The sequence below is a fragment of the Enterobacter sp. UPMP701 genome (assembly GCF_053709515.1).
Genome location: NZ_JBSKJN010000004.1, coordinates 57174 through 172516 on the forward strand (window position 1 = coordinate 57174; position 115343 = coordinate 172516).

At 54.0% G+C, this 115343-nt stretch carries 105 protein-coding genes, 7 tRNA genes and 1 pseudogene (2 of these 113 cut by a window edge); 37 read left to right on the forward strand and 76 right to left on the reverse strand.

Features of this window, described 5'->3' with window-relative positions; translation table 11 throughout:
• The 5 genes in view from ACWKXT_RS11810 to prmB are tightly spaced (at most 60 nt apart) and all read right to left on the reverse strand, a layout consistent with a single transcriptional unit that may run on beyond the window.
• Positions 1 to 182: the start of an elongation factor P hydroxylase gene (locus ACWKXT_RS11810; protein WP_045330974.1), read on the reverse strand. Its footprint begins 364 nt before the window's first position; the window shows 182 of its 546 coding nt (coding positions 1–182); its start codon is at positions 180 to 182; the stop codon falls past the left edge of the window.
• Complete coding sequence (locus ACWKXT_RS11815) at positions 182 to 991, reverse strand: sulfite exporter TauE/SafE family protein (RefSeq protein ID WP_454529009.1); 810 nt, start codon at positions 989 to 991, stop codon at positions 182 to 184. Before ACWKXT_RS11815 ends, ACWKXT_RS11810 begins: the two co-directional genes overlap by 1 nt.
• Complete coding sequence (gene mepA, locus ACWKXT_RS11820; RefSeq protein ID WP_454529010.1) at positions 991 to 1815, reverse strand: penicillin-insensitive murein endopeptidase; 825 nt, start codon at positions 1813 to 1815, stop codon at positions 991 to 993. The genes ACWKXT_RS11815 and mepA overlap by 1 nt, the downstream gene beginning before the upstream one ends.
• A 2-nt stretch (positions 1816 to 1817) precedes the next feature.
• Positions 1818 to 2903 carry a chorismate synthase gene (aroC, locus tag ACWKXT_RS11825; RefSeq protein ID WP_454529011.1) on the reverse strand — a complete coding sequence of 362 codons (1086 nt, stop codon included), beginning with the start codon at positions 2901 to 2903 and terminating at the stop codon, positions 1818 to 1820.
• A gap of 60 nt (positions 2904 to 2963) precedes the next feature.
• Entirely contained in the window at positions 2964 to 3896 is a 933-nt protein-coding gene (gene prmB / locus ACWKXT_RS11830; RefSeq protein WP_023312578.1) for a 50S ribosomal protein L3 N(5)-glutamine methyltransferase, read from the reverse strand.
• 145 nt (positions 3897 to 4041) lie between these two features.
• On the opposite strand from prmB, the gene smrB reads away from it, so the two are divergent.
• Positions 4042 to 4593 carry an endonuclease SmrB gene (gene smrB, locus ACWKXT_RS11835; protein WP_032646638.1) on the forward strand — a complete coding sequence of 184 codons (552 nt, stop codon included), beginning with the start codon at positions 4042 to 4044 and terminating at the stop codon, positions 4591 to 4593.
• 46 nt (positions 4594 to 4639) lie between these two features.
• Here smrB and sixA read toward each other — a convergent pair whose 3' ends face one another.
• The 4 genes from sixA to ACWKXT_RS11855 all read right to left on the reverse strand — a co-directional run bounded on the left by sixA (position 4640) and on the right by ACWKXT_RS11855 (position 9314).
• Positions 4640 to 5125: a phosphohistidine phosphatase SixA gene (gene sixA, locus ACWKXT_RS11840; RefSeq protein WP_003861375.1), complete on the reverse strand. Its 486-nt coding sequence runs from the start codon at positions 5123 to 5125 to the stop codon at positions 4640 to 4642.
• 209 nt (positions 5126 to 5334) lie between these two features.
• The gene (fadJ, locus tag ACWKXT_RS11845; RefSeq protein WP_454532506.1) at positions 5335 to 7482 is read right to left on the reverse strand and encodes a fatty acid oxidation complex subunit alpha FadJ; all 2148 of its coding nucleotides are present in this window, start codon (positions 7480 to 7482) and stop codon (positions 5335 to 5337) included.
• Entirely contained in the window at positions 7482 to 8792 is a 1311-nt protein-coding gene (fadI, locus tag ACWKXT_RS11850) for an acetyl-CoA C-acyltransferase FadI (RefSeq protein ID WP_454529013.1), read from the reverse strand. The genes fadJ and fadI overlap by 1 nt, the downstream gene beginning before the upstream one ends.
• Positions 8793 to 9029: 237 nt before the next feature.
• Positions 9030 to 9314 carry a YfcZ/YiiS family protein gene (locus ACWKXT_RS11855; protein ID WP_238458817.1) on the reverse strand — a complete coding sequence of 95 codons (285 nt, stop codon included), beginning with the start codon at positions 9312 to 9314 and terminating at the stop codon, positions 9030 to 9032.
• Between the two features lie 372 nt (positions 9315 to 9686).
• Between ACWKXT_RS11855 and fadL the strand changes: the two genes are divergently transcribed.
• Complete coding sequence (gene fadL, locus ACWKXT_RS11860; RefSeq protein WP_217479102.1) at positions 9687 to 10967, forward strand: long-chain fatty acid transporter FadL; 1281 nt, start codon at positions 9687 to 9689, stop codon at positions 10965 to 10967.
• Positions 10968 to 11011: 44 nt separating this feature from the next.
• Here fadL and mlaA read toward each other — a convergent pair whose 3' ends face one another.
• Positions 11012 to 11764, reverse strand: a complete 753-nt coding sequence (gene mlaA, locus ACWKXT_RS11865) for a phospholipid-binding lipoprotein MlaA (RefSeq protein WP_041908870.1) — start codon at positions 11762 to 11764, stop codon at positions 11012 to 11014.
• Between the two features lie 315 nt (positions 11765 to 12079).
• On the opposite strand from mlaA, the gene ACWKXT_RS11870 reads away from it, so the two are divergent.
• Both ACWKXT_RS11870 and ACWKXT_RS11875 read left to right on the forward strand, forming a co-directional pair.
• Positions 12080 to 13009, forward strand: coding sequence for a formate/nitrite transporter family protein (locus tag ACWKXT_RS11870; protein WP_080328522.1), 930 nt, complete (start codon positions 12080 to 12082; stop codon positions 13007 to 13009).
• A gap of 75 nt (positions 13010 to 13084) precedes the next feature.
• Positions 13085 to 13156, forward strand: a tRNA-Arg gene (locus ACWKXT_RS11875).
• Positions 13157 to 13192: 36 nt separating this feature from the next.
• Here ACWKXT_RS11875 and ACWKXT_RS11880 read toward each other — a convergent pair.
• From ACWKXT_RS11880 to tssB, 30 genes and pseudogenes are all read right to left on the reverse strand, one after another.
• Positions 13193 to 14521: a VasL domain-containing protein gene (locus ACWKXT_RS11880; RefSeq protein WP_454532507.1), complete on the reverse strand. Its 1329-nt coding sequence runs from the start codon at positions 14519 to 14521 to the stop codon at positions 13193 to 13195.
• Positions 14522 to 14626: 105 nt separating this feature from the next.
• Positions 14627 to 15097: a hypothetical protein gene (locus ACWKXT_RS11885; protein WP_454529016.1), complete on the reverse strand. Its 471-nt coding sequence runs from the start codon at positions 15095 to 15097 to the stop codon at positions 14627 to 14629.
• 14 nt (positions 15098 to 15111) lie between these two features.
• Positions 15112 to 15564: a type VI secretion system baseplate subunit TssE gene (gene tssE / locus ACWKXT_RS11890; protein ID WP_454529017.1), complete on the reverse strand. Its 453-nt coding sequence runs from the start codon at positions 15562 to 15564 to the stop codon at positions 15112 to 15114.
• On the reverse strand, positions 15557 to 16093 hold the full coding sequence (tssJ, locus tag ACWKXT_RS11895) for a type VI secretion system lipoprotein TssJ (RefSeq protein ID WP_454529078.1): 537 nt from the start codon (positions 16091 to 16093) through the stop codon (positions 15557 to 15559). Before tssJ ends, tssE begins: the two co-directional genes overlap by 8 nt.
• On the reverse strand, positions 16074 to 17177 hold the full coding sequence (tssG, locus tag ACWKXT_RS11900) for a type VI secretion system baseplate subunit TssG (protein ID WP_454529018.1): 1104 nt from the start codon (positions 17175 to 17177) through the stop codon (positions 16074 to 16076). The genes tssJ and tssG overlap by 20 nt, the downstream gene beginning before the upstream one ends.
• Positions 17132 to 18895, reverse strand: coding sequence for a type VI secretion system baseplate subunit TssF (gene tssF / locus ACWKXT_RS11905; RefSeq protein WP_454532508.1), 1764 nt, complete (start codon positions 18893 to 18895; stop codon positions 17132 to 17134). The genes tssG and tssF overlap by 46 nt, the downstream gene beginning before the upstream one ends.
• Before the next feature lie 20 nt (positions 18896 to 18915).
• Positions 18916 to 20511, reverse strand: a complete 1596-nt coding sequence (gene tssA, locus ACWKXT_RS11910; RefSeq protein WP_454532509.1) for a type VI secretion system protein TssA — start codon at positions 20509 to 20511, stop codon at positions 18916 to 18918.
• Positions 20511 to 23930, reverse strand: a complete 3420-nt coding sequence (locus ACWKXT_RS11915) for an ImcF-related family protein (RefSeq protein WP_454532510.1) — start codon at positions 23928 to 23930, stop codon at positions 20511 to 20513. Before ACWKXT_RS11915 ends, tssA begins: the two co-directional genes overlap by 1 nt.
• A complete protein-coding gene (locus ACWKXT_RS11920; RefSeq protein WP_454532511.1) occupies positions 23917 to 25077 on the reverse strand; it encodes a hypothetical protein in 1161 nt (386 codons plus the stop codon). The genes ACWKXT_RS11915 and ACWKXT_RS11920 overlap by 14 nt, the downstream gene beginning before the upstream one ends.
• Positions 25078 to 25080: 3 nt before the next feature.
• Positions 25081 to 25347: a PAAR domain-containing protein gene (locus tag ACWKXT_RS11925; RefSeq protein WP_454532512.1), complete on the reverse strand. Its 267-nt coding sequence runs from the start codon at positions 25345 to 25347 to the stop codon at positions 25081 to 25083.
• A 29-nt stretch (positions 25348 to 25376) separates the two neighbouring features.
• Complete coding sequence (locus ACWKXT_RS11930; protein ID WP_454532513.1) at positions 25377 to 26060, reverse strand: hypothetical protein; 684 nt, start codon at positions 26058 to 26060, stop codon at positions 25377 to 25379.
• 50 nt (positions 26061 to 26110) lie between these two features.
• A complete protein-coding gene (locus tag ACWKXT_RS11935; RefSeq protein WP_454532514.1) occupies positions 26111 to 26779 on the reverse strand; it encodes a hypothetical protein in 669 nt (222 codons plus the stop codon).
• Positions 26776 to 28680, reverse strand: a complete 1905-nt coding sequence (locus tag ACWKXT_RS11940; protein WP_454532515.1) for a LysM peptidoglycan-binding domain-containing protein — start codon at positions 28678 to 28680, stop codon at positions 26776 to 26778. Before ACWKXT_RS11940 ends, ACWKXT_RS11935 begins: the two co-directional genes overlap by 4 nt.
• Positions 28681 to 28688: 8 nt before the next feature.
• Positions 28689 to 29228 carry a hypothetical protein gene (locus ACWKXT_RS11945; protein ID WP_454532516.1) on the reverse strand — a complete coding sequence of 180 codons (540 nt, stop codon included), beginning with the start codon at positions 29226 to 29228 and terminating at the stop codon, positions 28689 to 28691.
• 22 nt (positions 29229 to 29250) lie between these two features.
• Positions 29251 to 30105, reverse strand: a pseudogene (locus ACWKXT_RS11950) (DUF2345 domain-containing protein); the annotation flags it as partial.
• A 248-nt stretch (positions 30106 to 30353) separates the two neighbouring features.
• Complete coding sequence (locus ACWKXT_RS11955) at positions 30354 to 30938, reverse strand: hypothetical protein (RefSeq protein ID WP_454532517.1); 585 nt, start codon at positions 30936 to 30938, stop codon at positions 30354 to 30356.
• The gene (locus ACWKXT_RS11960; protein ID WP_454532518.1) at positions 30935 to 31714 is read right to left on the reverse strand and encodes a hypothetical protein; all 780 of its coding nucleotides are present in this window, start codon (positions 31712 to 31714) and stop codon (positions 30935 to 30937) included. Before ACWKXT_RS11960 ends, ACWKXT_RS11955 begins: the two co-directional genes overlap by 4 nt.
• Positions 31715 to 31910: 196 nt before the next feature.
• Positions 31911 to 32903, reverse strand: coding sequence for a hypothetical protein (locus ACWKXT_RS11965; RefSeq protein WP_454532519.1), 993 nt, complete (start codon positions 32901 to 32903; stop codon positions 31911 to 31913).
• Between the two features lie 76 nt (positions 32904 to 32979).
• Positions 32980 to 33456, reverse strand: a complete 477-nt coding sequence (locus ACWKXT_RS11970) for a hypothetical protein (protein ID WP_454532520.1) — start codon at positions 33454 to 33456, stop codon at positions 32980 to 32982.
• Position 33457: 1 nt separating this feature from the next.
• Complete coding sequence (locus tag ACWKXT_RS11975) at positions 33458 to 36079, reverse strand: type VI secretion system Vgr family protein (RefSeq protein WP_454532521.1); 2622 nt, start codon at positions 36077 to 36079, stop codon at positions 33458 to 33460.
• 76 nt (positions 36080 to 36155) lie between these two features.
• Complete coding sequence (locus ACWKXT_RS11980; RefSeq protein WP_454529029.1) at positions 36156 to 36365, reverse strand: hypothetical protein; 210 nt, start codon at positions 36363 to 36365, stop codon at positions 36156 to 36158.
• A 17-nt stretch (positions 36366 to 36382) separates the two neighbouring features.
• Positions 36383 to 36847 carry a putative T6SS immunity periplasmic lipoprotein gene (locus tag ACWKXT_RS11985; protein WP_454532522.1) on the reverse strand — a complete coding sequence of 155 codons (465 nt, stop codon included), beginning with the start codon at positions 36845 to 36847 and terminating at the stop codon, positions 36383 to 36385.
• Complete coding sequence (locus ACWKXT_RS11990; protein WP_045346472.1) at positions 36841 to 37395, reverse strand: hypothetical protein; 555 nt, start codon at positions 37393 to 37395, stop codon at positions 36841 to 36843. Before ACWKXT_RS11990 ends, ACWKXT_RS11985 begins: the two co-directional genes overlap by 7 nt.
• Positions 37388 to 40027, reverse strand: a complete 2640-nt coding sequence (gene tssH, locus ACWKXT_RS11995) for a type VI secretion system ATPase TssH (protein ID WP_454532523.1) — start codon at positions 40025 to 40027, stop codon at positions 37388 to 37390. Before tssH ends, ACWKXT_RS11990 begins: the two co-directional genes overlap by 8 nt.
• Before the next feature lie 165 nt (positions 40028 to 40192).
• Positions 40193 to 40684 carry a type VI secretion system effector Hcp gene (hcp, locus tag ACWKXT_RS12000; RefSeq protein ID WP_454529032.1) on the reverse strand — a complete coding sequence of 164 codons (492 nt, stop codon included), beginning with the start codon at positions 40682 to 40684 and terminating at the stop codon, positions 40193 to 40195.
• A gap of 13 nt (positions 40685 to 40697) precedes the next feature.
• The gene (locus tag ACWKXT_RS12005) at positions 40698 to 42413 is read right to left on the reverse strand and encodes an OmpA family protein (RefSeq protein WP_454532524.1); all 1716 of its coding nucleotides are present in this window, start codon (positions 42411 to 42413) and stop codon (positions 40698 to 40700) included.
• Positions 42414 to 42416: 3 nt separating this feature from the next.
• Positions 42417 to 43070: a type VI secretion system protein TssL, short form gene (gene tssL / locus ACWKXT_RS12010; protein ID WP_454532525.1), complete on the reverse strand. Its 654-nt coding sequence runs from the start codon at positions 43068 to 43070 to the stop codon at positions 42417 to 42419.
• Positions 43067 to 44404, reverse strand: coding sequence for a type VI secretion system baseplate subunit TssK (gene tssK, locus ACWKXT_RS12015; protein ID WP_454532526.1), 1338 nt, complete (start codon positions 44402 to 44404; stop codon positions 43067 to 43069). Before tssK ends, tssL begins: the two co-directional genes overlap by 4 nt.
• An 18-nt stretch (positions 44405 to 44422) precedes the next feature.
• Complete coding sequence (tssC, locus tag ACWKXT_RS12020; RefSeq protein WP_454532527.1) at positions 44423 to 45967, reverse strand: type VI secretion system contractile sheath large subunit; 1545 nt, start codon at positions 45965 to 45967, stop codon at positions 44423 to 44425.
• A 32-nt stretch (positions 45968 to 45999) separates the two neighbouring features.
• Positions 46000 to 46497 (reverse strand): type VI secretion system contractile sheath small subunit, encoded by a 498-nt coding sequence (tssB, locus tag ACWKXT_RS12025; RefSeq protein ID WP_454532528.1) that lies wholly within the window; start codon positions 46495 to 46497, stop codon positions 46000 to 46002.
• 793 nt (positions 46498 to 47290) lie between these two features.
• Between tssB and lpxP the strand changes: the two genes are divergently transcribed.
• Complete coding sequence (lpxP, locus tag ACWKXT_RS12030; protein WP_454532602.1) at positions 47291 to 48211, forward strand: kdo(2)-lipid IV(A) palmitoleoyltransferase; 921 nt, start codon at positions 47291 to 47293, stop codon at positions 48209 to 48211.
• 357 nt (positions 48212 to 48568) lie between these two features.
• Entirely contained in the window at positions 48569 to 48640 is a 72-nt protein-coding gene (ypdK, locus tag ACWKXT_RS12035) for a membrane protein YpdK (RefSeq protein ID WP_099458937.1), read from the forward strand.
• Positions 48641 to 48694: 54 nt separating this feature from the next.
• On the opposite strand, the gene alaC is transcribed toward ypdK, so the two are convergent.
• Entirely contained in the window at positions 48695 to 49933 is a 1239-nt protein-coding gene (gene alaC / locus ACWKXT_RS12040; protein ID WP_454529037.1) for an alanine transaminase, read from the reverse strand.
• A 387-nt stretch (positions 49934 to 50320) separates the two neighbouring features.
• On the opposite strand from alaC, the gene ACWKXT_RS12045 reads away from it, so the two are divergent.
• Positions 50321 to 52027, forward strand: coding sequence for a LytS/YhcK type 5TM receptor domain-containing protein (locus ACWKXT_RS12045; protein ID WP_454532529.1), 1707 nt, complete (start codon positions 50321 to 50323; stop codon positions 52025 to 52027).
• A gap of 1 nt (position 52028) precedes the next feature.
• A complete protein-coding gene (locus ACWKXT_RS12050) occupies positions 52029 to 52760 on the forward strand; it encodes a LytR/AlgR family response regulator transcription factor (RefSeq protein ID WP_454529038.1) in 732 nt (243 codons plus the stop codon).
• 38 nt (positions 52761 to 52798) lie between these two features.
• Here ACWKXT_RS12050 and glk read toward each other — a convergent pair whose 3' ends face one another.
• Positions 52799 to 53764: a glucokinase gene (gene glk / locus ACWKXT_RS12055; RefSeq protein WP_048029635.1), complete on the reverse strand. Its 966-nt coding sequence runs from the start codon at positions 53762 to 53764 to the stop codon at positions 52799 to 52801.
• Between the two features lie 205 nt (positions 53765 to 53969).
• On the opposite strand from glk, the gene ACWKXT_RS12060 reads away from it, so the two are divergent.
• Positions 53970 to 55205 (forward strand): ion channel protein, encoded by a 1236-nt coding sequence (locus ACWKXT_RS12060; RefSeq protein ID WP_454529039.1) that lies wholly within the window; start codon positions 53970 to 53972, stop codon positions 55203 to 55205.
• On the opposite strand, the gene ipdC is transcribed toward ACWKXT_RS12060, so the two are convergent.
• Entirely contained in the window at positions 55206 to 56864 is a 1659-nt protein-coding gene (gene ipdC, locus ACWKXT_RS12065) for an indolepyruvate decarboxylase (protein ID WP_454532530.1), read from the reverse strand.
• A gap of 185 nt (positions 56865 to 57049) precedes the next feature.
• Between ipdC and ACWKXT_RS12070 the strand changes: the two genes are divergently transcribed.
• Both ACWKXT_RS12070 and ACWKXT_RS12075 read left to right on the forward strand, forming a co-directional pair.
• A complete protein-coding gene (locus tag ACWKXT_RS12070) occupies positions 57050 to 58048 on the forward strand; it encodes an aldo/keto reductase (protein ID WP_454532531.1) in 999 nt (332 codons plus the stop codon).
• A 127-nt stretch (positions 58049 to 58175) separates the two neighbouring features.
• A complete protein-coding gene (locus tag ACWKXT_RS12075) occupies positions 58176 to 58532 on the forward strand; it encodes a DUF2502 domain-containing protein (protein ID WP_059354071.1) in 357 nt (118 codons plus the stop codon).
• Positions 58533 to 58564: 32 nt separating this feature from the next.
• Here the strand turns inward: ACWKXT_RS12075 and ACWKXT_RS12080 are convergent, their stop codons facing one another.
• On the reverse strand, positions 58565 to 59803 hold the full coding sequence (locus ACWKXT_RS12080; RefSeq protein ID WP_454529079.1) for an Nramp family divalent metal transporter: 1239 nt from the start codon (positions 59801 to 59803) through the stop codon (positions 58565 to 58567).
• A gap of 346 nt (positions 59804 to 60149) precedes the next feature.
• Between ACWKXT_RS12080 and ACWKXT_RS12085 the strand changes: the two genes are divergently transcribed.
• Positions 60150 to 61337 carry a NupC/NupG family nucleoside CNT transporter gene (locus ACWKXT_RS12085; protein ID WP_454532532.1) on the forward strand — a complete coding sequence of 396 codons (1188 nt, stop codon included), beginning with the start codon at positions 60150 to 60152 and terminating at the stop codon, positions 61335 to 61337.
• Between the two features lie 42 nt (positions 61338 to 61379).
• Here ACWKXT_RS12085 and ACWKXT_RS12090 read toward each other — a convergent pair whose 3' ends face one another.
• The 3 genes from ACWKXT_RS12090 to ACWKXT_RS12100 form a co-directional block, all read right to left on the reverse strand.
• Positions 61380 to 63569, reverse strand: a complete 2190-nt coding sequence (locus tag ACWKXT_RS12090; RefSeq protein WP_454532533.1) for an EAL domain-containing protein — start codon at positions 63567 to 63569, stop codon at positions 61380 to 61382.
• Positions 63570 to 63783: 214 nt separating this feature from the next.
• Positions 63784 to 63859 (reverse strand) — tRNA-Ala (locus ACWKXT_RS12095).
• Positions 63860 to 63900: 41 nt separating this feature from the next.
• Positions 63901 to 63976, reverse strand: a tRNA-Ala gene (locus ACWKXT_RS12100).
• A gap of 217 nt (positions 63977 to 64193) precedes the next feature.
• On the opposite strand from ACWKXT_RS12100, the gene ACWKXT_RS12105 reads away from it, so the two are divergent.
• On the forward strand, positions 64194 to 64556 hold the full coding sequence (locus ACWKXT_RS12105) for a YfeC-like transcriptional regulator (protein WP_454529043.1): 363 nt from the start codon (positions 64194 to 64196) through the stop codon (positions 64554 to 64556).
• A gap of 1 nt (position 64557) precedes the next feature.
• Complete coding sequence (locus tag ACWKXT_RS12110) at positions 64558 to 64941, forward strand: YfeC-like transcriptional regulator (RefSeq protein ID WP_454532534.1); 384 nt, start codon at positions 64558 to 64560, stop codon at positions 64939 to 64941.
• Positions 64942 to 64991: 50 nt separating this feature from the next.
• Here the strand turns inward: ACWKXT_RS12110 and gltX are convergent, their stop codons facing one another.
• Positions 64992 to 66407 carry a glutamate--tRNA ligase gene (gltX, locus tag ACWKXT_RS12115; protein ID WP_080328491.1) on the reverse strand — a complete coding sequence of 472 codons (1416 nt, stop codon included), beginning with the start codon at positions 66405 to 66407 and terminating at the stop codon, positions 64992 to 64994.
• Positions 66408 to 66665: 258 nt separating this feature from the next.
• Between gltX and ACWKXT_RS12120 the strand changes: the two genes are divergently transcribed.
• The 4 genes from ACWKXT_RS12120 to ACWKXT_RS12135 all read left to right on the forward strand — a co-directional run bounded on the left by ACWKXT_RS12120 (position 66666) and on the right by ACWKXT_RS12135 (position 67043).
• Positions 66666 to 66741, forward strand: a tRNA-Val gene (locus ACWKXT_RS12120).
• A gap of 41 nt (positions 66742 to 66782) precedes the next feature.
• A tRNA-Val gene (locus tag ACWKXT_RS12125) sits at positions 66783 to 66858 on the forward strand.
• Between the two features lie 29 nt (positions 66859 to 66887).
• Positions 66888 to 66963, forward strand: a tRNA-Val gene (locus ACWKXT_RS12130).
• A 4-nt stretch (positions 66964 to 66967) separates the two neighbouring features.
• Positions 66968 to 67043, forward strand: a tRNA-Lys gene (locus ACWKXT_RS12135).
• 43 nt (positions 67044 to 67086) lie between these two features.
• Here ACWKXT_RS12135 and ACWKXT_RS12140 read toward each other — a convergent pair.
• The 3 genes from ACWKXT_RS12140 to xapA all read right to left on the reverse strand — a co-directional run bounded on the left by ACWKXT_RS12140 (position 67087) and on the right by xapA (position 70171).
• Positions 67087 to 67971 carry a LysR family transcriptional regulator gene (locus ACWKXT_RS12140; RefSeq protein ID WP_454532535.1) on the reverse strand — a complete coding sequence of 295 codons (885 nt, stop codon included), beginning with the start codon at positions 67969 to 67971 and terminating at the stop codon, positions 67087 to 67089.
• Positions 67972 to 68038: 67 nt separating this feature from the next.
• Positions 68039 to 69295: a nucleoside permease gene (locus tag ACWKXT_RS12145; protein WP_454532536.1), complete on the reverse strand. Its 1257-nt coding sequence runs from the start codon at positions 69293 to 69295 to the stop codon at positions 68039 to 68041.
• A 51-nt stretch (positions 69296 to 69346) separates the two neighbouring features.
• Positions 69347 to 70171 carry a xanthosine phosphorylase gene (gene xapA, locus ACWKXT_RS12150; protein ID WP_454529047.1) on the reverse strand — a complete coding sequence of 275 codons (825 nt, stop codon included), beginning with the start codon at positions 70169 to 70171 and terminating at the stop codon, positions 69347 to 69349.
• A 207-nt stretch (positions 70172 to 70378) separates the two neighbouring features.
• On the opposite strand from xapA, the gene ACWKXT_RS12155 reads away from it, so the two are divergent.
• Positions 70379 to 70717: a FlxA-like family protein gene (locus tag ACWKXT_RS12155; RefSeq protein ID WP_454529048.1), complete on the forward strand. Its 339-nt coding sequence runs from the start codon at positions 70379 to 70381 to the stop codon at positions 70715 to 70717.
• Here the strand turns inward: ACWKXT_RS12155 and ACWKXT_RS12160 are convergent.
• Positions 70714 to 71649: a LysR family transcriptional regulator gene (locus ACWKXT_RS12160; RefSeq protein ID WP_454532537.1), complete on the reverse strand. Its 936-nt coding sequence runs from the start codon at positions 71647 to 71649 to the stop codon at positions 70714 to 70716. The genes ACWKXT_RS12155 and ACWKXT_RS12160 overlap by 4 nt on opposite strands.
• Before the next feature lie 89 nt (positions 71650 to 71738).
• Here ACWKXT_RS12160 and ACWKXT_RS12165 point away from each other — a divergent pair, with 89 nt between their 5' ends.
• Entirely contained in the window at positions 71739 to 72734 is a 996-nt protein-coding gene (locus tag ACWKXT_RS12165; RefSeq protein ID WP_454529050.1) for a bile acid:sodium symporter family protein, read from the forward strand.
• Here ACWKXT_RS12165 and ACWKXT_RS12170 read toward each other — a convergent pair.
• The 3 genes from ACWKXT_RS12170 to zipA all read right to left on the reverse strand — a co-directional run bounded on the left by ACWKXT_RS12170 (position 72731) and on the right by zipA (position 76016).
• Positions 72731 to 72946 carry a DUF3820 family protein gene (locus ACWKXT_RS12170; RefSeq protein ID WP_003861328.1) on the reverse strand — a complete coding sequence of 72 codons (216 nt, stop codon included), beginning with the start codon at positions 72944 to 72946 and terminating at the stop codon, positions 72731 to 72733. The genes ACWKXT_RS12165 and ACWKXT_RS12170 overlap by 4 nt on opposite strands.
• A gap of 1 nt (position 72947) precedes the next feature.
• On the reverse strand, positions 72948 to 74963 hold the full coding sequence (gene ligA, locus ACWKXT_RS12175; protein WP_454532538.1) for an NAD-dependent DNA ligase LigA: 2016 nt from the start codon (positions 74961 to 74963) through the stop codon (positions 72948 to 72950).
• 69 nt (positions 74964 to 75032) lie between these two features.
• Positions 75033 to 76016 (reverse strand): cell division protein ZipA, encoded by a 984-nt coding sequence (zipA, locus tag ACWKXT_RS12180; RefSeq protein ID WP_454532539.1) that lies wholly within the window; start codon positions 76014 to 76016, stop codon positions 75033 to 75035.
• A gap of 230 nt (positions 76017 to 76246) precedes the next feature.
• Between zipA and cysZ the strand changes: the two genes are divergently transcribed.
• From cysZ to crr, 5 genes are all read left to right on the forward strand, one after another.
• The gene (cysZ, locus tag ACWKXT_RS12185; RefSeq protein ID WP_454532540.1) at positions 76247 to 77008 is read left to right on the forward strand and encodes a sulfate transporter CysZ; all 762 of its coding nucleotides are present in this window, start codon (positions 76247 to 76249) and stop codon (positions 77006 to 77008) included.
• Between the two features lie 163 nt (positions 77009 to 77171).
• On the forward strand, positions 77172 to 78143 hold the full coding sequence (cysK, locus tag ACWKXT_RS12190) for a cysteine synthase A (protein ID WP_028013996.1): 972 nt from the start codon (positions 77172 to 77174) through the stop codon (positions 78141 to 78143).
• A 317-nt stretch (positions 78144 to 78460) separates the two neighbouring features.
• Entirely contained in the window at positions 78461 to 78718 is a 258-nt protein-coding gene (gene ptsH, locus ACWKXT_RS12195) for a phosphocarrier protein Hpr (protein ID WP_000487600.1), read from the forward strand.
• Positions 78719 to 78762: 44 nt separating this feature from the next.
• Positions 78763 to 80490: a phosphoenolpyruvate-protein phosphotransferase PtsI gene (gene ptsI / locus ACWKXT_RS12200; RefSeq protein WP_116343133.1), complete on the forward strand. Its 1728-nt coding sequence runs from the start codon at positions 78763 to 78765 to the stop codon at positions 80488 to 80490.
• 40 nt (positions 80491 to 80530) lie between these two features.
• On the forward strand, positions 80531 to 81040 hold the full coding sequence (gene crr, locus ACWKXT_RS12205) for a PTS glucose transporter subunit IIA (protein WP_003861316.1): 510 nt from the start codon (positions 80531 to 80533) through the stop codon (positions 81038 to 81040).
• Positions 81041 to 81084: 44 nt separating this feature from the next.
• On the opposite strand, the gene pdxK is transcribed toward crr, so the two are convergent.
• From pdxK to ACWKXT_RS12255, 10 genes are all read right to left on the reverse strand, one after another.
• Positions 81085 to 81921: a pyridoxine/pyridoxal/pyridoxamine kinase gene (pdxK, locus tag ACWKXT_RS12210; RefSeq protein ID WP_454529054.1), complete on the reverse strand. Its 837-nt coding sequence runs from the start codon at positions 81919 to 81921 to the stop codon at positions 81085 to 81087.
• A gap of 5 nt (positions 81922 to 81926) precedes the next feature.
• The gene (cysM, locus tag ACWKXT_RS12215; protein ID WP_454532541.1) at positions 81927 to 82838 is read right to left on the reverse strand and encodes a cysteine synthase CysM; all 912 of its coding nucleotides are present in this window, start codon (positions 82836 to 82838) and stop codon (positions 81927 to 81929) included.
• Positions 82839 to 82905: 67 nt separating this feature from the next.
• The gene (gene cysA, locus ACWKXT_RS12220) at positions 82906 to 84000 is read right to left on the reverse strand and encodes a sulfate/thiosulfate ABC transporter ATP-binding protein CysA (RefSeq protein ID WP_335245329.1); all 1095 of its coding nucleotides are present in this window, start codon (positions 83998 to 84000) and stop codon (positions 82906 to 82908) included.
• Positions 83990 to 84865: a sulfate/thiosulfate ABC transporter permease CysW gene (gene cysW / locus ACWKXT_RS12225; protein WP_262814829.1), complete on the reverse strand. Its 876-nt coding sequence runs from the start codon at positions 84863 to 84865 to the stop codon at positions 83990 to 83992. The genes cysA and cysW overlap by 11 nt, the downstream gene beginning before the upstream one ends.
• Entirely contained in the window at positions 84865 to 85698 is an 834-nt protein-coding gene (gene cysT / locus ACWKXT_RS12230) for a sulfate/thiosulfate ABC transporter permease CysT (RefSeq protein WP_028014001.1), read from the reverse strand. The genes cysW and cysT overlap by 1 nt, the downstream gene beginning before the upstream one ends.
• Positions 85698 to 86711 (reverse strand): thiosulfate/sulfate ABC transporter substrate-binding protein CysP, encoded by a 1014-nt coding sequence (cysP, locus tag ACWKXT_RS12235; protein ID WP_013098205.1) that lies wholly within the window; start codon positions 86709 to 86711, stop codon positions 85698 to 85700. Before cysP ends, cysT begins: the two co-directional genes overlap by 1 nt.
• Positions 86712 to 86884: 173 nt before the next feature.
• Positions 86885 to 87784: a Dyp-type peroxidase gene (locus ACWKXT_RS12240; RefSeq protein ID WP_454529057.1), complete on the reverse strand. Its 900-nt coding sequence runs from the start codon at positions 87782 to 87784 to the stop codon at positions 86885 to 86887.
• 92 nt (positions 87785 to 87876) lie between these two features.
• A complete protein-coding gene (locus ACWKXT_RS12245) occupies positions 87877 to 88452 on the reverse strand; it encodes an RpoE-regulated lipoprotein (protein WP_454532542.1) in 576 nt (191 codons plus the stop codon).
• A 63-nt stretch (positions 88453 to 88515) separates the two neighbouring features.
• Complete coding sequence (locus tag ACWKXT_RS12250; RefSeq protein ID WP_041908792.1) at positions 88516 to 88965, reverse strand: DUF2919 domain-containing protein; 450 nt, start codon at positions 88963 to 88965, stop codon at positions 88516 to 88518.
• The gene (locus tag ACWKXT_RS12255; protein WP_454532543.1) at positions 88952 to 89377 is read right to left on the reverse strand and encodes a GNAT family acetyltransferase; all 426 of its coding nucleotides are present in this window, start codon (positions 89375 to 89377) and stop codon (positions 88952 to 88954) included. The genes ACWKXT_RS12250 and ACWKXT_RS12255 overlap by 14 nt, the downstream gene beginning before the upstream one ends.
• A gap of 212 nt (positions 89378 to 89589) precedes the next feature.
• Between ACWKXT_RS12255 and amiA the strand changes: the two genes are divergently transcribed.
• Both amiA and hemF read left to right on the forward strand, forming a co-directional pair.
• Complete coding sequence (gene amiA, locus ACWKXT_RS12260) at positions 89590 to 90465, forward strand: N-acetylmuramoyl-L-alanine amidase AmiA (RefSeq protein WP_454529059.1); 876 nt, start codon at positions 89590 to 89592, stop codon at positions 90463 to 90465.
• The gene (gene hemF, locus ACWKXT_RS12265) at positions 90465 to 91364 is read left to right on the forward strand and encodes an oxygen-dependent coproporphyrinogen oxidase (protein ID WP_454529060.1); all 900 of its coding nucleotides are present in this window, start codon (positions 90465 to 90467) and stop codon (positions 91362 to 91364) included. Before amiA ends, hemF begins: the two co-directional genes overlap by 1 nt.
• Positions 91365 to 91474: 110 nt before the next feature.
• Here the strand turns inward: hemF and maeB are convergent, their stop codons facing one another.
• The gene (gene maeB, locus ACWKXT_RS12270) at positions 91475 to 93754 is read right to left on the reverse strand and encodes an NADP-dependent oxaloacetate-decarboxylating malate dehydrogenase (RefSeq protein WP_454529061.1); all 2280 of its coding nucleotides are present in this window, start codon (positions 93752 to 93754) and stop codon (positions 91475 to 91477) included.
• A 289-nt stretch (positions 93755 to 94043) separates the two neighbouring features.
• Here maeB and tal point away from each other — a divergent pair, with 289 nt between their 5' ends.
• Together tal and tkt are read left to right on the forward strand one after the other, a co-directional pair.
• On the forward strand, positions 94044 to 94994 hold the full coding sequence (gene tal / locus ACWKXT_RS12275; protein WP_454532544.1) for a transaldolase: 951 nt from the start codon (positions 94044 to 94046) through the stop codon (positions 94992 to 94994).
• A 19-nt stretch (positions 94995 to 95013) separates the two neighbouring features.
• Entirely contained in the window at positions 95014 to 97002 is a 1989-nt protein-coding gene (gene tkt / locus ACWKXT_RS12280; RefSeq protein ID WP_454532545.1) for a transketolase, read from the forward strand.
• A gap of 23 nt (positions 97003 to 97025) precedes the next feature.
• Here tkt and ACWKXT_RS12285 read toward each other — a convergent pair whose 3' ends face one another.
• Both ACWKXT_RS12285 and nudK read right to left on the reverse strand, forming a co-directional pair.
• Positions 97026 to 98069, reverse strand: a complete 1044-nt coding sequence (locus ACWKXT_RS12285) for a DUF1176 domain-containing protein (protein WP_454532546.1) — start codon at positions 98067 to 98069, stop codon at positions 97026 to 97028.
• A gap of 109 nt (positions 98070 to 98178) precedes the next feature.
• Complete coding sequence (gene nudK, locus ACWKXT_RS12290) at positions 98179 to 98769, reverse strand: GDP-mannose pyrophosphatase NudK (RefSeq protein WP_454529064.1); 591 nt, start codon at positions 98767 to 98769, stop codon at positions 98179 to 98181.
• 236 nt (positions 98770 to 99005) lie between these two features.
• Here nudK and narQ point away from each other — a divergent pair, with 236 nt between their 5' ends.
• Entirely contained in the window at positions 99006 to 100700 is a 1695-nt protein-coding gene (gene narQ / locus ACWKXT_RS12295; protein WP_454529065.1) for a nitrate/nitrite two-component system sensor histidine kinase NarQ, read from the forward strand.
• 142 nt (positions 100701 to 100842) lie between these two features.
• A complete protein-coding gene (gene acrD / locus ACWKXT_RS12300) occupies positions 100843 to 103956 on the forward strand; it encodes a multidrug efflux RND transporter permease AcrD (RefSeq protein WP_454529066.1) in 3114 nt (1037 codons plus the stop codon).
• 108 nt (positions 103957 to 104064) lie between these two features.
• Here acrD and ypfM read toward each other — a convergent pair whose 3' ends face one another.
• Complete coding sequence (ypfM, locus tag ACWKXT_RS12305) at positions 104065 to 104124, reverse strand: protein YpfM (RefSeq protein ID WP_015572204.1); 60 nt, start codon at positions 104122 to 104124, stop codon at positions 104065 to 104067.
• A 387-nt stretch (positions 104125 to 104511) separates the two neighbouring features.
• Here ypfM and ACWKXT_RS12310 point away from each other — a divergent pair, with 387 nt between their 5' ends.
• Genes ACWKXT_RS12310 through ACWKXT_RS12320 form a run of 3 tightly spaced genes read left to right on the forward strand, consistent with a single transcriptional unit; the run spans position 104512 to position 106221 of the window.
• Positions 104512 to 104868 (forward strand): ArsC family reductase, encoded by a 357-nt coding sequence (locus tag ACWKXT_RS12310; protein ID WP_454532547.1) that lies wholly within the window; start codon positions 104512 to 104514, stop codon positions 104866 to 104868.
• Positions 104869 to 104871: 3 nt separating this feature from the next.
• Positions 104872 to 105999 carry a succinyl-diaminopimelate desuccinylase gene (dapE, locus tag ACWKXT_RS12315; protein WP_454529068.1) on the forward strand — a complete coding sequence of 376 codons (1128 nt, stop codon included), beginning with the start codon at positions 104872 to 104874 and terminating at the stop codon, positions 105997 to 105999.
• A gap of 24 nt (positions 106000 to 106023) precedes the next feature.
• Positions 106024 to 106221, forward strand: a complete 198-nt coding sequence (locus tag ACWKXT_RS12320) for a YpfN family protein (protein ID WP_013098222.1) — start codon at positions 106024 to 106026, stop codon at positions 106219 to 106221.
• A 38-nt stretch (positions 106222 to 106259) separates the two neighbouring features.
• Here ACWKXT_RS12320 and ypfH read toward each other — a convergent pair whose 3' ends face one another.
• From ypfH to dapA, 6 genes are all read right to left on the reverse strand, one after another.
• Positions 106260 to 106955, reverse strand: coding sequence for an esterase (ypfH, locus tag ACWKXT_RS12325; RefSeq protein WP_454532548.1), 696 nt, complete (start codon positions 106953 to 106955; stop codon positions 106260 to 106262).
• Positions 106956 to 107028: 73 nt separating this feature from the next.
• Entirely contained in the window at positions 107029 to 108975 is a 1947-nt protein-coding gene (locus ACWKXT_RS12330) for a tRNA(Met) cytidine acetyltransferase TmcA (protein ID WP_454532549.1), read from the reverse strand.
• The gene (ypfJ, locus tag ACWKXT_RS12335) at positions 108975 to 109844 is read right to left on the reverse strand and encodes a KPN_02809 family neutral zinc metallopeptidase (RefSeq protein ID WP_454529069.1); all 870 of its coding nucleotides are present in this window, start codon (positions 109842 to 109844) and stop codon (positions 108975 to 108977) included. Before ypfJ ends, ACWKXT_RS12330 begins: the two co-directional genes overlap by 1 nt.
• Before the next feature lie 120 nt (positions 109845 to 109964).
• Positions 109965 to 110678 (reverse strand): phosphoribosylaminoimidazolesuccinocarboxamide synthase, encoded by a 714-nt coding sequence (gene purC, locus ACWKXT_RS12340; protein WP_023332985.1) that lies wholly within the window; start codon positions 110676 to 110678, stop codon positions 109965 to 109967.
• Between the two features lie 109 nt (positions 110679 to 110787).
• A complete protein-coding gene (gene bamC, locus ACWKXT_RS12345) occupies positions 110788 to 111822 on the reverse strand; it encodes an outer membrane protein assembly factor BamC (protein ID WP_454532550.1) in 1035 nt (344 codons plus the stop codon).
• A gap of 16 nt (positions 111823 to 111838) precedes the next feature.
• Positions 111839 to 112717: a 4-hydroxy-tetrahydrodipicolinate synthase gene (gene dapA / locus ACWKXT_RS12350; protein WP_368740551.1), complete on the reverse strand. Its 879-nt coding sequence runs from the start codon at positions 112715 to 112717 to the stop codon at positions 111839 to 111841.
• A gap of 145 nt (positions 112718 to 112862) precedes the next feature.
• On the opposite strand from dapA, the gene ACWKXT_RS12355 reads away from it, so the two are divergent.
• Positions 112863 to 113432, forward strand: coding sequence for a glycine cleavage system transcriptional repressor (locus ACWKXT_RS12355; protein ID WP_080328460.1), 570 nt, complete (start codon positions 112863 to 112865; stop codon positions 113430 to 113432).
• Entirely contained in the window at positions 113432 to 113902 is a 471-nt protein-coding gene (gene bcp / locus ACWKXT_RS12360; RefSeq protein ID WP_014171119.1) for a thioredoxin-dependent thiol peroxidase, read from the forward strand. Before ACWKXT_RS12355 ends, bcp begins: the two co-directional genes overlap by 1 nt.
• A gap of 96 nt (positions 113903 to 113998) precedes the next feature.
• Here bcp and ACWKXT_RS12365 read toward each other — a convergent pair whose 3' ends face one another.
• Positions 113999 to 115063 (reverse strand): AI-2E family transporter, encoded by a 1065-nt coding sequence (locus ACWKXT_RS12365; RefSeq protein WP_454529070.1) that lies wholly within the window; start codon positions 115061 to 115063, stop codon positions 113999 to 114001.
• Positions 115064 to 115283: 220 nt separating this feature from the next.
• Between ACWKXT_RS12365 and bepA the strand changes: the two genes are divergently transcribed.
• Positions 115284 to 115343 carry the 5' portion of a beta-barrel assembly-enhancing protease gene (gene bepA, locus ACWKXT_RS12370; RefSeq protein WP_454532551.1) on the forward strand. Its footprint extends 1404 nt past the window's final position, so only the first 60 of its 1464 coding nucleotides appear in the window; its start codon is at positions 115284 to 115286; its stop codon lies off the right edge, out of view.

Sequence of the window (115343 nt, forward strand, 5' to 3'; positions counted from 1 at the left end):
ATCTCGTGCAAGCCGCTGGCGTAAAAGCCGTGTGCAAACACAATGCGGTTATACGGAACCTCGGCATCAGCAGGAAGATAGATCGGTTCGTCGTCGCCTTTAATCAGACGGGTATTAAAATCATCAGCAAAACAGCCGTCAAAGATCTCAATCAGCTGTTCGTATTTATGCGTACTGTTCATTAGTTCATCCCCAACCAGGTGAGGATCTCCTGTCCATGGCTGTCATAAAGAAGTTTGGCGCTCATCACTGCCGAGACGACAACAATCATCGGGCGGATCAGCTTTTGCCCTTTGCTTAATACCAGGCGCGAGCCCGCACGCGCGCCCAAAAACTGCCCGGCCATCATCACAAAGCCAGTTGCCCAGATAACCTTGCCGCCAATGATAAACAGCAACAGGCCGCCGACGTTTGAGGTCGCGTTCAGTACTTTGGCATGGGCGGTGGATTTGGCGAGGTTAAACCCGGCCAGCGTCACGAACGCCAGCGCGTAAAATGAGCCTGCGCCCGGGCCGAAGAAACCGTCGTAAAAGCCGACGCAGCCACCGGCAATCAGCGCAAACGGCAGGCCGTGCAGGCGACGCTGGCGATCTTCTTCACCGAGCCTGGGCATCAGCAAGAAGTACAGGCCAATGCAGATAACCAGAATCGGCAGGATCTGGCGCAAAATATCAGACTGCACGTGCTGAACCAGCAGCGCACCCGACGTCGAGCCGATAAAGGTCATCAGAATATTAAGCTTCTGGTCAGCAAGGCTTACCACCTTGCGACGAATAAAGTAGAGCGACGCGGAGAGCGAGCCGCCGCAGGCCTGAAGCTTGTTGGTGGCGAGCGCCTGCGCCGGGCTCATGCCTGCCGCCAGCAGCGCGGGCACGGTTAACAACCCCCCGCCGCCCGCGAGCGCATCGATAAAACCGGCCAGCATGGCCACGAAGAACAGCACCACCAGCAGCAGCGGTGACACCATAAACAGATCGACGAAGTTATCCATTAAAGTACATGCTCATCCAGTAGCGCCTGGCAGGAAGGCGGCAACGGAGGCGGTGTCTTCTTCTCAGGCTTAGAGGTTCCAGGTTTAGCCGGCTCAAACCAGCTTTGCAGTTCGTAACCACAGCCATCGCCTGGCGGAGGTAACGGCTGATCTTCACATTCCAGGCTGTTCGCCGGGCAGCGCAGACGAACGTGCATATGCGCACGATGCTGGAACCACGGGCGCACTTTGCGCAGCCAGTCGCGGTCGGTTCCCGCATCCAGACAGAGCTGCTGCTTGATGGCCGGGTTAACGAAAATCCGCGTGACGTCGTTATCTTCTGCCGCCAGCTTGATCATGCTGGAGACCTCCCGCGTCCACAGCGAGGGCACCACGCTTTTGCCATCGCGCGCTACCAGATCCAGCGCCTGCGGTTTCAGCAGTTGCGCAGACGTCCAGCGCGTTTTCGGCAGCTGCAGGAAGATATCGACATCCAGTCCAGTCTGGTGGCTGGCGTGCCCGCCGTTGAAGCGTCCGCCGGCAGGCATCCCCATGTCGCCAATCAGCATCGTGCCCAGCCCCAGGTTATGCACCTGATTTCCCAGACGCTGGATGAACAGCACCAGATCCGGATGGCCGAAATAACGACGCTGGTCAGTGCGCATCACCTGGTAGGTGTCCGATTGCAGCGGTAGTTCCTGTGCCCCGACGATACAGCCGTTAGAGAAGGCGCCGATAGATTGCGCGCTCCCTGCCACCGGATGGGTGATTTTTTGCCACGGCGTGGCGGCCAGACTGGCTCCACTGGCAAGCAGTGCCAGCAGAGCAATTGCGGTTATTTTCATGTTTACCAGCGTGGAATGGTGGTCGTCACATCCGCATTCTGCGCGCGCTGGCGCAGGAAGTGATCCATCAGCACGATCGCCAGCATCGCTTCTGCGATCGGCACCGCGCGGATCCCCACGCACGGATCGTGACGTCCTTTGGTGATCATCTCAACTTCTTCGCCATCGCGGTTAATCGTGTGGCCCGGCACGGTAATGCTGGAGGTCGGCTTCAGCGCGATGTTGGCAATAATCTGCTGTCCGCTGCTGATACCGCCGAGAATGCCGCCCGCATGGTTGCTCTGGAAGCCCGATTTCGTGATTTCGTCGCGATTCTGGCTGCCACGAAGCGCCACCACGCCGAAACCGTCGCCAATTTCGACGCCCTTCACCGCATTGATGCTCATCAGCGCGTGAGCGATGTCAGCGTCGAGACGGTCAAATACCGGCTCGCCCCAGCCCGCCGGGACGCCGTCGGCCACCACGGTGACTTTCGCCCCAATGGAGTCGCCTTCTTTTTTCAGGCCGCGCATCAGTTCATCCAGCGCTTCAAGCTTGTCCGCATCGGCGCAAAAGAACGGGTTTTGCTCGACCTGGTCCCAGTCTTTGATCGCCAGCGGAATGTCGCCCATCTGGGTCAGACAGCCGCGAATGACGATGCCAAATTTCTGCTGCAGGTATTTCTTAGCAATCGCCCCTGCCGCCACGCGCATCGCAGTTTCACGCGCGGAAGAGCGTCCGCCGCCGCGATAGTCGCGAAAGCCATATTTTTGCTCGTAGGTGTAATCAGCGTGGCCAGGACGGAACACGTCCTTGATAGCACCATAGTCCTGAGAACGCTGATCGGTGTTTTCGATCAGCAGACCAATGCTGGTCCCGGTGGTGCGGCCTTCAAAGACGCCAGAGAGAATTTTAACCTGGTCCGGCTCGCGACGCTGCGTGGTGTAGCGAGAGGTACCCGGGCGACGACGGTCGAGGTCGTGCTGTAAATCGGCTTCGGTCAGTTCGATGCCTGGCGGTACGCCATCAACGATACAGCCCAGCGCCAGCCCGTGCGACTCGCCAAAAGTGGTCACGCGGAATAACTGTCCAATACTGTTTCCTGCCATCACGGCTCCGATGTTGTTGTTTGTGTTTGAGCGTTGTGAAACGGGCCGAAGCCCGCTGGATTAATCTTTATAGATGCTGAAGTGTTCGCGCGCGTCGAGCAGCTGCGCTTTGGTCAGCATAAAGACGCCGTCACCGCCGTTGTCGAACTCAAGCCAGGTGAACGGCACATCCGGGTACTGCTCTATCAGATGTACCATGCTGTTGCCCACTTCACAAATCAGAACGCCATCGTCGGTCAGGTAATCCGGCGCGCAGGCCAGAATACGGCGGGTCAGCTTCAGGCCGTCTGAGCCTGACGCCAGACCCAGCTCCGGCTCGTGACGGTATTCGTTCGGCAGATCGGACATGTCTTCCGCATCGACATACGGCGGGTTAGTGACGATCAGATCGTACTGTAGCGTCGGCAGGTCGCGGAACAGGTCAGAGCGGATTGGCGTAACGTGATGGATCAGGCCGTGCTCTTCAATGTTGTGCTCGGTCACGGCGAGCGCGTCGGTGGAAATATCTACCGCGTCCACTTCCGCTTCCGGGAAGGCGTACGCGCAGGCGATGGCGATACAGCCGCTGCCGGTACACATATCGAGAATGTGCTGCGGCTGATGGTTAATCAGGCCTTCAAAGTGGTTGTTAATCAGCTCACCAATCGGCGAGCGCGGTACCAGCACGCGTTCATCGACGTAAAACTCGTGACCGCAAAACCAGGCTTTGTTGGTCAGATAGGCAACCGGAATGCGCTCATTCACGCGGCGGATCACGCGCTCAACGATGCGGTGTTTTTCACTGGAGGTCAGGCGCGCGGTGCGCATGTCTTCCGGAATGTCCAGCGGCAGGTAAAGAGACGGCAGCACCAGCTGAACAGCCTCATCCCACGGGTTGTCGGTACCGTGACCGTACCAGATATTGGCGGCGCTGAAGCGGCTAACCGACCAGCGCAACATGTCCTGTATGGTATGCAGCTCGTTTACTGCTTCATCGACAAATATTTTATCCACTCTTTCCTCCAGGGCATGCTCGCATAATTTTCGGCGGCTAGTTTGCCATGAAGACGGCGATAAATCAGCAATGACGCGTACCGCTTGAGGTTAAAAAATGCGTTTAGTCGGGTACACTATCGGAAATACGAGATGAGAATGACGAATGAAAAAGAAAACATCGCTCAGCGAGGAGGATCAGGCTCTCTTCCGACAGCTGATGACCGGGACGCGTAAAATTACGCAGGACACCATTGTTCACCGTCCGCAGCGTAAAAAAATCAGCGAAGTTCCGGTTAAACGGCTGCTCCAGGAGCAGGCCGATAACAGCCACTATTTTTCAGATGAATTTCAGCCACTACTCAACACGCAAGGGGCTGTGAAGTACGTGCGCGAAGACGTCAGCCATTTTGAACTGAAAAAGTTACGCCGCGGGGATTATTCGCCGGAGCTGTTCCTCGATCTGCACGGTTTAACGCAGATGCAGGCGAAACAGGAGCTGGGGGCGTTGATTGCCGCATGTCGTCGCGAGCATGTTTTCTGCGCCTGCGTGATGCACGGCCACGGCAAACATATTCTTAAGCAACAGACACCGCTGTGGCTGGCTCAGCACCCGCACGTGATGGCGTTTCATCAGGCACCCAAAGAGTACGGCGGCGATGCCGCATTGCTGGTGTTGATTGAAGTTGAGGAGTGGCAGCCGCCAGAGTTGCCCTGACAGAACGGCGGGAAGCACATCGCGCCCCGCCATATCGCACGTCACGTCAGATCGCTTTTGCCATCTTCAGGTTGCACGGACTCATTTGCCAGTTAAAGACCCCTTTGCCGGTTTCGTCGAGGGTGACGTTGGCAATGGCAGAAGTGGTGAACATAGGCGGCGTTTCGCCCGGGCACAGTTCAGATACCAGATAACCAACCAGCGGCAGGTGGGAAATGACCAGTGCGGAAGCGACACCTTCATTGCACAGCGCCTGAAGATATGCGCTGACAAGACCGACATCACCGCATGGCGTCAGTTCAGGAAGAACATCCACACTGGATGGCAGGTTCATACACTCCCCTACCACGTCCAGCGTCTGTTCTGCACGCAGGAACGGACTCACCAGAACGCGTTCAATGTCCACTTTTTGACCTTTAAGCCATGTCGCCATCTGACGGGATTCGTCACAGCCACAGACGGTTAAAGGACGTACTGAGTCACTGGCGGCATCGAGTGCCGCGTCGCCGTGACGCATGATAAAAACTTGCATATTGCACCGCTTTTGTTAACCAGAATCACCGGCGTTAACTACCCGCGATTAATGCTCTGAGGTAGAAAACCCGATGGCCGGGCATTGTGCCTGATCCATTCGGTGAATGAAACGCTGTTTTTTACCTCAATGGCGTAAGTATAGTCAATCTCTGTTTACAAAATCGCCAGAACAGGTTCATTCACCTCAGGATTTACCCTTCTTTGACCTCAGCTTACGAGGACAGTTTCCCTTGCAGGCCAAAATGTCTGGCCCCGCTCCGCCATCTGCAATAATTCGTCACACGGTGTAAACCGCGGACCGTACTGCGAGGCAAGACGTTGCAAAATGGCAACCACTTCACCCGCGCCGAGTGTATCCATGTAACGGAACGGGCCGCCAAGGAACGGCGGGAAACCAATACCAAACACCGCACCGATGTCGCCATCGCGTGCGCTCTTGATCACCTGCTCACCAAAGCAGCGCGCCGCTTCATTGAGCATCATCATGACGCAGCGTTCAGCGCACTGAACGGCAGACAGTTTCCCCTGGCCGGTAGCCGAAATAAGCCCATAAACCGAAGGGTCGACCTGTTTCTTGCTTTTACGCCCTTTCGCGCCGTAAAGATAGAAACCGCGTTCATTTTTTCTGCCTTTGCGATCGTCCTTCAAAATTGCGGAAACAATATTTGCAGGCGGGGAAAAACGTTCGCCATAAGCCGCTTCCAGCACAGGTATAATTTTAGTGCCGGTGTCGATTCCCACCTCATCCAAAAGTTGGATTGGGCCGACGGGGAAGCCAAACTTCACTAACGCCTCATCGACGTACTCAATTTTCTCCCCTTCCGTCAGCAGCCGCATGGCTTCGTTGATATACGGTGCCAGAATACGGTTGACGTAGAAGCCAGCCTTGTCCGCTACCACAATCGGGGTTTTACCCTGTTTTTTCGCCAGCTTCACCACGGTGGCGATGGTTTGCGGGCTGGTGGTGGCGTGTGGAATAACTTCCACCAGCGGCATTTTTTCGACCGGGCTAAAGAAGTGCAGCCCTACCACCTGCTCCGGACGAGCAGCTTTCGCCGCGATATCGCCAATCGGTAACGACGAGGTGTTTGAGGCAAAAATGGTGTGCGCCGCGCAGTGTTGCTCCACCTCAGCCACCATCTGCTGCTTAAGCGCCAGATCTTCAAACACGGCTTCAATCACCAGGTCCCGGTGTGCAAAACCGCTGTAATCCGTCGTGCCGGAAATCATCGCCAGGGTTTTATCACGCTCGCTTGCCTTGATATGGCGGCGTTTGACCTTCTGATCAAGGTTCTGCCAGCTGTACTGCAGCGCGTGGTTGATGCCCTTTGCGTTGATGTCTTTGATGCGTACGGGTAATTTGCCTTTGCTGGCGGTAACAAACGCAATACCGCCCCCCATAAGCCCCCCGCCCAGCACGCCAACGGCGCGCAGCGGTGCAGGCTCTGCGTCACTGCCGGGATCTTTTTTCACATCCGTGCTGGCGAAGAAGATGCTGCGCAATGCCTGAGACTGCGACGTCATCGCCAGTTCACCAAAGGCTTTGGCTTCAGCGGCGTAGCCGCTGCTGCTTCCCTGAGACAGCCCGGTTTCGATCACCTCCAGGATCCGTTTTGCCGCAGGGTAATTGCCTTTGGTTTTTTGTTCGGTCTTTTTGCCCACCATGTTGAACAGGAGCGTTCTCCCCAGCGGGCCGGCCAGCACGCGCTCACGTACCGGCAGAGGACGTCTTGCCTGACGCCCTTTCAGCGCAAGCTCAACGGCGGCCTCCAGCAAAATGGAATGCGGTACGACGTCATCGACCAGACCGGCCTTTAGCGCCTGACGGGCGCGAAGCTGCTTGCCGGTTAAGATCATCTCAAGTGCCGTGCTGACGCCCACCAGGCGCGGCAGACGTTGCGTTCCGCCGGAGCCAGGCAGCAGGCCGAGCTGCACTTCAGGCAAGCCTAAAACAGTTTTCGCATCGTCGGTACAGATGCGGCTATGACAGGCCAGCGCCAGCTCCAGCCCGCCGCCCAGACAAGCACCGTGGATCGCGGCAATAACCGGGATCGGCAGGGCGTTGATCTCCGCCATCACCTGCTGTCCCTGACGCGCCAGATCTTCAGCTTCCTGCGCGCTTTGCGCTCGGGCGATCATGTTGATATCGGCCCCGGCAATAAAGTTATCCGGCTTGGCCGAGATAAAGACCAGGCCACGGATCGCTTTATTTTCGCGGATCTGCTTGAGCATGGCGCGAACCTGAGTGCCGAATTCAGCCTTCAGGGTATTCATCTTTTCATCAGGCACATCAATAGCGATAACCGCGACGTTATCGAGGCGAACCGTCAGATTAAATGCAGATGGCATATCCATTATTCAGCCTCCAGAACCATTGCTGCGCCAAGGCCCCCCGCCGCACAGGCGGTGACAAGGCCAAACCCGCCGCCACGGCGACGGAGTTCGTGTAATGTTTGGGTGATCATTCGCGCGCCCGTGGCTGCAAACGGATGACCATAGGCGATCGAGCCACCCAGCACGTTGAATTTGCTCTGATCCACTTCGCCGGTAGCATGGGCGCGGCCCAGCACGTCTCGTGCAAAACGCTCGCTTGCCAGCAGCTGGACGTTTGCCAGAGTTTGTGCGGCAAAGGCTTCGTGCATATCAATCAGGGTTAAATCGGCCAACGTCAGGCCCGCACGATCCAGCGCCAGCGGCGTGGACCACGCCGGACCTAACAGCATGTCCTGCCAGACATCAATGGCGGTAAAGGCATAGCTGCGCAAATAGCCCAGCGGCGTGATGCCCAGCTCTTTTGCACGCGACTCCGTCATCAGGATCACCGCAGCAGCACCATCGGTCAGCGGCGTGCTGTTGGCCGCCGTCACGGTGCCGTGCTTGCGGTCAAAAGCCGGACGCAGTTTGGCGTAATCCGCCAGCGTTGAGGTGCCACGAATATTATTGTCTTCTGCCAGAGGTTCGCGATAAGGAGGTATATAGGCGGTCATAACCTCGTCGGTCAGTTTGCCGTCAGACCAGGCTTTCGCTGCCAGCTGATGCGAACGATGTGCCAGCGCGTCCTGCTGCTCGCGGGTAATACCGTAGGTTTTCGCCATCTGCTCAGCGGTGTCGCCCATGCGCAGGCCGGTGGAGTATTCCGCTACGGCAGGTGGCACGGGCATGAGGTCACGCAGACGTAAACGCGAGAAGAGTTTAAGCTTCGCACCGGTGGTGCGGGCTTTGTTGGCATCCACCAGGATGCGCGCCAGCTTTTTACTGACGCCAATCGGCAGCACGGAGGAAGAATCCGCCCCACCTGCGATCCCGGCGCGAATGGTACCCGCCATCAGGCTTTCCGCCACGTTTGCGACCGCCTGGAAGCTGGTCGCGCACGCGCGGCTGACGCTGTAGGCATCGGTGTGAACGTTCATGTCGGTACCGAGGACGATTTCCCGCGCAATGTTGGGGGCTTCAGGCATCTGCACGACCTGGCCGAAGACCAGTTGTTCGATGACCTCAGGCGGAATTTCGCTGCGAGCCAGCATCTCCCCCACTACCATTTTTCCCAGATCGACGGCCGGTATACCGTGAAACGCCGTCGCCTGACGCGCAAACGGCGTACGCAGTCCGCTGACAATGGCAATGCGGTCACCTTGTCGGGTGATTAGCGGTAATGCCTGACTCATAACCTTCCCCTGTGAAAAATTTTACATGAAAATAAAGTGGTCTGACCTGATAACAGTCTTAACCATTTTTTTACATTCAGCCAATCAGGGAAGCATAAAAATGCGAGGTAAAACACAGAGAAGAAAAAGAAAATGCCCCGAGGTAAAAGCAAAACGGTAACCCATAGGTTACCGTTTTTAGTGTTTGCGCCCTCTCCCGTGGGAGAGGGTTGGGCTGAGGGCACCAGGCCGCAGGAATTATCGCAGACCCAGCTGGAAAATCAGCGTTTCAGCTTCGCAGGCGAAGACAAAGTCGATGTCCAGCTTCACGCCACCGTCTACTTCAGTGAAGGTAGATTTAATTTCACACGGATCGGATTCCACATCGCGCGCACGCTTGCTCAACGCGGCCAGCGTCTCTTCTGCTTCTGCACGGCTGGTGAATACACGGCTGTAAGACGCGGTGCAATCGGTGTTGTCCATAATGGTTCCAACATCCATACAGCAGCAAACCGGGGTTTCATCAGCACTGCATTTACTCATAGCTCAATTTCCTCTGTATTCGCGCAAGGCGCGAGATAAACACGATGCTGCTATTTTACGCCCCGGCGCTGGCTCTCTCCAGCCGTTAATGGCGCAAACTCGGATAAGTGACCGATATCACACTAAAAAATGATCTAAAACAAAAACCACCCTTTTGGGTGAGTCGCGATGGTCACAATTTTGCCAACCAGATCTCGTTTCAAGAAACATGTTTGAAAATATTAATAAACAAACTTGCAACATTCCGGCTGGTCGGACCTATACTCTGGCCACTGGTCTGATTTGTCTGTCATACCTCAGACCCTACACTTCGCGCTCCTGTTACGGTATGTAACAATTATTGAATAAAAATAACTCAATGAGGTTATGGTCATGAGCCAGAAAACCCTGTTCAACAAGACTGCGCTGGCAGTCGCAGTGGCAATCGTCTCTACTTCCGCCTGGTCAGCGGGCTTTCAGTTAAACGAATTTTCTTCCTCTGGCCTTGGCCGCGCGTATTCCGGGGAAGGTGCAATTGCTGATGATGCAGGTAACGCAAGCCGTAACCCTGCATTGATCATGATGTTTGATCGCCCGACCTTCTCTGCTGGTGCGGTGTATATCGATCCTGATGTCAATATTTCCGGCAAGTCACCTTCCGGTGCGAGCCTGAAGGCAGACAATATCGCGCCAACGGCGTGGGTACCTAACCTGCACTTCGTTGCACCAATCAATGAGCAATTTGGCTGGGGCGCATCCGTTACGTCTAACTATGGCCTTGCTACCGAGTTCAACAACAACTACCCGGCTGGCGAATACGGCGGTAAAACAGACCTGACAACGCTGAACCTGAACCTGAGCGGTGCTTATCGTCTGAACGATAACTGGAGCTTCGGTCTGGGCTTTGATGCCGTCTACGCTGATGCAAAAATTGAGCGTTACTCCGGTGAACAAACGGCTCGCCTGCCGAAAAACAGCAACAAAATTGCCAGCCTGAAAGGCGATGAGTGGGGTTATGGCTGGAACGCCGGTATTCTTTACGAGCTGGACAAAAACAACCGTTGGGGTCTGACCTATCGTTCCGAAGTGAAAATTGACTTCGACGGCGATTACAAGAGCGGCATCCTGACGCCAGTTAACAACCTGGTTCCAGGCGCAGGCACCACCATCCCGTGGGGGACTTCCGGTCAAACTGTCCCTGGCTCACTGTCACTGCATCTGCCAGAAATGTGGGAAGTATCAGGTTACAACCGCGTTGCGCCACAGTGGGCTATTCACTATAGCCTGGCCTATACCAGCTGGAGCCAGTTCCAGGAGCTGAAAGCGACCGGCAATAATGGTCAAACGCTGTTCTATAAGGATGAGAGCTTCCACGACGCTTACCGCATTGCGTTGGGTACCACCTATTATATGGATGACAACTGGACATTCCGTACCGGTGTTGCATTCGATGACAGCCCGGTACCGGCTGATAAGCGCTCTATCTCCATTCCGGATCAGGACCGCTTCTGGGTGAGTGCTGGCGCAACCTACGCGTTCAACGAGAATGCGTCTGTCGATGCGGGCGTTTCTTATATGCATGGCCAGAAGGTGACCTTCAAGGAAGGCCCGTACGAATTTACCTCTGAAGGTAAGGCGTGGCTGTTCGGTACTAACTTCAACTACGCGTTCTAATCGCGCAGGGATCAAAAAAGGTGAGCGTTGCTCACCTTTTTTATTTATTCCGAATCAATATCTTTGAGTTCGTTTTCAATAGCCTTCGCGTTCGGATTATCTTCCGGCTTCAGCTTGCCACCGTTGGCAATAAAGTCATGATTCTGGAAGTACGCTTCACGCACCATAATGTACGGATCGGACGACTGGCGCAGCAGGCCGTCTGAATCAAGCAGTTGCGCGCGCGTTTCAATCCCTTCCACCGTCCATTTGCCAACCGACAGCGGCCAGGTCAGCCACGACAGAACCGGATACAGCGTATCGACCATATCGCCACCGTCATCACGCACGGTGAAGCTGCCATAGAATGGTAGATGTACGTAAGGACCGTAGCCCACGCCATAATGCCCCAGCGTACTGCCGAAACGGTGCGGCTGTTCACGCTGCAGTTTCGGGTTAGCCATGCCAGCGACGTCAATGAAGCCGCCCATCCCCAGCAGGGAGTTCAGGAAGAAGCGCGTAAAGTGCACCATCCCCTGATACGGATCGCCCTGCAGGAAATAGTTGACCATCACCGCAGGCTCTTCCAGGTTACTGGTGAAATTGCTTAATCCGTTACGCGCAGGTTGTGGAACATAATCGCGCCATGCCACAGCCACCGGGCGAACCACATACGGGTCCAGCACGTTGTAGTTGAAGCTGTACATCGAGCGGTTAAATCCTTCGAGAGGATCGGAGCGTCCCGTTTGCTCCCCGGAGCTGGCGCAGCCTACAAGCATCGTCGCGCCCAGCGCAAGCGCCGACAGCCGAAGTTTCATAAATATCTCCCTGTTCAGTATGGCTATCGTTGATTGCCATCCGTAACGGAGCAGGTGGCGCTCCGTCTGAAAACGTGCAAGTGATTGTAACAGCACGCTTCCCGATGTCTATGAGTACAATTACGGGCAGTAATCACCGTGACTCTGATCTCAGCATAGCCTGACTTTTAGAATTCGTTTCGCTGGCAATTTTATAATGTCTTTGAACGAGATGTATCACCTTTGTTGTCATTCCCGCCAAATTAAGAGCATCCCCACAGGCATCCTGATAAAAGCCGCTACGCTTAAATGAAAGATTATCCTGCGGGAGACGTTATGAAAGATGTAGGTGAAGAAAAAATTGGCGAGAGCAATGAGGAACATGAAATCGAAAGCGAGGAGAAAGCGCGCGGCGAGAAGATAGAAATTGATGAAGATCGTCTTCCCTCCCGCGCGATGGCGATCCATGAACATATTCGCCAGGATGGTGAAAAAGAGATGGAGCGCGATGCGATGGCCCTCTTCTGGTCAGCTATCGCCGCGGGACTGTCAATGGGGGCTTCACTGCTCGCTAAAGGGATCTTCCATGTTCAACTGGAAGGCGTACCGGGCGGATTTTTACTGGAGAACCTCGGCTATACCTTCGGCTTTATTATCGTCATCATGGCCCGCCAGCAGCTGTTTACTGAGAATACGGTGACCGCCGTACTGCCGGTGATGCAAAACCCTACCCTCGGCAATTTTGGTTTACTGATGCGGCTCTGGAGCGTGGTTCTGCTGGGAAATATCATCGGCACGGGCATTGCAGCCTGGGCGTTCGAATATATGCCGATATTTGATGAACCCACCCGGGACGCATTTGTAAAGATCGGCATGGATGTGATGAAAAACACGCCGGTCGAAATGTTCTCTAATGCCATCATCTCCGGCTGGATCATCGCCACGATGGTGTGGATGTTCCCTTCAGCAGGTAGCGCTAAAATTGTGGTGATCATACTGATGACCTGGCTGATTGCGCTGGCAGATACCACGCATATCGTGGTCGGTACCGTTGAGATACTCTACCTGGTCTTTAACGGTACGCTTCACTGGAGCGATTTTTTCTGGCCGTTCGCTCTTCCGACACTGGCGGGGAATATCTGCGGCGGAACGTTTATCTTTGCGCTGTTAAGCCATGCCCAAATCCGTAACGACATGTCTAATAAACGCAAAGCCGAGCTTAAGGCGCAGGCAGATAAAGATAAAGCAGCAAAAAAATCAACCTGAATGGTGACTCTTTGAGCAGTCAGGCGGCAATGCGCTTAACGCAAAGTGTAAATAACGCTATACTCGTGCCGCCTCGTCCCCTTAGTTAAATGGATATAACGAGCCCCTCCTAAGGGCTAGTTGCAGGTTCGATTCCTGCAGGGGACACTTTGATCTTCTTATTAGCCTGACAATCACCAGAACTCATTGCGCAGATATATTCTGTTTAATTTGTGCATATCGCGTTGCCAGTTGTTTAAGATGCAGCTCCAGTTGAGTCTTTTCAGCTTCAGGAAGCGCATATGCGGCAGGATATTGAGACAGGCGTCTGAGTTGCTCCTCAGCCGGTATCGCATGGTTAAATGACTGAATTGTCGAAAAAACCACAGATTTAAGTTCGCTCACCGTGATATATTTTCCTTTTTGCTCATCCAGACTACTTAGTCGATTACTCAGTTGCTGAAGCTTCATCATTCCCTGATACCAGCTGTTCATTGCGTCGACGGGCAACGCTGCAGCATTAAACTTTTTTTGCCACTGTATAATCAGCGCCTTAGATTCTTCGGGCCGCAATGCCTCAAGCTGTTCTAACAGCTGTAGGCTGAAGGAAATACTCCAGTCAGGAGGCAGCTTATCCAGCCGCGCAAGCTGCTGCTGCGTATCTGCGATAAACGTGGACGGTAGCGTTCCTCGCTGCGTTAACGCGTCTTGCTGAACAGGCGTGAGCGTTTCAGGTAATGGCGTTAGAGAGGCGACGGCCTGAGCCGTTAAGGGATCGGGTCTGGACAGAAATTGCCCTCCCCACGCCACGGCGATGCAAACCACCAGCGCAGAACACGCCCCAGCGACAAAGGGTTTCCATGGTCTGACAGCGCAGGGAGACGTCATACGGTCTTCACAATTCCGCTCAGTTTCCTGCTGCACAACATAGACCCATTTCACCTCTTCGGTCGGCTCGCCCCTCTCCGGAGGAGATTCACTGCCGGGCCTGCTCTCATTCAAATCTGTCACGCCATTACTGTTTTCCAGCCTTGCAGCGCTAGAATGTATCAGCATTCGTAACGTATCGAACTGGCTAAGGTGTTTGAGTTCAAGGCGCTGGAGCACCTCGCCCAGGCTGGTAAGCAACGCTTCAGCGCTATAAAGCTCGCGGAGATTACTGTCGTTTAATGGAAGCATACGCATCAGCTGCTGCAGGCGCTGGCTCAGGCTGCTAAGGATTTCCATACGAACCTGTAACGCCTGCGGCCAGAGAACATCCCACTGACGGCTAATCAGAGCCTCCAGGATAGCGAGCCCTTCATTCAAACCAGCTAACCCAGACCGCTGCGTACGGGCAAGGGTGTACCAGGCTGCGGTTTGCAACTCAACGCCGTTTTGCTCGAATAATGAAAGGCAGCACTTTTCAACGTATAGCCAGTTCACATCCGGGCGCGCCGGATGGCTTAGTTTATTCAATTCATTACGCAGGGATGTATATTCCGGCAGCGTGCGCGGGTCGCCGCCGGTTTTTAACGTTTTATGTGTGGTCATCCTGGAGGGCCTGAATATCCGTGTCGGTTAATGTCGTCAGTTGATGTGCGAGGCAGTTTTACGATTTAGAATTGCAGTGACTAACAGAAGGGATAGATATTATCGCTATGGCAACAGCGATAAAATCAGACCGAAAAAAAAACCTTCATCAAATGGTTGTCCTGCCTGAGGCGACGTATCAGGGGGAGTATAAATCCAGTTACTCACTCCCCCCACACGCATGAACAGACGCCCTTGGGATATTACATTTTCTCCGGAGCAGAAACACACCTCGACACAGCCGGCCACTCCCTGACCATACAGAAATATCGGCATAAACTTTACCACCCGGCTGTCATAACGCAGAACGATACCGGAAATATCGAACGCCCCTCCTTCCACCAGCAGGTCCGGAACGGATACCGTCAGCGGCTCTACATTCAGTCCGGTACCTGTCAGCCACTCATCCATCTGTGTCTGAAGCTGCTCCATTCGCAGGCGAAACTCTGCTATGTCCATCTGACTCTTACTGCCAGGCAAAGCCGGGGCGGCTTGTCTGGCCTGCAATTTTTTCAGGAACTGTGATTTTATTGACATGGTGCTAACTGACCTTAAATACGGGTTGTGGTATCGAGATACTGCTGTTGCCTGAGATGCCGCAACAGAACCCGTCCTTCGGGCATAAACTCGGTGCCGTACCGCACCAGACCGATACCTTTGAGTTCGGCGTCAATGGCATAGCGCAACTCGCCGGGGACGTTTTGGTCCAGCAGGACAACATCAATCTTTTTCAGGCGTGGCTCATATTTGAGCAGGACGGCAGACAATGTGCCCATAAGCTCATGGGCCGTTCCCGGCATGCCCTGCAGTATTTTCGTCATATCGGGCAACCCGTAATCAGGCAGATGCGCCAGCGTGCCGGCGCGACAGTTGAGGATACGCTGCATATTGTCGAGTACGGACAAAATGACCTGGTTCTGCTCGCTGACCTGATGCAGGTCGAGGCCGCCAGTAAAGCTGCCGTAAAGCGTTTCATACAATGAAGGACGGGATGATTCACTCATCTTTGAGCGCCTGCAAGATCAGCCGGTTGTTGCCCGCTTCAATCACCCGAGCCTTATCCGGATCGAGATCATCGCGACTTAGTACCACACGCCAGGTATTGTTCTCCTGGTCCGGTGACATAAACATCCCGACCACCGCCACATACTGCGCACTTTCCTCCATTGGCATATCGACCGTGACCGCCCCGCCCGGCTGCAGGCGGATATCTTTCTCCGCCACCAGATCTGCTTTAATGGCCTGGCTGTCGGATTTAAACAGCGATGGGTAGTCCGTGCTATCGAAGGTTTTGCGGTCTTTAAGCTGATAAATGCGCACCACCGTCGACAGTGCCACGCCGCCTGCATTGCTGTTGACGGCCTCGCGAGCGCGGATATCAAGGTGAAGGGTTTTTATCTGTTTATAAAAAATCGATTTGGTTATAGCAACGGTGCCGTCTGTCACTTTTTGAGTCAGCCCGCAGCCAGCCAGTATCAATGTGATACCGACAGCCAGTGTAGCCAGAGGAAATTTACCAGCGGTAATCGCCATCTTCATCGGTCTCCCTGCGGTGAGTATTTTCCTGTACCCGCTCATAGCGGCCAAGATTGATGGTTATTGTTTTGGGGTGCGTAGCGGTGTTAGCCGTATTCAATGGACGTATCACAGCAGTGCGGCCTAACTGCACTGCTCCGGCGTTGGGTTTAGCGCTCATTGTCGCATCCGGGAGCAGGCTACGGTCGACACACAACTGCAGCCGGACATCCAGGCGAGACCCAAGGTACACGTGCAGGAGCGCCATCAGGTCCGTGTGGAGCTCCCCGCCCGGTAACCAGCCCTGTACTTCATCCGGGTCAGAGGTCGTCAGGCGCATCAGCACCTGGCTGTTCACGTCGGTGGCATAGCTGCCCATCACCGGACGGTTTATCAGGGTGACAGGCTGGCGCACGCTCATGGTCAGGGGCTTCTTCAGCGGCACACGGCGTTTGTCGTGGTGCCAGATTTTCGCCTGCGTGCCGGGTGCCAGCAGACGCACCAGCGAGGCCATACCTTCTGCGGTTCGTCCGGGCAGCAACATGACCGGCAGCAGGGCCAGAAAGCGTGAAGCCGGGGTCGCGATACGGTCCGTGCAGCCGTCAATTCCAAGCCCGGCCAGCCCCAGTAGATATTGTGAGGTTTTGTCTTTTCCACCATATTCAAAGGTCGCAGGGTACGAGTATTTACGCCAGATACGGTAGTACTGGGCAATCAACCGGTGGTTGAAGATATCGAGAAAATCGGCGGTGGCTTCGTACCCTTCGCGCCGCTGCGTAATGTCATCGATATAGTGCGTCGGCAGCGGCGATTCCACGCCGTAGAGCCCCATAAAGGTGATGCGTACCGTCGGCGGCATATGCGAATGCTCAGACGGCTCAATCCCTTTGATTTCAGATGCCGGAAAGCCCATGCCCGGATTGGGCCGGAAGCGCACCGGCTCATGTCTTATCTGCCAGGTGCTGCCAGTGACCGGTTTATCCGGCTGGCTCTGTTCCAGTAACTGACAGAAGCGGTAAAAGTTAATGTATGGCAGCCGGTCACCCAGCTGCGCTATCAGCTGGGCAGACGCGGACTGTGGTTCTCTTTCCACCGGATGCATTTTCCTTCTGGCTGAACGATAAGAGTGAGCTGGTTGAACTGATTCATGTCGGCATAGAGTGCAAAGAAGCGGTTGAGCATTTCGCCGAACAGGTGAATATCGCCCTCACCGGTGAAGCCGTTGCTGTCGAGGGTCACTTCGATATCCACCCCCCGTAGCAGGTAGCCCTGCTCAAAACGCTGCAAGCGATGGTGCTCCACCTGCTGAATCGCCTCCAGACGCCGGGTGTTCAGTTCATCTTCCTGCCAGTTATAAAGCGCCAGCGTGCCGCGTAGCACTTCGGCGGTACTCATCATGTTCAGGAACCCGGAGCCGAGGTGGCTCAGCACCCGCCAGTGGAAACGATCTTCCGCTGGCGGATAGACCGGCAGCGTCGGTTTGCAGAGGTTGCGTACCGAAAGCGGTGTACTGACCACCTGTTCACAGCGGTCCAGCAGCGTGCTCTGTAGCGCCCGGCGTGGCAGCTGGCCGTTGGTGCCGGTGATTTGCAGAGAAACGGCTTCACGCTCAAACAAACGGTCATCTTCCCACTGGTGCCCGCCGAGGATAAGCCAGGTGTCATACAACCCAGTGACGCCGCGTTTTACACGGGTGTGGTAATACCTGGGCGGCGCATGACGGCGCATCATCCCACCCTTGTGACGAAAGCTGCTGAACGGTACGTACTCTGCATCACTGGTCCGGTTTGAGCCGGTAACCGAGTCCACCGAATAAATTTCGGTATGCCCGTCCTGCAGCCTTTTAGGGCGCAGCAGATACTCGCTTTCAAGCCCCGTAATGGTGAGGGGATCAGCCTCCAGCGTGAACAAGTTGATCACCGGTACACAGTGCAGACGAACCGCGTCATCGGTGACCGGCAGGTCAGATGGCCATGGCGTACTGAACACCACTTCAATATCAAAATACTCGGCCCCTGCTGGCGGCGTGATACCATCAAGGCCGTTGAGGTGGACAAACATAAACTTGTCGCGGAAGGTGAAATATTCCAGCAGCAGCTGGTAACCACTGAAGGCGGTATCGCCTTTCGGCCACAGTCCGTCCTCCTCTGCAAATCCCCCCGGAGAGAAATACCCGTCAAGGCGTATACGGTCAGTCTGCCCGGGCAGGCGCATATACAAAACAGCCTGCCGTTTGGTCAGCATCAGGTGCAGCTGGCTACTGACGGGTGCGTCCGCCCCGAGATAGAGGCTCAGGTGGCAGAGGTCCGCATGAGACCAGTCCGCCTGGGTGCTGCAGGCAAAACGCATCCGAAGCAACGAGCGCCCATCCGGCTCAGTGGTCATGATTACCCCTGAAATATTCAGCGGGTTGAGCATCACATCGCGGGTTGTGCGGTATCGGCAGACCGTGTTCTTTGGTCCCACTGGTCGGGAGTACACTTCCAGACCCGCGGGCATCACTTCAGCCATTTTAACGGCCTGAAGCTCAGGCGTGAACGCTACCACCGAGAGTGACGGAATGGTACGCAGATAATGGGGCCAGAGCATGCTGACCAGACCTTCGGTCAGTTCCGGCAGGTCGTCGTCAATCTTCTCCCGCAGCCGTCCCATCGAAAAAGCGAAGCCTTCTAACAGGCGTTCAACATACGGATCGGGTGTGCCGGCCTTATCCAGGTCGAGCATCGCTGCGCGATCGGGATGGGTCTGAGCAAATTCTTTGGCCGCTTCACGGAGGTAGCGCATTTCTGCGTCGTAATAACGCAGTGTCAAATCTTCCATTTATTTCTGTTCCTGTGGATTTAACCGCAAAGCACAGCGGCACGGGCTGGATCGACGGAGATCAGCCCGGCAAGTAACTGGTCCATTACCGGCGTAAGACGGCCCTTATCAGCTTCACTGCGGCCGGCTTTCAGCCGCAGGAGTTTCAGATGGCGGGCCTGAACCTCAAACAACAGCTCTGGCTCCCAGTTCATAAGGGTGAGCTCACGGGCGCGCTCACCCAGTTCAGCGCACAGGTACACGGCCAGGTCATTTTTACCGTACTGCTCAGCAATACGCCCCATCAGCAGGCGCAACAGCCACTTCTGACGATCGGTGGTCATGCCCGGCCGGGTCTGTAACCAGACCAGCGCAGCATCCGGGCCTTCACTGTCGGCCAGCGCCACAGCTTCCGGCTCCAGCGCCAGAATGTCATCGTTACCAGCAGTGACTGGAGCGGATGGGGTGTCGTTGCCCCAACCGCCGACCGTATCCAACACATCCTGCTGGATCCAGTTCAGGGTCACTTCATCCGCAAACGGTGTACCGTCGCTGAATGCCAGCGTCTCAAGCCCGGACAGGCGCGATAACAGCCCTTTCAGATCAGCCGCGATAATACCGGCCAGCGTCTCCTGGCCGGATTTCGTCAGCGCCTGATGGATATACCACTGCAAATCCAGCCACAGGTGATTGGCACCGCGGGAAAACGTACTGTCGGCCGTTTCCAGCATTTCAGCCCAGTTCTGTTGCAGGTAGAGGCGTTTGAGTAACGCGCGCTGATCCGCCCTTGGCGGCTCGATGCGTGTACGCCCCTGCGCATCCGGGGCCGGGATGGCCCGCAGGGTGTCGTGCCGCAGGCTCTTCATCAGATGGTGTGCAGACAGCCAGCCGTCCGGCTGCTCCCGCAGATATTCGGTAAGAGTGCGGGCCTGGGCCAGCAAATCCTGACCGGAGGTGATCCGCCCGATGGCCGGGGCATCGCTGTGACTGGCAGCCGAAGGGGTTTCGCTGGTACTGGCATTCTGCGGTACCACCGCATCCACGCCTCCCGCTTTCTGCAGACGACTTTCCAGCGCGCTATAAAGCGCATTGAGTTCGGGACGGGTTTCATCCGGCTCATTCTCAATAAGCTGTGATATCAGCAGCAGCGCACCAGTGGTTCGCATCGCATCGATCCTGACCACTTCCGGGTACAGGGAAAGCGAGTCGGTCATACGCGACCCTGCCAGCCATTCCAGTGCCGCCTTACGGCTACGGTCACGTTGTGGGTGCAACTGTGTACCAAAGCGCTTGAGCAGTCCGGCCAGAAGTTCGAGTCCTTCTGCCAGCCCCTGCTCACCTTCACGGTGCAGCTTCGCCCAGCAGTACCAGGTGGCCACACGGATATCTTTCGCAGTGGTGGTTAAAATCTTTTCTGCATGCTGGCAGATAAGTTCTGTGTTTGCGCCAGAGAGCTTATTAATTTCCTCGCGAATTTGCTGGAAATCATCGTCATAGCCAGGATCCTCACCAACGGACGATGAACCGGGCAGCGGCTGCAGCCAGCTATCCCACTGCGCCACGCGTTCATGGGTGGCAGCAATCAAAGGTGCCTGCTCTGCCTGGCAGGCACTAAGTAAGGCATTGAGCGTGCTCATCAATATACGTCCTCTGTATCATTGCCTGCACTGGCAACCTGGTCTGGTGATGTTGCACCGGAGGTGATGAAGATGGTTTCCGGCAGACGGAAATTGCGCAGTTTCAGCAGCGCCAGTGGTCCCTCGCCCGCTTCGGTACGCAGGGTGTAATTGAGCGTGCGCCCGTCCTGTGCTTTCCAGTTCAGACTGTAACTGCTGTCAACGCCCGGATAAGCACTGGCCACAGCTTTATCGAGCAGACGTATCCAGCCCCAGGCACCAGGGATATCGGCGTACTGACGGGTTCCTGCCTGAGTGCTAATCCAGCTCAGGTTCGCGCCCGGTGCTTCGGTATCCGCAGGCCAGGTGAAGCGCTTCCAGACGGGCATCTGGTTCACGTAGGTCAGTTTCTGACTGTCGATAATTATGTCGGTCTGCATCACACCATCTGCGGTGCCCGGACGCAGCTCGAAGTTCATGCCAGCATTGCCCTCGGTGAAGGCAACATCCGAGATATGACTCAGGGTGTTAATAGCATTGAGAAACACCGGGTTAAAGGTCAGCCCCTGCGAGTTAATGCTGTCCGGTACCCAATGATTACCTTCTTTGTGCAACACGCCCTTGAGACGGGTCTGCAGGAACTGCGCGATACGTCCGGAATCGGCATTGAGGTATTTGGCCAGCAGCGGCAGGGAGACATCACTGCTGGAATTGTTAAACGGATAACGGCCACCAAAGGCACTGTTCCACTCAGCCACCACTGCCTGCTGCCACTGGGCATTGAGGCTTTCCGCCGCCGGGGTCAGTACCTGCTGCCAGGCCTGCTCCATCGGCTGAACAAACACCGTCCGTCCAAAGCCGCTCCACTCCTGACCCAGACCGGCGGCAATCAGGCTTCCGTAGTCGCGGGTTTCGGTGAGGTCCACGGCTTTACCCTGGAATACGGTCTGGGCAATAGTCTGGGTCATCGCCTGCGGGTCAGCAGCATTGGTTACCTGTTGCAGGCGCAGACGCACCTGTGTCACACGGGTCAGATAGGACTGCAGACTCAGCGCCTGCGCACCAGTATTGCTTTTGTCCATCAGCGCCAGTACCGGACCAAAGGTTGCATCCAGCGGACCGTGAACGCCGGTACTCTGGTCAATAGCATCCTGGTTATCACCACCGAGCAGATTCTTTGCTGATTTAACCAGGGAATCCGAAATGGCTTCGCCAGTCTGTCCGGTACGCCCCTGCACATTCAGGGTGTTCATCAGCGCCACCAGAGGTGACTGGCGCACGTCGGCCATCAGGGTTAACTGGTCAATGGAATCCGACAACGTAGCCGCCTGGTTCCAGCGCAGGCTGTTGAGGAATTCAAGCCATGCGCCGCCAAAGTCGGCAAAGTAACGTTCCGTCAGGCGCTTTTCCAGAGCTTCCGGAGAAGTTTCGTCCAGTTTATTCACCTGACGTTTACCGTCAGTGAGAACCCAGTCAAGCTCGTTCCGGCGCGCCTTCACCACCTTTTCGATGGCGGGCTGAACGGCCTGCTCCCAGGCCTGGCGGGTAAACATCCCCGGAACAATTTCCGTGGTGCTGAAAAGCCTTGATGTATCAGTATCCCCGGTCATGTCTTCAAGTCGCATATCGACATACAGGTGCGCCACCTGAGAGAGCATCTTCTGGTACAGGATCGATTCGCTGTTGCGTACGCCCATCAGACGAACCAGCAGGGAACGCACCTGGCTGACCAGGTTTTCATCAGCTCGCAGTTTCCATTCAGGGTGCGCAGCCAGTTGCGCACCATAAAACGATAGCAGAGAAGGAGCCATCCCCTGCCAGACGCTGTCTTTGATGCCATCACGCGTCGGCCAGTCGCTCAGCAATGCAGAGCTGAACCAGGCCGCGTCCATATGTTCCGGACGCGCCAACATCAGGTAGAGCTTGAGCTGCTCCCAGGTGTTTTTTGCTTTCTGCTCACGCAGCGGGCTCTCCGGCGGCAGTGCATTAAAGGCACTGATCTGCTTCTGCAGATGGTCTGCGGCTGCATTCCGCAACAGCGGCAGTGCGCTGTCCTGGTAACGAGGCCAGAGTGCGGCCAGCAGCGCGTCATTCTGACTCAGCCCGGCCTTTTCGTACCACGGAACACCATGTTCAGAACGGTACTGCAGGCGGGCCAGTGTTTTCTGAAGTTCAGACAGCGCATGAAGGCGCTGCTCCAGCGGCTGATTCTGTCGGGCGGCAAGCGAAGCCTGGGCATTTGCGCCTGCAATCTGGCTGCGGTTGGTGACATACGCGATGCCCATCCACGTAGCCCAGCCTACCATCGCCAGAGCAGCAACTGACGCAAATACTTTACGCCATGGAATGCCCGGCTTGCGTGGACGCAATCCGGCAGGAAGCGCGCGGACAGTCTCAGGCAAAACATCCCAGCGCTTATCCATGCCCCAGTGGTGCGTCACGGCACGTTCGGCACCGGCAGAGGGCTGACTGAACACCACACCAGCCAGCGGCAGCGGGCGGTACGGGTTGAGCATTACCGACAGCGGTGCGGTCAGGCTCTGTGGCTCACGAATGAGCTGATCGGCAAGCGTCAGCAGGAAGTTATGTTTCACTTCACCGCAGGTCTGCTGCAGGCCCAGTGAGGTCAGATCTGGCGTCATGGCGGAGAGTTGTTCTGCCAGTCCTTCGGTGCGACAACCGGCAGGTAACAGGCAGCCGGTCGCCTGTACAATCCGTCCTTCCGGCTTACCAGCTCGCGGGTGCAGGGACCAGACATACATCGGGAGCGTCCAGCCAAGCGCTTCCATACGTGCACTGATGGCGTGAGACAGGGAATCCATGGTGCTTTCAGACGGTACCGGCAGAGGCGGCTCCAGCCCTGGTGCTGAGAGCTGGTCAAAGGCCGAGGTGACCCACACCAGCCCATCTACCGGGCGACGACGCAGTTTACGCAGCGCGGTCAGCCAGGCACTATCGGCTGGGTTATTAAGGTCACCGCCCCACAGCAACAATGTGCCGCGGTCTTCCTGCCAGAGGTGGGCTGTAAGACCAGGGGTCAGCAGTTCTACCTCAGAGACGGTGCCAGTGATCAGCAGGATGCGTGTTTTACGGGCCCAGCGACGACCGTAGAGGTTACGCATGGCGTCACGGATTGTATCAACGGTGACATTGCGTGGTGCTGTCTGCTTGACACGACCTTCATCGGCCGGCAGGACACTTTTACGCTTCCCCTGCAAACGCGACCACTGTTGTTTAATCGCGAGACTCATGATTTTGCCATGGCGGACAAGCAAAAGAAGGATTATAGCTGCCACAGATCCCAGCAACTTTAGTCCATTGCTTGTCAGTCCGAACGCATCACCCTTTTTCCAGATGACCAATCCTATCGCAACAGCAATTAGTGTGGTAATGCTGAGGCGCCCCCAGTTACCACGCCACACTGAACTATCCTTCGCCATTCATCAGATTCCCTGTAGTTACGGTATTTACAAATCGCTGCCCTTTGTCACCCGAAAGCATCAGGCAATCTTCTTTTGTGAGCAGAGCTATATCACTGACGACGGCGGCCATAATCCACGGTGAGAAGGGACCACTGAGTCCGGCATATTTTTCCAGCCAGTGGCACTGCTGAGGTTTCCAGCTGCCTTCATATTGTTTTGCACTGGTCAGAAGAGCGGAAAAATCATCGCCCCACTCCATGCTGTCACCCACAATTGCACGCGCAGCAATAGCCTGTGACTGGGTCGAGAAAAAGGTATCGAGCTCTTTACTCAGTATTTGGGTTGATTCAATCGACATAGGCCGAAGCAGGCGAGCGTGATGGTTTAGCTGATACTTTGTTGCTACATCATCAGAGGTCAACATTAAAGCCGAGAGCGAATCACTGTACTCATTACCTCCCTGAGTCTGGTGAACCAACAAAAGCTCAACATCTAGAATCGGGGCTTTAAGGCGTTCGCCCACCCAATCGAAGGCCCGGCCTTTAAGAATCGTCAGTAACGGTACGGGATAGGCCATTCCAACTAACTGGAGCCAGCATGCTGTAAATTTTCTCTGCAATGTCTCATCAGGATCGTGTGAATCAGTCAGTAAGGTTGCGTGGAAAGGGAGGTCTGATAAGCGCTGTAACTCTGATATGTCCAGTCCCCCAATCAATGCTGAAAAAGTATCTTCGCCAGCAGGTAACGTTATTCTCCGAGAAAGAGAGCTACTCTGCTCGAGATCTTTGGGGGCCAGCAGAAATGTAGATAGTGTCAATTGATCAGGCAGAATAACCCGGCTATACAGAACCGCCAGATAACGCCCGGCCCAAGAAATCCATTGCTGCTGTGCATAATCTGCTTCATCAGATTCAAACTGGTGACGATCCATTGCGTGGTTATACATCCAGCCGCGAATACAAATCGTCACGAACCAGATAAAAAGAGGGCTTCCGGCAACAATCCAGAGGTTAAATTTTTGCAATTCACCCAGAAACTGATTGGCGTGGAGTACAAAGAGCAACACTCCAGCAATAACAGCAACAAGGCCTGCAATCAGCCAGATGACCAGTGAAGGCTCATCTGGTTCTGCAGCAATTGTGGCTTTCTGACGCTCCCAGCTCATAACTTATCCTACTGAACAATCCGGCGCACTGGAGATAACATGGCAGCCACATTCACATTCGCAGCCATCCACAACAACAAGTTTCCCATCAGAGCTCCATTCCGGTGATCCTTCGATAATGGCATTGACACCATGCCCCTCGACAGGGCAAAAAATTTCATCGCCGACAAGAGCCACTTTATTTCCGTTCACAGTCATGGTCGAAGATGCAGATATAACCTCACCGCCGTGAGTAGTTTTATCTCCTAGCAATACAAATCCTTTGGACATATCACACCTAACAAATTAGTTTGTATGTTTTAATTGAGCCGACGGAACTGAATCCATCCTTTTTTGATTTGTGGAACAACATCATCATTGAGGAATGCAGAACAAATACCGAGCTCACCGACAGCGAAAACTGTAGCAGGATACCCAACCAATATACCTTTCCTGCCTGATGGGTCTGGCTCCTCAACATCAGGAAGCCCCGTCTCTGCGTAATTATTAGCTTTTAAATATTGATTACAATCAATACTAAACCCTTTATCATTGACTTCTTCTATCGGTGCCTTCTCTCCACTATCAAGGCGAACAACTTTACCATTAAATTTATCACCAACAGAAATTCGTTCTTTTGAATCTTCTTTTAAAAAACGAATAGTGTTTGCTGAAACAATCATTTCGCCCCCTGAAAACTTAGCACCCGCCCAACCAACAACATTTAAATCGGCATCACTACTTTCATGATAAAAGAATATAGTAGGTACATTATCTTTTATTTGAATGTATATCTCATCAGTGGCGGCAAGTTCAGAGGTGGGGCTTAAAATGTATTCACCAGCATCTTTTCTTGGATTGTTAGCCAATACCACATATTCTTTTAACACTCCCTTATCTTTATAAACCCAATAGCCATAATACAAACCATCTTTTATTTTGATGCCATTACCGAATGCAATGGCAGGTAAAAACAAAACAATGAAGGACATTAACTTAAACATAACGCTATTTCAATATAGAATGATCTGTGCGTACTATCCAGATAGATAATTTAGCTAATTCTCTTGAAAAGCATCCAACCTTTTAACACCTCAACTTTATTATTCTTATTTAAAATGGAGTTACACAAGCCATCATTACTCAATAAAACACGACTACTATAGTCTTCCATTGGATTATTTTTTTTCGCTTTACTTCCGTGCTCTTCGTTTGATTTAAAATATTCAGAACAGTCGATCTTGAAAACATCATTTTTTAAAATTTCTATAGGAGCAATTTCAGATGTATTTTTAGCCTTCTTATTTCCAAGAAATTCAACACCCACCTTATATTTTATGTAGCGGTCACTATCACCATCTGTATTATCATAAAAATTCTTTGTCGTTGGAGTATCAATTAATATTGCTTTATCATTCAATTGGAAGTTTGCCCACCCAATAGTTGGCCCACCTTCAATTTCTTCATGCTTGAAGAAAAAAGCACCGGAGCCCTTATTGATTACAATATATACCTCATCGTTAGACTGGTCATCAATTTTATTTTTTAAATAATAAACCCCGTCAACCTCATCAACCCCTCCAACAACGCCAGCTATAGTTTTATAATTGTCATTAGGTCCATATGCCCATTCGAGATGGTATAATCCAGGTTCTAAAGAAAAAACACTTGCATTTAAAAAAAAAGGAAAAAGAAACAGAAAAATTACTAAAAACATTTTCATTGTACAATCTCCACATGGAACGCCGGCTCACCGCTATGCAAAAAAGGGCTAATGTATTTAAAGCCATCATTATTAGCAGCATATTCCGTAAGAGCTTTATCAAAGGCTAATAACACACTTCGTTTACTTGATAGGTTTTTACTAATATCAAACACATTTCTCTCTGCATACATTTCCTCTGAAACACAGTGACGTGATACTAATCGCCCCTCACTTTGAAGTTGAATTACTTTTTCTGTCATGGCTGCTTTAACTGCAGCTGTTTTGCTACGATCATTCCCACCGGCATCTATGGCCGCTTTAATGACTTCTCTGCCAGCTTTTGCATAATATGCTAACTGTGAATCTATCCCCTTGCTTTGCATATTACCGTACATAGCATTCACTTGTTTTTCAACAGAACGTAACGTACTAGTTATCGTAATTTTATGCACCCCTGACGATTTCATTATTCCTTTTATAATCTCAAGAGAATAATTGGTTACCAGATTCTTCAGGTTGAGAGGGATATCTTTAGAAAAATACACCACCGGCTCAAAATTTTTATCAACAGAAACATTTTTAGTTTTCCCCTCGGAAGTAGTCTGATGCTTCTCTGGTTCATTTTTACTTCTACCAGCAACAGACTTATCCGTCGTCGTAGTTTTAATATGTATTACATTGCTTTTCTTTTCTGAGTCCGCAGATTTACTTCCTTTAGGTAACACAATATGACTTCTTGAATACTCTATGGCTGCTTTAGTATTAGCATTTTCAACCCCAACGCTTTTGAGAATCTCTTTCTTGGTCTGCTCAGAAACATAGCGGCTAACATATCCATGATTTTGATTACTATCAGGTATTTTTAATTTCGCACCAATACGCAACATATTTACGTTATGGATCTTATTAATTCTTGCCAATTTCTCTACCGATACACTATATTTCTTCGCTATTGCTGATAAGGTGTCACCTTTCTTAACGGTATAAGTTAGAGTCTTATGTTTTTCATTGGTATTTTTTTCAACAGTTGCTTTAGCTAATTCTTTGTAATTATCAGCAAGAATAGTAAACACAATTTCTGAACCTGCGATAGCATTGACTGATTCAGTCATCCCGTTTGCATCAGTCACGCCTTTGATAAAAACTAGAGTTTTCTCATAGTCTGACACTAAATTTGGGCATGTTAAACTTGGAAATGGAGAGATTGCAGCAATATAATTTTTGTTTTTGAATGCTGTATTATTTCCCGTAGATAGTTTAAATTTAGTATTAACTTCAGTGTTTTTTAGTAACCCTTCCACAACTGATAAATGCTTATTTATATAAAGCGCCCACTTCTTTCCATCTGCACTTTTCTTACGTGTACCAGCGAGATACTTTCCTAAACTATAGGCACCATCATGGTGCAACAAATAAAGCCATTCCCAGTATTCACTTTGATCTGATGTGTAACTTTCCATCACCTTTGATTTGTTAAGTAAAAAAGAATAAATAACCGCATAGCATCCTTTTTCAGCGTCAAAAACTTCTTCATTACGAAGATCTAGCTGAAAACCAAGAATGTCTTCAGATTGTGTCAATGCATCTTCGATAAAACCAACCGTTCCTTGTGCTAAACCAGCTGCACTAGTAGTCGCCGCTGCCGCATCGGGGTTAAATCCAGATTCAACCTTAGTGGTTAATAATATATATGATATCTCTTTATAACTTAATCCATAGCGGACAGCTATGATAATTATCATATCTATAATAGCATTCTGGACATCTTTATCAGCATCTCCTGTTGTACGACTGTTACCTCTTAGCTTTCGGGATGTATCTATATCCGGATAGAGTGAGATTAAAGAAAATGGTTTAATCTGGTCATCGAAATATGCCTTTCCCTTTTTAGCATTTAAATACTCATATAAATTAGACATACTATACCTCAGCGGTTGCTAATAAAGTCTATGTTTGTATTTTCGTAGGGGTTTTTCATTTCTCGAGATCTAAGCTCAGAAAGTTTGTTGCCTGTAATAAAGTTCCCTGAAAGATCAATAAATGGGGCATCAATATAGGACAACAATGAACCCTTTACGCTCTCCTCTTCATCCAGCCCAAGATGGTATCCGATCACAATATTTTCATTGTCATAGCATTTCATTGTGGAGGGAGCCCAATCACCAGGCTTAACTACATTATTGAAGGAATAACCCTGTTTTTCCAGGAGAGCTTTTTGGCTGTTCGGGATGTATGGCAAAGAAAACTCTTTATTATTCGTGCCGTTCTTTATTTCCAAATGGTAATTTTTGCATATATTCTCCGTTGGGCTTTTTTGATTCAGCTGGCATTCAGCACTTACCTTTACCAAAGCTGAGCCACATTGCATTTGTGCTGATTTAGCATTCCATGTGCCACTTGCAAATGAAAAAAATGGAACAAGCAACATGCATAACAAAAATTTAAACTTAAAAGTAATATTACGCACTTTTATTTTCCTCACAATCACTTCATTGGCAACCATCGTCCTGGAACGACATATCTGAGAATGATGAACTATGTACTCTGTCCACAATATTTTCACTATCGTACCAATAATCACTTTGAATCATTTCAAGCTCAAAAGTCTCATTCGGGTTCGATGAGTAAACTGGAACTGTTTCACCGTTCTCGTCTGTTCTACCAAATAATTTCTGCCCATTACTCGATGTCAACACGTATGCCACAGCGGCAACTGGAACTCCTGCATCAGACGATGCAGTAAATTTCCCACTATATCCAGATGGAAACTGGGGCATAACACTACTCATGCTTACACTACCCATTTTCTGCGCATTGGCACATTTCCACAGGATATTACCTTCACAGCCCAGAATAATATTCTTACCCTGCAACTGGATGAACGACCCATCCAGGTTTTTCAGCACAACATCTTTCGCCGCTGTGATTTCGACCCTCCCTTCCGTACTGGTCACGGTGACATCTTTTTTGGCAATTGCATCCAGTGCGTCATCCTGAGCCTGAATTTCTACTTTTCCCTTAGCCGCAAAGAGTTTCATTCCGGCCTTACGGGCCAGCATACTCACGGCTTCACCTGCTGCTACGGTAAATCGTTTAAGTGCGCTAATGTCTGTATTCTGTTGCGACATGATCCCAACGCTGGCACTACCCGACGCCATACGAACCGCCTGCGGGCTGGTGATGCTTACTCCTTCAGGCGCATTTAGCACCATTCCTGGCTGGGCAAGGTCTTTAAGAGCATCAGTCAACTTCACCTGGCTCTGTATATCAGCAGGAAGTGCTTGTGCCGTTTCAGCAGCATCAGACAAACTTCTGGCAATACTCAGTGCATTCTCAAGCTGGGTATGGTGTTCCTCCGATAATGGTGTTAGTGCCATGACCTTCACTAGGCAATTAATTTCGTCGCCAACAATTGCCAGTTTTGTTGCATTAACGATCATGATGGGAGAAGCAGAAATAACTTTACCACCATGTTTTGTTTATCGCCAAGTAATACAAATCCATTCGACATGAGGGGTACTATAAAAATTAAAGCATTAACTATAATCGTTGAGATGTCCATTTCAAATTTAACTTTTAAAATAAAAAACGGCTATTCAACTTTCGCCACTTTAATTTCAAGATGAATCAATCGACCATCATCATCATAAGCACGATTACAATACCCTCCCTCTGGTGAAATAATATAATTATCAGTAAAATCGAAGGCGTTTATTTTATTCTCAATTACGTACTGGTCACATTTTATCGTGAATCCATTAGCAGTGATACCAGATACAGGAATTATCTCTTTTTTAATTTGAGTGATTTTTTTACCTTTTAAATTATCTCCTACTTTTATTATTGAATGATCACTTGGCGTATGGATAACTTCCACGATTTTACTTACAAGAATGTAGTGATCTTTGGCATTATAATTCGCCTCTGCTCGGCCAACAATCCAATTGTAATCTGACTTATAATAATAAGATTTTACTTTATTGCCTTGAACGTTAAAATAAATTTCGTTTGCAGATTCTGACCTGTAAGTCAAAATATAATCACCATTACTGTTTTTTTTAGGGTTGATGACATCTTGAATATAATAAGTTCCATTTTGCAAATCATCTGCCTTTGGTTCTGCATGAGCAACACCAATAAATAGCAAAGGAAAAATACCAATAATACTTTTGATCATTGGATTATCTCCAGATGCAAAGCATGCTCACCACTAGAATTACCTGGATAAAAGAAGGTTTTTATATCGTCAGTGTTTTTTTTATGTTCGAGGACTGCCTTTATAAATTTTTTCATATTTTCATTTCCACCTATCCTAGTATAGGAAATATCCAATGTATTTATCTTTTCATACTCTTCAAGAGTAACATTATGCCTAGAGATTAATTCTCCATTTGCTTTCAGCTCTTCTGCCTTTGCAAGCATGCAATCATATGCATGACCATGATCATTAGGTTTCATTTTATTTGCATCGGCATAAGCAAGTATTATTTTATCACCGACAGGACCATATGTTTTAAGTTGTTCTTCTATCCCTTTTCCTGGTGTATGAGGATGTTCAATGGCATTCAACATAGCTCTAACTTGTGATTCCAATGGTCTAATCGTGCTCGTTATATGTATTTTGTGAACACCTGACTTTTTCATTATATCTTTCAATATTTCAATTGTCTTGGCGCTTACCACACTTTGTACTGCAGATCTATCCCATTCAATAACAAGTTCAAAATCACTCGTCACTGTGGTAGGTTTAGCAGTGCCAGTCTTATCCGTTTTATGTTTAGAAGGAGGTTGCTTTCTCTTTTTAATTAATTCTGGATTTGTTGTGGTTTTTATATGCACTGTATTAGCTTTATTAATATCAGCAGATGTACTTCCATGAGGAAGAACAATATGACTTCTTGAATATGCAATCGCTGCTTTAACATTTCCATTTTCAATCCCCAGATACTTCATAATCAAATGCTTAACATTTACAGGGACATAACGACTTATGAAATCAACTAGTGGATTATCTCTTGTATCTTCATTTTCTGATTGGGAAAGTTTTAAAACCTGTCCTATATGGAGGACATTAGCATTCTTTAATTCATTTAAATTAACTAAATTATCAACTGTTGTATTATGGGACTTTGCTATTGCAGATAGCGTATCACCTGATTTTACTTTGTATATTGTTCCTGTTTTTTTGTTGAGTAAGAATATTTTTTCTTGTATTATGCTTCATATTCTCTTTTGAATTTTGCGCATATCCTGACATTGCTAATTTTTTGTAGTTATCTTTAAGAATCGTGAATACTATTTCAGCTCCAATTAAAGCACTTATTTTCTCAGTTTTTCCCTCTTCATCAGTTTTCCCTTTAAAGAATATTAATGGTCCATTCAAAGAAGATACTATATTAGGGCGAGAATTATCATACAACTGAGAAATTGTTGCGACGTAGTCTTTATTTGTTACAGGTTCATTTACACCAGAGGATAATTTAAATGAAGTATCTACAACTGTTGTTTTTAACAACTTTTCAATCACAGGCATTCTTCCAACAATATAGTTCGCAGATTCAATTGCCTCGGACGAAATTGTATGTTCATTCTTATTATACTGCCTCAACGCGCTCATTCCATCATGGTGGAGATAATATATCCAGCACCAATAGTCATTATCAACATCTTTATAATGATCTGAAACAAGATCTTTTACCCTCAGATATGAAAACACAAGAGCATAGCATCCAGATTCCGCATCAAATATCTTTTTACCACTCATATCCAAAATGAATCCTAACCATTTAGAAGAGTTTCTGAGAGTATATTTAACAAATGCATTCGTAAACTGCCCAATACCAGCGGCACTTGTTGTGCCAGCTGCAGCATCAGGATTATAACCAGACTCAACATGCGCACATAGCAGAATATATGAAATTTCCTTGTATGTTAGCTTATATCGAACCCCTATGGTTATAAGCATATCAATAATTTTTTGCTGGCTTAATTCATCAATATCACCACTAACCCTGCTATTTCCTCTTATTATTTTCGTGTTCTCAATGTCAGGATAAAGTTTCAAAAGAGAATAATCTCTTATTTGACTATCAAAATAGGCCTTACCCTTCGAGGCATATAGCTCTGAATATAAGTCACTCATATATCAACCTGTTACTCATTTCCAAAGACAAAATTAATAGCAGTAACATCAACAAGATTGGTTTGCACTGATCGTCTTAACTCTTTAGATTTTTTTCATTAACAAAATGACCGTCAAAATCAAAGATCGGAGCCGTGACGTTGAAACTCAAGGAACCATCTATTGTTTCAGCATCATTCATGCCATCCCAATACCCAACTAAAATATACTTATCATCAATGCAATACATTTCCTGCGGGGCCCAATCGGTGGTATCAATAACATCATCAAATGTAAATTTCTGATTTTCTAATTTTTTTCGTTGTTCAATCGGCATGTACGGAAGCTTTGCAGTAAATATCTTGTCCACTTGAGATATTTTAATTGTAACACCTTTACACATACTGGAGTCTGCGTTTTCAGGATCAGTTTTGCATTCAGCTCTAACCATAACTATTGCCGAACCACATTGCATATTGACTTCTTTTGCATTCCATCTTTCATCTGCATAACAATTTAGAGACATCAACACAAGCAAAATACATATTCCATTATTCTTAAGCAAATTAGCCATTTTAGCTACCCTCGCACTCATCACACTGACAATCTCCACCATGATGTGAAGCATCTTCAATATTTAAATAATGAATCCGCTCTACAACCTGCTCGCTGTCGTACCAAAAATCACTATCAAGCATTTCTATTGAAAATCCGTCTCCTGACTGTGCTGAATTTACCGAAATTGTTTCTCCACTAGAATTAGTGCTTCCGAATATTTGTTGTCCGTTGCCCAGTGTAATCAAGTAATTCTGCAGAGCCACTGGGGTACCTGCATCAGACATGGCAGTAAATTTTCCGCTATATGCTGCGGGTAGTTGTGGCATCTTCATATTAAAACTAGCCGCCCCCATTTTCTGGACATTTGGAGCTTTTAATAGAATATTATCTGGTGCCCCAAATTCAATTTTCCCACCACTAAGTTTGATATAAGCCCCACCACAAGTTAAAACTAATTCATTTGTTGCCGCAACTGTCACATTACCTTCGACACTCGTAATATCTATACCCCCTCTAGCCAATGCAGATAATGCATCTCCTTGAGCTTGAATATCGATTTTTCCTTTTCCTGCAATTAGTTTTACCCCCTGCTCTTGAGCAAACAAACTTATCGTCTCTCCTGCAGCGACCGTAAAATTATTTCCTGCACTGATATCGGTATTACTTCCCGACACAACCCCAACGCTTTCATTTCCCGAGGCCAGCTGTACAGATTTTGGGCTAATTATTCCAATGCCATCTGGCGCGCTGGCGATAATACCTGCAGCTTTAAGTTGTTCTAGTGACTGATTCAATGTCTCATGGCTCGTGATCTCTGCCTTTTCAGCCTTAGATCTTTCAGCCGCTTGCGATAAACTTTTTGCAAGCGATAATGCGTTTTCAAGTTGAGCAATGGCAGCTTCCATATCTAGCATCTGACCATCAACGCCAGCTATGTCAGCACAAATTAAAATGCCTTTGCCTGCACGGAGCGCTCCCCAGTCATTCGTGCGTAGTTCAAAACCCTCCCCACGCAGTTCGCGGGAAGTATCCACGTTGTGGCCTAAATTGAGTTGGGTCTTTCCCCCGTACTCTGTACTGAGCTTGATATGCTCCTCGCCGCGCTTGTCCTCCATCCGCAGCTTGTTCAGGCCCGCGGTACGGATGACATTGCGCGTACTGTTGGCTTCCGTGACGTGGTCAACATGACGGGAATCGTGAAGTGCATGGGCGATATAGGGGCGATCCGGGTCGCCTTCGTGAAACGCGATGGCGACTTCCGTACCCTGTATCAGCGGGAAGTGGAAGCCGTATTTATCACCGCCGTAAGGTTTGGCGAAGCGCACCGGCATACTTTCCATGCCCTGGCGTTTGTCGTCGCGGTCCGCATCGAATTTCACCCGGTACATACCCGATGCATCCTGCCAGGCGTAGATATCGTTATCTTTGGCGCTGGTCACGCGCGCCATCAGGGTACCGCTGACCACCGGGCGTTTTTTAGGAGCCGGACGCCAGCAACGGTTTTCGTAATAAGGCATACCTTCCCACGTCACTAACAGAGCATTCTTACGACTGGCGGTATAACCTGTGCGGGTAATGATAATGCCGTTATCCGTTTCAGAGGGTAAAGTCGGCGGGATCGCCAGTTCACTGATGGTCAGCACCTGAGCCGGAGAAAGCAGGGCATCATTGCTGCTTCCGCTGATCGTTGTTTGTCCTGACAGAAAACGCTCATGCTCGAGGCGGGCCCAGAAGTTGCCGGTTTCCGCGGAAGGTGTGATTTTATCGCCACGTTCAAGATAACGCGGCAGGTAATGATAAACCTCGCCGTAAGTCACACCATCACCTTCACCACGGGTCATGTCCGCCGGTGCAGAGGTCAGGACATTCTGGGCTTCACGGTGGTTATAATCACTGGCGATGACAGAGCGCTCAACCACGTTTTGCCGGACGTTTATGCCCCATACAGCATCGGCCTTATTGTCATTCATCCCTGACGGGCTGTTCAGAGGCAGCGTTTTACCGAAGGTCCATGCACTCTGCTTGTCCGCGAAGTGCACCACTTCGGTTTGCGTGTCCGGCTGCAGGGTGAAGAAGTAGAAAATCCCCACTTCGGCCAGCAGGCGCTCTATGAAAGCGAGGTCACTTTCCTTGTACTGGTTTATCTGCTCACGCTTCGGATAGTCGGCTTTGAGGGTAAACTCATACTCCCAGCCTTTCAGGCCATGCTCCTGCAATACTTCGGTGACAACTTCCGGGACCGACTTATTGACGAAAAAGCGGTGGGTACGGAATTGTTTGCGCAACAGGGACAGGAATGGCTCAATAATAATCTGGTATGTCGCCTGGTCGCGTGAACCACTGATACGCTTAAAATGCGTCACCACACCATGTACCACTTTCTGCCCGGTCAGCCCCATCAGCGGCCCTGTCCCCATGGTCAGCGTGGCAGGCTTAGTCAGTAGTTGCGCTGAACTGATATTTTGATCGCTGCTGGTAAAGATAACCTGGTAGTAATAAAGCTCACTCATAAACTCCTTACCGCTGAAAGTTTCCACATCCAGTAAGGCTGTGCTGGACGGAATATCCAGACGATAGCGGTTCAGCCCGCCTTCAGTTAGCGCAGACAGGGTGTTCTTAAGCGTATCTGTCAGACTCATGATATTGACTCCATGGGATAACCTGCAGTCCATGACTTTATTGCCAACGGGTAAGTAACAGGTTCAATCAGGGTACTCAGCGAGTACGAAAAAGGGTGATTACGGTTCCAGCCCCGAGGGCGCAGGCGAGGATTTTCATCAGCAAAACGGTCATTTCAAAATTGTTCATGCCGTATTCGCCGTCATCAGTGATGGGGATAAAGCGCTTAACGATTGTGTAAAAATACGTATCCGGAAGAAACAGTACTCCCGCCACCACTAAAGCTAAAAAGATAAAAAGCTTCATGACGTTAAACCGGAGCACTATTCAGAAACTTTAATTGAACCATACGGCCTTGCAATTTCACGATCGGTCAACGGAAAATTGTAAACCACCCCATGATTTATCCCCACGCCGACAACAAATTTTCGTGGCTCATCATGTTTCTTTGAAATTAATATATATTCAACAATAAACCTCCCATTATCAGGGAAGTGATAAAAAGAAGGAGGAATACATAATTTTCCATCAACGATCGTAAGTTCAGGGGAAAAATTAAAGTCCTTTTCCTTCGAGGGAGTTCCGCGCGGATTTATTCCTATGTCAGCAGGTTGATAATCCTGAGCATCTGTAATGTTAAAACATACGTTTTTTCCCTGTTTACTAACAGAAGTGGTTTCATGGGGGATAAACCTATCTCCCGGGCCTGGGCATCCGGTTAAAATCACCAGACACAAACCAGAAAAAACAACAGGCCAACACTTACAAAAAACAAACACTTTTACCATGGGAACCCTCGTAACGCAATTTTGTATTGTTCACGTATTACTGATTCAGTAGTATCACCATCCAGGGTAATAGTTGGATATTTACTGCCCCATAATCGATGCCATATCTTATATCCCTGCGTTTGCAACGTAAAATTATCTGCAATAATCTGCGCCTGCTGCTCCATCGAATATTCACTTAAGAGACGACCATCAAGTATATAGTGATAGCTCACCATCCAGCTAACCAATCCTCTGAAGATTACATTCATCCCTTTTTCACGTTGCCAAACATGCCCCATTTCATGGATGAACATATGTTGAAGATCGTCTGTCGTCTGGGAAAAATCATCGCAGTATTGATCGCGAAAATAGATCTCCCCGTCCGGTGTCATCGCCGTATTCTTATCCTGTAAATTGAAAGGGAGGTAACTTTCCCTGTGGATCCATACTTTCGAATAATCAATAGTGGATAAAAAAACTGAGTGTGCCAGCTGTATCTCACCCGTCGTAAGTAGTCTGAGACCACCTTCTTTAATTCTTGACGGATCCTGAGTTTCTTCAGTCATGTTTACACTCCAGCCCAATCCCCTCTTCATCACTCCAGCCGAGCGTCAGGGTATGTGGTTTCTGTTTCGCGGCCATGTGGGTCAGCAGTTGCTGACTCAGCACCGGCAGAATCTGCTGATTCAGCAGGCTGTCAACGTTGCGCGCGCCGGTATCCGGCAGCAGACAGGCAGCGGTCAGCGCGTCATACAGGCTCTCATCAATGTGCGTGGTCAGGCCGTAGTGGCGATGCAGGCGTTTACTGACCTGCGCCAGCTTCATTTCCACGATGGTGCGCATGGCTGCCTGCGCCAGCGGACGGTAAATCACCGTCTGGAAGCGCGCCAGCAGCGCAGGCTGGAAGTGGTTACGTAAAACCGGGCGCAGCAGTTCGTGCAGGTCGCCTTCGGTGGCGTCCGGATTTTCATCCAGCATCTGCATGATAAGGTCGCTGCCGAGGTTCGAGGTCATCAGGATCACGGTGTTACGGAAGTCGATTTCTCGGCCTTCACCATCGCGCATAAAGCCGCGATCGAATACCTGGTAGAACAGGTTCATGACATCACGGTGCGCCTTTTCTACTTCATCGAGCAGCACCACGCTGTACGGGCGCTTGCGTACCGCTTCGGTGAGAATGCCGCCCTGACCGTAACCCACGTAGCCCGGCGGCGAGCCTTTGAGCTGCGACACCGTGTGCGGCTCCTGATACTCGGACAGGTTGATGGTGATGAGGGATTTCTCACCGCCGTACAGCACATCCGCCAGCGCCAGCGCAGTTTCAGTCTTACCGACGCCACTCGGGCCAACCAGCAGGAACACGCCCTGCGGACCGTTCTCGGACGTCAGCCCGGTTTTCGCCGCACGCAGGCGCCGGGCGATGGCGGTCAGCGCCACATCCTGCCCAACCACACGCTTACCAATTTCATTTTCCAGGGTCAACAGTTCGGTCTGTTCATCTTTCATCAGCGAGGAGAGTGGCACGCCTGTCCAGTCGGCAATCACGGTGGCAACGGTGCGTACGTCCACATCAACGGAGAGCAGCGGGTTGTTGTGCTGCATCCCATTAAGCTCCTGTTGCAGCGCGTGCGTCTCACTTTGACGGGAGATGTCCTGGCGGCTTTTCAGCAGTTGTTCGGTGAGTTTCAGTTCCTGTCCGTACTGGGTTTCCAGTTCATCGAGTTGAACGATAAGGTCGTTCTCTTCCTGCTCAATGGTAGTGAGGCGTTCACCGTGGCTCTGATTGCCGACGGCGATATCTTCCAGCAGCGCCTGCTTCTCCATTTCCAGAGAGGTAATCTGCGAGCGAATGCAGGTCAGCTGTTGCGGCACAGTGTCGAGGCTCATGCGAACACGGGCAGCAGCGGTGTCGAGCAGGTCAACGGCCTTGTCCGGCAACTGACGACCGGTCAGGTAGCGACGGGACAGTGCAACGGCCGTACGGACGGCGTCATCGGTGATGTGCACGTTATGGTGTTCGGCATAGCGCGATTTCAGGCCGCGCAGCATCAGGCAGGCGGTGTCGTCGTCCGGCTCGTCGACCTTCACCATCTGGAAGCGGCGCTCCAGTGCAGCATCGCGCTCGAAGTACTGCTTGTATTCGGACCATGTGGTCGCGGCGATGGTGCGCAGTTCGCCACGTGCCAGCGCCGGTTTCAGCAGGTTGGCCGCATCCGCGCCACCGGCCTGGTTGCCCGCACCAATAATGGTGTGGGCTTCGTCGATAAACAGCAGGATTGGCGTCGGTGACTGTTGCACCGCATCAATGACGTTTTTCAGGCGCTGCTCAAATTCGCCCTTCACGCCCGCTCCCGCCTGCAACAGGCCGAGGTCAAGGGTGCGCAGGATCACAAGCTTGAGGGATTCCGGCACGTTACCCTCGGCAATACGCAGTGCCAGACCTTCCACCAGCGCCGTTTTGCCGACGCCTGGTTCACCCACCAGAATCGGGTTGTTCTTGCGACGCCGCGAGAGAATGTCCACCATCTGACGAATTTCAGTATCACGACCAAAGACCGGGTCGATTTTGCCTTCTCTGGCTTTGGCGGTAACATCGAGCGTGAATTTATCCAGCGCATTCTGCAGGGCCGGGGTCAGCTCCCCCTCTTTCAGTTCTGCACCCACCGGACGGCCAACAAACTCCACCTCGCCACCGTGGCTCTGCGCCAGCTCTGCTTCCTGCTGCACGTCCCGGCGTTCATCCGACTGTGCGTCGAGCAGAGGACGCAGACGCTCCAGCTGGCTCTGGCCCAGCGTCAGCAGCGGCCACAGCCCATCACAGCGAACCAGTTTCTGTTTGTCAACCAGCGCCATCAGCAGATGGATGCTGCGAATTTGTTCCTCGCCGTTAAGAGAAGCAATCAGCCAGGCTTCCTGTAGAAGAGACTGAATGGCATCAGACAGCTGCGGACGGTGTCGTACCGAGCGCGGCTGTTTATCGAGCCAGCCCAGCAAATCCTGCCAGATGGCGTCCATGTCCCACTCGTAGCGGCGGGTCAGCACCGTCAGGTCACCTTCGCCCTGCTCCAGCAGTTTCAGCAGCCAGTGTTCCGGCAGGATTTCTGCATGGGCGCGGGTCTGACACAGGGAGGCAGCCCCTTCCATCGCGCGGGCGCAGTAAGGGTTGAGACGTCGAAGGAGGATTGCCGGGTTTTCCATGTTTACTTGCTCACTGTTGAGGACCGTTCAGGCACGCTACCGCCCCTGGCCGTTACCGAGGCCCATAAGGTCTGTTTCCGGGATATGATGTTTTTGCTGAACGCCCGCAGGGGCAGACGCTCGGCAAAAAGAAAAGCGGACAGAGAAGCTCTGCCCGCTTGCGACTTACGCAGTGGCGCGCTCGTTCCAGGAATCGGAATGAATGATGTTGCCGTCTTTGTAGGTCCAGGTGATTTTTTCGTAACGCAGTTCGATCTGCTCAAGGTGGTTGTGCTTCTCGAAAGAAGGATCCTTGATGTCGTGCATCACCGGTTTCACTTTCACCACTTTCACGTTTTCCAGTTTGGTGTTGAAATATTCAACTTCCTGGCCCGCATCGTTGATTTTGTACCACTTGAATTCCGCAGACTTGAGGGTCTGACCCGTGGTCACAGCCTTGTACAGGTACGGGCTGGAGGAGTCGATTTCCTTGGTGAACAGGAACGGAGTGTGGATACGGGTACCGGTCAGCTTGCCGGTGTTGTTATCGGTCGGGATGTACAGATTATGCTGCTGTGCAACCACTTCGATGCTGCCTTCACGATCCTGAACGTCCACAGAACCTTTGATGTCCGCACCGCCGTCGTCTTTCAGCCAAAGATAAACAGGAATTGCCATCGGATTTACTCCATTAATTTTGAGAAACGTCATCATCCTGCGATGACGCTGAGGTTTTGCCGGGTATCTGACAGGCATTTGCCTGCGGTACCAGACTGATTTCGACACGGCGGTTGAGCGCTCTGCCCTCCGGGGTGTCATTGGTTGCGACCGGGCGGCTCTCGCCATAGCCCTGCACCGCAAAACAGATTTCCGGTACATCACCGGTATCACGCATCCAGTCACGTACCGCTTCGGCACGCTTAAGTGAAAGCGTCTGGTTCAGTTTTGGATTGCCGGTGTTGTCGGTGTGACCTGACACCACAATCAGCCAGCCTGGCTTCGCTTTGATACCGACCAGTGAGTTGACCAGCATTCTGGTGGACCCGGCTTTCAGCGCCGATTTGCCCGAATCGAACAGCGACATACTGTCGAGCCGAATAGTTTTCGGCCCCTGAATGATTTTCTTAATGACCGGTGGAGGCGGTGGCGGAGGGGCCCAGTCGCTGACAGCAGCCTCAACAGGCGGAACCAGGCGTAGCCCCTGATACAACCCCAGGCGATAACGCAGTGGCTCCCCGCGGCGCTGCCAGTCGTCCAGCAATGCGCCATCGGCCCGCAGGCGCTGCTGCGCCCGCAGTTTCGGTGCCACAGGCTGCCCCGTCAGTTGGTGATATAACGCAAGGTGATCGCCAACATTACGAATCAGGCGCTGGTTGTTCATCCAGGACGCCAGCATGGCCAGCGCGAGAAAAATCCCGCCCAGTAATCCGGCATAACGCCAGAACACCATTCTGCGGCTGATACCACGTCGACGTGGCAACGCCGGCAGCAGCAGCTCAGGCAGCGGTAGTGGCTCGGTGGTTACGGCGGCATCCGGTGGCAGCGTCGTCACGGAAGTGATGTGCTGTTGCCAGAGATTGCCCACGATACCGCTCACCGGCACCATGCACATGCCCTGCACGCAGGGTTTCACCACCGGCAACTCACCCTGGCGAACCGAGAGCAGGTCATTCACCGCGTTGTTTTGCCAGGCAAGTAAGCTGTCCAGCCACAGGCAATGACTCAGACGCGAAAGACGCCCCTCCGTTCCGGTTTCCCGGGTCCACTCCGTTAACGACACATTGCCCTGACCAGGCTGATACACCTGAATACCGCTTCTCTGGCTTACCGTGGTAAACCAGACGGGCTCAGCCTGGACACAGGCCGCAGGCGACGATATCCAGGTCACGGTCCACAAAGGGGGGAGTGTGCCAAATGCCGTACGGCACTGAACGACAGCCCGCTGCCAACCCCGAAGATTCTGGGTAAAATCATCACCGGAGATGTGCTGCTCAGGTACCACCGCCAGCATGACGGATATTTGCGACACCAGGGCCGGGCGAACCAGGCTCAGATGCTGTGCCAGGAGTGGCAGCTGTTCCGCATCCTTCACCCACAGATACCAGCCCTGGCGGGTTTCACGGTGACGGGAGCCAGGCCCAAACAGCGGGGCATTGTCGCCACAGACGAGGATAACTGCCCCCTGAAAATCTTCCGGCGGCAAATTTTCATCCACAATATCCCGGACAGCTGTCGCCCGTGTCTGAGAAGCCCGACGCTGACGCCAGAACATCACCCCGGAGACCAAAACAACCAGCAGACTGAGTGCCACACGGCTGCCCGTGGACAGTGGCCAGAATCCCAGGATGAGCCACAGCGTCAGTACGGCACCCAGGGCAGTTAACAGACTTCGGTACGCATCCCGCATCGCTTACCCCGGCCTGACGGTCTGGCTTACCAGTTCGGTAAGCGAAGACGAAAGGAAGAACCAGAGCGCCACCAGGGCGACAGCGGCCACAACCCAGCTCAGCCAGTACCCGCGACGGCCGCTACGCAGGCGTGATGCCCGGGCAACAATGGGAGCGTCCTGTGCCAGCGTAAAAGTCGGCACCCGTTCCGCAAGCGCGCGAACAGTATCTTCCCGACGCTCGTCATCCTGGGCACGATACTGACCCACGAACCCCAACTGCAGAGTCCGGTACATACAGGTCAGGACGGCGGCGTCAGGGGCTGTTTCTTTCAGCAGGTCTCGGATCCTTTCCCACAACTCCTCACCGGCATTGAGGGTACCAAAGAAGTGTGCCTGCAGCGGGTCACGCCGCCAGGTCAGATAACCATCATCGCTGGTACCCCGGTTCATCACACTCTCATCAAGCAGTGCACACAGGGCATACACCATATGGTCACAGCTGATATCGCTGTAACCAGCCTCCGTGAGCGCCGCTTTTGCCTCCTGCACCAGACGGCAGGCTCGACGATAGAGACCTTCCCCGTCACGGACCTCCTGTCCGCCCCGCAACTGGCTGGCCATCAGCCACCCCGGGTAGAAAATACGCTCAATTTGACTCATTTCTGATGTATTCATGTGCGCAGCACCGCAAAGAGTTCAAGTTTCACATCCCCCAGTGAGCGCGGGGTATAGAAGGTGCAGCTTCCCGCTTCCAGCATCGCCCGCGCCGCCTCACTACTCAGATCCAGCGAGAAATACTGGTTCTCAAGGCGTAACGGGATAGCGGCCGGCACATGGGTCAGCGGCTTGATAACCATCCCGCTCAGTGCCACATTCACCACATCCGAAACATCATCAAAGCTGCCCGCTTTACACAGCTGCGGGAATTTCGTCTGAAGTTCATGGTTCGGCATGGAAGAACGTACGGAAAGGTAGAAATCCGCCCCTTCGCGCAGGCGAGCATCGTGAAGGGCGCCTTTCCAGATCTGATCCTGATGCTCCAGGTGGATACTCACCACCCTCGATGGCAGGCTTGCCTCCAGCAGCTTATCGAGCAGTGTCAGTAACGGCGGGAATACCCGCTCCGGTGCATCGTGCTGGTAAGCAGGAATATTCCCGGCGTCGTGTTCCAGAGAGAAGGTCAGCAGGCTGCCGGCCAAACGAGTCAGTTCGCGATACAGCAGTTCCGGGTGACGCTCCGGTGTCTTCAGCAGTTCCGTCAGCACCGGTTCGGCGCTGTTCAGGGCATTGAGCAGCCAGAACAGGGAGACATCCGCGACCGCAAAATCTGCCATCCGTTCATTGCTCTCGCGACGCATGGCCATCAGGCGACGGCGGCGGGCCTGCAGACGAACCAGCAGGTCACCCAGCTCGGTGGCAAGCCACGGGCTGGCAGCAACTGAAAGCATCGGCGGGATAAAGGCCGGATCACGGCTCCACTGCCCCTGTGCATTTCGTACCAAACGGGCGACCGGACAGGTCAGGTATGCTGTATTTTCCTGGCTGGACAGACGCAGGGTCAGTGCATGACGCAGAATCGCGAGCTCCCCGCTTTCATGTCCGGCCAGTTCCTGAACCACCACACGCTCAGCTTTCCAGCGACGCGGGCGCTCACTGTCCTGGCCGTTATCAAGATTGCCGCCACTGTCGTTCAACAGCGGCAGCGCGACAACCACGTCTACAGCCTCACTGCCGTCTGCAACAGACAAATCACAGACCGGAGGAAGCGTATCCGCCAGGTCGGTATCCACAAGGGTACCGTCCTGAAAGCGCACCACCAGACGGTTGGCGTTCAGGCGCGAGAGCGCAAGTGCGGCATCATCAAACTCTGCCGCAACCACGCCCCAGGGATGAGAAACACCCATCCGGGCGACCATGTTGGCAACGTGCTCACTCCAGCGAACCTGCTGTTGGAACTGTTGTGGAGCGAGAACAGCCCCATCCTCCCAAAGCGGGCGGTAAATTTTCATCCCTGATTTCCTCTCGCCTTACGATTTCGCTTTCGGCATCTGGGAAACCAGCGACAAATTGACGTCCATGCCTTCCACCTGGAAGTGTGGGATAGCGTACAATTTCACGCGGAAGAAGCCCGGGTTATCCTCAATATCTTCCACCACCACTTTTGCATCACGCAGTGGGTGAGAGGCCTGCAGTTCGTCGCCCGGATCGGTCATTTCGGTCACCAGGCTGCGGACCCAGGTATTCAGCTCCAGCTCCAGCAGTCGGCGATCCTTGGTGGTACCGATGTTTTCGCGCTGAATCAGCTTCAGGTAGTGGGCGATACGCGACAGCAGGAAGATGTACGGCAGACGCGCATTGATGCGGCTGTTCGCCGTTGCATCTGCGGTGTCATACAGCGCCGGTTTCTGCGTGGAGTTAGCCGAGAAGAAGCAGGCATAGTCGCGGTTTTTGTAGTAGGACAAAGGAATGAAGCCCAGATTCGCGAATTCGAATTCACGGGTTTCAGGAATCATCACTTCGCTCGGGATTTTTACCTGATTGCCAGTACCAAGGTCATACAGATGGATCGGCAGGTCCTGAACCGCACCGCCAGCCTGCGGGCCGCGGATTTGTACACACCAGCCATTATTGATAAAGCTGCGCACCATGTTGGACGCGAAGGCAAACGATGCATTAGTCCACAGGTATTTGTCGTGATCCGGACCTTTGACTTCTTCGACATAATTGAAGCTGCGAACCGGAACGGTATCCGGGCCATACGGTAAACGTCCCAGTACGCGCGGCATGACCAGGCCAATGTAGCGGGCATCGTCAGTATCGCGGAACGATTTCCACTTGATGTACTCTGCGCGATCAAAATAGTTACCAATATCTTTAATCGCCGCGACGTCTTCCATTGTCTCCTTGAGGAAGAATTTCGGGCCTGCCGAGCCGATAAATGGCATATGTGCGGCAGCAGAGACTTTGGAGATATTGCGCAGCAGAGCGACATCCTGCGCTGAAGCGTCGAACTCGTAAGCGGAAATCAGCGCCGCAATCGGCTCGCCGCCTGGGGTGTCATATTCATCAATGTAGGTGTGTTTATAGAGACCACTCTGAATGACTTCTGGACAGTCTTCAAAGTCCTGACGCAGGTCTTCTTTAGACATGCTCAGCAACTCAATTTTCACGTTCTGGCGAAAATCGGTTTTATCCACCAGTGACTTCACGCCGCGCCACAGGCTCTCAACCGCCTGAAACTCTTCATGGTGCATCACGGCGTCAAGCTGACGGCTGATCTGATAATCAAGCTCAGCGATATGGTGATCAATCAGGCTTTTATCCAGTTTTTCGACTTTCGAGCCTGCTTTGGTCAGACATTCCAGAAAGACCTGCATACCGGCTGTCAGACGTTCATCGGCAGTGGCATCCGACATCGCCTGCGCATCTTGCCAGATATCCAGCGCGCTCAGCTCAGAGACAGGGCTCAGATTGATTTTCTCAAACAGGGAAGCGTAAACCCCACCCGCAACTGGGCGTTCCAGCACCACGCTTTCACCGCCAGAAAAATTATTTTGTACAGACATGAGCATTCCTTGATTAATCCGTTAAAACAGCCTGATGGTTACGATTTTTTTGACGCCAGTGCGGATAATTCATTTCGCAACTCAGCGCTAAGCGACTGGTCAAGAACGATTTTTTCCAGCTCTTTTCGGAAAGTCTGGTTATCCAAAAGGTTGGCTTTCAAATCACGGAGCAAGTTGCGCATCGCCAGCATCGCCTTCAGCTGCGGTATCTGGGCCGCCACCTGCTCAGGCGTGAAATCTTTCATGCTCTGGAAAGTCAGCTGAATAGCGTCCTCGCCCCCATCATCAGACAGCGTATTTTTAACGGTCAGATTCACTTTTGGGGAATATTCGGAAAGGACACTGTCAAAATTATTTTTAGTAATGTTAACTTTTTCACGCTCAGATATTGGCGCAGAATCCTGACCATTGCTGAAATCGCCTGCAACCAGCAATTTCAGCGGTAATTCCATTTTTTTACTTGCTCCGCCAGTATGCAGGTCAAGCTTCAGGTTAATACGTGCCTTCGGCACCTCATTCTGAAAACTGTCAGCCATCTAATCATCCCTCTTTGTTTTGCTAAGCAAACTTCACGGTGTCGTTCTTAATGCGCAATAATAGAATAATGATCGGAACAAAATCAAATACGCAGATCATTTATCCGAAATCGGAAATTTCTTAAGAATTTTACACTGAAATATTATTATGGAAAGATTGTTCAACCCAGAAAAAGACGCTGTTCCTTACGCATAAAACGAAGGTTTATCTCGAATAAACGATCGCAGGCAGAAAAACGCCAACGAAAACAGCGCATATTGATTTGCATCATAACATTAAGCCAAAAAACAAAGAAAGGAGCGCAACACGTTATTTCATGCCGATTAAAATGAGATATTAATAAATAATGAAAATCCTCAATTTCATTGATCGGATGAATAATAAATAAGAAATATCATAGAGAATTTCCTTATTTCACCATCTGAAGCGGAAAATAATTTTCTTAGATGAGTGACCTGGCACAAATTAACCCGCCGTGCTTGTTTTCCCAATGCCCACTCTGATCAAAAGTTGTTTCCATCGCCACCGCATGCTGACTGATGCATTCGTAGCAGGTGAATATAAAAACTGTAAAATCAAACACCTTCCTGATTGCCGCTTTTTTAATCAAAAACGAGTAATAGCACATAACGTATAACGGTGCTACATTACGCCGACCACCCAAATCAGCAGTGATCAGGCAACGCCGTAAAGTTCGGTAAAGCCTGCAACCATCACCTTGAAGAACGGTCTTATTGGCACGTCGTATCGCACTCGCTGCGCTACCTTTACAGGCTTCACATAGGTTTCACTATTTTGTCTCAATCCAAATTTGAACGTGCGTTTTTACACCCGCGTTACTGGTTTACATGGTTTGGTCTTGGCGTTCTCTGGCTACTGGTTCAACTCCCCTATCCTGTGCTACGTTTGCTGGGGTCGAAACTGGGCAGCGCATCCCGCTATTTCCTGAAACGTCGCGAATCCATCGCGCGCAAAAACATCGAGCTTTGCTTTCCTCAGTACAATGCTGAAGAACGTGAGAAACTCATCTCCGAAAACTTTAAATCTATCGGCATGGCGCTGCTTGAAACCGGCATGGCCTGGTTCTGGCCGGATGAACGCGTCCGCAAGTGGTTTGATGTAGAAGGGCTGGACAACCTTAAACGCGCACAGTTGCAAAAACGCGGCGTGATGGTTGTTGGCGTGCACTTTATGTCACTGGAGTTGGGCGGGCGCGTGATGGGGCTTTGTCAGCCAATGATGGCAACCTACAGACCGCACAACAGTGCGCTGATGGAGTGGGTTCAGACGCGAGGCCGCATGCGTTCCAATAAAGCGATGATCAGCCGTAATAATCTGCGCGGTATGGTTGGTGCCCTGAAGAAAGGTGAGGCCGTCTGGTTTGCTCCCGATCAGGATTATGGACGCAAAGGCAGCAGCTTTGCTCCTTTCTTTGCCGTAAAAGACGTTGCGACGACCAATGGTACTTTCGTCATTTCACGTTTGTCGGGTGCTTCCATGCTAACCGTAACGATGGTGAGAAAAGCGGATAAATCAGGCTATCGTCTGCACATCTCTCCAGAAATGGCTAACTATCCGGAAAACGAGTGTGAAGCGGCAGCGTTTATCAATAAGGTCATCGAAATTGAAATCATGCGCGCACCGGAGCAATATCTCTGGATGCATCGCCGTTTCAAAACGCGCCCTCTTGGTGAAGCTTCCCTCTATATTTAACCCTGCATGGAGGTTAGTTTCGCTAAGAAACTAGCCTTTTCAATCACCTGTCGTCCCACTGCAAAACCGTCCTTGATGGCGTCGCCCAAAGTGAATTTATTGCGTTGTGAAATCAAACTGTCGCCGTTCCACGACACTCGTAAGTATCGGAAATTATTTAAAAAAAACCCTCTTGTCACCCCTCATTTTTAAGCGTACATTAGCGCCGTCTGGCACCAGGAAAGCACAGAATTCTGAGCGGGAGTCAACGGCGTAACGGGAAAATTCTCATTTCTGTTTAGTCGGGATTTCGGTTCTCTATAATCAGTTGGACTCTGTTTTTAAATGCGTACCACAAGATACGCGGAGCGATGAAACGTGAAATATTTCTTTATGGGCATTTCGGTGATCGTTTTAGTCTGGGCCGGAACCTTTGCCCTGATGATCTAGTGAAGAATATGCAGTCAAAAAAACAGGAGCCATTTGGCTCCTGTTTTTTTTATGTCATGAGGACACGGGGTTTTCAGCAACGCTCTTTGTTGAGAGCAGGCCATCGGCCCGGAACATACTCTTGATGCCCCTCACCGCCTGACGAATACGATCGCTGTTTTCGATTAAAGCAAAGCGCACATGGGTGTCTCCATAATCACCAAAGCCGATGCCCGGCGACACACACACCTTCGCGTCCTGCAGCAGCTTTTTGGCAAACTCGAGCGACCCCATCGCTGCATACGGCTCCGGGATTTTCGCCCAAACGTACATGGACGCTTTCGGCATCTCCACCATCCAGCCCGCTTCATGTAACCCTTTCACCAGCACGTCGCGGCGGCGCTTATACTGGGCAGCAATCTCGTGAACGCACTGCTGATCGCCCTCCAGGGCAGCGATAGCGGCAACCTGCAGCGGGGTGAATGTGCCGTAATCGTGGTAACTCTTGATACGCGCCAGTGCACTGACCAGCGTTTTGTTACCCACCATAAAGCCAATACGCCAGCCCGCCATGTTGTAGCTTTTCGAGAGGGTAAAGAACTCTACCGCCACGTCACGCGCCCCGGGAACCTGCATTATTGAAGGAGCTTTCCAGCCGTCATAGACGATGTCAGCATAGGCTAAATCATGAACCACCAGCACGTCATAGCGCCTGGCAAGGGCAACCACTTTCTCGAAGAAATCAAGTTCCACACATTGCGCCGTCGGGTTCGACGGGAAACCGAGGATCATCATCTTGGGTTTCGGATAGCTTTCGCGAATCGCACGTTCCAGTTCGTTAAAGAAATCGACACCTTCCACCAGCGGCACGGAACGCACCTGCGCCCCGGCAATCACCGCGCCGTAGATATGGATTGGGTAGCTTGGATTGGGTACCAGCACCGTATCGCCATGATCCAGCGTGGCCAGCATCAGATGCGCCAGCCCCTCTTTCGAGCCGATGGTGACAATGGCTTCACTTTCCGGATCGATATCAACCTGATAGCGATCCTGATACCAGCGCGAGATCGCGCGACGTAACCTGGGAATACCGCGAGAGGTTGAGTAGCCGTGCGTATCCGGGCGTTGGGCAACCGTGCAGAGCTTTTCGACGATATGCGGTGGCGTTGGGCCGTCAGGGTTACCCATGCTGAAATCAATGATATCTTCGCCGCGCCGACGCGCAGCCATTTTTAGTTCAGCAGTGATATTGAAAACATAAGGGGGGAGACGATCGATACGCGTGAAACGGCGTTCAGGACTGAATTCAGCCATAGATTCCTCAGATTAACGTTAGCGCCCGGACCGTCCGAGCGACGCTGCCACCGATGTGGCATGCTTAGAAAATAACCTGAAAAAAATCGCGCTGTCGAGAGGGAAATGAAAAAAAAGCGCACGCGCGAAAACCGGAACACGGCCATGCCTGATAGCGGAAGCATGGGTCCTGATAACGCCATTCCGTTAGCCGTTATTTAACACAATGATATCAAAACAGTTACCTGGCGAACTAACGCTGAGAAAAAAATCAGGGCACATCAATCCTCGGCATATAATCCCCTTTGTAAATTATGGTTTTTCCTCATTTGATAAACCCGACGGATAGCTGGTCAATACGCCTCAGGTTTTTTATCATGGTTCTTTCCCGTTTTCCCAGGTCTGCTTGTGCACGAAATATTCACTATGCTGCTGGCGGTTTTTGACCGTGCGGCATTAATGCTGATTTGCCTGTTCTTCCTTATTCGCATTCGCCTGTTTCGCGAACTGTTGCATAAATCCGCACACTCGCCGAAAGAGCTGCTGGCCGTAACCGCCATCTTTTCGCTGTTCGCCCTGTTCAGCACCTGGTCCGGGGTGCCGGTAGAGGGTTCGCTGGTTAACGTGCGTATTATCGCCGTCATGTCCGGCGGGATTTTGTTTGGCCCGTGGGTGGGTATTATCACCGGCGTAATTGCCGGAACGCATCGCTACCTGATTGATATTGGTGGCGTAACGGCGGTGCCGTGCTTTATCACCAGCATTGTTGCCGGGGTGCTTTCCGGCTGGATCAGCCGCAAGATCCCGAAAAAGCAGCGCTGGCGTGCCGGGATCGTCGCAGGCATGGTGTGCGAAACGCTGACCATGATTCTGGTCGTCGTCTGGGCCCCCACCACCGCGCTGGGGCTGGATATCGTCTCGAAAATCGGCATTCCTATGATCCTCGGCAGCGTCTGCATCGGTTTTATCGTGCTGCTGGTCCAGAGCGTTGAAGGGGAAAAAGAGGCCAGTGCCGCCCGTCAGGCCAAGCTGGCGCTGGATATCGCCAACAAAACGCTGCCGCTTTTCCGTCACGTTAACGCGGAGTCACTGCGTCAGGTCTGCGAGATCATTCGCCACGACATCCACGCTGACGCCGTCGCCATCACCAATACTGACCACGTGCTGGCCTACGTTGGCGTCGGGGAACATAACTATCGCGACAACGATGACACCATAAGCCCGACCACCCGACAGGCGATTAACTACGGTAAAATCATTATTAAAAACAATGATGAAGCCCACCGAACGCCGGAAATTCACTCGATGCTGGTGATCCCGCTATGGGAAAAAGGCGTGGTGACGGGCACGCTGAAAATTTATTACTGTCACGCGCATCAGATCACCTCTACGCTACAGGAGATGGCCATTGGCCTGTCGCAGATTATCTCCACCCAGCTTGAGGTCTCCCGTGCCGAGCAACTGCGCGAGATGGCAAATAAGGCAGAGCTACGCGCGCTGCAGAGCAAAATCAATCCCCATTTCCTGTTTAACGCGCTGAATGCCATCTCTTCCTCCATTCGTCTTAATCCGGACACCGCGCGCCAGCTGATTTTCAACCTGTCGCGCTATCTGCGCTACAACATCGAGCTGAAAGATGACGAGCAGATCGACATCAAAAAAGAGCTGTATCAGATTAAAGACTACATCGCGATCGAGCAGGCGCGCTTTGGCGATAAGCTCACGGTGATTTACGATATTGATGAAGAGGTCAACTGCGTGATCCCGAGCCTGCTGATCCAGCCGCTGGTCGAAAACGCGATTGTTCACGGTATTCAGCCCTGTAAAGGCAAAGGGGTGGTCACCATCAGCATCACCGAAAGCGGCAACCGGGTGCGTATTGCCGTGCGCGATACCGGCCACGGGATTGATCCAAAAGTGATTGAACGCGTGGAATCTAACGAGATGCCGGGAAATAAAATCGGGCTGCTGAACGTGCACCATCGGGTCAAGCTTCTTTACGGCGACGGACTGCATATTCACCGTCTTGAACCGGGCACTGAAATCGCTTTTTACGTCCCGAATGAACGCTCCCCCGTTCATACGACGACATCACTGTTACCTCAGGGTGAGTAATATGAAAGTCATCATCGTAGAAGATGAATTCCTGGCTCAACAGGAGCTCAGCTGGCTTATCAAAACCCACAGCCAGATGGAGATTGTGGGTACGTTTGATGATGGTCTGGACGTACTGAAGTTTCTGCAGCATAACCGGGTTGACGCGATTTTTCTGGATATCAATATTCCCTCTCTGGACGGCGTATTGCTGGCGCAAAACATCAATCAGTTTGCCCATAAGCCGTTTATTGTGTTCGTTACCGCCTGGAAAGAGCATGCCGTCGAGGCCTTCGAGCTGGAGGCATTTGACTATATTCTGAAGCCTTACCAGGAGTCGCGAATTGTCAGCATGCTGCAAAAGCTGGAGGCCGCATGGCAGCAACAGAGCGCCCCGGTTAGCACCAGCCCGACGATGCGCGAAAACGACACCATTAATCTGGTCAAGGATGAACGTATCATCGTGACCCCGGTCAACGATATCTACTACGCTGAAGCGCACGAGAAGATGACGTTTGTCTATACGCGGCGTGAATCGTACGTGATGGCGATGAACATTACCGAATTCTGCAGCAAGCTGCCGGCGGCACACTTTTTCCGCTGCCACCGTTCGTTTTGCGTCAATTTAAATAAGATCCGCGAGATCGAGCCCTGGTTCAACAACACCTACATTTTGCGTCTGAAGGATCTGGATTTTCAGGTGCCGGTGAGTCGCAGCAAGGTGAAAGAGTTCCGCCAGCTGATGCACCTGTAACGAAAGAGCCCTCTCCCGTGGGAGAGGGTTATGATGCATCAGAGGATTTGACCGAGAACCTGACGCAGATGGGCACCCGACCCCAGCAGGCCTGGGTTATCATGCACGATCAAATAAACAGGAATATCCTGCACGTAGCTTCTGAAACGCCCTTTATCTTCAAACCCGCCGCGGAAGCCCGAAGCTTTAAAGAAGTCGAGGAAGCGCGGTACGATCCCGCCCGCAATATAGACCCCACCAAAGGTGCCCAGCGTTAGCGCCAGGTTGCCGCCGAAACGCCCCATGATCACGCAGAATAGCGACAGAGCACGACGGCAGTCGATGCAGCTGTCCGCCAGCGCGCGTTCAGTGACGTCTTTCGGCTGCAGGTTTTCCGGCAGACGACCGTCCGATTTTACAATCGCGCGGTACAGGTTCACAAGCCCCGGCCCTGACAGGACGCGCTCGGCAGAAACGTGGCCGATCTCCGCGCGTAACTCTTCGAGAATAATGCCCTCTTCTTCACTGTTTGGCGCAAAATCCACGTGGCCGCCTTCACCCGGCAGGCTCACCCAGCGCTGAGCAACATGCACGAGGTGCGACACGCCCAGACCGGTACCGGCACCGTAGACCGCAATCGGCTTACCTTCGACCGGCTCCGCGCCGCCAAACTGAATCAGGTGCTCCGGCTTGAGCATCGGGATCGCCATGGACACCGCGGTGAAGTCATTGATAATTTCCAGATGCGCGAACCCGAGGTTCTTTTTCATCTCTGCGATGGAGAATGCCCAGGTATGGTTGGTCATGGCTACCCAGTCGCCAGTGATCGGGCAGGCAATGGCGATGCAGCCGTCTTCGACGCTCACCTGATGCTCGTCCAGATAGACGCGGACAACGGCTTCAAGGCTTGGATAATCCAGCCCTGAGTAGGTTTTCGCCCGGGAAATTTCACCGCTACTTACATCGCATAATGCGAGGCGCGCGTTCGTGCCGCCCACATCGCCTACCAAAGCATACTTTGTCATTCTTCTACTGCTCCGCTAAAGTCAGAATAAATCTTTGGGACACTGTAAATTCAAGGCGTGATAACAACAACGACCGGAAGGTGAATGCCCGTGGATTATCGATCTTCGTCACAGAATAACTTTACCGTTTCAGCACCTTTTGCACTATTGCCATAAAGCTTAATGTGCAAAGTAACGTCATTGCGTTTTGTACAAGGAAATCATCATGCTCCACCCGCGAGCCAGAACCATGCTGTTGCTGGCAATTCCGGCGCTACTCATTGGCGTGGCCTCAAGCCTGGTCCTTATTGTCGTGATGAAAATTGCGTCGGTGCTGCAAAGTCTGTTATGGACGGCGCTACCGGCAAAACTGGGGGTCACCGCGGATTCATCTGCGTGGATCATCCTGATGCTGACATTAACCGGTATTGCGGTGGGCCTGGTGATCCGTTTCAGTCCCGGCCACGCCGGACCGGACCCGGCGCAGGAACCATTGATTGGCGCCCCGGTTTCCCCTTCGGCACTGCCGGGGCTGATTATCGCGTTGATTATCGGTCTGGCCGGCGGCGTTAGCCTGGGGCCTGAGCATCCGATTATGGCGGTGAATATTGGCCTGGCGGTTTTCCTCGGCTCACGCATCCTGCCTCGCGTCGGCGCGCTGGACTGGACCATTCTCGCCTCCGCTGGCACCATCGGGGCGCTTTTCGGCACGCCTGTCGCTGCTGCCCTGATCTTTTCTCAGACGCTGGCCAGTGATAACGACGTTCCGCTCTGGGATAAGCTGTTTGCTCCGCTGATGGCTGCGGCTGCCGGCGCGCTGACGACAAGCCTGTTTTTTCATCCCCATTTCTCCCTCTCTCTGCCGCACTACGGAGAGATGCAGATTGCAGATATATTCAGCGGCGCCATCGTGGTCGCGATCGCTATCGCGCTGGGAATGGTGGCGGTATGGTGTCTTCCGCGCCTGCACCGACTGGTGCATAAACTTAAACATCCGGTATTGATTCTGGGAACGGGGGGGCTAATCCTCGGTGTTTTAGGGGCAATTGGCGGAACGGTGACCCTGTTCAAAGGTCTGGACGAGATGCAGCAGCTGGCCTTCAGCCAGGTGTTTAGCGTCTCTGATTATCTGCTGTTTGCCGTCATCAAACTGGCGGCGCTGGTCGTCGCTGCCGCGTGCGGTTTCCGCGGCGGGCGTATTTTCCCGGCGGTGTTTGTCGGCGTGGCGCTGGGGCTGATGCTGCACGAACATGTCGACGCGGTGCCGGCAGCAATTACCGTCTCCTGCTCGATTCTGGGGCTGGTTCTGGTGGTGACGCGCGATGCCTGGCTGAGCCTGTTTATGGCGGCGGTGGTGGTGCCGGATTCGACGCTGTTCCCGCTGCTCTGCATCGTGATGTTGCCCGCCTGGCTCCTGCTGGCGGGCAAACCGATGATGATGGCCTGGCGAAACGATAAGTAATCAGGCGCTATTGCGCGCTTCCAGCGCTTTGGTAATGGCCCCCAACAGCGGTGGGATATCGGCTTTTGGCAGCATCACCTCTATCAGCGAGAGCCGCTCGTGGTGCGCCACTTTTTCAAGTACGTCCGCCAGCTGCTCCGCTTCACTGACCCGCCAGCACTGGGCCTGAGGATCGAGGCTCAGGGCCTGCGGGATTTGCGTCCAGTTCCATAGCGCAATGTCGTTGTAACGCTGTTCCGGCCCGTGGATCGCCCTTTCCACCGTGTACCCCTCGTTGTTGAGCACCAGAATGACGGGGTGCTGTTTATCACGCAGCATCGAGCCAAGCTCCTGAATGGTCAACTGCGCCGCACCGTCCCCCGTCAGCACAATCACGCGCCGGTTCGGGCACGCCGTTTGCGCACCGAACGCCGCGGCCAGGGTGTAGCCAATCGAGCCCCACAGCGGCTGGACGATAAAATTCACGTCTGCGGGCAAACGCAGGTCAATCGCGCCGAAAGCCGAGGTGCCCTGATCGGCCAGGATGATGTCTCCCGGGCGAATAAACGTTTGCAACGTTTGCCAGAAATTCTCCTGGGTAAGCGAGCCGTCCGGCTGAGGGAAATTCATCGCGCTGTGCGATGCCGGAACAGGCTTATCATGAACATGCTGTTTACACAGCTCCAGCAGCGTTTCAATGGCCTGGGCCATCGGGATGCCGGTAAACCAGATATCGCCGACGCGGGCGGCATGCGGCTGGACTTCTATCGTCTGTGCCAGCGTTAACTGATGGGTAAACCCGGCCGTCAGGGTATCGGTAAAACGCGTGCCGATGCACAGCACCGTATCCGCCCCCTCTATTGCCTCTTTTACCGGACCGGCACTGGCCGAACCGCTGTAGGTGCCGTAAAAACCGGCGTTACGTTCGTCGAATATGCCTTTGCCCATCAGCATGGTGGCATGCGCCATCGGCACGTCCTTCACCCACTTCTGCAGCGCGTGCTTCAGCCCATGGCGCAGGACAAGAAAATCCGCTAACAGCGCGGTACGCCTACTGGCTGCCAGTTGATGCTCCGCAGCATCCCGGAATGCTTTCAGACAGGCGCTGTCAGCATGCGCATGCCGAAGCGTGAGAGCGTTTACAGGCGGCGTGGCCGCTTTTTTTGCCACATCGGCAGGCAACATCAGGTAGCCAGGACGGCGCTCCCGGAGCATGGTGGTCAGTACCCGGTCGATTTCATAACAGGCGTTTTGTTCGGTCAGGATCGCCTGCGCGACGGTGATAGGCTCGCTCATATGGTAGAAATGACGAAACTCCCCATCGCCCAGCGTATGGTGCAGCAATTCCCCTCTTTGCTGTGACGCCATCCCCGGCGCGCCAACAATATGCAGCACCGGAACGTGCTCAGCATAGCTGCCCGCAATGCCGTTCATGGCACTTAACTCTCCGACGCCGAATGTTGTCAGCAACGCGGCAAAGCCCTTGCATCGGGCGTATCCGTCAGCGGCATAAGAGGCGTTTAACTCGTTGGCACAGCCCACCCAGCAGATATCCGGGCTGTCTATCACGTGGTCGAGAAACTGCAGGTTATAGTCGCCCGGCACGCCAAACAGATGATCGGCTCCACAATCTGTAAGTCGGTCCAGCAGGTAATCGGCGACGCAGTATGGGGTACGCATAAACAGGTATCCTTCTAATGTTGACCTCATCTTGAGTATTAAATAAGCGTGATGACTGTCCAGAATTGGCGACAAGAAGAGTATGGAAAGAATGCTTTACAAAAAATGCTGGGCTATGCTGCTTTTTTTCACGTTAATGTAAACGCATACACTGATTTTTCTCTTCAGCACGAGAGGCCATACGAATGGGTTATCAGCCGGACAAAAATCGTTATCAGACAATGCAGTATCGCCGCTGCGGGCGAAGCGGGCTCAGGTTGCCCGTGGTCTCGCTGGGGTTGTGGCATAATTTTGGTGACGCCACGCTTATCGAAAATAGCCGTCAACTTTTACAGCGCGCGTTCGACCTGGGTATTACGCATTTCGACCTTGCCAATAACTATGGTCCCCCGCCAGGGTCGGCCGAACGTAATTTCGGCCGTATTTTGCAGGAGGATTTTCTGCCCTGGCGCGACGAGCTGATCGTCTCCACGAAGGCGGGATATACCATGTGGGATGGCCCCTACGGCGACTGGGGGTCACGTAAATACCTGCTGGCGAGCCTCGATCAAAGCCTGAAACGCACGGGTCTGGAGTATGTCGATATCTTCTATCACCACCGTCCTGACCCGGAAACGCCACTACAGGAAACCATGAAAGCGCTTGACCACCTGGTGCGCCAGGGAAAAGCCCTGTATGTCGGGCTATCCAATTATCCTGCCGAACTGGCGCGAAAAGCGATAGATATCCTGGACGATCTGGGTACGCCCTGCCTGATTCACCAGCCGAAATACTCAATGTTCGAACGTGCGCCGGAAGGGGGTTTGCTGGATGTTCTGCGGGAAAAAGGGGTCGGCTGCATACCCTTCTCGCCGCTGGCCGGGGGACAGTTGACCAACCGCTATCTGAACGGTATTCCCGCAGACTCCCGCGCAGCAAGCGGCAGTCAGTTCCTTAACCCGGATCAAATCACCGAGGAGAAACTGGAGAAGGTACGTAAGCTAAATGCCCTGGCGGAAAGCCGCGGTCAGAAGCTGTCGCAGATGGCGCTAGCCTGGGTGCTACGCCATGAAGAAGTCACGTCGGTGCTGATCGGGGCCAGCAAAACGGCTCACATTGATGATGCCGTGGGCATGCTGGAGAACCGCCAGTTTACTGCGGAAGAACTTTCTCTTATTGATGGGAGCCTGAGCAGTTCAAAATAAAACCACTTTTAGCAAAAAGTGCTCTCCTTCAGGAATTCGGAGTTGAGGCGATGAAACGAACCTTTACCAACTCGTAATATTGCGTTAACAGGCCCCACAAGGGCCCCGATCGTGAAGGAGAAAGAGTATGTTCAGGTCACTGATTCTTGCAGCGGTATTACTGGCTTCGGCCCCGCTCGTCGCCACTGCGGGCGAAATCACCCTGTTGCCATCAGTAAAATTACAAATTGGCGATCGTGACGACTACGGCAGATACTGGGACGGTGGCTACTGGCGCGACCGTGACTACTGGAACCGTCATTATGAATGGCGTGGCGACCGCTGGCGCAGGCACGATAACGGCCTGCATCGCGGCTGGTATAAAAACAACGCCTATGAACGCGGCTACCGCGAAGGCTGGAACGATCGTGACGACCGCCGCGGCGGCTGGGGTCACGGCGGAAAAGGACGAGGTGGCCACGGTCACGGCCACGGTCATCATTAATGCAAAAAGGAGCCACCCGGCTCCTTTTTCTTTTATAACCCCAGCGCTGTGCCAATCAACAACCACAGGTTTAGCGCTACGACCACCACCACGATGGCCCACCCGGCCCGTTTTACCAGCGTCGTGTTAACCAGATCGCCCATCAGGGTTTTGTTGCTGGTAAAAATCAACAGCGGTACCAGCGCCAGCGCGATGCCAAAGCTTAGCAGCACCTGGCTCATCACCAGAATTCGCGTTGGATCGAGCCCCATCAGAATCACGATAAACGACGGGAGCATGGTGACAGAACGACGAACCCACAGCGGAATATGGAAGCGAACAAATCCCTGCATCACTACCTGCCCTGCCAGCGTCCCCACCACCGTGGAGGAGAGACCGGCGGCAACCAGGCTCAGACCAAATATCGTGGCGGCAGCATGGCTCAGTAACGGCTCCAGTGTGAGGTACGCCTGGTCGAGGTCGGCGACGCCAGTATGACCGTTAAAGTGGAAAGCGGCAGCTGCGGTGGCCATCATCGCCAGATTCACGAAACCCGCAATGGTCATGGCGATAGCGACATCCCATTTGGTTGCCGAGTAGCGCTCTTTACGCGTTCCGCCGTGCAGATGCTGGGTCAGCGAAGAGTGAAGATAAATAACATGCGGCATGATGGTCGCCCCAAGCACCCCGGCTGCGAGGAATACCGCTTCCGACGTTGGCAGGCTGGGGATGACCATCCCTTTACCAAGCTGCGCCAGGTTCGGCTGCGAGAAAACGAGTTCGACAATATAGGCCGCAGCGACAAACAACAGGAGGCCGCCAATGACCTTCTCCAGCGGTTTTTGCCCCCGACGCTGTAACATCAGGATCAGGAATGTGGCAATCCCGGTCAGCACCGCCCCCTGTAACAGCGACACGCCCAGGATCAGTTTAAAGCCGATCGCTGCGCCGATAAATTCAGCGAGATCGGTTGCCATGGCGATGATTTCTGCCTGAACCCAGTACAACCACACCGCCGGACGCGGATAATGGTCGCGAATTTGCTCCGCCAGGTTTTTTCCCGTGGCAATCCCCAGCTTTGCAGAGAGCATCTGAATCAGCATCGCCATCAGATTTGCCCAGACGACGACCCACAGCAGCTTGTAGCCGAAGCTGGCCCCGGCCTGAATATTGGTCGCAAAATTACCCGGATCGATATAGCCGATGGCAGCAATGAACGCCGGTCCCATTAATGCAAACCGCAACTTGCGCGCTGCTCTGCCACTGCTACCCTCTACGCGACTGTTTGTCATCATCTGCCTCTGGAAATATAGCCTTTGCTATGTTTAATGCTATCAAAATGAGAATGATTATCAAGATCATTTGTAAAGTTTAAAATGATTTCTCTGATAGCTAAGAACAATAGATGGGCAGGTGGCGCGACTTCACAGAATGTGAAAATGCGCGGTCATTTGTGAAGCGTAGCACACAAACTTAACTTTTCACTCATTTACCTAACATAACAAAAATGTATTGTGGATCACTAATTTTGAGACTCGTCACAGGATGTAACTATAGTGTGTCCTTGATCTCGTTTTCTTTTCGCTTGTTACATAGAATGTGCACGAAAATTAAACCTGCCTCATATTTGGAGCAAATATGGACCGCGTCCTTCATTTTGTCCTGGCACTTGTTGTCGTTACTGCACTTGCATTGCTGGTCAGCACAGACCGCAAAAAAATTCGTATTCGTTATGTTGTCCAACTGCTGGTCATTGAAGTTTTACTTGCGTGGTTCTTCCTGAACTCCAACGTAGGCCTCGGCTTCGTGAAAGGCTTCTCCGAAATGTTCGAAAAACTGCTCGGATTCGCCAACGAAGGGACCAACTTTGTCTTCGGTAAAATGAACGACGAAGGTCTGGCATTCTTCTTCCTGAAGGTGCTGTGCCCAATCGTCTTCATCTCCGCGCTGATCGGTATTCTGCAGCATATCCGCGTTCTGCCGTTCGTTATTCGTGGCATTGGTTTCCTGTTATCCAAAGTGAACGGCATGGGCAAGCTGGAATCTTTCAACGCCGTAAGTTCCCTGATCCTTGGTCAGTCTGAGAACTTCATCGCGTATAAAGACATTCTCGGCAAAATGTCCCGTAACCGCATGTACACCATGGCGGCAACCGCAATGTCTACCGTATCCATGTCTATCGTGGGCGCGTATATGACCATGCTGGAGCCAAAATATGTCGTTGCTGCGCTGGTTCTGAACATGTTCAGCACCTTTATCGTTCTGTCGCTGATCAACCCGTACCGCGTTGACGCCAACGAAGAGAACATTCAGATGTCAAACCTGCACGAAGGGCAGAGCTTCTTCGAAATGCTGGGTGAGTACATTCTGGCAGGTTTCAAAGTGGCGATTATCGTTGCCGCGATGCTGATCGGCTTTATCGCCCTGATCTCCGCACTGAACGCCCTGTTCGCCGCTGTACTGGGCATCTCCTTCCAGGGTATCCTGGGCTACATCTTCTACCCTGTCGCATGGGTGATGGGTGTTCCGGCTCATGAAGCGCTGCAGGTAGGCAGTATCATGGCGACCAAGCTGGTTTCTAACGAATTCGTTGCGATGATGGATCTGCAGAAAATCGCCAGCACGCTCTCTCCACGTGCGGAAGGCATTCTGTCCGTATTCCTGGTCTCCTTCGCGAACTTCTCGTCCATCGGTATTATCGCCGGTGCGATTAAAGGCCTGAACGAAGAACAGGGTAACGTGGTTTCTCGCTTTGGCCTGAAACTGGTTTACGGCTCCACCCTGGTGAGCGTCCTGTCTGCTTCTATCGCTGCGCTGGTTCTGTAACGTTTACCGTAAAAAAAACCGGGAGCCTCGCTCCCGGTTTTTTTATGCCCGTAATTCTTCCAGCGGTTTGGGTTTTCCTATCAGGTAGCCCTGCAGGTAGTCCACGCCGAAGCGTAGCAGCATCTCCCGCTGCGCTGGCGTCTCAACATATTCTGCCACCACACACAGTGATTTTGTCTTCGCCAGATTACATATCGACTGGACGATCATTGCGTCCATATCATCAGTACAAATATCTTTAACGAAGCAGCCATCAATTTTAATGATGTCAGCCTGCAGGCGTCTCAGACGCTCGTAGTTGGCGTAGCCGGTTCCAAAATCATCGATGGCAATACGGAAACCGTAATCACGCAGCTGCTGAATATTGTGAATGCTGCAGCCGGAGTTGGAGAAGGCCTGCTCTTCGGTGATCTCAATCACGACAGCCTGAGGCGCAACGCCGTACCGTTCAAAGAGCGCGCAAATCTCGGTCGCCACCTCTTTTTGCATCAGCGTAAGCGGCATCAGATTGACCGAGAAACGGGCGCCAGCCTGCGTCGCTGGGTGATCGCGCAGCCACAACAGCAATTTTTCCATGACGCACATATCAAACCGATGGCTGAGGTTGAACTGGGCAATCAGCGGAATAAAGCGGTCAGGAGTGATGATCTCGCCCTCGCTCTCCATACGCGCCAGAATTTCGTAGTATCCGCTACCGTCAGCTTTCTGGATCGGCTGTGTGTATAAATGGAACTGGTCCGCTTCCAGGGCGTGCTTAATCCGCGCCAGCATCAGGACACGCTCCGTTGTTTGTCCTGATGCAACTTCCAGGCTATTCGTCAGCGCAAGAACGTTATGTGCTCCGCAGGATTGCTCGGCCAGCCAGCTCAGTTGCCCCAGCGTGTGGTGCAGTTTCTCACCGTTTTCGACCATTCCCCAGGACGCGCCAAATTCGATATCCAGCCCGGTATTGTTCCAGAAAATCTTACGGCTGTTCAGCCGATCAACCATATGCTGGAGGCGCTCGGCCGTTCCTTCCCCAAGCAATACCAGCACCAACTCGCTTCCCGGCAGCTGGAACAGCGCCTCATCTTTCTGCAACAGCGGCTGGAGAGAGGCCGTGACCATCCGTTTGCAGTGCACCCGCATGAGAATGCCGTAATGGCGGCTCAAAAACTCCAGATTATCCATTCTCAGGCAACACACTTTGGCATTCGGGTGATCCAGAAGAAAATCTTCCAGCGCACGAATGTTGGGTAATCCAGTCAAAGGATCGGTGAGCGCCCTGTCCTGCCAGCCCTGCTTCAACCATTCACTACGCTGATAGATCTGCGACATATAAAGCAGGCAGATAGCAAAAGAGATCAGCACCGACAGGATAAAGGAGAGCGAATGGCCCGACTCCACTCCGTTAAGAAAGTTGTAGTTGTAGGTCAACAGCAGAAGCGCGGAGGTGGCCCACAACAGAGAGATAAGCGCGTAGCTCAGACGGCTAATCGCTAACGTAAAGAGAATGAAAATAACCGGCATCAAATAGCCCGCAATAACAGGCGACTCAAAAGGCGCACATAAAATTGCAATGATGGCGATTAACAGCATCAACCAGACGAATATATATAATGATTTCTTGTGTAAAAACACGGGTTTCACACTTCGCCGCCAGAATTTGACGGCATAACGAGGATTAATAATCATTCTTAACGGATAATAGAACATCATGGTAAAAATCATGGCCGCGCATATCAGGCTTTGAATATCAACGACGTTATAAATTACCGTTCCTTCGCCAAAGAAATTTGAGATTGTGACCGGGAAATCAAAGAAATAGCCAGCCACATACATCGACATTTTAATGCCTATCGGCACCATAAAGCCGAGCCAAAATATGCGTAAGCCAATGTGCCTGTTGGGCATGCAGTAGCGCCAGCGCCGGCCCAGAAGGAGGCGCAGAACACCGCAGGCAGCGAATACGGAGAACGTCTGACAGAACAGTAATACTGAATATTGTAGCGGCGCTAAATTAAGATTAAATATATTAGCAACCGTAAAACTTATCAGAATAGGCAGAATACCGCGGCGCCCCAATAACAGCATAACCGCCAGCATAACGCTTAGCGGAAGCCACGCTAAATAAACGTCATGTTCATTAACAATTGCACGAGGGGAGAGATAACGGGAAACGGGAACCGCAATCAGGCAGATCGCCAGAGCAATTATAAATATCTTTACATTATTATACGTTTTTCTATTCATTAAGCTGGAGAGAGTATTATCCGTTCATATCATTGACCGCATGGATAATAGGTTTATTAATTACACGAATCAAGGTGAAGTCTATTTATAGACTGATTTATTGATTTTGGTTGAGGTGAGATATGGGAAAACACCATTTTAGCAACAAAATATATTTAGTGGTGTTACAAACACATAAAAAAAACCCTCGTCTTTTGACGAGGGTTTAAAATTTTGGTGGAGCTAAGCGGGATCGAACCGCTGACCTCTTGCATGCCATGCAAGCGCTCTCCCAGCTGAGCTATAGCCCCACATGTGACTTTACTGACCGCACTCTGTTGGGTTCAGAGTTTGGTGGAGCTAAGCGGGATCGAACCGCTGACCTCCTGCATGCCATGCAGGCGCTCTCCCAGCTGAGCTATAGCCCCATCGTAAAGCTGTCATGTTGACGGGCGGCATAATATGAATTCCGCTGCGGAGTGTCAACGGCAAAATCAATGACTGCGGTTCAATCGCCGAAAAATCATGCAAATGAATCACTTTGCGAGCCTGCTCGCAGTCATGAGTTAAGCCTGTCACGTTTTCACGTAAAACGGTGCTATAAAATGAGCCGTTAATTAACCCCACGAATATTCAGGAAATTGCATGATCAAGGAACGAATGACGCCAGAAGAGTTAGCCCTGCTCACTGGCTATAGCCGACAGACCATCAATAAATGGGTACGCAAAGAGGGTTGGATAACATCACCAAAACCAGGAGTCCAGGGCGGGAAAGCGCGCCTGGTGCATGTGAACGAAAAGGTGCGTGAGTTTATCCGCAGCGCACGCCGGGCAACGGAAACATCCGCTATGCCTGACGGCATCAGCCATGATGGTTCGCTTCATACCCTACTCCTGACGCTGGCAAATGAAATGACGCCGGAAGAGCAGAAGCAGATGACATCGCTGTTAATGCGGGAAGGGATTACCGGTTTGTTGCAACGTTTAGGGATTCGCGACCAGAACTAATATGAAAAGATTACGTAGCAAAATGACCACGGAAGAGCTGGCGGAAAGTTTGGGCGTTGCCAGACAAACGGTGAATCGCTGGATACGCCAGCAGGGGTGGAAAACCGAAGGGCTCAACGGCGTGAAAGGCGGTCGGGCGCGGCTTATCCACGTTGATGCGCGGGTGAAGGAACACATCATGAGTCTGCCCGCCATCCGTAACCGTCAGGCGGTTTATCATCTGGCTGATGTGACCACAACCTACAATGGACAGCCTTCACACCTGCGCCCGGGCATTATTGAAACGCTGGAGAGTATGACCGAGCTTGAACAACAGCGCCTGGATACCTTACTGAAACGTGAAGGCATACGCGGTTTTCTTATTCGTCTGAATATTGCTGAATAAAAGGCAAAAAAACGGCAGGTTACCCTGCCGTTTTCTTCTGTAAGGCGTTATTACTGCTGATTTTCGCGTTCAGCAATAAAGTCCAGCGCCTTGTTAATGCGCGCCACGCTGCGTGACTTACCGATGGCATGAACGGTGACATCCAGCGCCGGAGACTGACCCGCACCGGTCACCGCAACGCGCAGCGGCATACCCACTTTACCCATACCGACTTCCAGCTCGTCTGCCGTCGCCTGAATGGCGTGATGCACATTCTCAGCGGTCCAGTCGGTGAGCGCAGCCAGCTTGTCGCGCACCACTTCCAGCGGCTGACGCGCAACCGGGCGGAGGTGTTTTTTCGCAGCGTCTGCGTCGAACTCATCAAACTCTTCATAGAAGTAGCGGCAGCTTTCGGCAATTTCTTTCAGCGTTTTGCAGCGCTCGCCGAGCAGTTTCACCAGGTCCGCCAGTTCAGGGCCAGTGCGGGTATCAATGTTTGCCTGTTCAATGTGCCACTGCAGGTAAGTCGCCACATATTCCGGCGGCATGGTATTGATGTAGTGATGGTTCAGCCACAGCAGCTTGTCGGTATTGAATGCGCTGGCAGATTTGCTTACAGAGCTCAGAGAGAACAGTTCGATCATCTCTTCGCGGCTGAAGATCTCCTGGTCGCCGTGAGCCCAGCCCAGACGCACAAGATAGTTCAGCAGCGCTTCCGGCAGATAGCCGTCGTCACGGTACTGCATAACGCTGACCGCGCCATGGCGTTTAGACAGCTTTTTACCGTCGTCGCCATTAATCATGGAGACGTGCGCGTAGACCGGAACGGGCGCATTCAGCGCTTTCAGGATGTTGATCTGACGTGGCGTGTTATTGATATGGTCTTCACCACGAACAACGTGGGTAATTTCCATATCCCAGTCGTCAACCACAACGCAGAAGTTATAGGTTGGAGAACCGTCGGTACGGCGGATGATCAGATCGTCCAGCTCCTGGTTGCTGAATTCGATCGGGCCACGGATCTGGTCGTCAAAGATCACCGAGCCATCCTGCGGGTTAGCAAAACGCACCACGCACGGTTCATCAGCGGCATGCTCGCTATGATCGTGGCGGCAGCGGCCGTCATAACGCGGCTTTTCACCATTCGCCATCTGCTCTTCACGCAGTGCATCCAGACGTTCTTTGGAGCAGTAGCATTTATAGGCCGTGCCCGCGACCAGCATCTCATCGATGACGGCGTTATAACGGTCAAAACGCTTGGTCTGGAAATACGGGCCTTCGTCCCACTCCAGGTTCAGCCAGTTCATACCATCCATGATGGCTTCGATTGCTTCCGGCGTGGAGCGCTCAAGATCGGTGTCTTCAATACGCAGCACGAACTCACCTTTGTTGTGGCGTGCAAAGAGCCAGGAATAGAGAGCAGTACGAGCACCACCGACGTGCAGATAGCCTGTCGGGCTCGGCGCGAAGCGAGTTTTGATTTTCATGAAATGGCCTTACGTTATAAAGATGCCGGCAATCGGCAAATCCCGGGGAAAAAACGATGGGCAATATTCTATCACTGTGGGGGGATTCCTCAATGTTGATCCCTTTATCGTGGTGGAGTTTGCGATTTTTGTTTAGAAATCATGCGCCACTGCCCGTTTCGCGATCGTTTTGTTTAATTTTACGACGAACGAATAAAAACTTTAGAAAATGCGTTGACTCATTTTCAACTCTCCCTATAATGCGACTCCACACAGCGGGGGTGATTAGCTCAGTTGGTAGAGCATCTCCTTTACACGGAGGGGGTCGGCGGTTCGAGCCCGTCATCACCCACCATCTACTTCGGTAGACTCGCAGTGTTGATAAGAATTGAGATTGGGCGATTAGCTCAGTTGGTAGAGCATCTCCTTTACACGGAGGGGGTCGGCGGTTCGAGCCCGTCATCGCCCACCATTCTCACCTTATCGCAGCAGTTCCGAAATGGGCGATTAGCTCAGTTGGTAGAGCATCTCCTTTACACGGAGGGGGTCGGCGGTTCGAGCCCGTCATCGCCCACCATTTCGGGTCGTTAGCTCAGTTGGTAGAGCAGTTGACTTTTAATCAATTGGTCGCAGGTTCGAATCCTGCACGACCCACCAATGTAAAAAAGCGCCCTAAAGGCGCTTTTTTGCTTTCTGCGCTTTACATCTTCAACGTCGCAATCAACGTCTTCACTGCCGGTGTCGCCTGTTTCTCGTCATACACCACATACAAATCTGCCGGTATACGCTCCCGTAACGGACGAAACACCACGCCCGGCCACTGCATCTGCGCGTAGCTGTCGGCAGCCAGCGTAATTCCCATCCCCATGCTAATCATCGCCAGCACCGTTTGCGGTTCAACGGCTTCGCGCACAATCATCGGCGAAAAACCGGCCTGCTGGCAGACGCGATGTAAAAATGCCCAGTCAGAATGGGCCGACGGCATCGTGACAAAATACTCGTCCTGCAGTTCTGCAAGCGCAATGGCAGGCTCCCTGACCAGCCGGTGATCTTCCGGCATCGCCACCAGAAAAGCCGCTTCACGCAACCGCAGGCTGGTTAACCCCGCGGCAGGTTCCGTTGCCATTCGCCAGATCCCGACATCCAGCTCCCGGCGCTCAAGCAGCGCCATCTGCATTACTGGCGATTTTTCGCGAAAAACAACATCAACATTCGGATGCTCTTTCAAAAAAGTGCGCATGACCGTACGCACCTCGCTCCACATGGCGGTACCGACAATCCCCAGCTCAATGCGCCCGGCTTCCCCCCGGCCAATTTGCTCGACGCGAGCCAGCGCCTGGTTTGCACTGGCGAGCAAACGACGGGACTCTTCCATCAGCACTTTACCGGCGTGCGTCAGGGCGACACTCCGCGAGTGGCGAATAAAAAGTAAGGTGCCCAGCTGGCTTTCCAGCTCTTTAATATGCAGGCTTAACGGCGGCTGGGACATATTGAGACGGGCCGCAGCCCGTCCAAAATGCAGTTCCTCAGCCACGGCCAGAAAATAGCGCAGCAGCTTGAGATCGGTTCGGTAGACGCGTTCCATCAAAACATATCCTGGCGATAACACTTATGCGCCTACCTTAAAGCCTTTCAGCGTTCGGAGGGGAAATTTAGTGCGCAACTGTGCGCATCTCGCTGTTTTTACTGGTGTGGCGATAGTTAAAGCTGAAATAAAACACCACGGCAAGGGCCAGCGCATAGGCCGCAAACACCAGCCAGATCGTCTGCCAGTCCTTCACCCCGTCAACCGAGAAATAATCGACCGCCGCACCGCTCAACACCGATCCGAAATACGCCCCAATACCATTAACGGTCGTCATAAACAGCCCCTGCGCGCTGGCGCGGATATCGGCGGTGACCTCCTGTTCAACAAATACAGAGCCGGAAATGTTGAAGAAGTCGAACGCGCAGCCGTAAACAATCATTGAGAGCATGAGCAGCGCAAAGCCCGTCGCGGACGGGTCGCCAAAGGCAAACAGACCGAACCGCAGCATCCAGGCCACCATGCTCATCAGCATGACGGCTTTAATGCCAAAGCGCCCGAGGAAGTACGGAATGGTCAGAATGAAGAACACCTCAGACATTTGCGAGACGGAGAGCAAAATGGACGGGTATTTAACGATAAAGCTGTCGGCATACACCGGATTTCGCGCAAAATCATGCAGGAACGGACTACCGAAAGTATTGGTTATCTGCAGCACGGCGCCGAGCAGCATGGCGAATAAAAAGAACACCGCCATACGGGGCTGCTTAAACAGGATAAACGCATTGAGGCCCAGCTTGCTTGCCAGCGACGGAGACGTTTTCGACTTCATAACCGGAATGGCCGGCAGCGTCAGAGAATAGAGCGCCAGCAGCAGAGACGCGCCAGCCGCAATGTAGAGCTGCACGTTACTTAGCTCCGCCCCCATCAGGCTTATGGCCCACATTGCCGCAATAAAGCCCACGGTACCGTACACCCGCACGCGCGGAAAATGGCTCACCGTATCAAGTCCAGCCCGTTCAAGACAGGAGTAGGAAATCGTATTCGAGAGCGCAATGGTCGGCATGAAGGCCATCGCATTGACCAGCATGACCCAGAACATCAGCCCCGGCTCATTTACCTGCGCGGCATAGCAGAGCGCGATGGCGCAGACGAGGTGGCAAATAACGTAGGCGCGGTCGGCCCGTAGCCACTTGTCGGCAATAATCCCCACCAGCGAAGGCATAACGATCGCGGCAAGGCCTTTGGAGCTGTAGACCATGCCCACGTCAGAGCCGGTAAAGTGTAGAGTGTTGATCATGTAAGCGCCGAGGGTAACCAGCCAGCTCCCCCAGATAAAATATTGCATAAAGGACATCAGCTTTAAGCGAGTCGTGATGTTCATAACCCATTCCTTATCGCAGTGTGGCCCCGGAGGGCCACTTTATTGTTTTACTCAGGCAATATGGCGAAGGAAACCACAGATAAGATTGATGAAGTTCTGGCGGGAAAGTTCGGCTGCAGCAAGAGTTTGTTCATGCGAGAGTTTGACCTCACCGAGGCCTTCAGCGAGATTGGTTATCGCCGAAACGGCCACGACCTTCAGGCCGCAGTGACGCGCGGAAATCACTTCGGGGACCACGGACATACCGACCACATCGCCGCCGATAATTTGCATCATGCGGATCTCCGCCGCCGTCTCGAAGTTCGGGCCGGGATAAGAGACAAACACCCCTTCATGCAGCGGGAAGCCTTCTTTCTTTGCCACGGTTTGCAGAACGGCACGGTAATCCGCGTCGTAAGCATTAGCCAGCGAGAAGAAACGCTCGCCGAAGCGCTCATCGTTCAGCCCCACCATCGGCGTACCTGGCATGGTGTTGATATGGTCGCTCAGGGCAACCAGGCTTCCAGGCTGAACCTCCGGGCGCAGTGAGCCCGCCGCATTGGTGCTAAACAGCAGTTCACACCCCAGCAGCGTAAAGGTGCGGATCGCGTCAGTCATGATGGTCATTCCGCGCCCTTCATAGAAGTGCCCTCGCCCCTTCATGCAGGCCACAGGCACCCCGGCCAGATGCCCCAACACCAGCTCGCCAGCATGTCCATGCACGGTGCTCACCGGGAAGCCCGGCAGCTTTTCGTAGCTCAGGGAAACGGCGTCCTCTATCTGGTCGGCTAGCGCGCCAAGGCCGGAGCCGAGAATAAACGCCACGCGAGGGGTGAAGTTTGGTTTAGCCGCACGGATGATATCGGCACAGTACCACGGGTTATTTGAGAGGGTCATAGAGGCTCCTTGAGAATGAAGGTTGCGATATCACGGATCGCATGACCTTAGTCTTATATCCGGAGCCTGTACTCTGCTTCCAATACACTTTCCCTGCACCATCAATACTGATTGTGTATCGATGCAACTCCCTGCCAGATATGGCAGTTTTGCTCAAGCTAATCCCGTCGGTGCCGATACCTCTGTTTTATAACGCGAGGAAAAAGTATGACGACCATTCAGGCTTCAACCCAACCTATTCAAACCAGCGGCGCGAGTGGAACTTCGAGCAGTAACGATATTTCTGCGCAAATCACCCGCATTCTCGACAAGATCAAAAAGCTGACTCAGCAATTAAAAGAACTGGCAAACAGTCCCGTCAGCACGGATGAGAAGAAGAAGCAGCAGGAACTGATTCAGACCCAGATCAAAGTGCTGCAGGCGCAGCTCGCCGCGCTGCAGCGCCAGCAGGCTGAAGAGGCCCAGAAGAAGCAGGATCTAAAACTGGGCAAAGTGGAAGGGGTGAACAGCCCGTCAGACAATAATCAGATCGATATCTACATCTAATCTTCTGACGCGTTAAACAGTGGGTCGCGTATGCGGGCTTCGGTTAATCGTTGTGCCTGGATACGCACCACTTCCCAGATAGCCTGCGCCGCACCCGAGAGCGAACGATTTTTTCGCCGCACCAGCATCAGCTTTCTTTCGACAACGGGCGTCAGTCGCTTCACCGCCAGTCGACTCCCCTGCGGCAGGGGAAGCGCCAGAGCGGGCAACACGCTGATGCCAATGCCGGCTTCCACCATCGGAAACAGCGTTGCCGGATGACCAATCTCCTGCACGATCGTTGCCTTAACGCCCTGATTCACCAGCGCGGAATCAATCAGCGGTCGACTGCCCGAGGCATAATCCTGTAAAACCAGGTTAGCGCCCTGCAGAGACTGCCAGCTGGCTTCCGGCAGCGATGCCAGCGGATCGTCGTCCCGGCAGAGCAGTAAAAACGGCTCAGACAGGACGCTTTCACACTCCAGATCGCTCACCTGGCCGGGATCGATCACAATACCAAAATCCACATCCCCCTGGCGGATGCTTTCCAGCACCCACTGCTGCGGCCTGTCATGCAGGACAAAATCAATGTCAGGGTAACGATGATTTCCCTCGGCGATACACTGCGGGATAAGGTGTGCGGATATCGTCTGGCTGGCCGCAACCCGTACGGTTCCTGAAAGCTGTTGTCCCAGCCGCCCCACATCCCGGAGCGTGCTGTTGAGCTCATCCAGCAGGCGTTCGAGGCGCAGAGCCAGCTGCTGCCCCGCTTCGGTCAGGACCACTTCGCGCGTGGTGCGGTCAAGCAACCGGACGCCGGTCTGATTCTCCAGTTCTTTCACGCTGTGGCTGACCGCCGACTGGCTCAGACCAATCATCTCCCCTGCCCGACTGAAGCTGCGGGCCTGGGCGACGGTGACAAAAATGCGAAGCTGGCGTAGGGAATAATTCATCTGTTTAATTCATAAATGGATGCAATAAATCAATTTTATTTCTCAAATGGAAAAAAGCACAATAGCGACATCTGTTTTCAGGAGTCATTATGAAACTATTTCGTATTCTTGATCCGTTTACGCTCACCCTGGTCGCTACCGTTTTACTGGCCTCGTTCTTCCCCGCCCGCGGTGGTTTCGTCCCGTTTTTTGAGGGGCTGACGACGGCCGCCATCGCGCTGCTGTTCTTTATGCACGGTGCAAAACTCTCCCGCGAAGCAATTATTGCTGGCGGTAGCCACTGGCGACTGCATCTCTGGGTAATGTGCAGCACCTTCATCCTGTTCCCGATCCTCGGGGTGCTGTTTGCCTGGTGGGCGCCGGTTAACGTCGATCCGGCGCTCTACACTGGTTTCCTGTACCTCTGTATTCTGCCAGCCACCGTGCAGTCCGCCATCGCCTTTACCTCTCTGGCGGGCGGGAACGTTGCGGCCGCGGTCTGTTCGGCGTCGGCATCCAGCCTGTTGGGGATTTTCGTCTCCCCGCTGCTGGTGGGCCTGCTGATGAACATGCACGGCGCGGAAGGTAACCTTGAGCAGGTTGGCAAAATCTGTCTGCAGCTGCTGCTGCCGTTTGTCCTGGGCCATCTCTCGCGTCCGTGGACCGGGGCATTCGTGGCGAAGCACAAGAAATGGATCTCCAAAACCGACCAGTCGTCGATCCTGCTGGTGGTCTATTCCGCCTTCAGCGAAGCGGTTGTGAACGGGATCTGGCACAAGGTGGGTGCAGGCTCGCTGCTGTTTATCGTAGTGGTCAGCATCGTCCTGCTGGCGATTGTCATTACGGTCAACGTCTTTGTGGCGCGCAAGTGCGGCTTCAGCAAAGCCGATGAGATCACCATTGTCTTCTGCGGTTCCAAGAAGAGCCTGGCGAACGGTATCCCGATGGCCAACATTCTGTTCCCCACCTCGGTGATTGGGATGATGGTGCTGCCGCTGATGATTTTCCATCAGATCCAGCTGATGGTCTGCGCGGTACTGGCGCGTCGCTACAAGCGCCAGACGGAAAAGCTGGCGCAGGAAGAGACCCGCGCCGCAAAGGCTTAAGGACGTTTCAGGGGCTGCACCAGCTGGGTCAGCCCCTCGGTTTTAATCAGGAGCGTGATAGCCATCAGCTCGCCCAGTCGTCCGGCAGGAAATTCGTCCTTACGGGCGAACCACAGCAGGTACTCCTCCGGCAAATCGATCAGCCTGCGGCCCTTATATTTACCGAACGGCATCTCCGTATTGGCGATCTCAACGAGCTGCTCTTTCTCCACGCTACTCTCCTAACAGACGCATCATTTCCGCTTCGTCGATAACCTCAATGCCGAGCTCCTGAGCTTTCGCCAGCTTAGAACCCGCCGCTTCCCCGGCAATCACCAGGTCGGTTTTCTTCGACACGCTGCCCGCCACTTTGGCCCCCAGCGCCACCAGACGCGCTTTTGCATCATCGCGGGAGAGCTGGCTCAGGCTACCGGTCAGGACCACCGTTTTTCCGGCGAACGGGCTGTCGATCTCTTCCGCATTAACCACTACCGGCGCGGGCCACTTGATGCCCACCTCCAGAAGCTGGCCGATGACGTCACGATTGCTCTCTTCGGCAAAGAAGTTAAAGACATGCGTGGCAACGACGATGCCGACATCCGGCACTTTCTGCAGCTCGTCGATGCTGGCCTTTTCCAGCGCCTCCAGCGTACCAAAGTACGCCGCCAGACCCGCGGCCGTCGCTTCGCCCACTTCACGAATGCCCAGCGCGTACAGGAAACGGGCGAAGGTGGTCTCTTTGGCGGCCTCCAGCGCGTTCACCACGTTCTGGGCTGACTTTGGCCCCATGCGGTCCAGGCCGGTCAGCTTACCTGCCGTCAGCCTGAAGAGATCCGCTGGTGTGTGGACATACTCTTTCTCAACCAGCTGATCGATAATCTTGTCGCCCATCCCGTCGACGTCCATTGCGCGTCGGGAGACGAAGTGCTTGAGTGACTCTTTACGCTGCGCGCCGCATATCAGGCCGCCCGTACAGCGGGCCACCGCTTCGCCTTCAACACGCTCAACGTCAGAGCCGCACACCGGGCAGTGGGTCGGGAATACAACCTCGCGCGTATCGTCAGGACGCTCTGACTCAACAACGTTAACCACCTGCGGGATAACATCGCCCGCGCGGCGAATCACCACTTTGTCACCAATGCGTAAGCCCAGGCGTTCGATTTCATCGGCGTTATGCAGCGTAGCGTTGCTCACCAGCACGCCCGCGACCTGTACCGGCTCCAGACGTGCGACCGGCGTAATGGCTCCCGTCCGTCCCACCTGGAACTCCACGTCGCGAACGAAGGTCATCTGCTCCTGGGCAGGGAACTTAAACGCCACCGCCCAGCGCGGCGCGCGCGCCACAAAGCCCAGTTGCTCCTGCAGCGCCAGCGAATTGACCTTGATGACAACGCCATCAATATCAAAGCCGAGCGTCGGGCGGTCCTGTTCTACTTTATGGTAGAACGCCAGCACCGCTTCCGGCGAGTCGCAGAGCTGAACGCGGTTGCTTACCGGCAGACCCCATGCCTTAAACTGCAGCAGACGCCCGAGATGCGTATCCGGCAGCTCGCCCCCCTCCAGAATACCGACGCCGTAGCAGAAGAAAGTAAGCGGTCGCTTCGCGGTGATACGCGGGTCAAGCTGGCGCAGAGAGCCTGCAGCCGCGTTACGCGGGTTAGCAAACACTTTTCCGCCAGTACGACGCGCTTCTTCATTGATTTTTTCAAAGCCCGCCTGCGGGAGAAACACCTCGCCGCGCACTTCCAGACGCGCAGGAATGTTGTCACCCTGCAGCTTCAGCGGGATAGCACGGATGGTTCGCACGTTGGTGGTGATGTCTTCCCCCGTCGTACCGTCGCCACGCGTGGCGGCACGCACCAGCACGCCGTTTTCATAGAGAAGGCTGACCGCCAGGCCGTCGAGCTTCAGCTCGCAGCACCAGGTGAGGGAATCGCTGCTCTTCAGACGGTCCTGCACGCGCTTGTTAAACGCGAGGAAGCTCTCTTCATCAAAGACGTTGTCCAGCGACAGCATTGGCACTTCGTGACGCACCTGGCTGAAAGCCCCCAGCGGCTCAGCGCCAACGCGCTGGGTCGGGGAATCAGGCGTAATCAATTCCGGGTGCTGCGCCTCCAGTTCACGCAGCTCGCGCATCAGGCGGTCGTACTCTGCGTCCGGCACTTCTGGCGCGTCCATAACATGATAGAGATATTCATGATGGCGAAGCGTGGTTCGCAGTTCAGTGAGTTGTTGTTCGATTGAGTCCATATCGCACCATCAATGAGAAAAAACCCCCGACAGGCGGGGGTTGAGGAGGAGTTGAAGTAAACGCGACGATTACGCGTTGACTTCCTTAACTTCGCGGATGCGGTCCTGATACTCGCGCAGCTTCTGCGGCGTCATCATACGACGCTGATCGTCAAGTACAACGCCACCCACTTCGTCAGCGATGTGCTGAGCGGACTGCAGCATCAGCTTGAAGTTTTGCAGCTCGTCGCCGTAGGACGGCACCTGCATAAAGATAGTGACACCCGGTGTCACGAAATCACCGGTCATTTCCGGGTCGAAGGTTCCCGGGTTGACCATATTGGCCAGGCTGAACAGCGCCGGGCCGCTACCGTCAGGGCTCAGGTGGCGATGGAAAATATTCATATCGCCAAATTTAAACCCTGCCTGTTGAATACTGTTAAGCAGCACGTCACCGTTGAGATGGCTGCCATGATGCGCGGCCACGTTCATGATGATCACCGCTTCTTTACGCTGCGGTTTTTCAACCACCGGTTCAGGCTCGACGACCGGCTCTGGCTCAACGTGCGGAGCCGGAGCGGGCTGCGGCGCTGGCTGTACATGCACAGGCTGCTGTGGCTGTGGTACAGGCTGAGCAGGCTGCTGCTGTACGGGCTGCTGCACAGGTTGCTGTTGAACCGGTTGCGGCGCAACGGGTTGCTGGTGCACAGGCTGTTGCGGCGGCTGACGCACCGGTTCTTCCGCCGGCTGCGGCGCTGGCTGGCGCGGCTGGGCAGAGGCATACGGCGGTTGATACTGGTGCTGCGGAGCGCGGGGGGCTTCATGCTCCCCATGAGCCGCGCCGGGCGCAGTATTGACCCGATGAACACGAACTTCACCCACGCCGTCGTCGTCACGATCTACGATGTCATCTTCACTGTCATCGTCATCACGACTGGACTTCATGCGCTTCAGTGGGCGATCGCGAAACATCGAGGAACGCTCTTTACGGCTGGTCCAGAAACCATGTACCAGTAAAGCGATTATGGCGATCGCGCCAACAATGATTAATATCAGACGCAAATCCTGCATCATTATATTCTCTGTTGTTCTAACACCTTGCCACCACGGCAAACATTTACTCACTAAGAGTATTTGCCGTTTACGTCAAGTGCAAGTGTGTGCAGAGCATTCACAGCATAAAGATGAAGTAAATTGTGCTTTTTGCTGGTTTTTCGAACATTTCCGAACTGGTCATTGGTCCGCAAGTGGATAATATAGGCGGGCAATTCCACTGGTTGTGAAAAAAGGAGTACAGCCTGGTTATGGTTTCAACATCATCTTCTCCCTCGCGCAGCGGCGTCTGGTATTTTTCTCAGGGCTGGAAACTGGCCTCACTGCCGGGTATCCGACGCTTCGTCATTCTTCCGCTGCTGATCAACATTATTCTGATGGGCGGCGCGTTCTGGTGGCTGTTCACAAAGCTCGAAAGCTGGATCCCGTCGCTGATGAGCTACGTGCCGGACTGGCTGCAGTGGCTTAACTACCTGCTCTGGCCGGTGGCGGTGATCTCCGTGCTGCTGGTCTTTGGGTACTTCTTTTCGACAATTGCGAACTGGATAGCCGCGCCGTTTAATGGACTGCTGGCGGAACAGCTTGAAGCGCGGCTTACTGGCGCAACACCGCCGGATACGGGCGTACTGGGGATCATGAAAGATCTTCCGCGCATCATGAAGCGCGAATGGCAGAAGTTTGCCTGGTACGTCCCCCGCGCGGTTGTGCTGCTTGCTCTCTACTTTGTACCCGGCATCGGGCAGACGGTCGCACCGGTGCTGTGGTTCCTGTTCAGCGCCTGGATGCTGGCCATTCAGTACTGCGACTACCCGTTCGATAACCACAAGGTGCCGTTTAAATCGATGCGCTCCGCCCTGCGGACCCGGAAGGTTGCCAATATGCAGTTTGGCGCGCTAACCAGCCTGTTCACGATGATTCCCTTCCTGAACCTGTTCATCATGCCCGTCGCGGTCTGCGGCGCGACGGCGATGTGGGTTGACTGCTACCGTGCTCAGCACGCGTTATGGAAGTAATGCAAAAATGTGTAAAACAGGGGTGGCTTATGCCGCCCCTTATTCCATACTGATCCCCATTATTTCCTTGCAGTATATAGATATGCGAATTCCTTACTTCCCCCTACCTGCTCAACAGGTATGCTGGGTCGGTATCCCAATTTCATACAGTTAAGGACAGGCCATGAGTAAGATTTATGAAGACAACTCGCTGACTATCGGTCATACGCCCCTGGTTCGACTGAACCGTATCGGTAATGGACGCATTCTGGCGAAGGTCGAATCACGTAACCCGAGCTTCAGCGTAAAATGCCGTATCGGTGCAAACATGATTTGGGATGCTGAAAAACGTGGCGTACTGAAGCCAGGCGTTGAGCTGGTAGAACCGACCAGCGGCAATACCGGTATCGCTCTGGCCTATGTGGCTGCCGCACGCGGCTATAAACTGACGCTGACCATGCCGGAAACCATGAGCATCGAACGTCGCAAACTGCTCAAAGCGCTGGGCGCGAATCTGGTGCTGACCGAAGGCGCGAAGGGCATGAAAGGTGCCATTCAGAAAGCGGAAGAGATTGTGGCCAGCGATCCGGCGAAATATCTGCTGCTACAGCAGTTCAGCAACCCGGCTAACCCGGAAATTCACGAGAAGACCACTGGCCCGGAAATCTGGGAAGATACCGACGGCCAGGTTGACGTGTTTATCTCTGGCGTGGGTACCGGCGGTACGCTGACGGGCGTGTCTCGCTATATAAAAGGCACAAAAGGTAAAAAAGAGCTGATTACCGTTGCCGTTGAACCTACCGACTCACCGGTTATCGCTCAGGCGCTGGCGGGGGAAGAGCTCAAACCTGGCCCGCATAAAATTCAGGGCATCGGCGCGGGCTTCATTCCGGGTAACCTGGATCTGAAGCTGATCGATAAAGTCGTTGCCATCACTAACGAAGAAGCGATCTCTACCGCGCGTCGTCTGATGGATGAAGAAGGTATCCTGGCGGGTATCTCTTCCGGTGCGGCCGTTGCGGCAGCGCTCAAACTTCAGGAAGATGAAGCCTTTACCAATAAGAATATTGTGGTTATCCTTCCTTCCTCGGGTGAGCGTTACTTGAGCACCGCACTGTTTGCCGATCTGTTCACAGAAAAAGAGCTGCAACAGTAGTGCCAGTATGTTAATAACGCGTAAAAAAGCACCTTTTCAGGTGCTTTTTTGTGGCCTGCTTCAAACTTTTGCCCCTCCTGGCATTGCTTCACCCCGTTGTGTCTGGTATTTAAACCAGCAATTATTTTGAAGCGTGAAATTAATCAGTGAACGAAATAGCCTTGCTGAATCGATTTTATGATTTGGTTCAAGTCTTCCTTTCGCTGCATAATGTTTAATGACGATTGAAACGTCAGCGCTAACAATACAGGCTAAAGTTAAGCCGCCAGGCTAGACTTTAGTTCCACAACACTAAACCTATAAGTTGGGGAAATACAATGTTCCAGCAAGAAGTTACCATTACCGCTCCGAACGGTCTGCACACCCGCCCTGCTGCTCAGTTTGTTAAAGAAGCGAAAGGCTTCACTTCTGAAATCACTGTAACTTCCAACGGCAAAAGCGCTAGCGCAAAAAGCCTGTTCAAACTGCAGACTCTGGGCCTGACTCAGGGCACCGTTGTCACCATCTCTGCTGAAGGTGAAGACGAGCAAAAAGCAGTTGAGCATCTGGTTAAACTGATGGCTGAGCTCGAGTAAGTTTCCGGGTTCTTTTAAATATCAGTCACAAGTAAGGTAGGGTTATGATTTCAGGCATTTTAGCATCCCCGGGTATCGCTTTCGGCAAAGCACTGCTGCTGAAAGAAGACGAGATCGTCATCGACCGGAAAAAAATTTCTGCCGACAAGGTTGATCAGGAAGTTGAACGTTTTCTGAGCGGTCGTGCCAAGGCATCTGCGCAACTGGAAGCGATCAAAACTAAAGCTGGCGAAACTTTCGGTGAAGAAAAAGAAGCCATCTTCGAAGGGCACATCATGCTGCTCGAAGATGAGGAGCTGGAGCAGGAAATCATAGCCCTGATTAAAGATAAAGGCATGACGGCCGACGCGGCTGCGCATGAAGTTATCGAAGGTCAGGCAACTGCCCTGGAAGAACTGGATGATGAATACCTGAAAGAGCGTGCGGCTGACGTACGTGACATCGGTAAGCGCCTGCTGCGCAACATCCTGGGCCTGGCCATTATCGACCTGAGCGCGATTCAGGATGAAGTTATCCTGGTTGCTGCTGACCTGACCCCGTCAGAAACCGCACAGCTGAACCTGAAAAAGGTCCTCGGTTTCATCACCGACGCGGGCGGCCGTACCTCCCACACCTCAATCATGGCGCGTTCTCTGGAACTGCCTGCGATCGTGGGCACCGGCAGCGTCACCTCTCAGGTGAAAAACGGCGACTATCTGATTCTGGATGCCGTAAACAATCTGGTTTACGTCAACCCAACTAACGAAGAGATCGAAAAACTGCGCGCGGTTCAGGAGCAGGTTGCGACTGAAAAAGCGGAACTCGCTAAGCTGAAAGACCTGCCAGCCATCACCCTGGACGGCCATCAGGTAGAAGTGTGCGCAAACATCGGTACCGTACGCGACGTTGATGGCGCTGAGCGCAACGGTGCGGAAGGTGTTGGTCTCTACCGTACAGAATTCCTGTTCATGGACCGTGACGCGCTGCCAACTGAAGAAGAACAGTTCGCTGCGTACAAAGCCGTCGCAGAAGCGTGTGGCTCACAGGCGGTTATCGTCCGTACCATGGACATCGGTGGCGACAAAGAGCTGCCGTACATGAACTTCCCGAAAGAAGAGAACCCATTCCTGGGCTGGCGTGCGATTCGTATCGCGATGGATCGTAAAGAGATCCTGCGTGATCAGGTTCGCGCTATCCTGCGTGCCTCTGCTTTCGGTAAGCTGCGCATCATGTTCCCGATGATCATCTCTGTAGAAGAAGTGCGTGCACTGAAGAAAGAGATCGAAATCTACAAGCAGGAACTACGCGACGAAGGTAAAGCATTTGACGAGTCAATTGAGATCGGCGTGATGGTGGAAACACCTGCAGCGGCGACCATTGCGCGTCATTTAGCCAAAGAAGTTGATTTCTTTAGTATCGGCACCAATGATTTAACGCAGTACACCCTGGCAGTTGACCGTGGTAATGATATGATTTCACATCTCTACCAGCCAATGTCACCGTCCGTGCTGAACTTGATCAAGCAAGTTATTGATGCTTCTCATGCAGAAGGTAAATGGACTGGCATGTGTGGTGAGCTTGCAGGCGACGAACGTGCTACACTTCTGTTGCTGGGTATGGGTCTGGACGAATTCTCTATGAGCGCCATTTCCATCCCGCGCATTAAGAAGATTATCCGTAACACGAACTTCGAAGATGCGAAGGTGTTAGCAGAGCAGGCTCTTGCTCAACCGACAACGGACGAGTTAATGACGCTGGTTAACAAGTTCATTGAAGAAAAAACAATCTGCTAATCCACGAGATGCGGCCCAAATTACTGCTTAGGAGAAGATCATGGGTTTGTTCGATAAACTGAAATCTCTGGTTTCTGATGATAAGAAAGACTCCGGAACTATTGAGATTGTTGCTCCGCTCTCCGGCGAGATCGTCAACATCGAAGACGTGCCGGATGTAGTGTTTGCTGAGAAAATCGTTGGTGATGGCATTGCTATCAAACCAACTGGCAACAAAATGGTTGCTCCAGTTGACGGCACCATCGGTAAAATTTTTGAAACCAACCATGCGTTCTCTATCGAATCTGATAGCGGTATCGAACTGTTCGTTCACTTCGGTATCGACACCGTTGAACTGAAAGGCGAAGGCTTCAAACGTATCGCGGAAGAAGGCCAGCGTGTTAAAGTTGGCGACCCGGTGATTGAATTCGATCTGCCACTGCTGGAAGAAAAAGCCAAGTCTACCCTGACGCCGGTTGTTATCTCCAACATGGACGAAATCAAAGAACTGATCAAACTGTCCGGCAGCGTGACCGTGGGTGAAACCCCGGTTATCCGCATCAAGAAGTAATTCTTGCCGCACAAAGAAATGGCGCCTTCGGGCGCCATTTTTGTTTATGCCGGGAGGATAAGCTCGTCGTAACCTTTCGACTGGGTATACAGCATTACGTCAGTCACCCGATCGCCGGCCATGCGAATAGCATCGGCAACGGTTTTCCCCTCAACAATTCCGCTCACCAGTTCTGAACAGAACAGATCGCCCGTCCCTTTCAGATCGGTTTCTACGCGCGGATGCGCGCTGACGGTAACCCCCTCACGCGTCACCAGCACTACGTGGATGTTTTCCGGGTCATCGGCCACCGGCGCGCTGGTGATTGCCACCCATTTCAGGGTGTCAGAGAGCAACCCCTGTGCCGCCGTAATAGCGCTTTCCGGCGTCCGGCACGGTTTGCCGCTTAACACTTCCAGCTCATAGACGTTTGGCGTAATCCCCTGCGCCAGCGGCAGCAGGTGCTCCCGGTACGCTTCCGGGATATCCGGCTTCACGTACATTCCGCTGTCGATATCGCCGATGACCGGGTCGACCAGCACCAGCAGATCAGGATGCTGCGCTTTGACCACCTTCAGCCACTGTGCCAGCAGCGCGATCTGGCTGGCGCTGCCCATGTAACCGGTAGTGACCGCTTTAAGCTCGCGCAGGATCTCGCGCTCTTCCAGCGCCTTCAGGTAGCCGCTGAACCACTCGTCGGGGATCACCCCGCCGTAGAAGGTGTCGTAGTGCGGCGTATTGCTGAACAGTACCGTCGGCACGGCGGTCACGTTCAGCCTGTGGGTACGAATATTCGGTACCGCAATGCTGTTCCCCACGCTGCCGTACACCACCTGCGACTGCACCGCGACGATATCGGTTTGCTGCGCCCGGGTGTTATCCCGGAATAGAATCATCTCCATGATGGTTAAATCCCTGCCCCCTGCGAATAACTCTCTTCACCAAAGACGCCGGTAGACAAATAGCGATCGCCGCGATCGCAGATAATCGCCACCACGACCGCGCCGGGGTTTGCCTGCGCCACGCGCAACGCACCCGCTACCGCGCCACCCGAGCTGACCCCGCAGAAGATGCCTTCACGGACGGCCAGTTCACGCATGGTATTTTCCGCCTCGCGCTGATGAATATCCAGCACCTGATCCACCAGCTGCGCATTAAAGATGCCGGGCATATACTCCGCAGGCCAGCGGCGAATGCCCGGAATGCTGCTCCCCTCTTCCGGCTGCAGGCCAACGATGGTGACGGCTTTATCCTGCTCGCGCAGAAAACGCGACACGCCCGTAATGGTGCCGGTGGTGCCCATGCTTGAGACGAAATGGGTGATGCGCCCGCCGGTCTGCTGCCAGATCTCCGGGCCGGTGGTGGTGTAGTGCGCGTACGGGTTGTCCGGGTTGTTGAACTGATCGAGCAGCTTACCTTCGCCGCGCTCGGCCATCTCTAACGCTAAGTCGCGTGCGCCTTCCATTCCCTGCTCTTTGGTTACCAGAATCAGCTCGGCCCCGTAGGCGCGCATCGCGGCGCGGCGCTCCTGGCTCATGTTGTCCGGCATCAGCAGCTTCATGCGGTAGCCTTTCAGCGCCGCGATCATCGCCAGCGCGATACCGGTGTTGCCGCTGGTGGCCTCAATCAGCACGTCGCCGGGCTTAATTTCACCACGTTTTTCGGCCTGGACAATCATCGACAGCGCCGCACGGTCTTTCACCGACCCCGCCGGGTTATTGCCTTCGAGTTTGACCCATATTTCGCTGCCGTTGGCACACCCCATGCGCTGAAGCTTGACCAGAGGGGTGTTGCCGATGGTGTGTTCGAGTGTATTCACGATTTTTACTCAATAAAAAGCCCGGTAAGCATCACGCCACCGGGCGAAAAACATACTCAATAACCTATCAGGCTGACTCCGCCAGAGCAATATCCTCGCGCGTCTCGATGCGCTCCTTCCCGTGATAAATACGGGCGTGCTGCAGCCCGACAAACAGGCGCTCACCCCGGTGCGGCGGCACCTCGTCGCGCATGACCACCGTCAGCGGCTCGGTATACCAGCCCAGCGGCTGTACCACCAATTGGGTGTAGTGACCTTTAGGGCTAGCTTCCAGCACCTGCACCGGCAGCGGGGAATCCAGGCTGGTTCGGCGACTGACGTCCACTTCCCACGGACGCAGGAACAGATCGACCGGCCCCTGATGAGCGGAAGTGTAGCCCAGCGGCCAGCGGTGCGCGCCCACGTGGAACTGCCCACCGCGAATGGTGCCCTGCAGACGGTTCACCTCGCCCATAAACTCCAGCACGAAGCGGGTCGCCGGCTCGCGCCAGAGCTGCTCCGGCTCGTCAACCTGCTCAATGTTGCCCTGGCTCATGACCACCACGCGATCCGCGACTTCCATCGCCTCTTCCTGATCGTGGGTCACGAAGACGCTGGTGAATTTCAGCTCCTCATGGAGCTGACGCAGCCAGCGACGCAGCTCTTTACGCACCTGCGCATCCAGCGCGCCGAAGGGCTCATCCAGCAGCAAAATTTGTGGCTCAACGGCCAGCGCGCGCGCCAGCGCCACGCGCTGCTTCTGCCCGCCGGAAAGCTGGGCCGGGAAGCGGTCCGCCAGGTGAGCCAGCTGTACCATCTCCAGCAGTTTGGTCACTTTCGCTTTAATGGTTGCCGCATCCGGGCGTTCACGACGCGGCAGCACGGTCAGGCCAAACGCGATGTTGTCGAACACGGTCATGTGGCGGAACAGCGCGTAATGCTGAAACACAAAACCTACTTTACGATCGCGGGCGTGCAGGCGGCTCACGTCGGTACCGTGGAAGCGGATATGCCCGCTGGTCTGATGTTCAAGCCCGGCGATAATACGCAGCAGCGTGGTTTTACCCGAGCCAGACGGCCCCAGCAGCGCCACCATTTGCCCGGAAGGGATATCCAGCGAGATATCATTCAGCACCTGGGTGCGACCAAAAGACTTCTTAATATTGGCAATCTCAATGCTCATGATTTCCCTCCTGATGCTGACGTTTTTCCTGATTTTCTAAACGCCACTGCACCACACTCTTCAAAAACAGGGTCAAAATGGCCATCAGCGTCAGCAACGCTGCGGCAGTAAACGAGCCGATGGTGTTGTAGTCCTGCTGCAGCAGTTCAATCTGTAGCGGCAGCGACAGGGTCTCACCACGGATGGAGCCGGAGACAACGGAAACGGCACCGAATTCACCGATGGCGCGGGCGTTGGTCAGCACCACGCCATAAAGCAGCGCCCAGCGAATGTTCGGCAGCGTGACGCGGCGGAACATCTGCCAGCCGGATGCGCCAAGCAGAACGGCCGCTTCGTCTTCATTGCTTCCCTGGCTTAACATCACCGGCACCAGTTCGCGTACCACAAACGGACAGGTCACGAAGATGGTCACCAGCACCATGCCCGGCCAGGCGAACATGATCTGCAGGTTATGTTCATCCAGCCAGCCGCCCAGCGGGCCGTTAGAGCCGTAAAAGAGCAGGTAAACCAGACCGGCAACAACAGGCGACACGGCAAACGGGATATCCAGCAGGGTCAGCAGCAGCTGACGTCCCGGGAAGTTGAAGCGGGTCACCAGCCAGGCCAACAGGGTCCCGAACACGAGGTTCACCGGCACGGTGATTAACGCAATCAGCACCGTCAGCCAGATGGCGTGCAGCATGTCCGGGTTCGCCAGGTTCTCCAGCGCGGGCATCAGCCCCTTGCTGAACGCCTGGACGAAGATATAAATCGTCGGCACAACGAGGATGAGGGCGGAAACCAGCACGCCCATGCCAATCAGAAACCATTTACCCCAGTTGATGCGGGGCGCATCGTATCGCTTCAATTGCGTAACTTCCGCCATCAGTGACCTACCACACGTCGACCAAAGCGACTTTGCAGAGTGTTAATTGAGTACAGCAGCAGCAGCGAGGCCGCCAGGATCACCGAGGCAATCGCGCTCGCCGCCGGATAATCAAACTCCTGCAGACGGATAAAAATCATCAGCGAGGTCACTTCCGTCTTCCAGGCGATGTTCCCGGCGATGAAAATCACCGCGCCGAACTCACCGAGGCTGCGGGTAAACGACAGCGCGACGCCCGCCATCAGCGCCGGAGAGAGCTCCGGCAGCACCACCTTGCGGAAGCTCTGCCAGCGAGTAGCACCCAGCGTTTCCGCCGCTTCTTCGTATTCCGGACCCAGCTCTTCCAGCACCGGCTGCACGGTACGCACCACAAACGGGATGCTGGTAAAGGCCATCGCTACCGCGATACCGAGCCAGGTGTAGGTCACTTTGATGTCAAATTTCGCCAGCCACTCACCGTACAGCCCGTTCACGGAGAAGAGCGACGCGAGAGTTAAGCCCGCCACCGCCGTCGGCAGCGCAAACGGCAGATCCATCAGGGCATCAAGCAGCGTGCGGCCCGGGAAGCGATAGCGGGTTAAGATCCATGCCATCAGCAGGCCAAACACGCCGTTAAAAATCGAGGCGACAAACGCCGACAGCAGCGTAACTTTATAGGCCGCCACTACCTGCGGGTTGGTGACCACGTCCCAGTATTGCGCCCAGCTCATCTCAGAGAGCTGCATCACCAGCGCGCTGAGCGGCAACAGCAGGATCAGGCAGACGAACAGCAGGCTGGTCCCGAGGCTTAAGGTAAAGCCCGGCAGCACGCGTTTTGTCGAGACTGCAAACATTACTTACGCCCCGCCGCCAGCAATTTGTCTAACTCACCGCCGCTGGCAAAATGCGTTTTCATCACCTCAGGCCAGGAGCCGAAATGATCTTCCACGCGGAACAGCGCGGTCTGCGGGAATTTGTCTTTCAGTTTGTTCATTACGTCCGGGTTATTCACGCGGTAGTAATAATCGGTGATGATGGTCTGCGCCTGCGGGCTGTACAGGTAGTTGAGATAAGCTTTTGCCGCTTTCTCGGTGCCGTTCGCCTGCACGTTTTTATCTACCCACGCCACCGGGAACTCGGCCAGGATGTTGGTTTTCGGGATAACCACTTCGAAGCCCTGCGCTTCGTACTGTTTACGAATGTTGTTCACTTCGGATTCAAAGCTGATCAGCACGTCGCCCAGCCCACGCTCGGCAAAGGTCGTGGTCGCCCCGCGGCCACCGGTATCGAAAACTTCGACGTTTTTCAGGAACTGGGTCATGAACTGCTCGGTCTTCGCTTTATCGTTACCGTCAGCTTTGTCCGCCGCGCCCCACGCCGCCAGATAGGTATAACGCGCGTTACCGGAGGTTTTCGGGTTCGGGAAAATCAGCTTCACGTCGGAACGCACCAGATCGCTCCAGTCGTGGATGTTCTTCGGGTTGCCCTTACGCACCAGGAAGCCCATGGTGGAATAGAACGGCGAGCTGTTGTTCGGCAGTCGGCTCTGCCAGTCCGCCGGGATCAGCTTGCCCTTGTCGTGCAGGATCTGCACGTCGGTCACCTGGTTATAGGTCACCACGTCCGCTTTCAACCCCTGCAGGATCGCCAGCGCCTGCTTGGATGAACCAGCGTGAGACTGCTTGATGGTCAGCTTGTCACCGTTATTGTCTTTCGCCCACTGCTGTTCAAACGGCGGGTTAAGGGCGGCAAATAGCTCGCGGGAGACATCATACGAACTGTTAAGCAGCTCGGTTGCCTGCGCCTGCGCCACCAGCAGTAAACCTGCCAGTGCCAGCGATCCTTTTTTCAGTACAGTAACGGCCATTGCGCACCCTTATAAATGTGATGACTATCTTATAGTCATAATATTTATAACGAGGTCGAAAGGAGTAACGGTTTTATATACCGTTTGGTGATTTAGAAGCAGAAAAGGGAATAAGGGGTGCGGCCTGATGCCCTCACCCCGACCCTCTCCCACAGGGAGAGGGAGAAAGGCCATTACAGCGCCAGCAGACGCTCAACGGACGGCGCAAAGTAATAGCCGCCGGTCACCGGTTTGGTGAAGCGCAGCATCGCGTCGCGCTTGCCGTCGGTGTCACCGAACATGCTCAGCAGCTGCTGCTCAATGTTATACAGGCGCGCACAGTAGGCGCAGAAGTAGAGGCCGTGCGTGCCGCTTGCGGTGCCGTACGGCAGGCTCTGACGAACAATTTTGAGCCCCTTGCCGTCTTCCTTAAGGTCAACGCGGGTCAGGTGAGAGGTCACCGGACGGTCGTCGCCGTCAATCTCTTCGTTAGCCTCTTTAGTACGACCAATCATCATCTCCTGGTCGTGCACGCTCATGCGGTTAAGCTGCTTGAGGTTGTGCTCCCAGCGCTGCACGAACACATAGCTGCCGCCCGCGTCCACGCCGTCTTTGATCACCGCCACATCGCGACGCGTCTCTTCACCCGCCGGGTTTTCCGTCCCGTCGACGAAGCCGCTCAGATCGCGCTCTTCCACCCAGCGGAAACCGTGAACTTCTTCCTGCACGTCGATGCTGTCGCCAAACGCTTCAACCGCCGCCTGAGCAACGGAGAAGTTCACGTCGTGACGCAAAGAGAGAATGTGGATCAGCACGTCGTACTGCGTCGCCGGAGCCAGGCCTTTGCCGTAAGGGATAAAGTCTTTCAGCTCTTCCGCCCCTTCGCCAGCGCTCAGCTGACGCCAGACGTTATTCCCAAAGGCAACAACGGCGCCGAGGTGGGCTTCCGGGAATTTGGCCTGGAAGGTCGCCAGTTTATCAACAAACGCTTTACTGGCCGCACGCAGGGCATCCACGTCCCCTTTGACATTGGCTTCAATCCAAATCGCCGCGCGGCAATGTTCTGGCAAAATGCCACTCTGAACCTGAGACATCGCTCCTCCTGAAATAAAGATGCCACGTCAGCGTGGCATTGATGGCGGCTATTATACCCGGATTTCAGCGAGGCGGTTTGTTCAGGCGCAAATTACTGCTTCCAGAGTATTTTGCTCACTTTCCAGCTCTTCAGCGTGTCGTCAGACGGCATCAATCCTTCCGGGCCGCTCCAGGTTCCGGTGAAGATATAGCTGATGTGCTGGCTGCCTTGCGCCTTACATTCCACCGCGACCTTGTCGTCAGACGGTACGCTGGTGCAGTTGCCATAAGCCTGCTTATAGAGATCGCCAAACGGGGTGCCTACCTTCACGCCGCTGGCCGTCGGAATATCTTCATCCATCACGGCAATTCGGTTTACCGTGCCTTTGTCACCGTTGATCACCAGCGCCAGCTTGTCGTCCTTCAGCGCTTCGAAGTAACGCACAATGTTACCATTCTCGGTTTTCATGCCGCTGCGCAGACGGTAGTCACTGCTCAGGGCATCCTGAATGGCGTCCTGATCCAGCGCCGTTGACGCGGTAATTTTTCCTACGCCCTGCTCGGTCACTTCGGTGGACGAACCAAACCAGTTCCACGGATAGGCGGCAGACCAGTTAATGGAGGAGAGCGTCGAACAGCCGGTCAACGCCAGCGGGAGAGCGCATAAAAGTAAACGCAGCGATTTCATTGAAACGTCCTTTCTAATTAAATCAACGCTTGTTGGAGTGCGGCATCGGCAAAAAGTGCCGCGCTAATCTGACTCTTGCGTAAAACAGGCGCGTAAGCGGGGATTCGTCAGCAGCCACATCAGCGCCACAATATCCGCCACCACCAGCGCGATGCCTATACCGGAAAGCGGTTCACCCAGCCACCAGAGCACGGGTTGCCAGAACAGCAGCGCAATCTGGGCGAGGATCAGCAGCCAGCGAAGCGCACGCCACAGACGCGGGATGACATGCCGTCGACCGCTGCACAAAAAAGCCACCACCGCCGGTACGCCCGGCAATAAGCCGAGCCAGAAGGCATCGTGATCGGGATAGAAGAGATTCAGCAGCGTATCGCCCTGCCCGCGCGACGCGCCAGCCATCACAAACAGCACCCAGGTGCGGGCCTGGAGGAGCAAAACGCACCAGAATAAGAAAGGCAGCCTGACGCGGCCCTGCGCGTCATAGTCAGCCGGGTGGATCTCAGTACTCTTCATCTTCGATCAGGCGCTTACCCAGCGTCAGCACGTCGGCGTGCTCGTAGCCCAGACGCTCATACATGCCCAACACCACGTCGTTATCTTCCCGCACCATGATCTGGATTTTCGGGCAGCCGCGGGCGATGAGTTTCTTTTCCAGACGATTAAGCAGCGCATTGGCGATGCCGCGCGCCCGGTATTCCGGGTGCACGCCCAGATAATAGGCCGAGCCTCGGTGGCCATCGTAGCCGCCCATTACGGTGCCGACGACCTCGCCGTTCACTTCCGCGATCAGAAACAGGCTGACGTCGTGGTTTACCTTACGCTCGATGTCCATTTCCGGATCGTTCCACGGACGCAGCAGATCGCAGCGCTCCCAAAGGGTGATCACCTCTTCGAAATCTTCCTGGCGAAAAACGCGTATCTCCATGGTATTAACTGCCTTTTCGGGTTTAAAAACAGTGATTATGGCGTGAACGGGACGTTTAGCCAATAACCGGGGAAAATCTCGCCAAAATTTGGCATAATGTCACTTTGTCACGTATTGAAATGAAAAGTAAAACAATTCTCAATAAGGACTGTCGTAACGGGAAACACGATACGATATAACACCAGGACCCCATTTTTTAGTATTCAGGCCGCATGAGCACATTCAAACCATTAAAAGCACTCACATCGCGTCGTCAGGTTCTCAAAGCGGGGCTGGCGGCCTTAACGTTAACGGGCATCGCAAAGCAGGCTCAGGCTAAAGACGAAAGCACGCTTAAAACCAACAACGGGCACAGCAAGCCGAAAACCAAAAAGCCGGGCGCAAAGCGTCTGGTGATGCTCGACCCGGGCCACGGCGGGATTGATACCGGCGCCATTGGCAAAAACGGGTCGAAAGAAAAACACGTCGTGCTGGCGATTGCAAAAAATGTGCGATCGATTTTACGCAGCAACGGCATTGACGCCCGCCTGACGCGCTCCGGCGACACGTTCATTCCGCTGTACGACCGCGTAGAGATTGCCCATCAGCACGGTGCGGATCTGTTTATGTCGATCCACGCGGACGGTTTTACCAACCCGTCAGCCGCGGGCGCCTCGGTGTTTGCCCTCTCCAACCGCGGCGCCAGTAGCGCCATGGCGAAGTACCTCTCCGACCGTGAAAACCGGGCGGATGAAGTGGCCGGGAAGAAGGCCACCGATAAAGATCATCTCTTACAGCAGGTGCTGTTTGACCTCGTGCAGACGGACACCATTAAAAATAGCCTGACGCTCGGCTCGCATATTCTCAAGCGGATTAAGCCGGTGCACCGCCTGCACAGTAAAAGCACCGAACAGGCGGCGTTTGTGGTGCTGAAGTCACCGTCCATCCCGTCCGTGCTGGTGGAAACCTCCTTCATTACCAACCCGGAAGAAGAGCGACTGCTCGGCACCACGGCGTTTCGCCAGAAGATCGCCAACGCCATCGCCTCCGGCATTATCAGTTACTTCAACTGGTTCGATAACCAGAAAGCGCACTCCAGGAAACGCTGATGAAACCCAATGCACAGCTGGTCAAAACGTTCCTGCTGCAGCTGCAGGATGAGATTTGCCGGAAACTGGCCGCCGCAGACGGCAGTGAATTCCAGGAGGATAGCTGGCAGCGCGAAGCGGGCGGAGGCGGACGCAGCCGGGTGCTGCGTAACGGGGGCATCTTTGAACAGGCGGGCGTGAATTTCTCCCACGTTTACGGCGATGCCATGCCCGCGTCTGCGACGGCGCACCGTCCTGAGCTGGCGGGCCGCAGCTTCGAAGCGATGGGCGTCTCGCTGGTGATCCACCCGCATAACCCGTTCGTGCCGACCAGCCACGCCAACGTACGCTTTTTCATTGCAGAAAAACCGGGGGCCGATCCGGTCTGGTGGTTTGGCGGCGGTTTCGACCTCACGCCCTACTACGGTTTCGAAGAAGATGCCGTGCACTGGCACACCACCGCGCGCGACCTCTGCCAGCCGTTTGGCGAGGACGTATACCCGAAATTCAAAAAGTGGTGCGACGACTACTTTTACCTGAAGCACCGCGACGAGCAGCGCGGCATCGGCGGATTGTTCTTTGACGATCTCAACACGCCGGATTTTGACACCGCGTTCAGCTTTATGCGCGCGGTGGGTGAAGGCTTTACCGACGCGTACCTGCCGATTGTCGAACGCCGTAAAAACACCGACTACGGCGTGCGCGAGCGCGAGTTCCAGCTTTATCGTCGCGGGCGCTACGTGGAGTTCAACCTGGTGTGGGATCGCGGGACGCTGTTTGGCCTCCAGACCGGCGGACGCACGGAGTCAATTTTGATGTCGATGCCGCCGCTGGTGCGCTGGGAGTACTGCTACGAACCAAAAGAAGGCAGCCCGGAGGCTGCCTTGAAGGAGTTTATTCAGGTTCGGGACTGGGTGTAACCCTTACCCCTCACCCCGGCCCTCTCCCCAAAGGGGCGAGGGTGAAAAGACGGCTCGGAGCTGTCCCCTCTCCCCTCAGGGGAGAGGGTTAGGGTGAGGGGTGGGGTTAATTACAGCGGCTGCGTCTGCGCCTCAACCACCGCCAGCGCCACCATGTTCACGATACGACGCACGGAGGCAATCGGCGTTAACACATGCACCGGTTTCGCCACGCCCATCAGCACCGGCCCCACGGTCACCCCTTCAGAACTGGAGACACGCAGCAGGTTATAGCTGATACGCGCCGCTTCCACGTTCGGCATAATCAGTATGTTCGCCGATCCCTTCAGCGGGCTGTCCGGCATGCGTTCGTTACGGATACTCTCCACCAGCGCGGCATCGCCGTGCATTTCGCCGTCAATCATCAGCTCAGGCGCGCGCTCGCGCACCAGCTCCAGCGTCTGACGCATTTTGCACGCCGCCGCAGATTTAGACGAACCAAAGTTAGAGTGCGACAGCAGCGCCACCTTCGGCTCGATACCAAAGCGACGTACGGTTTCCGCAGCCATCACCGTGATCTCCGCCAGCTCGTCCGGGGTCGGATCGTCATTCACGTAGGTATCCGCAATAAAGGTGTTGCCGCTCGGCAGCAGCAGCGCGTTCATCGCCCCGGCGGTGTGAACGCCGTCACGATAGCCGAAGATCTCCTGCACCACGCTGAAGTGCTCGTGATAATCGCCGATGGTGCCGCAGATCAGCGCATCCGCTTCGCCGCGATGAACCATGATCGCGCCAATCACCGTGGTGTTGCTGATCACCGCCCGCTGCGCCTGCTCCTGGGTGATCCCGCGACGCTTCATGATCGCGTAGTATTCATTCCAGTACTCCTTGAAGCGCGGATCGGATTCGTTGTTGACGATCTCGAAGTCGACGCCCGGCTTAATCTGCAGGCCCAGCTTCTGAATGCGCATCTCGATCACGCTCGGACGACCAATCAGGATCGGTTTCGCCAGCCCTAAGGTGATCAGCTCCTGCGTGGCATGGAGCACGCGCGCCTCTTCCCCTTCCGCCAGCACCACGCGCTTCGCGTCGGCGCGCGCCTGGGAGAAGATCGGCTTCATAAACAGGTTGGTTTTGTAGACAAACTCGGTGAGCTTATCGACGTACGCGTCGAAATCCTGAATCGGACGCGTCGCCACGCCGGAGTCCATCGCCGCTTTGGCAACGGCTGGCGCAATTTTGACAATCAGGCGCGGGTCGAACGGTTTAGGAATGATGTAGTCCGGGCCAAAGCTCAGATCCTGATCGCCATAGGCAGACGCAACCACTTCGCTCTGCTCGGCGTGCGCCAGCTCGGCGATGGCGTGAACGGCGGCCAGCTTCATCTCTTCGTTGATTGCCGTGGCGCCAACGTCCAGCGCACCGCGGAAGATGAACGGGAAGCAGAGCACGTTGTTGACCTGGTTCGGGTAGTCCGAACGGCCGGTACAGATAATGGCGTCTTCGCGCACCGCTTTCGCCAGCGGCGGCAGAATTTCCGGCTCAGGGTTCGCCAGCGCCAGAATCATTGGCGCGCGCGCCATCTTCTGCACCATCTCCTGGGTCAGCACTTTCGGGCCTGAACAGCCGAGGAAAATGTCCGCGCCGTCAATCACGTCCTCAAGCGTACGCTTGCCGTCATCTTCCACCGCGTACGCCGCTTTGGTTTCCGCCATGTTCGGCTCGCGGCCCTTATAGATCACGCCTTTGGAATCGCAGACCACAATGTTGTGTTTCTGCATCCCCAGCGCCACCAGCAGGTTCATACAGGCGATGGCCGCAGCCCCCGCTCCGGAGACCACCATGCGCACGTCGGAGAGATTTTTCTCTACCACGCGCAGGCCGTTAAGAATGGCAGCGGTGCTGATAATCGCCGTACCATGCTGGTCGTCATGGAACACGGGAATGTTCATACGCTCGCGCAGCTTCTGTTCGATATAGAAACATTCCGGCGCTTTGATGTCTTCAAGGTTGATGCCGCCGAAGGTCGGCTCCAGCGCGGCCACCACATTGATGAATTTATCGGGATCGAGTTCGTCCACTTCGATATCGAACACGTCAATACCGGCGAATTTCTTGAACAGAACGCCCTTCCCTTCCATCACCGGCTTACCGGCCAGCGCACCGATATTGCCCAGGCCGAGCACCGCCGTCCCGTTAGAGATAACGGCGACAAGGTTGCCGCGCGCGGTGTATTTGTAGGCCGCCAGCGGGTCTTTTTCGATCTCCAGACACGGGGCAGCAACGCCCGGCGAGTAGGCCAGCGCCAGATCGCGCTGCGTCGCCAGCGGCTTGGTGGGGGAGACCTGAATTTTACCGGGGACAGGGAACTCGTGAAAATCGAGGGCACTCTGTTTCAACTGCTCATCCATCTTATTTTTCCTTTCACGTATCGATCAAAAGGGTGACGTAAGCGATCCTGATGCACACCCTGGTGTGTCGCCTAGTATCGCCTCAGGACAGCGCATAAACTTTGAAGGCTGCCAAACTCTCACCATCACACATTAAAAATTGTTATCAATTTATATCAGCCATGTTACCCGTCTCAAAAGCAATGCCTCCCCCGTCTGCTATGCTTTTTTGTTAAGTCCATCATGATTTTCTCAGAAGTGTGAACTAACGCACTCATCTAACTCTTTTATTTCCAAGGAGTAATGATTTATGAACCAGCTAGACGGCATCAAACAATTCACCACCGTGGTTGCAGACAGCGGCGATATCGAGTCGATTCGCCACTATCAGCCGGAGGATGCAACCACCAACCCTTCGCTGCTGCTCAAAGCGGCGGGGCTTGCCCATTTTAGTCATCTGATTGATGACGCCATTGCCTACGGCAAACAGCGCGGGAAAACGCAGGAGCAGCAGGTTGCTGAAGCCAGCGACAAGCTGGCGGTTAATTTTGGTGCGGAAATTCTGAAAAGCATTCCGGGGCGCGTATCGACCGAAGTGGACGCCCGCCTCTCCTTCGACCAGGAAAAGAGCATTAACAAGGCGCGCCGCCTGGTGGAACTCTACCTGGAGCAGGGGATCGATAAATCACGCATTCTGATTAAGCTCGCGTCGACGTGGGAGGGCATCCGTGCGGCGGAGGTGCTGGAAAAAGAGGGGATCCACTGCAACCTGACGCTGCTGTTCTCCTTTGCGCAGGCGCGCGCCTGTGCCGAGGCGGGCGTGTTCCTGATCTCGCCGTTTGTCGGACGTATTTACGACTGGTATCAGGCGAAACAGCCGATGGATCCGTACGTGGTAGAGGAAGACCCTGGCGTGAAGTCGGTGCGTAATATCTACGATTATTACAAACAGCACCGCTACGAGACCATCGTGATGGGCGCCAGCTTCCGCCGTACCGAGCAGATCCTGGCGCTCGCGGGCTGCGACCGCCTGACCATCTCCCCTGATCTGCTGAAAAAGCTGCAGGAGAGCGACGAAACGGTGATCCGCAAGCTGGTACCAACCTCTACCGTACTGCCAAAACCAAAAGCCATGACCGAAGCAGAGTTCCGCTGGGAGCACAATCAGGACCCTATGGCCGTGGAAAAACTGGCGGACGGCATCCGCCAGTTCGCCGTCGACCAGCGCAAACTTGAAGATCTTCTCGCCGCCAAACTTTAACCTTGCCACGGAGTGAACTATGTCCCGTAAAGAGCTCGCCAACGCCATTCGCGCCCTCAGCATGGATGCCGTGCAAAAAGCCAATTCCGGCCACCCTGGCGCCCCGATGGGGATGGCCGATATTGCTGAAGTGCTGTGGAATGACTTCCTGAAGCACAACCCTAACGACCCGACCTGGTACGACCGCGACCGCTTTATTCTCTCTAACGGTCACGCCTCGATGCTGCTCTACAGCCTGCTGCACCTTTCCGGCTACGATCTACCGCTGGAAGAGCTGAAAAACTTCCGCCAGCTGCACTCTAAAACGCCGGGCCACCCGGAGATAGGCTATACGCCGGGCGTTGAAACCACCACCGGACCGCTGGGCCAGGGGCTGGCGAATGCCGTCGGGCTGGCGATTGCCGAGCGCACCCTGGCCGCGCAGTTTAACCAGCCGGACCATGAGATTGTCGATCACTACACCTATGTCTTTATGGGTGACGGCTGTCTGATGGAGGGGATCTCCCACGAGGTCTGTTCGCTGGCGGGCACGCTGGGGCTCGGCAAGCTGATTGGCTTCTACGACCACAACGGCATCTCCATCGACGGGGAAACCGAGGGCTGGTTTACCGACGATACGGCGAAGCGCTTTGAAGCCTATCACTGGCACGTGGTACACGAGATCGACGGCCACGATCCTGAGGCGGTAAAAAAAGCGATTCAGGAAGCGCAGAGCGTGAAGGACAAACCGTCCCTGATTATCTGCCGCACCACCATCGGCTTCGGCTCGCCGAACAAAGCGGGCAAAGAAGAGGCGCACGGCGCAGCGCTGGGCGAAGAGGAAGTGGCGTTAACCCGGCAGAAGCTGGGCTGGAAATACCCGCCCTTTGAGATCCCCAAAGAGATCTACAGAGCCTGGGATGCGCGCGAGGACGGTGAGAAAGCGCAGCACGCGTGGAACGAAAAATTTGCCGCCTACAAAAAAGCGCACCCGGAGCTGGCCGCCGAGTTTTCCCGCCGCATGAGCGGTGGCCTGCCAGAGGACTGGGACGATAAAACCCAGGCGCTGATTGAAAACCTGCAGTCTAACCCGGCGAAAATCGCCACCCGTAAGGCGTCGCAAAATACCCTGAACGCGATTGGCCCTATCCTGCCCGAACTGCTCGGCGGCTCGGCGGATCTGGCGCCGAGTAACCTGACCATCTGGTCGGGCTCGAAATCGCTGAAAGAGGACATTGCCGGGAACTACATCCACTACGGCGTGCGCGAGTTCGGGATGACCGCCATTGCCAACGGCATCGCTCACCACGGCGGCTTCGTGCCGTACACTGCCACCTTCCTGATGTTCGTCGAGTACGCCCGTAACGCGGCGCGCATGGCGGCGCTGATGAAGGCGCGGCAAATCATGGTTTATACCCACGACTCCATCGGTCTGGGTGAGGACGGGCCAACGCACCAGGCAGTGGAACAGCTCGCGAGCCTGCGCCTGACACCGAACTTCAGCACCTGGCGTCCGTGCGACCAGGTTGAGGCTGCGGTCGGCTGGAAGCTGGCGGTTGAGCGCCACAACGGGCCCACGGCGCTGATCCTGTCGCGTCAAAACCTGGCGCAGATTGAGCGCACGCCGGAGCAGGTGAAAAACATCGCCCGCGGCGGTTACATCCTGAAAGACAGCGGCGGCAAGCCGGACGTGATCCTGATTGCCACCGGCTCTGAGGTGGAAATTACGGTGAAAGCGGCGGAGAAACTGACCGCCGAAGGTCACGCGGTGCGCGTGGTATCTCTGCCTTCAACGGATATTTTTGACGCGCAGGATGAGGCGTACCGCGAATCGGTGCTGCCGTCCAGCGTCGCGGCGCGCGTGGCGGTCGAGGCCGGTATTGCCGACTACTGGTACAAATATGTGGGACTGAAAGGAGCGATTGTTGGCATGCGGGGTTACGGTGAATCCGCTCCTGCCGACAAGCTGTTCCCGTATTTCGGCTTTACCGTTGAGAACGTGGTGGAGAAAGCGCTGAGCGTGTTGTAATGCGACAGCGCCATCCGGCAAAACTAGCGAGTGATCCATAGCGTGGGCCAGGCGTCTGGCCCATTCCAGTTATCACAGCTCGGCTCTTCGGCGTAGCGCACCAGACGGAAACGCTGGCCGTCATAACGCCAGCGCGTCTGGATCCCACAGTCTCCGATCCCGCGTCCCAGCGCCAGCGTCGTCAGCTCGCGCGTCTTCTCATCAAAGCGGGTATTCATGAGCTCCATGTCACTGCTCTGGCTGGAGGGGGTAAACGGCAGACGCAGCCTGACGCTTCTTGCAGCAAACGGTGTTTTACGCGACACCACCCACGCCAGGTCGACGGTATTGTACGCGCCCGCTTCACAGCTGATGATCATCAGCGCTTTGTCATCGGTCAACGCGGTCACGCGCACTTCCCGACGGTTTGGGTCGAGGGAGCACTGGCTGTGGTTCATGCGCCAGTTACCGTAATCCAGCAGATCGTTCAGTTCGCCATGCGTCAGCGGCGTCGGCGTCGGGTTCACGACGGCTACCTTTTTTAACGCGGGTGCTGGCGGCACGCTTAGCGGCGGGCCATCCCCTTTTTTAATCCATGCCGTTTCGCTGCCAACGCGCTTCTGCTGGGCGTCGATAAACAGCAGCGCCGCTTTCAGACCGACCAGAGAGATCGTCTGCTTTCCTCCGCGCAGGGTCAGAGCCTGCCCTTCCTGAATGGTTTTCAGAAACGTGGTAATGGTGCCCGTGTCGTCGGTCTTGAGATGCCAGGGCGTTAACTGCCAGTGCGGTGCAGTGAGTTTTAACGGAACATTGTCGAGCAGCAGGCGCGGGGCAATGTCAGGCTCTTTTACCGGCTGGGTCGAAAGTCCGCCGAGATCGATGCGCAGGCTGGCGTCCGTTTTCGCACCGGCGCTACGGCTCAGGGTCATGACCAGACCGTAATGTTCGCCGGTATTGCGCGCTACGCAAAAATTCTGGTTGTTGCAGGTAACCTGCCAGTCTGAGAAGGACTGCTGCGCAGGCGCAGCCCACACCCGCGGTGCAGGCAGCACGCAAAAAACGAAGAGAAGAAAAACGCAGTAGCGCATGAATGGCACAGCCCCGGAAACGAATAGGTCAATCTGGGGCGTATCTTCGTGCCCAGGACGGGCGGGCTCAATCGGATTTATCGGATAGATTTATCTGAAATACAACTTATCACGATACCTGAGTGCCGTTCATCAGTCCGCTGGTTTGCAGATATTGCAGCAGGATCACCGCTTTACCGTCGCGGATTTCGCCGCGTTTCACCATCTCAACGGCCTGAGTGAAAGGCATTTCCAGCACTTCAATGTCTTCATCCTCGACGCCGCCGCCGCGGTGCGTGCGCTGGGCATCGGTATATTCCGCAATAAAGAAGTGGACCAGCTCGGTGACACCGCCAGGGGACATGAAAAGCTCAAAGACTTTTTGCACCTCTCCCACTTCAAAACCCGTCTCCTCGACGGCCTCCTTGCGGATGCAGACTTCCGGCTCATCGTCATCAAGCAGACCGGCGCAGGTTTCAATCAGACGCCCGTCCTCGTTGCCGTTGACCCAGGTCGCGACCCGAAACTGGCGAATCAGCACCACGCTCTGCTTTTCACGGTTATACAGCAGAATGGTTGCGCCATTGCCCCGGTCGTAGACTTCGCGTTTATGGCGAATCACGTCACCGTTCTTACGGGTTAAATCGTAAGTGATGTTACGCAGAACAAAGTAATTTTCAGAAAGGATTTTGTCTTTGATAACGGTAATGTTCAGGGACATACGGGCTCCACGGCAAAATGAGTCTGTTTATACTACCCCGTGAAGCCCGCTTTGTCGTCCGTCGGCTCAAGCGGCGCGTTTCTTCTCGCCAGATTTCAGGTTAATGCCCAAAGCGGCTTTTGGATCAATAACCTTATCTTTAGTATGAATAAGCTATTTGCTCGCTACCGCGTTATCAGGCAATGTACAACTGCCCGTGACCAGTGGCTGAGCCATTTTATGCAGAGATCCGTTCCGTGACCGTTAAACGACCCGTTTCAGGGAGCCTTGCCTGGGCTTTCTTTTCGATCATTGCCTTGTCTGTGCTGACCAGCACCGTCGCGCTGCTGACGCTTGCCAGCAGCCAGCGTGACGCTGAAGCCATCAATATTGCGGGTTCACTGCGTATGCAGAGCTACCGTCTCGGCTATGAAATGCAGCGCAACAGCCCCTCTCTCATCGCGCATCGCGAGAGCTGGCAGCGGACGTTAAGCGCCCCCTCCCTGCAGAAGTTGAACCGCTGGTACGTCCCGGATAACGTTAAAGCGCGCTATCAGCAGCTGCACGTGGCCTGGCTGGAAATGGATAAGCACATCGCCCGCGGCGACAGCGCCTGGTATGACGCGCATATTGAGGATTTTGTCGGCCGCATTGATGCCTTTGTGCTCGCCCTCCAGCACTATACCGAACATAAAATCCAGACGGTGACCCTACTCTCTCTGGCTGGCGCGCTCGGGATCCTGCTGCTGACGCTGTTTACCCTGCGGCGCATTCGTCGCCAGGTGGTGTTGCCGCTGAACAATCTGGTGGCGGCCAGCGAACGCATTGAGCGAGGCGAATTTACCACCCCAGCGCCGGACACCGCCCTGCCCAACGAACTGGGCCAGCTCTCCCGCGCCTTCAACCATATGTCGGGCGAGCTGCATACTCTGTATCGTTCGCTTGAAGCCTCCGTCGCGGAAAAGACGCGGCATTTACATGAGGCTCACCAGCAGCTCGACATGCTGTTCAAATGCTCCCAGGCGCTTAATACCGGGCAGATAGACAGCCTGTGCTTCCGGCACATTTTGCAGATTGTCCATGAATACACGCAGATGAATTACCTGGAATTACGCACCAGCGACGACTGGCGGCTGTGTGAAGGCACGGAGTCGGACGCTCTCCCTCTGCAAAACCTGCCGGTTCTGATGCAGGACACCCTCTACGGCGAGCTGCGCTGGCAAAGCGAGACGGGCAGCGTTCCTCTTCCGCTGATGAGAAGCGTAGCGACCATGCTCGGGCGCGGGCTCTACTTTAACCAGGCGCAAAAGCATTACCAGCAGCTGCTGCTGATGGAGGAGCGCGCCACCATCGCCCGCGAGCTGCATGATTCGCTGGCGCAGGTGCTCTCCTATCTGCGGATCCAGCTCACGCTGCTTAAACACGCCGTACCGGAAGATAATGCCCCCGCGCAGGCGATCATTACCGACTTCTCCCGCGAGCTGAACAACGCCTGGCAGCAGCTACGCGAGCTACTGACCACCTTCCGCCTGACGCTGAATCATGCGAATTTACCCGCGGCGCTGCAGGAGTCCCTCGATGCCCTGCAGAGCCAGACGCAGGCGAAGCTGCATCTCGACTGCCGTCTCTCCTCGCTGGCGCTGGATGCGCAGAAGCAGGTGCATTTGCTGCAGATCGTGCGTGAGGCCGTGCTCAATGCGATCAAGCACGCGCAGGCCAGCGAAATCACCGTCAGTTGCGTGACCGCCGTGGACGGTACGCACAGCGTCAGCATTCGCGATAACGGCATCGGGATTGGCGAGGCCAGCGAGCCGCCGGGACACTACGGGTTGAACATTATGCGAGAACGCGCGCAACGGCTCGGCGGAATGCTGCACTTCTCCCAGCCGCAAAACGGCGGCACGCAGGTCAGCGTGACGTTTCCGGTGTCCGCGCCGTTAACCGGTAAATAACGGTAAAGGAGGAAGCGCAGAGAAAAGCGCATGATAATTTACACTATCTCCTTTATTTCTCCACGTTTGGTCTTCGTCTTGCCGCTACAGTGATGCGGGCAATAAACAATAATGACGTGCAGCAAAACGAGGTCACTTTTTCATGGCGAATTTTTTCATCGATCGCCCCATTTTTGCCTGGGTACTTGCCATTCTGTTATGTCTGACGGGTGTCCTGGCCATTACTTCACTTCCTGTTGAGCAATATCCCGATCTGGCGCCGCCTAACGTGCGGGTCACGGCAAACTACCCCGGCGCTTCCGCACAGACGCTGGAAAATACCGTGACGCAGGTTATCGAGCAGAACATGACGGGCCTGGATAACCTGATGTACATGTCGTCGCAAAGCAGCGCGACGGGTCAGGCGACGGTCACCCTGAGCTTTAAGGCAGGCACTGACCCGGACGAAGCGGTGCAGCAGGTACAAAACCAGCTGCAGTCGGCCATGCGTAAGCTGCCCCAGGCCGTGCAGAACCAGGGCGTCACCGTGCGTAAAACCGGTGATACCAACATTCTGACTATCGCCTTTGTCTCCACCGATGGTTCGATGGATAAACAGGATATTGCGGACTACGTCGCCAGTAATATTCAGGACCCGCTCAGCCGCATTAACGGCGTCGGGGATATCGACGCCTATGGCTCACAATACTCAATGCGCATCTGGCTCGATCCCAACAAGCTGAACAGCTTCCAGATGACGGCAACCGACGTAACGGATGCCATCAAAGCCCAGAACGCGCAAATTGCCGTGGGGCAACTGGGCGGAACGCCTTCCGTCGATAAACAAGCGCTGAATGCCACCATTAATTCACAGTCTCTGCTGCAGACTCCGGACCAGTTCCGCAACATCACCCTGCGCGTGAATCAGGATGGCTCAGAAGTGCGTCTGGGCGATGTCGCCACGGTGGAAATGGGCGCTGAAAAATACGACTACCTGAGCCGCTTTAACGGCAACCCGGCCTCCGGTCTGGGGATCAAGCTGGCCTCCGGCGCGAACGAAATGGCGACGGCGAAACTGGTGTTAGACCGTCTGGATGAGCTGTCGCAGTATTTCCCGCACGGGCTGGAATACAAAGTCGCCTATGAAACCACCTCCTTCGTTAAAGCGTCGATTGAGGATGTCGTGAAGACCCTGCTGGAAGCGATCGCCCTGGTGTTCCTGGTGATGTACCTGTTCCTGCAAAACTTCCGCGCGACGCTGATTCCTACCATTGCCGTCCCGGTGGTGCTGCTGGGTACCTTCGCGGTGCTCTATGCGTTCGGGTACAGCATTAACACCCTGACGATGTTTGCGATGGTGCTGGCGATTGGCCTGCTGGTGGATGATGCCATCGTGGTAGTCGAAAACGTCGAGCGCATCATGAGCGAAGAGGGGCTCACCCCGCGACAGGCGACGCGCAAATCGATGGGACAAATCCAGGGGGCGTTGGTCGGTATCGCGATGGTGCTGTCGGCAGTCTTTATCCCGATGGCCTTCTTTGGCGGTACAACCGGGGCGATTTACCGTCAGTTCTCAATAACCATCGTCTCGGCGATGGTGCTCTCTGTGCTGGTAGCGCTGATCCTCACTCCTGCGCTTTGCGCCACGATTCTTAAGCCGCTGCATAAAGGGGAGCACCACGGTCAGAAAGGATTTTTCGGCTGGTTTAACCGTATGTTCAACCGCAACGCCGCGCGGTATGAATCTGCCGTCGGTAAAGTGCTGCACCGCAGCCTGCGCTGGATGATGATTTACGTTGTGCTGCTGGGCGGCATGGTGTGGCTGTTCCTGCATCTGCCTACTTCGTTCCTGCCGCAGGAAGACCGGGGAATGTTCATCACCTCGGTGCAGCTCCCGAGCGGATCCACGCAGCAGCAAACGCTGAAGGTGGTTCAGAACGTAGAGCAGTACTTCTTCACCAAAGAGAAAGATAACGTTGTGTCAGTCTTCTCTACCGTCGGCTCCGGTCCGGGCGGGAACGGGCAGAACGTCGCCCGCATGTTTGTCCGCCTGAAAGACTGGGACGAACGCGACGCCAAAACGGGAACCTCGTTTGCCATCATTGAACGCGCAACCAAAGCGTTTGCGCATATTAAAGAAGCGCGCGTCTTTGCCAGCAGCCCGCCGGCCATCAGCGGTCTCGGCAGTTCTGCCGGGTTTGATATGGAACTGCAGGACCACGCCGGTGCGGGGCACGCGGCGCTGATGGCCGCGCGCGATAAGCTGCTAGAGCTTGCAGGGAAAGATCCCGGCCTGACCCGCGTTCGTCATAACGGTCTGGATGACAGCCCGCAGCTGCAGGTGGATATCGATCAGCGTAAGGCGCAGGCGCTGGGCGTGTCGATCGACGATATTAACGACACCCTGCAAACGGCGTGGGGCTCAAGCTACGTCAATGATTTTATGGATCGCGGCCGCGTGAAAAAAGTGTATGTCCAGTCTGCCGCGCCGTTCCGCATGTTGCCGGGGGATATTAACCGCTGGTTTGTACGCAATAATGCGGGCGGAATGGTGCCCTTCTCGGCCTTTGCCACGTCACGCTGGGAGAGCGGTTCGCCGCGCCTGGAGCGCTATAACGGCTATTCCGCGGTTGAGATCGTCGGGGAAGCCGCGCCGGGCGTCAGCACCGGTACCGCCATGGACACCATGGAAAAGCTGGTGCAGCAGCTGCCCGCCGGTTTTGGTCTGGAATGGACGGCCATGTCTTACCAGGAGCGTCTCTCCGGGGCGCAGGCCCCTGCCCTGTATGCGCTTTCTCTGCTGGTGGTCTTCCTTTGCCTTGCCGCGCTGTATGAGAGCTGGTCGGTTCCGTTCTCCGTGATGCTGGTAGTGCCGCTTGGGGTTATCGGTGCGCTGCTGGCAACCTGGATGCGCGGCCTGGAGAACGACGTTTACTTCCAGGTGGGGTTACTCACGGTGATCGGGTTGTCGGCGAAAAACGCCATTCTGATCGTAGAATTTGCCAACGAGATGAATGCCAAAGGCCACGAGCTGATGGCCGCCACGCTGCACGCCTGCCGCCAGCGCTTACGTCCGATCCTGATGACCTCGCTGGCGTTCATTTTTGGTGTACTGCCGATGGCAACCAGCACGGGTGCAGGCTCCAGCAGCCAGCATGCGGTGGGTACCGGTGTAATGGGGGGCATGATTTCGGCCACCATTCTGGCGATTTATTTCGTTCCGCTGTTCTTTGTGCTGGTGCGTCGTCGCTTCCCGCTCCGGGAACGACAGGAATAACCCGCAGCCATAAAAAAGGCGGCTTTATCGGCCGCCTTTTTATTGTGTGATTAATTCACACTATGGTTATTTTACTTATTTTAGTGCTCTTGCAATTCTTACTGAATGTCATTTACGAAGCATGCCTTCGATAAAATCTTTCCAGTTCCCCAGTTCACGTTCAATCATAACAACCTCTCTTATTATTATGCGCATTCTACGAAAACGTATCATCATTGTGAAGACTATTTAACCAATTGCTGTGATTGTACCCCGCCACCGCTGGAGATTTATGATAAATATGAACGGAGAACCTTAAATTTTGTGTGACGGCCAGCAATATTTTGAAATAACCCTACGGACGGGTGAGTTTTATTTTTCCCGTTGAGTTTAAGAGCAATTTAACCCTGATGGACTTCTATGCTTAAATGGTGAAAGAATATTCAGCGTACAGCTGTGAGTTGAATTAAGAAGAAGTGTAAATCCAGAGCATTCCTGAATGTGTTATATTCCGCTTAAGGATATATCTTCGAATTTACTGAACATTTAATCGCTACAAGAGCAAAAGGATTCAACATGGTTGTGATGTACGGCATTAAAAATTGCGACACCATCAAAAAAGCGCGCCGCTGGCTGGAAACCAATAACGTCGAGTACCGCTTCCACGATTACCGTGTCGACGGGCTTGATGCAGAATTTCTGCATACCGCCATTAACGAACTGGGATGGGAAGCGCTGCTGAACACCCGCGGCACGACCTGGCGTAAACTGGACGAATCCGTTCGCGCCAGCATTAACGACGCCGACAGCGCGGCAAAACTGATGCTCGACATGCCGGCAATTATCAAACGCCCATTGCTCTGCAAGCCAGGTCAGCCTATGCTGCTGGGTTTCAGTGAAACCCTTTATTCTGACTTTTTCGTTGAGGTGTAGTGTATGTCATGCCCGGTCATTGAGCTGACTCAACAGCTTATTCGCCGTCCCTCCCTTAGCCCGGACGACGCAGGTTGTCAGGCATTAATGATTGAGCGCCTGCGTGCCATCGGTTTTACCGTTGAGCGTATGGATTTTGGCGATACCCAGAACTTCTGGGCGTGGCGCGGCCAGGGCGAAACGCTGGCCTTTGCCGGGCACACTGACGTCGTTCCTGCGGGTGACGCGGATCGCTGGATTAACCCGCCGTTTGAACCAACCATCCGCGATGGCATGCTCTTTGGTCGCGGCGCGGCAGACATGAAAGGCTCGCTGGCGGCGATGGTGGTGGCGGCTGAGCGCTTTGTGGCTCAGCACCCGAACCACAAAAACCGTCTCGCGTTTTTGATCACCTCCGACGAAGAAGCCAGCGCCCATAACGGCACCGTGAAGGTCGTTGAAGCGCTGATGGCACGCAACGAGCGTCTCGACTACTGTCTGGTCGGCGAACCGTCCAGTACCGAAGTGGTGGGTGATGTCGTTAAAAACGGCCGCCGTGGCTCGCTGACCTGTAACCTGACCCTGCACGGCGTTCAGGGGCACGTGGCCTACCCGCATCTGGCTGATAACCCGGTCCATCGCGCCGCGCCAATGCTGAACGAACTGGTGGGCATTGAGTGGGATAAAGGCAACGAGTTCTTCCCGCCGACCAGCATGCAGATCGCGAACGTCAAGGCCGGGACCGGCAGCAACAATGTCATCCCGGGAGACTTCTTCGTCCAGTTCAATTTCCGCTTCAGCACCGAGCTGACTGATGAGACGATCAAAGCGCGCGTTGTCGCTCTGCTGGAAAAATATAACCTGCGCTACACCGTGGACTGGTGGCTTTCCGGCCAGCCTTTCCTGACGCAGCGCGGCAAGCTGGTGGATGCGGTGGTGAACGCCATTGAGCACTATAATGAAATTAAGCCACAGCTGCTGACGACCGGCGGCACCTCAGACGGGCGCTTTATCGCCCGCATGGGTGCACAGGTTGTCGAACTGGGTCCGGTTAACGCGACGATTCACAAAATCAACGAGTGTGTGAACGCAGCTGATTTACAACTGCTGGCCCGCATGTATCAACGTATTATGGAGCAACTCGTCGCCTGACGAACGCTCAGAGAGGAATAGCGAATGGATTGGCTTGCAAAGTACTGGTGGATTCTGGTGCTGGTGTTTCTGGTCGGGGTACTGCTTAACGTGATTAAAGATCTTAAGCGCGTTGACCACAAAAAGTTTCTCGCGAATAAGCCGGATCTTCCGCCGCACCGTGATTTTAACGACAAGTGGGACGATGATGACGACTGGCCGAAGAAGGACCAGAAAAAGTAATCGTTAAGTTTCCCCTCTCCCCGGGAGAGGGGGAAACCTCACATAAACTCAACAATATCATCGTCATTCGGCTTACCGCCGCTGAGCGCTTCATCAAAGTAGTGCTTCGGCACGGTATAGCGCAGATGGTCGAGCGCAAACTGCATGCTGCGGTCGTCAATCGCGTGGCCCAGATCGTCCACAATATCCAGCGTGACATCCCCGCCTTCGCGCATCAGCGCTTCCTGAGCCGCCACCGCATGCGAAAGCTCAATCACCCGGTCTTCGCCACCGTGAATGAGATGGATGGTGGTCTGCGTGGTCGCGCTTGTCGGCAGCGTCGCATAACGCCCGTTAAACGCGATGACGCGTGAAACCAGACCCGGCTGCGCTTTCACACTTTCCAGCGACATGATTGTCCCCTGAGAGAAGCCAATCAGCGCCGTTGCGTCCGCGCCCACACCGCTCTGCTGCTGCCAGTAGCGCACAATGTCGATAAAGGTGGGCATAATGGCATCAATGCGCGCCTGACGGTTCTCCTCCGTCACGCCCTGGACAGAGAACCACTGCCGTCCGTCAGGGCCGCACGGCTCAACGCCACCGATGCTGACAATCAGCGCTTCCGGGAAAATGGGGGCAAACCAGCTGCCAATCTGTCCCATGTTGACGGCATTATCGCCAACGCCATGAAACAACAGCAGTAACTGTTTAGCCGGTTTGTCAGGGCTTTGAACAACAAAATGGTCGTGTTTCATGGCGGTCTCCTTAATTGATGAGCAGGATTTTACGCCTCTGCGGGGTAATGACCATGCCACTTTACTGAAGAAGTCATTGAAAAAATTGCCATTGCAAAATGTCGGCCTTCAGCTGCTGACAGCGGGCAGCGTCGAGATGCTCCAACGCCTGTGCGGTTTCATCACGCAGCTTTGCCAGCAACGCTTTTCGTCCGCCCTCGTCCGTTCGTCCCGCGATTTTCCCACGAAGCGCCGGGAGCGGCATGTCTGTGGTTAACACCAGCCGCGTCAGGGCGGCAACCGAGGTTGAAAACGCCCGGTGTGCAAAGGCAAACCCCGCCAGCTCCAGCCAGTCGTCACTATTAAGGGTAGCTTCCCAGGCATCGGTCACCGGGATCTTTTCACCATTCCAGGCCGACAAAACGCGCATATCCCGACACAGGCGCTGATGCTCCTGGTCACATAACCGGTGACCGGCATCGCTCAGCGGGAGTATGGCCATCGCCGTGTAGCACCCGCTGCTGGCCTCCCGATGGCTACCCATTCGCACCAGCACAAAACCGCACCGCTGCCAGAAACGCCACAGCTCATCGGTATAGCCAAAGCTGACCGAGAGATAATCTTCACCGCTGGCGCTGCGAATAAGCCGCTGGCCGATGCCTTCCCGCTGACGGTGGGGATGCACCGCAATGCGGCTGATCCGTCGACCCTTAAGCGTCGCCGCGAGTGGCGATCCGCCGTGCGCCGCCAGCGACTGCGCCACAAGGTTCCCGCGTGGACGACGAAAGCCCGCCCACACCGCGCGGCTCAGTTCAGAGGACAGACCGCCCTCCTCCACCAGCCAGAGTGCGCCTGCGATATCCGCGCCCGCCTGTGCAACCGCAAAGTGCTGGCCGGGGGCGTCCATCATCCGGCGTAAATCGAGGGGGGAGGTGCGGTAGTGCGCGGCACACAGCAGCTCATACACACTTGCCACAGCTGCCGGGTCGCTCTCCCACATCTGCGGCTCCAGCGACCGTAAACGCACGTCGCCTTCCGGTTTGCGGTCAATAAGGGCATCGTCAAACAGCAGCGTATTTGCCACTATCCGTTCAAGCGGACACCCGGCCGCCCAGCGAATGGGGGTGGTTAAGGTATAGCGCTGCAACCCGCTGAACCGGGCGCAGAACTTAAGCAGGAACCCCCTGCCCGTACCTTCATAACCCTGGACCGTGGTGGTTAACAACACGCGGGGAAAGCGCGCCACCAGCTTTTCCAGCAGCGGTCCTGGGATGGCGGCGGCTTCATCAACAATCAGCCAGTCGGCCTGCAGCGTGGAAGCCAGCAGCGCATCCGGGGCCATAAAGTGGAAACGATCACCGGCGAAACGCGCAATGACATCAGCCGCCCCTTTAGCCGGTGCAGTGACCACAGCCTTCCCCTGAATGCTATTGAGCAGCATCCCCGCCAGGGCTGACTTTCCGCGTCCGCGCGGTGCCGTCACGGCAGCGACGCCCGCGGGCATGGTCAGAAGCGCGTCGAGGATCTCAGCCTGCTCGCGCTGCGGCTCGCCGCTGGCAGGCTGCCAGGCGGGTGGATCCGGCGCTGCGGGAAGGGAGAGAGGAAGATGCTGTTGCCAGACGATCGCATCCGCATCGGCGGCAAGCGTCCGGCAAAAATGGTGAACGAAGTGCGGGGTAGCGATCGGCTCCGCGCTGTCGCTCCAGCGCACCGAATCGCCGTCGGGCTTCGCGGCCCAGTCGGCGAGCGGCGGCACCAGCAGCACCAGCAGGCTTCCGGCGCGCAGCGTTCCGCTGAGCGCGGCGAAGGCTGAGACGTCAAACCCGGCACGCGCGTCAAAAACGGCGTGCAGGTATTCGCGTCCCAGCAGTCCGCTGATGGCTTTAGAAGGATTCTCATCCAGCCACAGCCAGTCCCCTGATAAGGCCTCACGCAGACTGGTCGCCCGGCTTAACGTCCACTGTTCATCGCCGCTGAGCACCACCAGACGGCGATGCCCGGAACGCTGAAGCTGCGTAATCAGCTGTTCAAACCCCAGCATCACATAGCTTTGCCGAAGGTATTACACTGTGACGGGTTACCGCTGTCGAAGCCACGCTTAAACCAGCTGTAGCGCTGCTCTGAGGTGCCGTGCGTGAAGCTGTCCGGCACGACGCGCCCCTGGCTCTGCTGCTGTAAACGATCGTCACCAATTGCCTGCGCGGCGTTCAGTGCCTCTTCAAGATCGCCTGCCTCAAGCACGCCCTGCTGCTGCATGCTATGCCCCCAGACGCCCGCGAAGCAGTCGGCCTGCAGTTCCATTTTGACGGAAAGGCGGTTCACTTCGGCCTGAGACGCATTTTGCTGGAGCTGGCGCACTTTAGGCTCAATCCCCAGCAGCTTTTGCACGTGATGGCCGACTTCATGCGCGATCACATAGCCCTGGGCAAAATCGCCGTCAGCGCCAAGCTTGCGTTTCATGTCATCGTAAAAAGAGAGATCGATATAGACGGTGCCGTCCGCCGGACAGTAGAACGGCCCCATCACAGATTGGCCGGTACCGCATCCGGTGCGGGTTGCGCCCCGGTACATCACCAGCTTCGGCTGCTGATAGGTGCGCCCCATTTTCTCAAACTGCTGACCCCAGGTGTCTTCAGTGGTCGCGAGAATAACGGAGGTAAATTTGGCCGCTTCATCTTCATTCGGACTGATGGAGCGCTGAGAATGTTGTTGCTGCTGCAGCGGTTGACCGGTCATCAGACCGGTGAGATCGACGCCATAATAGCCCGCGACCAGCACCACAATCAGCAGGATGATACCGCCCTTGCCGCTGGGTAAGCGGAAGCCGGGCCCGCCCATTGAAGGACCACCGCCACCATCACTGCGTCTGTCTTCTACATTGTCACTTTCACGACGCCCTTGCCAGCGCATATCTACCTCGAACTATTCCATTAATAATAGCTATGATCGTAGGCGGTTAACGGCAAGATTACCATAGGAAACAAAGGTAAGACGCCAAAGGATGCGAACATCCTTTGGCAACTGAGGGACTTAGTCGAGCTTAACGCCTAAACGGTGAGCAACCGCTTCGTATGCTTCAATCAGGCCACCCAGGCTCTGACGGAAACGGTCTTTGTCCATTTTATCCAGGGTTTCTTTATCCCACAGGCGGCTACCGTCCGGGGAGAACTCATCGCCCAGCACCACTTCGCCTTTGAACAGACCAAACTCCAGCTTGAAGTCGACGAGGATCAGGCCCGCGTCATCAAACAGCTTTTTCAGCACGTCGTTGGCTTTGTAGGTCAGCTCCTGCATACGCGCCAGGTTCTCTTTGCTCACCCAGCCGAAGGTTTCGCAGTAGGATTCGTTAACCATCGGGTCGTGCATGGCATCGTTTTTCAGGAACAGGTCGAACAGCGGTGGATTCAGTTCGATACCTTCTTCAATGCCCAGACGCTTCACCAGGGAGCCCGCTGCACGGTTACGAATAACGCATTCGACCGGAACCATATCCAGTTTCTTCACCAGACATTCCGTATCGGACAGCAACGCTTCCATCTGGGTCGGGATACCCGCTTCGGCCAGTTTGGTCATAATGAAGTGGTTGAACTTATTGTTCACCATGCCTTTACGATCGAACTGCTCAATGCGCGCGCCATCCCCTGCTGACGTATCATTGCGGAACTCGAGCACCAACAGATCCGGGTTTTCCGTGCTGTATACGGTCTTCGCTTTGCCACGATACAACTCAGCTTGCTTCTGCATCTTCATTACTCCTGGTGTGATAATTTGTGTTCAAAACGGGGTATATTATGCCACGCACACGTTTGCGTGGCACGAAAATAAAAAGGGCGGGATTAACCCGCCCTCGTATTTATTTGCTGAATGCTGCCTGGAAGACAGCGACCAGCGCATCGTTCTGCGCCTGGGTCAGCGTGTGACCTTTCGGATCGATAAACTGCAGACTGCTGCGGTTATCGAGGTCACCTACCTGAATCTTATAGTCACCGGAGGCAAGCTGAGGGTCTTTGGCGCCCAGCTCCTGCCATGCGCTGTCAGACAGCGGCTTATAGGTCGCCGTCATGCTGCCGGTTGAACGGGTGCTGTCGGTCACTTTCATGCCCACTTTTTCCAGCGTCGCCGGCAGACGTTGCCAGGTCTGGTTAAACGGTGCACGCACCACCAGCATTGGCAGGCCGGTATCATCCGCGCCGCTCTGAACGTCGTAAGTAACGCCGTTGCGGTTCTGCGCGGCGTTGGCAGCATCGGTAGCGGTCTTATCCAGACCTGCGGCAATCACGTTCAGCATTTCAGTGCTGTAGCGCTGCATAGAGGCGGCATCCGCAACCAGTTTACCCGCCTGCTCCAGGTTCAACAGCTTAACGTTAACGGCCTGCTGGTAACCCTGCGGTTTCACGGAGACTTGATAGCGTCCACGGTACTGCTGGTCTTCATCCAGACGGTTCCACTCGATCCAGTCGGTGGTTAATGTCTGGCTGGCGTCATCGCGTTTATCGATGGTGTAGTTCTTCGCCTGAATAACGCTGACGACCTGTGGCCACAAATTACTTCCACGGGCGCTTTCGACCAGCAGAGACGCCGTATCACCGGTGAACTGGGTACGCGCCCCGCTCACCAGCGCCAGCGGCTGTGCTGGCGGACGAATATCAAGCGCCTTACCGACCAGACCGCTGCCGTTGGTCACGGGGATATTATAATCGCCGTTCTGAATCGGCAGGATCATACCAGCCGGTGCATGAAGTTCAGCAAGCGGGGTCGCATCCAGATAGGATTCATCACCGCTCACCTGGCGCTTGTAGCGCGAGTCTGAACTACAGGCAGCGAGCAGCATAACAAGCGAAACACTCGCAACCTTCGCCAGGCGCGACTTCTGTACTGAATAAGCCATCAAATCTCCCTAAACTTTACAGCAAACCGGCATGCTTCAGCGCTGCCCTGACGATGTCGCGACCGTGGTCGGTAATCGGTGTCATTGGCAAACGCAGCGTATCGGATGCTACAAGCCCCAACTCCTTACACGCCCATTTCACTGGGATCGGATTGGGTTCGACAAATAATTTATTGTGCAACGGCATCAAACGCTGATTAACGACGCGCGCTTCATCAAAGTGACCGGCTGCGGCCAGTTTGCACATATCAGCCATATCGCGCGCCGCAACGTTTGCCGTTACGGAGATCACGCCATGACCACCGAGCTGCATAAAGTCCAGCGCGGTCGCATCATCACCACTCAACAGGATAAAGTCGTCTGAAACCAGCTCTTTGATCTGATGAACGCGGCTTAAGTTCCCTGTCGCCTCTTTAATACCGATAATATTTTTTACTTCCGAGAGACGACCAACGGTTTCCGGCAGCATATCGCAGCCGGTACGGGACGGCACATTATACAGAATTTGTGGCAAGTCAGTATGTTCAGCGATGGCTTTGAAGTGCTGGAACAACCCTTCCTGAGTAGGACGGTTGTAGTAAGGGGTCACCGTCAGGCAGCCCACGATACCGCTGTCGTTAAAACGTTGGGTCAGACTGATAGCTTCTGCGGTTGCGTTTGCCCCTGTTCCCGCGATGACCGGGATACGCCCGTCCGCCAGTTCCAGGGTCAGCATAACCACATCGCCATGCTCTTCGTGGCTCAGCGTTGCGGATTCACCGGTAGTCCCTACCGAAACGATCGCCGAGGTTCCGTTGGCGACATGGTAATCAATGAGCTTCTTCATGCTTGACCGGCAGACATTACCTTTTTCATCCATCGGTGTAACAAGCGCGACAATACTTCCCGTGAACATGAGCCATCCTCTGTGCGAACAAGAGCCTCAATGTTACGTTTGGAACTGTAATAAAAGCAAGCGACCTGAGGCGCTCAGGCGGTTGTATGCATGTTTTTTTTATGCTTTCCTTAGGAAGACTTAACCATGCAAAGGAAGAACAGGTTTGACAACCTCATCACAACATTACCTGGTTATCACTGCGCTGGGTGCCGACAGGCCGGGTATCGTGAACACCATCACCCGTCACGTGAGCAGCTGCGGCTGTAATATCGAAGACAGCCGCCTGGCGATGCTCGGCGAAGAGTTCACGTTTATCATGCTGCTGTCCGGAACATGGAATGCCATTACCCTTATCGAATCCACCCTGCCGCTGAAAGGCGCGGAGCTGGATTTGCTGATCGTGATGAAACGCACCACCGCGCGCCCGCGTCCGGCCCTGCCCGCGACCGTCTGGGTGCAGGTTGAAGTCCCTGATTCCCCGCATCTGATTGAGCGCTTTACCGCGCTGTTCGACAGCCATCAGATGAATATTGCCGAGCTCGTCTCCCGCACGCAGCCGGGCGATGAGAGCGCCGTTCCCACACTCTTTATTCAAATTACCGCGCACAGCCCTGCCTCACAGGATGCGTCAAATATCGAGCAAGCGTTCAAAGCCCTCTGTACAGAATTAAACGCGCAGGGCAGTATAAGCGTCGTCAATTATTCGCAGCACGAACAGGATGGAGTTGAGTAATGAATCCACTGAAAGCCGGTGACATCGCACCGAAATTTAGCTTACCGGATCAAGACGGTGAGCAAGTAAATTTGACCGACTTCCAGGGACAGCGTGTTCTGGTCTATTTCTACCCGAAAGCCATGACCCCCGGCTGCACCGTACAGGCCTGCGGCTTACGCGACAACATGGATGAGTTGAAGAAAGTCGGCGTGGAAGTGCTGGGTATCAGCACCGATAAACCGGAAAAGCTGTCACGATTTGCTGAAAAAGAGCTGCTGAACTTTACGCTGCTTTCCGACGAAGACCACCAGGTTTGCGAGCAGTTCGGCGTCTGGGGTGAAAAGACCTTTATGGGTAAAACCTATGACGGGATTCACCGCATCAGCTTCCTGATCGACGCTGACGGTAAAGTTGAACATGTGTTTGACGACTTTAAAACCAGCAACCACCACGACGTGGTGTTGAACTGGCTGAAACAAAGCGCCTGATAAACAGCAAAACGGCAACCCAGGTTGCCGTTTTTAGTGTTTTCCCCCTCTCTCTCAGGGAGAGGGTCGGGGTGAGGGCATCAGGCCGCACAAAAACTACTTCTCTTCCACCGCCGGCACATCCGGCCACGCGTGGACCACGGCTTTAATCAGCGTCGCCAGCGGAATGGCAAAGAACACGCCCCAGAATCCCCACAGCCCGCCGAAAATCACCACTGACAGGATAATCACCAGCGGATGCAGGTTCACCGCCTCGGAGAACAGCACCGGTACCAGCAGGTTACCGTCCAGCCCCTGAATAATCAGGTATACCGCAAAGCAGCTCCAGAACTCCGTGCCCAGACCAAACTGGAACAGCGCAACGCCGACTACCGGAATGGTCACCACAAACGCGCCGATATACGGGATCAGTACCGAGAATCCGACCAGCACCGCCAGCAGCAACGAGTAGTTCAGCCCGAAGATCACGAAGCCAATCCAGGTCGCCACGCCCACCACAATCATCTCCAGCACTTTGCCGCGAATGTAGTTGGTGATCTGTTGGTTCATCTCCTGCCAGACCTGCCCGGCCAGGCCGCGATTACGCGGCAGCACGCGGCGTACCGCGTTCAGCATCTGCTCTTTGTCTTTAACCAGGAAGAACACCATTAACGGCACGAGGACAAGGTAAACCGCCAGCGTCAGCAGGCCGACCAGCGAGGCCAGTGAGTATTTCACCACCGAGTCGCCCATGGTCATGATACGGGCGCGCATGTTTTCGGCCATCGCATCGATGATCCCCGCATCCATCAGCGCAGGATAACGGCGCGGCAGCGTAGCGGCAAAATCGGACAGCTTATTTAGCATGCCCGGCATATCACGGATGAGGTTGATCCCCTGCTGCCAGGCAACGGGCATCACCACGAAGGACATCAGCAGCAGAATGCCGACAAACAGCACCAGCACAATGCTGGTCGCCCAGCGGCGGGAACAGCCGATATGTTCCAGGCGCGCCGTCGGCCACTCCAGCAGGTACGCCAGCACAATCGCCACCAGCAGCGGGGCGAGCAGGCCGCTAAAGAAAAACAGAATACCGAACCCGGCGACCAGAATAACCAGCAAAGCAATGGCTTCCGGGTCGCTAAACCGACGCCGGTACCACTGCATTAACATTTCGAGCATACAACCCTTCCCTGAATCGAATGGCGGGAGTGAGACGGTGAATTGTATCTAACTGTCACAAAAAAGACTTTCCTTTTTGTATCTCCATCACGTTTCGCAAAACCCTGATCAATGGGATTTTCTTCATGCCTTAACACGGCTACACTCCCAGAGCAGCAGAGATGAACGATATGCCGGTTCATCGGTCAAATTAGCACATCCAACATACAGGACAGTGGTTATGTTCAGGCAGTTGAAAAAAACACTGGTTGCGACACTGATTGCCGCACTGACGGTCGGC

Bases quoted from the DNA above. Each gene is read 5' to 3' on its own strand.
- ACWKXT_RS11815 (WP_454529009.1), bottom strand. From the start codon at position 991: ATGGATAACTTCGTCGATCTGTTTATGGTGTCACCGCTGCTGCTGGTG.
- mepA (WP_454529010.1), bottom strand. From the start codon at position 1,815: ATGAAAATAACCGCAATTGCTCTGCTGGCACTGCTTGCCAGTGGAGCC.
- aroC (WP_454529011.1), bottom strand. From the start codon at position 2,903: ATGGCAGGAAACAGTATTGGACAGTTATTCCGCGTGACCACTTTTGGC.
- smrB (WP_032646638.1), top strand. From the start codon at position 4,042: ATGAAAAAGAAAACATCGCTCAGCGAGGAGGATCAGGCTCTCTTCCGA.
- sixA (WP_003861375.1), bottom strand. From the start codon at position 5,125: ATGCAAGTTTTTATCATGCGTCACGGCGACGCGGCACTCGATGCCGCC.
- fadJ (WP_454532506.1), bottom strand. From the start codon at position 7,482: ATGGATATGCCATCTGCATTTAATCTGACGGTTCGCCTCGATAACGTC.
- fadI (WP_454529013.1), bottom strand. From the start codon at position 8,792: ATGAGTCAGGCATTACCGCTAATCACCCGACAAGGTGACCGCATTGCC.
- ACWKXT_RS11855 (WP_238458817.1), bottom strand. From the start codon at position 9,314: ATGAGTAAATGCAGTGCTGATGAAACCCCGGTTTGCTGCTGTATGGAT.
- fadL (WP_217479102.1), top strand. From the start codon at position 9,687: ATGAGCCAGAAAACCCTGTTCAACAAGACTGCGCTGGCAGTCGCAGTG.
- mlaA (WP_041908870.1), bottom strand. From the start codon at position 11,764: ATGAAACTTCGGCTGTCGGCGCTTGCGCTGGGCGCGACGATGCTTGTA.
- ACWKXT_RS11870 (WP_080328522.1), top strand. From the start codon at position 12,080: ATGAAAGATGTAGGTGAAGAAAAAATTGGCGAGAGCAATGAGGAACAT.
- ACWKXT_RS11880 (WP_454532507.1), bottom strand. From the start codon at position 14,521: ATGACCACACATAAAACGTTAAAAACCGGCGGCGACCCGCGCACGCTG.
- ACWKXT_RS11885 (WP_454529016.1), bottom strand. From the start codon at position 15,097: ATGTCAATAAAATCACAGTTCCTGAAAAAATTGCAGGCCAGACAAGCC.
- tssE (WP_454529017.1), bottom strand. From the start codon at position 15,564: ATGAGTGAATCATCCCGTCCTTCATTGTATGAAACGCTTTACGGCAGC.
- tssJ (WP_454529078.1), bottom strand. From the start codon at position 16,093: ATGGCGATTACCGCTGGTAAATTTCCTCTGGCTACACTGGCTGTCGGT.
- tssG (WP_454529018.1), bottom strand. From the start codon at position 17,177: ATGCATCCGGTGGAAAGAGAACCACAGTCCGCGTCTGCCCAGCTGATA.
- tssF (WP_454532508.1), bottom strand. From the start codon at position 18,895: ATGGAAGATTTGACACTGCGTTATTACGACGCAGAAATGCGCTACCTC.
- tssA (WP_454532509.1), bottom strand. From the start codon at position 20,511: ATGAGCACGCTCAATGCCTTACTTAGTGCCTGCCAGGCAGAGCAGGCA.
- ACWKXT_RS11915 (WP_454532510.1), bottom strand. From the start codon at position 23,930: ATGGCGAAGGATAGTTCAGTGTGGCGTGGTAACTGGGGGCGCCTCAGC.
- ACWKXT_RS11920 (WP_454532511.1), bottom strand. From the start codon at position 25,077: ATGAGCTGGGAGCGTCAGAAAGCCACAATTGCTGCAGAACCAGATGAG.
- ACWKXT_RS11925 (WP_454532512.1), bottom strand. From the start codon at position 25,347: ATGTCCAAAGGATTTGTATTGCTAGGAGATAAAACTACTCACGGCGGT.
- ACWKXT_RS11930 (WP_454532513.1), bottom strand. From the start codon at position 26,060: ATGTTTAAGTTAATGTCCTTCATTGTTTTGTTTTTACCTGCCATTGCA.
- ACWKXT_RS11935 (WP_454532514.1), bottom strand. From the start codon at position 26,779: ATGAAAATGTTTTTAGTAATTTTTCTGTTTCTTTTTCCTTTTTTTTTA.
- ACWKXT_RS11940 (WP_454532515.1), bottom strand. From the start codon at position 28,680: ATGTCTAATTTATATGAGTATTTAAATGCTAAAAAGGGAAAGGCATAT.
- ACWKXT_RS11955 (WP_454532517.1), bottom strand. From the start codon at position 30,938: ATGATCAAAAGTATTATTGGTATTTTTCCTTTGCTATTTATTGGTGTT.
- ACWKXT_RS11960 (WP_454532518.1), bottom strand. From the start codon at position 31,714: ATGAAGTATCTGGGGATTGAAAATGGAAATGTTAAAGCAGCGATTGCA.
- ACWKXT_RS11965 (WP_454532519.1), bottom strand. From the start codon at position 32,903: ATGAGTGACTTATATTCAGAGCTATATGCCTCGAAGGGTAAGGCCTAT.
- ACWKXT_RS11970 (WP_454532520.1), bottom strand. From the start codon at position 33,456: ATGGCTAATTTGCTTAAGAATAATGGAATATGTATTTTGCTTGTGTTG.
- ACWKXT_RS11975 (WP_454532521.1), bottom strand. From the start codon at position 36,079: ATGAGTCTGACAGATACGCTTAAGAACACCCTGTCTGCGCTAACTGAA.
- ACWKXT_RS11980 (WP_454529029.1), bottom strand. From the start codon at position 36,365: ATGAAGCTTTTTATCTTTTTAGCTTTAGTGGTGGCGGGAGTACTGTTT.
- ACWKXT_RS11985 (WP_454532522.1), bottom strand. From the start codon at position 36,847: ATGGTAAAAGTGTTTGTTTTTTGTAAGTGTTGGCCTGTTGTTTTTTCT.
- ACWKXT_RS11990 (WP_045346472.1), bottom strand. From the start codon at position 37,395: ATGACTGAAGAAACTCAGGATCCGTCAAGAATTAAAGAAGGTGGTCTC.
- tssH (WP_454532523.1), bottom strand. From the start codon at position 40,027: ATGGAAAACCCGGCAATCCTCCTTCGACGTCTCAACCCTTACTGCGCC.
- hcp (WP_454529032.1), bottom strand. From the start codon at position 40,684: ATGGCAATTCCTGTTTATCTTTGGCTGAAAGACGACGGCGGTGCGGAC.
- ACWKXT_RS12005 (WP_454532524.1), bottom strand. From the start codon at position 42,413: ATGCGGGATGCGTACCGAAGTCTGTTAACTGCCCTGGGTGCCGTACTG.
- tssL (WP_454532525.1), bottom strand. From the start codon at position 43,070: ATGAATACATCAGAAATGAGTCAAATTGAGCGTATTTTCTACCCGGGG.
- tssK (WP_454532526.1), bottom strand. From the start codon at position 44,404: ATGAAAATTTACCGCCCGCTTTGGGAGGATGGGGCTGTTCTCGCTCCA.
- tssC (WP_454532527.1), bottom strand. From the start codon at position 45,967: ATGCTCATGTCTGTACAAAATAATTTTTCTGGCGGTGAAAGCGTGGTG.
- tssB (WP_454532528.1), bottom strand. From the start codon at position 46,497: ATGGCTGACAGTTTTCAGAATGAGGTGCCGAAGGCACGTATTAACCTG.
- alaC (WP_454529037.1), bottom strand. From the start codon at position 49,933: ATGGCTGAATTCAGTCCTGAACGCCGTTTCACGCGTATCGATCGTCTC.
- ACWKXT_RS12050 (WP_454529038.1), top strand. From the start codon at position 52,029: ATGAAAGTCATCATCGTAGAAGATGAATTCCTGGCTCAACAGGAGCTC.
- glk (WP_048029635.1), bottom strand. From the start codon at position 53,764: ATGACAAAGTATGCTTTGGTAGGCGATGTGGGCGGCACGAACGCGCGC.
- ACWKXT_RS12060 (WP_454529039.1), top strand. From the start codon at position 53,970: ATGCTCCACCCGCGAGCCAGAACCATGCTGTTGCTGGCAATTCCGGCG.
- ipdC (WP_454532530.1), bottom strand. From the start codon at position 56,864: ATGCGTACCCCATACTGCGTCGCCGATTACCTGCTGGACCGACTTACA.
- ACWKXT_RS12070 (WP_454532531.1), top strand. From the start codon at position 57,050: ATGGGTTATCAGCCGGACAAAAATCGTTATCAGACAATGCAGTATCGC.
- ACWKXT_RS12075 (WP_059354071.1), top strand. From the start codon at position 58,176: ATGTTCAGGTCACTGATTCTTGCAGCGGTATTACTGGCTTCGGCCCCG.
- ACWKXT_RS12080 (WP_454529079.1), bottom strand. From the start codon at position 59,803: ATGACAAACAGTCGCGTAGAGGGTAGCAGTGGCAGAGCAGCGCGCAAG.
- ACWKXT_RS12085 (WP_454532532.1), top strand. From the start codon at position 60,150: ATGGACCGCGTCCTTCATTTTGTCCTGGCACTTGTTGTCGTTACTGCA.
- ACWKXT_RS12090 (WP_454532533.1), bottom strand. From the start codon at position 63,569: ATGAATAGAAAAACGTATAATAATGTAAAGATATTTATAATTGCTCTG.
- ACWKXT_RS12105 (WP_454529043.1), top strand. From the start codon at position 64,194: ATGATCAAGGAACGAATGACGCCAGAAGAGTTAGCCCTGCTCACTGGC.
- ACWKXT_RS12110 (WP_454532534.1), top strand. From the start codon at position 64,558: ATGAAAAGATTACGTAGCAAAATGACCACGGAAGAGCTGGCGGAAAGT.
- gltX (WP_080328491.1), bottom strand. From the start codon at position 66,407: ATGAAAATCAAAACTCGCTTCGCGCCGAGCCCGACAGGCTATCTGCAC.
- ACWKXT_RS12140 (WP_454532535.1), bottom strand. From the start codon at position 67,971: ATGGAACGCGTCTACCGAACCGATCTCAAGCTGCTGCGCTATTTTCTG.
- ACWKXT_RS12145 (WP_454532536.1), bottom strand. From the start codon at position 69,295: ATGAACATCACGACTCGCTTAAAGCTGATGTCCTTTATGCAATATTTT.
- xapA (WP_454529047.1), bottom strand. From the start codon at position 70,171: ATGACCCTCTCAAATAACCCGTGGTACTGTGCCGATATCATCCGTGCG.
- ACWKXT_RS12155 (WP_454529048.1), top strand. From the start codon at position 70,379: ATGACGACCATTCAGGCTTCAACCCAACCTATTCAAACCAGCGGCGCG.
- ACWKXT_RS12160 (WP_454532537.1), bottom strand. From the start codon at position 71,649: ATGAATTATTCCCTACGCCAGCTTCGCATTTTTGTCACCGTCGCCCAG.
- ACWKXT_RS12165 (WP_454529050.1), top strand. From the start codon at position 71,739: ATGAAACTATTTCGTATTCTTGATCCGTTTACGCTCACCCTGGTCGCT.
- ligA (WP_454532538.1), bottom strand. From the start codon at position 74,963: ATGGACTCAATCGAACAACAACTCACTGAACTGCGAACCACGCTTCGC.
- zipA (WP_454532539.1), bottom strand. From the start codon at position 76,016: ATGATGCAGGATTTGCGTCTGATATTAATCATTGTTGGCGCGATCGCC.
- cysZ (WP_454532540.1), top strand. From the start codon at position 76,247: ATGGTTTCAACATCATCTTCTCCCTCGCGCAGCGGCGTCTGGTATTTT.
- cysK (WP_028013996.1), top strand. From the start codon at position 77,172: ATGAGTAAGATTTATGAAGACAACTCGCTGACTATCGGTCATACGCCC.
- ptsH (WP_000487600.1), top strand. From the start codon at position 78,461: ATGTTCCAGCAAGAAGTTACCATTACCGCTCCGAACGGTCTGCACACC.
- ptsI (WP_116343133.1), top strand. From the start codon at position 78,763: ATGATTTCAGGCATTTTAGCATCCCCGGGTATCGCTTTCGGCAAAGCA.
- crr (WP_003861316.1), top strand. From the start codon at position 80,531: ATGGGTTTGTTCGATAAACTGAAATCTCTGGTTTCTGATGATAAGAAA.
- pdxK (WP_454529054.1), bottom strand. From the start codon at position 81,921: ATGGAGATGATTCTATTCCGGGATAACACCCGGGCGCAGCAAACCGAT.
- cysA (WP_335245329.1), bottom strand. From the start codon at position 84,000: ATGAGCATTGAGATTGCCAATATTAAGAAGTCTTTTGGTCGCACCCAG.
- cysW (WP_262814829.1), bottom strand. From the start codon at position 84,865: ATGGCGGAAGTTACGCAATTGAAGCGATACGATGCGCCCCGCATCAAC.
- cysT (WP_028014001.1), bottom strand. From the start codon at position 85,698: ATGTTTGCAGTCTCGACAAAACGCGTGCTGCCGGGCTTTACCTTAAGC.
- cysP (WP_013098205.1), bottom strand. From the start codon at position 86,711: ATGGCCGTTACTGTACTGAAAAAAGGATCGCTGGCACTGGCAGGTTTA.
- ACWKXT_RS12240 (WP_454529057.1), bottom strand. From the start codon at position 87,784: ATGTCTCAGGTTCAGAGTGGCATTTTGCCAGAACATTGCCGCGCGGCG.
- ACWKXT_RS12245 (WP_454532542.1), bottom strand. From the start codon at position 88,452: ATGAAATCGCTGCGTTTACTTTTATGCGCTCTCCCGCTGGCGTTGACC.
- ACWKXT_RS12250 (WP_041908792.1), bottom strand. From the start codon at position 88,965: ATGAAGAGTACTGAGATCCACCCGGCTGACTATGACGCGCAGGGCCGC.
- ACWKXT_RS12255 (WP_454532543.1), bottom strand. From the start codon at position 89,377: ATGGAGATACGCGTTTTTCGCCAGGAAGATTTCGAAGAGGTGATCACC.
- amiA (WP_454529059.1), top strand. From the start codon at position 89,590: ATGAGCACATTCAAACCATTAAAAGCACTCACATCGCGTCGTCAGGTT.
- hemF (WP_454529060.1), top strand. From the start codon at position 90,465: ATGAAACCCAATGCACAGCTGGTCAAAACGTTCCTGCTGCAGCTGCAG.
- maeB (WP_454529061.1), bottom strand. From the start codon at position 93,754: ATGGATGAGCAGTTGAAACAGAGTGCCCTCGATTTTCACGAGTTCCCT.
- tal (WP_454532544.1), top strand. From the start codon at position 94,044: ATGAACCAGCTAGACGGCATCAAACAATTCACCACCGTGGTTGCAGAC.
- tkt (WP_454532545.1), top strand. From the start codon at position 95,014: ATGTCCCGTAAAGAGCTCGCCAACGCCATTCGCGCCCTCAGCATGGAT.
- ACWKXT_RS12285 (WP_454532546.1), bottom strand. From the start codon at position 98,069: ATGCGCTACTGCGTTTTTCTTCTCTTCGTTTTTTGCGTGCTGCCTGCA.
- nudK (WP_454529064.1), bottom strand. From the start codon at position 98,769: ATGTCCCTGAACATTACCGTTATCAAAGACAAAATCCTTTCTGAAAAT.
- acrD (WP_454529066.1), top strand. From the start codon at position 100,843: ATGGCGAATTTTTTCATCGATCGCCCCATTTTTGCCTGGGTACTTGCC.
- ACWKXT_RS12310 (WP_454532547.1), top strand. From the start codon at position 104,512: ATGGTTGTGATGTACGGCATTAAAAATTGCGACACCATCAAAAAAGCG.
- dapE (WP_454529068.1), top strand. From the start codon at position 104,872: ATGTCATGCCCGGTCATTGAGCTGACTCAACAGCTTATTCGCCGTCCC.
- ACWKXT_RS12320 (WP_013098222.1), top strand. From the start codon at position 106,024: ATGGATTGGCTTGCAAAGTACTGGTGGATTCTGGTGCTGGTGTTTCTG.
- ypfH (WP_454532548.1), bottom strand. From the start codon at position 106,955: ATGAAACACGACCATTTTGTTGTTCAAAGCCCTGACAAACCGGCTAAA.
- ACWKXT_RS12330 (WP_454532549.1), bottom strand. From the start codon at position 108,975: ATGCTGGGGTTTGAACAGCTGATTACGCAGCTTCAGCGTTCCGGGCAT.
- ypfJ (WP_454529069.1), bottom strand. From the start codon at position 109,844: ATGCGCTGGCAAGGGCGTCGTGAAAGTGACAATGTAGAAGACAGACGC.
- purC (WP_023332985.1), bottom strand. From the start codon at position 110,678: ATGCAGAAGCAAGCTGAGTTGTATCGTGGCAAAGCGAAGACCGTATAC.
- bamC (WP_454532550.1), bottom strand. From the start codon at position 111,822: ATGGCTTATTCAGTACAGAAGTCGCGCCTGGCGAAGGTTGCGAGTGTT.
- dapA (WP_368740551.1), bottom strand. From the start codon at position 112,717: ATGTTCACGGGAAGTATTGTCGCGCTTGTTACACCGATGGATGAAAAA.
- bcp (WP_014171119.1), top strand. From the start codon at position 113,432: ATGAATCCACTGAAAGCCGGTGACATCGCACCGAAATTTAGCTTACCG.
- ACWKXT_RS12365 (WP_454529070.1), bottom strand. From the start codon at position 115,063: ATGCTCGAAATGTTAATGCAGTGGTACCGGCGTCGGTTTAGCGACCCG.